Origin of the sequence: Streptococcus koreensis (genome assembly GCF_003627135.1) — a bacterium.
GTDB lineage: Bacteria > Bacillota > Bacilli > Lactobacillales > Streptococcaceae > Streptococcus > Streptococcus ilei.
In genome coordinates this window covers 1,588,428-1,703,770 of the sequence record NZ_CP032620.1, presented here as the reverse complement: position 1 = coordinate 1,703,770, position 115,343 = coordinate 1,588,428, and the positions used below count along the sequence as shown (strand labels likewise).

The following is a 115,343-nucleotide window of genomic DNA, read 5'->3' as shown; positions in this document are numbered from 1 at the left end:
GGTGACAGAGCGGGTGAGACGGTACAAGGACTACCTGCCCGACTATTTCCCTCTGGTCCACCCTTCGCCTCGCAATCAGATCTGGATGGCCAAGAATCCTTGGTTTGAGTCAGAAGTGGTGCCGGCTCTCCGGTCTCGAGTCCAGCAGATTATAGCCGAACATACAAAATAATAGTTAGTGATAATTGTAAAAGGAGGTATTTCCATGGATCCATATCAAAAAGTCAAAGACAAATTAGACGAACTCGGGATTGAATTTGATGTGGTGGAACACCCACCAGCATTCACGACTGAGCAGGCCGATTCTTATATTGAAGGTCTCGAAGGGGTCCGGACAAAGTCCATGTTTTTGACCAACAAAAAGAAAACCCAGTACTATCTGCTCATCATGGATGACCAGAAACTCTTAGATATGGATGACTTCAAAGAGCAAGTAGGAGCCAATCGGATACGTATGGCTTCAGCTGAATCTCTAGCAGAAAAAATGCAATTACCAGCTGGGACAGTATCCCCATTTGGCTTGTTAAACAATGAAGAAAAAGATATTCTCGTCTATTTTGATCAGGATATTGTGTCAGAGGAAATCATGACCTTCCATCCTAACACCAATGAAAAGACAATCTTTATCAAAACCCAAGACCTATTTCGTTTTTTAGAGTCCATTGATTTTAACTATGAAATACTAACCTTGCCATAGTGGCAACAAAAAGGAGAAATCATGAAAGAAATTCCATTTAATGACTTTTTAGCAAAGTACCAAGCTGGAGAGATCCAAGTCGTCGATGTCCGTGAGCAGGAGGAATACGATGCCCTTCATCTGGACGGAGTGACCTTGCTTCCCTTATCCGTGTTAGCAGAACGGTATTCAGAACTAGACAAGGAGCAAGCCTATTATGTCATCTGCAAGTCTGGCCGGCGCTCAGCCCGTGCCTGCCAATTTTTGGAAGAAGAGGGCTATGATGTGACCAACGTCCAAGGTGGCATGGATGCATTTGAATAGTTGGGATGCTCTAGACAGTTGATTCCTGTAGAATATTGAATTATAGCTAAAATTTTTATATAATATATCTGTATTTTATTTTATAAGGAGATTATTTTATGATCAAACAGGATTGGCTTGATTACTTTGAAGCTGTGAACGGTCGTTCAGCAACTGAAGCAGAGATCGCACAAGCATTGGCTGCAGGTGAGTTCCAAGAAGAACAGGCAGCTCAAGAAGCTTTACAATTTGTAGGTGCTCCAGCAGCTCCAGACCAAGCAAGCGCTGGATTCGTCGCTGCTCCAGTAGCACCAGAAGAAGCGGCTTCACAATTTGCTACTGCTCCAGAAGCACCAGCTCAAGAAGCGCCACAATTTGCTGCTGCTCCAGAAGCACCAGTCCAAGAAGCGCCACAATTCACAGCTGCTCCAGAAGCGCCAGCACAAGAAACGCCACAATTTGCTGCTGCGCCAGAGGTGCCAGTCCAAGAAGCACCTCAATTTGCTGCTGCACCAGAAGCACCAGTACAAGAAGCGCCACAATTTGCTGCTGCGCCAGAAGCACCAGTACAAGAAGCGCCACAATTTACTGCTGCGCCAGAAGCACAAACATTTGGTGCTCAACCAAATAGCTTCCAGCAAGCACCTCAACAACAGCCACAACCAGGATTTGGTCAACCGGCTCCGGGTCAAGCTCCAGGTCAAGGCTTCCAGCAAACACCTTATCCAGGACAACCTCAACCAGGCCAAGCTTATTATGCACAACCTGTCCAACCAAATGCCTTTGGACAAGCAATGAAAGGATTCTGGTCATGGTTCGTTTCTGCTTTGGTTCGTCCAACAGTAGAAAATCAACCAAGAGTATTAAATGGTATCCTTCATTATGTCTTGACTGCATTTATCCTTAGCCTCTCACTTTTTTTCGTGGCGAGTGCCTTCCCTTACGCTGAAGTTGGATTTACAGCTTACCTATTGATTGTCATTGTAACTTTCTTTACAATTTATGTTACTCAATTAACTGGTTTCTTGGTTCGTAACCTTGTCTTGCAAGATAAAGAATACACCTACAAACGTTCATTCGATGAGTTTGCTCGCTTGTCTATCTATGCCTTGCCAGCATCCCTCATTGTCTTGATTTTTTCTCTAGTCAAGTACTTTGAAGGATTTATCTTCCTTCGATCGTTAATCTTCGTTCTCTATTTCTTAGGCTTGCTCTATACTGTTTACCAAGGTTTGAACAGAACAAAATTCAAGGCTGACAAATTCTTGTTGCTCCTTGCTTCTTCAGCAGTCATTCTAGTCATCTTCACAATTGTTGGCATCATTGACAGACGTATTTTAGAACAAGTATCTATCTATATTGCTTCCTTCTTCTAATTAGATAGGAACCTTGTCATAAAATTCTTGTTCATATACATATCGGATGAAAATATTTTAGGTTTTAGGAGAACATACCGATGAACAAAAAATGGGTAGAATTATTTGAAAAAGTAATCGGTCGCAAACCTACTCCTGAAGAATTCATTGCCGGAAGAGATTCCGGCTTTGATTTTAAGGCAATCAAATCGATTGCTGGAGTAGCGATCGACCAAGTGGCTTCAGAAGCGTCAGCTTTAGGAGGACAGGGGCCAGTAGAAGCGGTTGTAAATCCTCTTCAACTTGCTTGGGAAGAGCGCTTCATCGCCCTCTATGGACATTGCCCGCTTCCAGAAGAGATTGAATCTGCTCGAAGCCAGAACTTTGAAATTGTAGAAGCGCCTGCTCCGACGATTGACTTGGAAGAGACCAATCAGACAACGCAGGTCTTCGCACCAGTAGAGAGTCCATCAGAGACAGCAGAAAACTTGTCCTAGCCGGTTGAAGCCCCAGCGCCAGCAGGAGCACCAGAGCTAGAAGAAGCTGTCAAGAAAGGCAAGAATAAGAAAGAAAAGAAAGTCAAAAAAGAGAAAAAGGGCAAGAAAAAGAAAGTCTTCTTTTTCAGCATTTTGACTTTGTTGGTCTTGGTCTTGTCTGGTCTAGGCTATTACTTCTCATCAACTACAGGCCCACAGGTGACAGTGGATAAATTGGTCACAGCCATTGAACAAAAGGATTACCAAGAAGTAGCGAGCATCCTTTCTAGTGACAAGGACAAGTGGACCAAGGAAGAAGCTCAAGGCTTGCTAGACTATATGACTGCTCAGAAGATTGATGTCATCTACGAATTAGATCATATCGCCCAGTCTTCAAAAACAGGTAGCGTCAAGGACAAAAACCAGAATCTACTGATCGGAATTGAGAAGGCGGATAAGAAATTCGGTATCTTTCAAGAATACCGCATCGCGACCTATCCACTTGAAGTCACAGCGATTACCAATCTGGATGATGCCAAGCTTAAGACCAGCGAAAAAGAGTCGACAGTGCTCAAAAAGAACCAAAGAACCAAACTTGGAAAGGTTCACTTTGCGCCACGAGACATGCAACTAGATGGTAAGACCGAAGTTGGAAAAATCTCCAGTGAGGTCAAGTTAGATCCAGTTCAGGCTTCTAAGAACAAGCTGAACTTGACCTTCAATTCTGAAAAACGTCTTCTTGAAATTGAATTCCCAGAGGAAGTAAGCAATCCAACTGATATCAAGGTAGCAGTGAATGGCAAGGAAGTCGGCACAAGTACCTTATTTGAAGTCGATGTAGTAGCCCATCAAGAAATTGAAGTTCATGCAGTCTTTAATGTTAATGGTGAGAGCTATACAACTGATAAGGCTAAAGTCACAATCGGTGAAACTCCTGATGACGATGAAGTCATCACTTTGAAGCTTTCTAAGGATGTGACCAAACGATTGAAAGATGCAGAAACAGCTCGTAAAGCCAAGGAAGAAGAAGCCAAGAAGGCTGAAGAGAAGAAAACCTCTGTAACCTCCTTCCTCCAAGACTACCGGACAGAAGTCTTCTCATCTGTCTCAAGTAGATCCAACACCTACTCTAAGTACTATGACACGTCAAGTGACGCCTACAAGGAAATGGTGGAGTGGACAACAGGTGGTGGAGTCAAGAAGGCTGAAATCGACTACTATACACCAGGTGTTTTCAACGTTCTTAGCGTTACCGAAGAGAACGGAATGGTGATCGTGAAAACCCACGAAGAATATACTGTACATTATGTGACCAGCCGAAAAGATAGCCAGAGTAGCAAGGACAAGACCTATACCCTAAAACCAGTAGGGGATACTTACGTGATTACGGCTATTGCGGTCACAGCTGGTAATTAGGAGGTTTATGATGAAATTAAGCATGACAAAATGGACACTTGCTGGCCTTGTTCTTTTGAGCCTAGGCGCTTGTGGCCAACAGAAGGAATCAAAGAGCTCAACGCAAAAAGAGCCTACTTCCAGTAAGCAAGTCGCACAGTCATCAGCTAGTAAAGAAACCAGTGCTTCTGAAGCAACTTCGTCTGACGATAGCGAAAAGTCAACGAAGAAGGCAGGCAAAGTAACGGTGGACCAAGGTGTTTCCTTTAATGGTTCTTATTACAGTGTCCAAGGAAAGTCTGGAGATATCGTCATCGCCAACAAGCACTACCCCTTAGCTGCAGACTACAATCCAGGTGAGGATCCAACAGCTGTTGCGGCCTTGCACGAGTTGATCGCGGCCATGCAGGCTGAAGGCTATGCTATCAGCGATCAGTACAGTGGTTTTCGCAGTTATGAGACCCAAGTAGATCTCTACCAAAGCTATGTCAATCAAGATGGTGTCGCTGCAGCAGATCGCTACTCAGCTCGTCCTGGCTATAGCGAGCACCAGACAGGTCTAGCATTTGACCTCATCGATACCAGTGGCAATCTCGTTCAAGAAGCAGGCGCAAGCAAATGGTTGCTCAAGAACGCTGCCAAGTATGGTTTTATCGTTCGTTATCAAGAAGGAAAAGAAGCGAGCACGGGTTACATGCCGGAAAGCTGGCACCTTCGCTATATCGGAGAAGATGCAAAAGATGTCGCAGCCTCAGGAAAAAGCTTAGAAGAATACTTCAACTTTACCGGTGGCGACTACGAATAATAAGAAAACCGCTCTTTCAGGAATCCTGAAGGAGCGGTATTTTTTGTGCTGGGCAGGACAAGAAAAAACCACTGCCAAGTGGAAGTGGTTTTGATGGATTTCTTATTTGAGACCGTATTTTTTGTTGAAACGATCCACACGTCCATCTGCTTGAGTGAACTTTTGACGTCCAGTGTAGAATGGGTGTGAGTCTGATGAAATTTCAACACGGATCAATGGGTAAGTTTCACCTTCGAATTCAACAGTCTCGTTAGAGTACTTAGTTGAACCACTAAGGAACTTATAACCAGTAGTAGTGTCCATGAAGACAACAGGGCGATATTCTGGATGGATATCTTTTTTCATTTTGCAATAATTCCTTTCTGCCATGGTCTCTTTCCGAGCCATAGATTGTTACTAAGTTAGTTTATCAAAAACAAAAGAGTTTGGCAAGGATTTTTACCAAATTTTTCGCATTTTTATTAAGAAAAAAGTGGGAGAAGCTCATCCTATCAGACAAGCTTTTCCCACTCTGCCTAACAGTCCCAGTAAAGAAATGTTGGACATGTAAGATCAATAGAAATATTTTTATTCTTGACCAGGTTCAGTAGTTGGCTGTTCTGGTTGTTGAGATTGCTGTTGCTCTTGAGGTTGCCAAGGTTGTTGAGGCGCTTGTTGGAACCCTTGCTGAGGTTGTTGAGGTGCTTGTTGGAAGCTTTGTTGAGGTGCTTGTTGGAAGCCTTGTTGAGGTGCTTGTTGGAACCCTTGCTGGGGTTGTTGGAACCCTTGTTGAGGCGCTTGTTGGAATCCTTGTTGAGGTGCTTGTTGGAACCCTTGTCCTGGGGCAGGTTGACCAAACCCTTGTTGAGGTGCTTGTTGGAACCCTTGTCCTGGGGCAGGCTGACCAAACCCTTGTTGTGGTTGTTGCCATTGTTGTTGTCCAGGTTGACCAAACCCTTGTTGAGGCGCTTGTTGGAACCCTTGTCCTGGAGCAGGTTGACCAAACCCTTGTTGAGGCGCTTGTTGGAATCCTTGTCCTGGGGCAGGCTGACCAAACCCTTGTTGCGGTTGTTGCCATTGTTGTTGACCAGGTTGACCTGGTTGTTGTGGTGATTGGACAGATGATGCAACAGACTGTGCGAATCCTCTACTTGTTGATGCAAGTTCTTGGAATGTCCCTTTAGTGATTTTACCACCAGACATCGCAAGAAGTCCTGTGACAACAAGAGCAATACTTGCAATGACTGCAATAATCAAACCAAAACCAATAGAAAAGCCATCACCGAATTCAGATGAAGCACCCAAAACTCTAAACATAGTGATGATCGTAATTAAGCTTTCAAGAATACCGATAGCAATGACACCAATGGAAAAATTCTTGTTCATTGGTGGAGCAATGTTTGGAAGGCAAGCTAGAACGATGGCACCAATAGCTAGGACAACGATGACCCATCCAAATTCACCTCGAATTCCACTGAAAGAATAACTTCCGAAGGATCCACCATTAAGTGTACTCCACGGCAAAAAGGTAGAAATGGCAGTAAGAGCTGCTGCGACAATGATAAAAATACGATGTTTATGCATAAAAACGTCTCCTCTTTTTTGTGATTATTATAGCATAAATAAGCTCAAACTGGAATGGAAATCTAAGAAATCGTTCACATTTTTCTAAATCTTATTAAAATTTATTCGTTTTTGTTTAAAATGAATAAAGGCCAATCAACTCCACTAGAAATGACTGACCTGCTTGCTTGATTCTTCATGAACATCTATTTTGTCTTGGCAACTTCCTGTAGTTCTCGATAGATTTGCTCGTTTTCTTCTAAAGAATAAGAATTGGCTCCACTGGCGAGTGGGTGGCCTCCACCATCGTGGCGTTTTGCAATCTCATTGATCACCAGAGCCTTACTTCTCATACGGACGCGGTAGTGGCCATCAGCTTGCTCGACAAAGATAGCCCAGACGCTGACGTCTTCGATCCGACCAGGTGCTGAGACGATCGCAGCAGTCTCGGCATCTGTGATTTGGTAGTGTTTGAGAAGATCTTGAGTCAGGGTCACGCGACTAGCTCCATTTTCATCGATTTCGAGATGGTCATAGACATAGCCTTGAAGCTTGGCGATCTTAGAACTCATGCTGTCCATCTGACGAGAAAGACCTGCAAAGTCAAAGTCAAAACTACGAAGGTGGGCAACCATCTCGAAAGTCCGGCTGGTCGTCGAAGGATAGAGGAAGCGTCCAGTGTCTCCGACAATACCAGCATAGAGGAGACGGGCTGCTTCTGGACTGATCTCAAGCTCTTGTTCAAGAGCGAAGAGGGTGATAAGCTCGCTCGTAGAGCTTGAATCTGTATCTACCCAGAGGAGATCTCCGTAGGCATCGTCGTTTGGATGATGGTCGATCTTGATCAGAAAATCGCCACTTGTGTAGCGTTTGTCATCGATGCGAGGGGTGTTGGCAGTATCGCAGACAATGACCAGGGCACCTGCATAGTCCTCATCAGTTACAGTATCCATGCTAGCCATCCAAGCAAGAGTCGGTTCGTCATAGCCGGTAGCTAGGACTCTTTTATCTGGGAAGTTGGTCTGGATGATCTCTTTCAGGCCGACCTGGCTTCCGATCGCATCCGGATCGGGATTCATATGACGGTGAAGGATAATGGTATCGTATTGGTTGATTTTCTCTAAAATGTCCTGTGTAATCTGCATATAGTACCTCATTTAGTTCTCATTCAATTTTAGCATAAGCAGGGCATTTGGAAAAGAAAAAGGTTGTCTGGCTCTCTGGTGGGGAATTTCCGAACAATGCCAGGTCCCCAGTACTTCCCTATGCAAAATTCGAGCGAAAGTGGTATAATGTCATAAGATTATTATTTGGAGGGAATTATGACATTAGCAAAGATTGTTTTTGCAAGTATGACAGGAAATACAGAAGAGATTGCTGATATCGTAGCCGATAAGTTTCGTGATCTTGGTGTCGAAGTAGAAGTCGACGAATGTACAACAGTAGACGCAGAGGACTTTCTTGAAGCTGACATTGCAGTCGTAGCAACCTATACTTACGGTGATGGTGAGCTTCCTGACGAAATCGTAGACTTTTATGAAGACTTAGCTGGTCTTGATTTGAATGGTAAGATTTACGGTGTTGTTGGTTCAGGTGATACCTTCTACGATGAGTTTTGTAAAGCAGTCGATGACTTTGATCGTGTCTTTGCAGCAACTGGTGCGGTTAAAGGTTCTGAGTGCGTCAAGGTAGACTTGTCAGCTGAAGACGAAGATATTGAAAAATTAGAAGCTTTTGCAGAAGAACTTGTAGCAAAAGTAGGATAAACCATAGCTAAGAAAGGTGTTTGCATGTGGCAGGCACTTTTTTTGTGGTTGAAAATGTTCAATAGCTGGATAGGGCTAGTAAGATAGCACGATTTTTGATAAAATGGGAGCAAAAAGTGAGGAGACCAGTATGGAGTTAGAGAAAATTCGCCAAGAGATTGATAGCATCGATAAAGAATTGGTCCATTTATTGGAACGCCGGATGCACTGTGTAGAAGATATCATTCGGTACAAAGAAACTCATCAAAATCCTATCTTGGATCGGGGCAGAGAAGATGAGGTCTTAGCCAATGTCGCTGGCTTGGTGCAGGAAAAGCGCTATGAAGAGACCATCCTTGCGACTTATCGAGACTTAATGAAGCGCTCCAGAGGCTACCAGGCCGATCAATTAGATGGGGACGAAGGTGCTTGAGATGACGATAAGTAAAAGAACCTTAGTATATACCCTAGATGCCATTATGATCGGGGGGATCGTCGGGGTGATTGATACTCTCTTCGGGCGTGTCTTGATTGGGATTGGAGAAGTTCGTACGGATTACCTTCTCTATCTCTTACCCTTTCTGCCTCTAGCCGGTATCTTGATCACCTATCTCAATCGCACCTATGGAGGTAAGAGTCAAAAAGGGATGGAGCTCCTCTTTGAAGTAGGAGAGGGAAGGGAGAAAGCCATTCCCAAGCGCTTGATTCCCTTGACCATCCTTTCTACCTGGTTGACCCATCTCTTTGGTGGATCTGCTGGTCGAGAAGGAGTAGCGGTCCAGCTTGGGGGAACAGTGGCCCATGCTCTTCGAAGAGACTGGCTTGGCCCTCACGCTTCACGGATTTATTTGGTCACTGGGATGGCTGCCGGCTTCGGGGGACTCTTTCAGACGCCTCTAGCTGCCATCTTCTTTGCTATGGAGGTCCTAGTGGTTGGGAGACTAGAGTGGCGGGCTCTTTATCCTGCGGCCATTGCAGCCTTTGTTGCTAGTTGGACCTCTCACACCTTGGGACTAGAAAAGTTTACCCAGATCATTTCTGCCAAGCTCTCCCTATCCCCACAAGTCTTCTTGCAGTTACTTCTTTTGGGAGTCATCTTTGGTCTGACAGGCAAGCTCTTTGCCTATCTCCTAGGCACCTTTAAACAAAGCTTTACCAGGACCTTTGCCAATCCCTATGTGCGGATTGGAGTGGTTGGCCTCGGTCTGAGTATTCTCTTGTATCTGATTGGAGCAGGTCGCTACACGGGACTGGGGACCAATCTGATTTCCCAAAGTTTTGAAGGAGCTGATGGGAAGAGCTTGATCACTGGGGCAGACTGGATCCTCAAGCTCCTCTTCACGGTGACGACCATTGCGGCAGGCTATAAGGGAGGAGAAGTGACCCCGCTCTTTTCTATCGGGGCCAGTCTGGGTGTCTGGCTAGCTCCTTTCTTTGGACTTCCGGTTTATCTGGTAGCCGCCTTAGGCTATGCAGCAGTCTTTGCCGGAGCAACCTCGACGACGATTGGACCTATCTTGATTGGGTGTGAGGTCTTTGGTTTCCAACATTGGCCAGCCTTTCTCTTGGTCTGTCTGGTCGCAACTCGCCTCTTTCCAGCCCTGTCTATCTATGGTGGACAAAAAGTTGCGAAAAAGTTGCAATAATCCTTTACAAAAGGACATTCTTTTGGTATTATAAACTTTGTGCGTAATGGAAGCACAAAAATACAGTTTATCCGCTGAGGGAGTAGCCCTCAAGATTGACGAAGATAGGAGAATAAAATGAATCCATTAATTCAAAGCTTGACTGAAGGTCAACTTCGTACTGATATCCCTGCATTCCGTCCTGGTGACACTGTTCGTGTACACGCGAAAGTTGTCGAAGGAACTCGTGAACGTATCCAGATCTTTGAAGGCGTTGTTATCGCTCGTAAAGGTCAAGGACACACTGAAATGTACACTGTTCGTAAAATCTCTAACGGTGTCGGTGTTGAACGTACATTCCCAGTACACACTCCACGTGTAGAAAAGATTGAAGTTGTACGTTACGGTAAAGTACGTCGTGCGAAATTGTACTACCTTCGTGCATTGCAAGGTAAAGCAGCTCGTATTAAAGAAATCCGTCGTTAAGACGAACAAGGAGGCGGGAGTGATCTCGCTTCTTTTTTTATAGGTCCCCTTAGTTCAATGGATATAACAACTCCCTCCTAAGGAGTAGTTGCTGGTTCGATTCCGGCAGGGGACAGAGTTAGAAAAGAACACTGATTCGTCAGTGTTTTTTTCTTGTCCTACATTTGGGCCTATATCATAGGATATCTATGGTGTGGTATAATAGACAGTAGATTTTCTATTTTTGATGATGTATAGGATCTTGAATTGAATGCATTAGTTAAGCAAGAACATGAAAACTAAGAGTCTATTACAAATCAAATCAGAGAAAAGCCTTAATATGAAATCATGAAGATGGACCCATAAGCTGTGATGTTTCAAATAGTACTTAAATTCGGTAGATAAACACACTGGATTTTCAAAAGGGTTAAAAAATTGGTGGGCAGGAATTGTAGGAGGATAGGATGAAAGAAAGATATTATGAATTTTTGAATATGGCAGTTGTGGATACTAGTCCTATTAAGAACTCTGACTTTCTACGGTCTGTTGCAATTGAAGTAATATTTTCTTTACTGATATTTATAGGTTCTTTTTTAATCAAAGAGGAGTCACATGATATGAGTATGCTAGTTTTTCGTTTTACTATTTATCATATACTGGTACTCGTGTTCATATTTTTGCTATTCCAAAAGTTTTCCAAAACAAAAATTTTGCAATTAGTGCCAGCTGGTTCCGTGTTCATTTCTCATGTAGAATTACTTTTTGGAAGTTCTATATTTTTAGGAGATGACTACTGGTCTATTTTCATGAAGTTAATTGGATTGAGCCTTATTTTTCAACTAATAACCTTTGTTTACCAGTTGTTAATTGTCCCTAAAGCTAAGACCTTACCATCTGGAGAGTTCAGGAAGACAATCTTACACATTCCTCCACTTATTCTTGCTTCATTAGCAGCAATTTTAGCAATTATGGGACGTTTATTTATGTTACCAGCGATATATATTATTCCTGGTATTGTAGGATTAAGTATTGCCTGCCTTCCCTTCTATTGGCTTGAGTATGCACGAGTATTCACCGGTTGGAAAAAGAAAAGCACGAATAACTTTATTTATAGAGGAGAAATAAAATGAAATTAGTGAGAATGTCTAGCAGTAGTACAGCTCATGCTAGGAGGCTAGGATGAAAGAAAAGTATGTTTAGTTTTTGAATATACTGATGACTCGTCATATACCAGTGAGAAATTTACATTTTTATCTTACATTTTTAATCGAATTTCTATTTACTTCAGTAGTACTAATTGTTTCTATATTTACAAAGAATCAAATGCATAAGCTTAGTATTTTTTTGATTCATGTTACCATTGCCCATATGGTAATAGTACTGCTTACATTTCTGTTGTTTCAAAAATTTTCTGCTTCAAAATTTTTACAATCAGTTCCGACGACTTCGTATCTTTTTCTTCATTTTGAATTTCTTTTTTTGAGCTCTATATTCTTTGAGGAACAGTACTTATTGATATTCTTCCTTTTTGTTGCTCTGAGCATTGCTTTTCAAGTGGTAAACTTTTTTTACCAAATATCAATTGTTTCAAAGTTAAAACAATTGCCAGATAATGAGCATAAGAAGAATATGTTACACTTACCAACCCTTATTGTAACAATAACGTCAGCAGCAATAGTAGTAATAACACGATTGTTTATGTTATCTGGAATCTATATTATAATCGGACTGGTAGGAATGAGTATTTCATGGAACTCGTTCTTTATTCTCGGATATACTCAAGTATTCACAGGTTGGAAAAAGACAAACGCCAATAACTTTATTTATAGAGGAAAAATAAAATGAAATTAGTTAGAATGGCTAGCAGTAGTAGAGCTCGTGCTAGGAGGATAAGATGAAAGAAAGATATTATGAGTTTTTGAATATGGCAGTTGTGGATACTAGACCTATAAAAAACTCTGATTTTTTAAAGTCAGTTGCAATTGAAGTAATGTTTACTTTGCTGATATTTATAGTATCTATTTTTATAAAAGGTGAGACGCATGATGTGAGTGTGATTATCTTTCATATTACCATTTATCATCTACTGGCTTTGTTATTCATGTTCTTGCTATTTCAAAAGTTTTCCAAATCAAAATTATTGCAAATATTTCCGGCTACGTCTGTGTTAATTTTTCACATTGAATTTCTTTTCTGGAGTTCTTTGTTTTTGGGAGATGACTACTGGTCTGTCTTTATGTTGTTGATTAGCCTAAGTCTTATTTTTCAGCTACTAACCTTTGTTTACCACTTATTAATTGTCCCTAAAGCTAAGACTTTACCATCTGGAGAGTTCAGGAAGACAATATTACATATCCCTTCTGTTATTGTTGTTTGTTCAGCAGCAATTGTAATAGTTATAGCACGTTTATTTACGTTACCGGCGGTATATGTTGTTACTAGCCTTGTAGCAGTAAGTATTGGATGTATTCCCTTCTATTGGCTTGAATATGCACGAGTATTTACAGGTTGGAAAAAGAAAAGCACGAATAACTTTATTTTTAGAGGACAAATAAAATGAAATTAATAAGAATAGACATCAGTAATATTGCTTATACAGAGAAAAGTGTTTCCATGGCTATTTTTCCAGATTTGATTGAAAACTGTGAAAAATTATTTTTTGAAACTGGGGTTTATAAAAATGGCCCAACAACGATTGAAACTTGTTTGAGCACGTTTGGAAATCCAGGAGAAGCCTTGTTTAAGGTCTATATTCCGACAAACATTCCAATTGAAGGAAATGATGAATTTCAATATTTAGAACATTTTACAATTGAGCAGTGTGTGTCTGAGGTAACTCCATTTGATGAACATTTCCTTCCAAAGATTGAGGAACTGAAGCAATATATTCATGATGAGGGATTAGAAATGCTGGGCGATACTGTTTTTCTAGCGATATTGCCAATATTTGGACAGCACTTTGTTGAAATTAATATCCCAATTAAGGAGATTTTAGATGCTATTTAAAAACGTGGGAGAATACCAAGATATACAATATCGAAATGTTATCTCAAGGTATTACACAGTATCTCCAGAAGAGATGCCGGACACTTATAATGCTTTTTTAGACGACGTAAGAAAAGCAGGATATACGCTTCGAGGACCTTTCTTTTATACGATTAATTCCAAGTTAGAAGAAAATCAAGATGTGTTGATGGAACTGTTTATCCCGGTAGAAGAAGAGTATATTGAAGATGCTTTGCCGAAAGACTTTTTGTATCACAGTATGTTTCAAGTTTTAAATACTGTTTCAACTAGAATTTTGGAACCGGATGATGAGTCAGTAAGAGAAGGGATCGACTTTTTAGCTGGCTATATTCATTTTCGAGATTATAAAGAGTTGACCCCTCCCTTCTTTTTTACTACGACGATTGATGAGAAATTCTATACAGATATAAAAGTAGGGGTGTTGAAGTAGTAAGTCAAATCCCATCGGATAATAACTTTTTGAGTATTTAAACCATAGCAAACAAGATGGGTGACAATCTTAATAAAAGTATATCAGATGTTGGCAAAGCCTTTGATTCAGGTATTAAATCAATTCAGAAAGTGTTTGGGTGGTAAATGTGGAATTAAAATTTAAATATTCGAATATAGCAGTTTTTAGAATCGTTGAGTTTAAAAATAAAAAATATATTTTAGATTCTACTACTATAAAAGGTAAGTCCTATTTTTTCGGCATACTTCCTAAAGAGGTTTCTGCTGAAATGGTTGAGTTATCTCCATCTAATGATAGTTTTAGAATAAAATCAAAGACACCCTTGAACGCGTCTACTGCTTTAGTCATCATGGTTCAACCACTTGTGGTTTTTTCTCATAGATTGATGAAAGATGCATTTATTAGTTGGGGAATTAGTGAGCAAATTTTACTGAAATTAGTGTTGTTTGCTTTCTCTGTATTTTTGTCTTATCTTATGGCTGTCTGGTATGAAAAAGTTGCAGTACGAAAGTTCGAATCAAGAATCCCGCCAAATAGTAAACGTTGTCGACTTGTTTTTGAACCAAAAGGGAAACGAATGTTTGATTGGTGGTACATTACGCTTGGTATTAATACGATTTGTTTAGCATTTTTTATGGGACTTAATAGTGGTTATGAAAGTGCTATATTGGTCATAAATGGTATGATTTCATGGTGGGCCTTTGTACTATTAAGAATGCCACAAATACCAGACTACTATAAAACAATGACCTTGGCTGAAATTCAAGAGTTGTAAAAGGTCAGTCAAAAAATAAGATAGCAAAAAAGTTGACCAAAAATTGACCAAAATTTTCTAAAAGCATATTAGATTAGGCGTTCTAAGCATATTTTATATTTCTGCAGGGGCAGAATTAGAAATGAAACACTTATAGTTGAACCGTGTGTTGATGTTTTAGAGCTGTGTTGTTTCGAATGGTCCCAAAACTTATTTTTGTATGATTATGTCAGAATATTTTAAAAAAGAAGGAGTTTTATATGGAGAGTGATGCGTTTTTTGATTATTTTTTAAAATCACTTAAGTTTCATTTTCGTGATAGGTGTAAGGATATTGGATTTATAGAGTTTTTCAAAGATGAAAATAATTGTTTTATTACTATAGAGGATTATGTTTTGGAATCTTTTGTAGTATTGTCAAATATTTTGAGTCAGGAGAGGATTGTGTTTTCTTGTGGAATTATTTATAGTAAGGGGATAGTTACTGGAGTAGAAGTATATATGAGTGTATTAGAGTTAGAAAGATTAAATAAATTGTTTAAAATATAGTTTTGAAAAATATTAAAAACATAAGAAAATCTGTCTCTGTAGGATGTGTGGAGTTGATAATATCAATGTTTCCTGGTTATAGAGCTGTGTTGTTTCGCAAGTCCCTAAAAATATCATCAATAAACAGCAGCAACCAGCAGTAGCTATTTCCGTATCCATTTATTGTTTTTTTAAGATTTTATTGTTACAATAACCATACAGACAAAAAGACTGGATTTCCAGCCTTTTTAATTGTTTTAAAGAAAGGTTTTTTATGAAACGCAAATCGATTTTGTTTCTATTTTTATTCTTGCTCTCTATTGGTCTAGCCTATGAGACTCAGTCTATCACAGCTGGTTGGATGACTGGATCCCAGTATGGGATCATTGGTATCTCTGTCCTCTTGCTCTTAGTTTATGCGATTCCTGCTGTTTGGGCTCTCTTTCATTTCGCGAAGAAGTGGAAGTTGTCCTGGATTCCGGTCCTCTTTTCACTTCTAGGTGGTGGCTTTATCGCAGGTTGGTTGTCTAGTTTTGCCAATACCTATTTCCATGAGATGATTCAAGCAGTAGCGCCCAATAGCGATTTTTGGAACCAGTACGAGAGTGCTATTGCAGGCCCGCTCTTTGAGGAACCCTTCAAGTTGATTCCGATCTTCTTTGTCCTCTATTTGTTCAATGTGCGTCGGATCAAGTCTATCTTCCTTTTAGCGATTGCATCTGGTCTTGGTTTCCAGATTGTAGAGGACTTTGCCTATATCCGTCAAGATATGCCAGAAGGTTTCTCTTATGCAGTATCTGGTATCCTAGGTCGGATCATGAATGGGGTCGTATCTCACTGGGTCTACACAGCTCTTTTCATGGTAGGTCTCTACTTGATCGTTCAAGCTACAAAAGGTCGCAAGGAGTTGATGATGACGGGCTGGTTCTATTTTGTAGCTGGCTTTGGCCTTCACTTTGTCGGCAATTCACCATTTGGCCAAATCGAGACAGAACTCCCTCTTGCTATTCCTTTCTTAACAGCAGTAGGACTCTTCTTGATCTACCAAGCTTACCTCACCGTCCAAAGTCTGGACCAAGGAAATTAACAATACAAAAATCGTATGTTTCAAACATACGATTTTTTTGATGGTTATTTACCAAGACAGAATTGGCTGAAGAGTTGGGTGATGAGCTCGTCTGGTGCAGCGTCTCCTGTGATTTCTCCAAGGATTTCCCAAGTGCGAGTCAGATCGACTTGAAGGAGATCCACTGGCATGCCCATGGCTAGGCCTTCATTAACAGCTTGAAGGCTTTCAACGGCTTTCTCGATGAGAGATATATGGCGTGCATTTGAGAGGTAAGTAGCATCTTGCTCGACTAGACCGGCATTTTCAAAGAAGAGGGCATTGATGCGGTCTTCGATTTGGTTGATATTTTGGTTTTTAAGGACAGAAATCTTGATGTGATCAGCTGGGATCTCATCCAACTCGATTTGTTGCGGGAGATCGACCTTATTGAGAAGGATGATGCGATTGCTGTCTTGGGAGATCTCAAGGAGCTGCCGATCTTGATCAGTCAGAGGCTCGCTAGCGTTGAGGACCAGGAGGACCAGATCAGCTTCTTTGAGGGCTTTCCGAGAGCGCTCCACCCCGATGCGTTCGACGATATCCTCTGTCTCCCGGATACCGGCTGTATCGACAAGCTTGAGGGGAACCCCGTTGATGTTGACATATTCTTCGATGACGTCACGGGTCGTCCCTTCGATATCGGTCACGATGGCTTTTTCTTCGCGCAGGAGGTTGTTCAGAAGGCTGGATTTACCGACGTTTGGCCGTCCGATGATAGCAGTAGAAATCCCCTCGCGAAGAATTTTACCACGGCGAGCTGTCTTGAGGAGGTTAGTCAAGAGGGCTTCAAACTCAGTGGTCTTTTCGCGGATGATCTCAGTGGTTGCTTCCTCGACATCGTCGTACTCAGGATAGTCGATGTTGACTTCGACCTGAGCCAGAGTATTGAGGATCTCTTGGCGCGTGTTGTTGATGAGATCAGATAGGGATCCGTCCAACTGTTTGACTGCGATGTTCATAGCCTTGTCGGTCTTGGCCCGGATAATATCCATGACCGCCTCCGCTTGGGTCAAATCGACCCGACCATTCAGGAAGGCCCGCTTGGTAAATTCACCTGGCTCGGCCAGACGAGCTCCTTCACGGATGACCAACTGCAGGATTTCGTTGGTCACCGCAATCCCTCCGTGGGTGTTGATCTCGATGATGTCTTCACGGGTGAAAGTCTTAGGTGAGCGCATAGCGCCAACCATGACTTCATCCAGAATCTCATCTTTAGCTGGATCCACAATGTGACCGTAGTTGAGCGTATGGCTAGCCACGCTGGTTAAGTCTTTTCCCTTAAAGATCTTTTGCGCGATTTTAAAGCTGTCTGTCCCGCTTAGGCGGACAATCCCAATCGCTCCCTCACCGAGAGGCGTCGAGATAGCAGCAATGGTGTCAAATTCTCTAGTAATCATCTATCTTCTCTTTTCCTGTGTATTCTCTTCTATTCTATCGTAAACTAGCAAGAGGGGCAAGATATTGCTTTTAGAAGGAGGAGTTGAAAAGGTTTTCAGTTAAGTAGTGAAATCTGTCCGCCAATATGCTATACTAAATATGAACAGAAATGGAGGTCTAAGATGGTAAACCTAAAAGAACAGGTCGGCATTAAGGCGGCTGAGTTTGTCACTGACGGCATGATTGTCGGTCTCGGTACAGGGTCAACTGCTTATTATTTTGTGGCTGAATTGGGACGCCGCATCAAGGAAGAAGGCTTGAAGATTACAGCTGTTACGACCTCAAGCGTGACCTATGAGCAGGCAGAAGGCTTGGGAATTCCGCTAAAAGCGATTGACGATGTAGAAGTGGTGGACTTAACCGTAGATGGTGCGGATGAAGTAGACCCAGCTTTGAACGGGATCAAAGGTGGAGGCGGTGCCCTCTTGATGGAGAAAATCGTTGCGACCAACTCAAAAGACTGCATCTGGATTGTTGATGAGTCAAAACAAGTGGAGACACTTGGTACCTTTAAACTTCCGGTAGAAGTCGTTCAATACGGAGCAGAGAATCTTTTCCGTCATTTTGAGAAGAAGGGCTACTCACCAGCTTATCGTGAAAAGGATGGCCAACGCTTTGTGACCGACCAAGGCAACTTTATCATTGATTTGGATTTGAAAGTGATCCCAGATGCTGAAGCCTTAGCAGAAGAGTTGGACCGGACTGTCGGTGTTGTTGACCATGGTCTCTTTTTAGGAATGGTTTCTAAAGTAATCGTAGGGACACCAGAAGGTCCAAAAATCATTAGCAAATCACTTTAAAAAGGGCATTTTGTCCTTTTTTCTAGGGATAGAAAACTTATTTATAAAATTTTATATGAAAGCGTTACATTTTCAAAAAATTGTGTTATACTGTAGTCAGTTTAAATTATAAAGGAGACATTCAAAATGCCAAAATTTAATCGTATGCATTTAGTTGTATTGGATTCAGTAGGGATCGGAGCAGCTCCAGATGCTAATAACTTTGTCAATGCTGGTGTGCCTGACGGCGCATCTGACACACTTGGACACATCTCAAAAGCAGTTGGTTTGAATGTGCCAAACATGGCAAAACTTGGTCTTGGAAATATTCCGCGTGAACAAGCCTTGAAGACTGTTCCAGCTGAGAGCAATCCAACTGGTTACGCTACGAAGTTAGAAGAAGTCTCTCTTGGAAAAGATACCATGACAGGTCACTGGGAAATCATGGGTCTTAATATTACAGAACCCTTTGATACTTTCTGGAATGGATTCCCAGAAGAAATCTTGACAAAAATCGAAGAATTCTCAGGTCGCAAGGTCATCCGCGAAGCCAACAAACCTTATTCTGGTACAGCTGTTATCGATGACTTCGGACCACGCCAAATGGAAACTGGCGAGTTGATCATCTATACATCAGCTGACCCTGTTCTTCAAATCGCAGCGCACGAAGACATCATTCCTTTGGATGAACTTTACCGTATCTGCGAATATGCTCGTTCCATCACTTTGGAACGTCCAGCTCTTCTCGGTCGGATCATTGCTCGTCCTTACGTTGGTGAGCCTGGAAACTTCACTCGTACGGCTAACCGTCGTGACTTGGCTGTTTCACCATTTGCTCCAACTGTTTTGGACAAATTGAACGAAGCTGGTATCGATACCTATGCAGTTGGTAAGATCAACGATATCTTCAACGGTGCTGGTATCAACCACGATATGGGCCACAACAAATCAAACAGCCACGGTATTGACAACTTGATCAAAGCTATGAAATCAGAAGACTTTAAACATGGTTTCTCATTCACTAACTTGGTGGACTTTGATGCTCTTTACGGTCACCGTCGTGATCCACATGGTTACCGTGATTGCTTGCATGAGTTCGATGAGCGCTTGCCAGAAATCATCGCTGCAATGAAAGAAGACGATCTCTTGATGATTACGGCTGACCATGGTAACGACCCAACATACGCTGGTACTGATCATACTCGTGAATACATCCCATTCTTGGCTTACAGCCCATCTTTCAAAGGTAGCGGCTTGATTCCAGTTGGTCACTTTGCGGATATCTCAGCTACTGTGGCGGACAACTTTGGTGTTGAGAAAGCCATGATCGGAGAAAGCTTCTTAGATAAATTGGTTTAAGATGATGCGCTTTGCTCTCCTCGTAAGAGGAATCAATGTTGGCGGCAAAAACAAGGTGGTCATGGCTCAACTTCGTCAAGAATTGACGGAGCTGGGATTGGAACAAGTGGAAACCTACATCAACAGTGGCAATATCTTCTTTACGACAGGTCTTTCTCGATCTCAGTTATTAGAGTGCCTGTCGACCTTCTTTGAAACACATTATCCCTTTATTGAACGCTTTTCTCTGCTGAGTCGAAAAGACTATGAAGCAGAATGTGCAAACTTACCGCAATGGTGGACAGAAGAGATGGCTCGCAAGGATGTGCTCTTTTACACCGAGGGCTTGGATAGGGAATCCCTAGAAGAGAAGTTGCTTGCTTTGAAGCTAGGGGATGAAGTGCTCCACTTTGGCAAGCTAGCTGTTTTCTGGGGGAAATTCTCAGAAGCAAGCTACGCTAAAACCGCCTACCACAAACATCTGATGAAGATGCCTTTCTATCGTGAGATCACTATTCGCAACGCTAACACCTTTGACAAAATTGGTAGATTACTTAAGAAATAAAAGGAGAAACACAATGACATTATTAGCAAAAATCAATGAAACAGCAGCATTTTTGAAGGGCAAAGGAATCGAAGCTCCTGAGTTCGGATTGATCCTTGGTTCAGGTCTTGGAGAATTGGCTGAAGAAATCGAAAATGCTGTCGTAGTAGACTACTCTGACATTCCAAACTGGGGTCAATCAACAGTGGTCGGACACGCTGGTAAATTGGTTTATGGTGATCTTGCTGGACGTAAGGTATTGGCGCTTCAAGGTCGTTTCCACTTCTACGAAGGAAACCCATTGGAAGTGGTGACTTTCCCAGTTCGTGTCATGAAAGTGTTAGGATGTGAAGGGGTTCTTGTAACCAACGCTGCAGGTGGTATCGGCTTCGGTCCTGGTACCTTGATGGCTATCACTGACCACATCAACATGACAGGTCAAAACCCATTAATCGGTGAAAACTTGGATGACTTTGGTCCTCGTTTCCCTGATATGTCGAAAGCTTACACTCCAGCCTACCGCGAAATCGCCCACAAAGTAGCTGACAAACTTGGCATCAAATTGGATGATGGAGTTTATATTGGTGTGACAGGTCCTACCTACGAAACTCCAGCTGAAATCCGTGCGTACAAGACACTTGGCGCTGATGCTGTAGGTATGTCAACCGTTCCTGAAGTCATCATTGCGGCTCACTCTGGCTTGAAGGTTCTTGGGATTTCATGTATTACCAACTTTGCGGCTGGTTTCCAAGAAGAGCTCAACCATGAAGAAGTGGTAGAAGTCACTGAGCGCGTTAAAGGAGACTTCAAAGGCTTGCTGAAAGCGATTCTTGCTGAATTGTAAAAAACATGGAAAGAATTGTGATATCTATTCAAGCAATTCCCTATAAAATGAAAATGGTCCTAGCAACTTGTCTGCTAGGGCTTGTTTCGGGTTTAGCGGGTATTTTTCTTCATTTCCTTTTAGAATTAGTGGAGGGATTGGCCTTTGGTCAATCAGAGCATCAGTCTAACTTTTTGACGGATGGAGTTCCTCCTTATCGGATAGGTATCAGTTTACTAATTGTAGGTCTTGCCTCGGCCTTAGTCTGGTATTTCTTGCAACGAAAGGGGAAGCTCCTCTCCATCAAGGGTCAGATGAAGGAGGAGGATGCTCGTCCCACCCTTCATTTCTGGAAACAGTTGCTCCATTCTAGCTGGCAAATCGTTGCCGTAGGAGCTGGGGCCCCTATTGGAAAAGAAGGAGCGCCCCGGGAGATTGGCGCCTTGTTGGCAGGGCCTCTTGCGGAAGGTTTTGACCTATCTCTGACAGATCGTATTTTCCTAATCGCTTGTGGGGCGGGAGCAGGATTGGCTGCGGTTTACCAAGTCCCATTAACGAGTGTGTTTTTTATATTTGAAACCTTAGGCATTGCATTTTCACTTAAACGCTTTGTCCTAGCTGGGGTCACGACCTATTTAGCTGCTTTTGTAGCAGGTTGGGTGATTTCAGATCATGCACTCTACAAGATGCCGGTTCCGACTTGGTCACTACAGGTATTGTGGGTAATGCCGATATTAGTCTTGGTCTTAACACCCCTAGCTTATGGATTTGCGCGCTTGACCAAGCAAACCACTGCTCATCGGATCAAAGACCAGCGTATTTTCCTGACTCTTCCACTGGCATTTCTTTTTTTAGCTGTCCTAGCTCAGAAACTCCCACACCTTCTTGGCAATGGACGAATGGTAGCTCAGGAGGTTATCAATGGCATTCCATGGAAGACGGCATTAGTCTTATTTGTCCTAAAAGCACTCGTCGTTTTGCTTACTCTTTGGGCGGGAGCTTACGGAGGGACTCTGACACCTTCCTTTGCACTGGGAATGGCAGGAGCGTCACTTATAACTCTAGCTTTTGGATTTGAGGGTCTATCTACCCTACTACTGATTGGCGCTGTTTGCTTTTTGACCGTGACCCTAAATGCTCCCTTTTCTGCTACAGGGCTAGTAATCGGCTTTACGGGTCAAGGGCTAGAAGCTATGCCTTACCTTTTACTAACAGCCGTTCTTACTTATGGCTTGACCCAGAGGTTGGATCGTCTGATGGGGAGAAAATGAAAGGAGTCTCCAAGTAGATAAGATACAGTAGTCTTTTATGCAGGTAATTTAACCTACAAGCTAGATGAATCCTATCTTCTTATGGTATAATTTAAGTAGGCATAAAGGAAACAGGCTCATTCGGGTTAAGAATAACCCTCTTTTTGGTGCCTGCCCTCTATTATGAAAACAGAAAGCATGAAACCTGTGTTCAAATTTGAGTACAAGTGGAAAGCTTTTCTAAACAAAAAATACACACAGAAAGGAAGGGTTAACCGTATTCGCTGAACTGAATACGGGCGGAGAACTGTGAAAAAAAGATAAACTGCCTAGCATCTGCGATGCGTCGTCAGTTTCCTATTTTTCCTTTGTTCTCTGTCGCCCTTTATATCTTAAACATGTCTATCCATATTGCTGCTAAGCAAGGTGAAATTGCTGATAAAATTCTCCTTCCTGGGGATCCTCTTCGTGCGAAATTTATCGCTGAGAACTTTTTAGAAGACGCTGTTTGTTTTAACGAAGTTCGGAACATGTTTGGTTATACTGGTACCTACAAGGGTCACCGGGTATCTGTCATGGGTACTGGAATGGGGATGCCATCCATCTCTATCTATGCGCGTGAGTTGATCGTAGACTACGGTGTGAAGAAGCTCATCCGTGTGGGTACCGCTGGTTCTTTGAATGGCGATGTCCATGTCCGTGAATTGGTCTTGGCCCAAGCAGCAGCTACCAACTCAAACATCATCCGCAATGATTGGCCTATGTATGATTTCCCACAAATCGCTAGCTTTGATTTGTTAGATAAAGCCTACCACATTGCCAAAGACCTTGGCATGACGACGCACGTCGGCAATGTCTTGTCATCTGATGTCTTTTATTCAAACTACTTTGAAAAGAACTTAGAGCTTGGTAAATGGGGTGTTAAAGCTGTAGAAATGGAAGCAGCTGCTCTTTACTATCTTGCTGCCCAACACCATGTGGATGCCCTTGCTATCATGACGATTTCAGACAGTTTGGTTAATCCAGATGAGGATACAACCGCTGAAGAACGTCAAAATACTTTCACTGATATGATGAAAGTTGGTCTTGAAACCTTGATCGCAGACTAATGACAGAATACCTTCATGATGAGTGGCTTTACGACCTTCAGACCTACCAGTATGGTCGGGCCCTCCGCTCTGCTAAGAAGCAGAAGGAAGTTCCGGAGCTGGTCTTGACCTTATTGGACTTAATGGCAGAGCGTCGAGAACTCAATATTCAACCAATCATGAACCTAAAGTTGAGAACCGAGTTGCTAGAAGCGACTGGTTTTCAGCTTTTTTGGCATGAGGATCCAGAAGAGGAACAGTTGGCCAACTACCTTTATGACTTAGAAGCCAAGCTCCGCAACGATCAGATGATTGACTTCATTCGTGCGGTGAGTCCTGCCATTTACCGAATTTTTATGCGCTTGATTGAAATGCAGATCCCTGATATTGCAGACTACATTCACAACTCCAAGGAGTCCAGCTATGACCATTGGAAGTTTGACAAGATCCGATCATCTGACCATCCAGCCTTGCAGAATTTCCATAGCGAGAGTGCAGTCAATTCGTCCAGTTTGACGGAGTTGATCTTGCTCTTAGACTTGCCGGATTCCACTAAGGATGCGGCCAAGCAACTGCGGGAGTTAGAAAAATCCGTCCGCAATCCCCTGGCCCACTTGATCAAACCCTTTGATGAGGAAGAATTGCACCGGACGACAGGTTTCTCTTCTCAACATTTTATGGAGCTCTTAGTGAGCTTGGCGCAGGAGACGGGGATTGTTTATCAACGAGAACCTTTTTATTTCGACCAGGCCAATGCCGTGATCGAGGCTCTCTTGTATGGAGGAAGACATGGATAAACTAAAAGAGTTGCAGGACGTGATTGACCGTAGTCAGAATATTGTCTTTTTTGGTGGAGCAGGTGTCTCTACGGAGTCCAATATTCCCGACTTTCGTAGCTCAGACGGCGTCTATAGCGTCACCTTGAGTCGTCATTTTACGGCTGAGCAATTGGTCTCTCATACCATGTTTGAGCGCTATCCAGAGGATTTTTTCGACTTTTATAAGAAATACCTACTCTATCCGGATGCCAAGCCCAATGCAGCCCATCGTTATCTTGCTCGGCTGGAGCAGACAGGGAAGCTTAAGGCAGTGGTGACGCAAAATATTGATAGTCTCCATGAGATGGCAGGATCTAAAAAAGTCTTGAAACTCCATGGTAGTGCCGATCGCAATTACTGTACGGGCTGTCAGCGCTTTTATGATCTGGAGGCCTTTCTAGCTTTGGCAGGGACTATTCCTCATTGCCTCGACTGTGGCAAGGTGGTCAAGCCGGATGTGACCCTTTACGAGGAACCCCTCGATATGGACGTCTTTAGCCAAGCAGCTCGAGCTATCCAAGAGGCTGACCTTCTCATCATCGGAGGGACCTCCCTTGTGGTCTATCCAGCAGCTAGTTTGATCCAGTACTTCCAAGGGAAGAATCTGGTTGTCATCAACAAAACCAGTATCCCGCAAGACAAGCAGGCGGACCTGGTTATTGAAGGGAAGATTGGCCAAGTTTTTTCTAAATTAAGACAATAAAAGAACACCTGAAGGAAGTAGAAGGCTACTTGTTTCAGGTGTTTTTATTATGATTGTGTAGATGGTTAGTCCTTATTTATCAAATCGGACTTCCTCAAGTAAGTATTCGATAAATTTCTCACCCATCTTGGAGAGGCTGGCTTTCTCATGTTGGATGTAGACTAGCTCGATTGGGTCATCGATATCTAGTGGGATGGAGACGATATTGTCTCCGTTGAGGTTGCTATTGAGGATACCGGTCGCAATGGTGTAGCCGTCCAGACCAATCAAGAGATTGAAGAGGGTGGCACGGTCGCTGACCACGATAGACTTTTTGTGATGCTCTTGGGAGAGGATCTCTTCTGAGAAGTAGAAGGAGTTGTGGGTCCCTTGGTCATAGCTGAGATAAGGGAAGTCTTCTAGATCTTCTAGCTTGACCACATCTTTGTTAGCCAATGGATTAGACTTGCTGACGAAGATGTGAGGTTGCGCAGTGAAGAGGTGGGTTGCCTTAAGGTGGCTATCATCCAGCATTTTTGAGAGGACATCCCGGTTGTACCCATTCAGGAAGAGGACACCAATCTCACTTCGGAAGTTCTTGACGTCATCGATGATTTCCCAGGTTCTAGTCTCCCGTAGGAAGAGCTCGTATTTCTCCATATCGCTTTTCTTGAGGAGAGAGACGAAGGCTTCGACCACGAAGGCATAGTGCTGGGATGATACGCTAAAGAGCTCCCGATTGGCTACTGGATTTTTATAGCGTTCTTCTAAGAGTTGGGTCTGCTCCACGACTTGACGGGCATAAGAAAGGAACTCCATCCCATCCTTGGTCAGAGTGATACCTTTGGGATTACGGATGAAGATGTCAATCCCCATTTCTTTTTCCAAGTCCCGCACAGCATTAGACAAACTTGGCTGGGTAATGAAGAGTTGTTTGGATGCCTCATTCATAGAGCCTGTTTCGACGATTTTGATAATGTAATGTAATTGTTGGATTCTCATGCTTATATTTTAACATACTTTTCGCAGAAAATCCTAGCTGGTATCAGTCTCTAGAAGGATTTTTCCCTATAAATCAGGTTTAGAATTGAAGGAATGTTAACACCTTGGTAGAATGATGGAAAAGATAAGCTTTGGAGGCCTTATGAAAAAAATTGCTAACTGGTACAAAAAATGGAACCAGGAACTGGAGACTAAATTTTTAGCCAGTGTATTAAAGATGAACTTTATGACCAACTTCCTGATATTTCTTAGTTTGTCTGCTTTTCTAATTGTCGGGAGCTTGCCAGGAAATATCCAATCTTTGGGTTTCTGGAATGCTATTTTTGGAGTTGCAGTTTACAGTGTTACAATTCTGGTTCATGCCCTAGGGGTCAGTTATTTTGTTCCTAATATCTTTGTGATTCTGTATGTTATTTCTAGATGGTCTACGATACAGGCCCAGACCTTGGAAAAGGAGCTGGTCGGTGTCTATGACGAGAAAGAAGAGGAAAAAATTAAACGAAGGGTCAACAATCGCAAGTACTTTGTGATCCTTTGGATAGGATTCTTTGGCTGTATTCTAGAATCTTTCATTATCTATCAGGTAAAGGATCTGACCGGTTATGATTGGACAAAACAGCTCATTAATGAGCAGAAGCATACCATGATTTGGACAGAGGCTCTGCCAACTATCATTACCTTGGCTCTTATTTCCCTCTTGGCTCTGGTCATTTATTCCTACCGGGATGCTAATTCCTTGTCTCCACTTTTGAATATCTTTTGTATCAGTGGGATATTGATGGGTTTGGTGCTGGTAGGATTGTTTGACATCCAGTTGCAAGTCATCGGTTGTCACACGGTTTTCTGGTTAGTTTATTCCATTAGTCTCTTAAGGACCAGGATGAAGGAGTGGGAGGGAGAGTCTGATCCAAATAGGGTCTATGACAATCCCATTCTCCAGCGCTTTCACACCATCCTCCACCAATCCAAACACTGGCCTTGGCTGGCGGTCGTCTTTGCCCTTCCCTTGTTAGCTGTATTGGTCATGGTTCTGATGCTTTTTGGTCAGCGACCTGATAGCTTGGTCAAGGCCTGGACCAATACGGCAGATTGGACTTTCTCGGAAAAGATTCCTCCTCAGAATCTGATCATAGATGAGCATTATCTCTGTACGGTCGCAGCAGGTGGCCATGAAAAGGTGGTCAAGCCCCAGCGGATGGGAGTCCGGCATGGTCATCCAGTGGTCGTCAATCGACAGCTCTGCATTGCCAATGCCTTTGAGCAAGTACTGGAAGAAAAGACGCCACGTTTCCATCGCTTCTTACGTCGCAATTATGACCGCTATGGCTATCCTTTTGCTAAACATATCAAGAAGAAATGGGCTATGGATGTCATTTACTATCTGATGAAGCCTCTGGAATGGGTCTTCTTGTTGGTTCTTTACCTGGTCGATCGCAAGCCTGAGAACCGAATCGCCATGCAATACATCAAACCGATCCCAGAGGATTTTGATCCCAAGAAAGCTTCTTAAATCACCGATTTCTACTTGACAAGCATCTAGTAGCACGATATAATGATACAAATTTAACCTTTAAGGGGTCCAGAGAGGCCTGCAAGGAAAGACAGAAAAAAAGATCAGCGGACTGAGTCTAGCTGATCATTTGTAGGACCTTGCTTTTGCGAGGTCTTTTTTGCTGGAAGAAAGAAGAGGAAACCAATGGTCAGTGACAGCTGTAAAAAACGGTTTGGAAAAATCATGATGGAAGACATGGAGTTAATCGCTCAAGAAGAAATTGCGCCACGGATTTTTTCAATGGTCTTGAAGGGGCAAATGGTCGAGCAGATGCTAGCTGGGCAGTTTCTCCATATCCGTGTACCGGATGACTCTAAGCTCCTTCGTCGTCCCATTTCTATCTCAGAGATTGATCAAGCCAGCCATACCTGTCGCCTCATCTATCGCGTAGAAGGAGGCGGAACGGCCATCTTTTCTCAGCTGCCTATTGGTAGTTTTCTAAGTGTCATGGGTCCTCAAGGGAATGGCTTTGACCTAAAAGGTATTGGCCAAGGGGCGCGTACTTTGATTATCGGTGGCGGGATTGGAGTACCTCCCTTGGTCCAAGTGGCTAAACAGCTACATGAGCAAGGAGTAGAAGTCCATTCTGTCCTTGGATTTTCTACTAAAGAAGCGGTTATCCTTGAAGAAGAGTTGAAGCAGTATGGGCAAGTGACCATTACAACTGACGATGGGACTTATGGTACCAAGGGGTATGTCTCAACCATCGTTGATCAGATTGACAAGGAGTTTGATGCCATCTATTCCTGTGGGGCCCCTGGTATGCTCAAATATGTCAACAGCAAGTTCTATGACCACCCTCGGGCCTATATTTCAATGGAATCCCGTATGGCCTGTGGGATGGGAGCTTGCTATGCCTGTGTGGTGCATCTGGAAAATGCAAGTCAAGCGGCCAATAAGCGCGTGTGCGAAGATGGTCCAGTCTTTGAAACTGGTACGATCGTGATGTAGGGAGGAAAGAATGACTAGTAATCGATTAGCTGTATCCTTACCAGGATTAGATTTGAAAAATCCCATCATCCCAGCTTCTGGCTGTTTTGGGTTTGGCCAAGAATATGCCAAATACTATGACTTGGACTTATTAGGATCCATTATGATCAAGGCGACAACCGCCGAGGCTCGCTTTGGAAATCCGACACCACGTGTAGCAGAGACACCCGCAGGCATGCTCAATGCCATTGGTCTCCAAAATCCAGGCGTTGATGTCGTTCTCGCAGAAAAACTCCCTTGGTTGGCCAAACATTATCCAGATCTACCGATTATTGCCAACGTAGCAGGATTTTCCAACGAAGAGTATGCGACGGTATCGCGGAAGATTTCTCAAGCACCAAATGTCAAGGCCATCGAGCTTAATATCTCTTGTCCCAATGTGGACCATGGGAATAACGGGCTTTTGATTGGTCAGGTTCCTGAGTTGGCCTATGATGCCGTTAAAGCAGCAGTAGAGGCTTCGTCTGTCCCCGTCTATGTCAAGCTGACCCCGAGCGTAGCAGATATCACCCAGGTAGCCAAGGCTGCTGAAGATGCGGGCGCTAGTGGCTTAACCATGATTAACACTTTGGTGGGGATGCGCTTTGACCTCAAGACTGGCAAACCCATTATTGCCAATGGTACGGGAGGTATGTCAGGACCAGCTATCTTCCCAGTAGCCTTAAAGTTAATTCGCCAAGTAGCCCAATTCACTAAACTTCCAATTATAGGAATGGGGGGTGTAGATTCAGCAGAAGCAGCGATTGAAATGATGATTGCTGGCGCTTCTGCGATCGGTGTCGGCACTGCCAATTTCACCGATCCTTATGCTTGTCCAACGATCATCGAAGACCTGCCACAGGTCATGGATCGATATGGCATTGACACTCTTGAGAACTTACGAAAACATGTTCGAGAAAATCTATTATAAGGATTATCATGAAAATAAAAAATGCCTGCTGGCTACAACCCCAACAGGCTACTGAGTAAGCTACAACTGAAACAACCCTTACTCAGCATAGCAAAAATTTTACAGGAAAAATGTTTATTCGTCAATCTTTTAACATGTTTATGAATCTTTCCTAGTCGAAAGATGAAAAAGACAGATGGAATCCGAACGTTTTATGATTATTTCTTGACTTTTCTTTAATATCGTACTACAATGTAGAAAAACCTTTAAAGTGGTCCAGAGAGGCTCCTAAGGTCTAGACGGTGAATCAGGGTAGATACTACCTAATTTTCGTGTAACCTTGCCTCGGGCAAGGTTTTTTTGTGGAAAAAATGTCACCCATTAAAAGGAGAAACCCATGCGTGAAGAACGTCCCATCATCGCCCTTGACTTTCCAGCTTTTGAAGATGTAAAAAACTTTTTAGAACATTTCCCAGAAGATGAAAAACTTTTTGTAAAAATAGGAATGGAATTTTTCTATGCAGTTGGACCAGAAATTGTCCACTATCTGAAAGGTCGTGGCCACAGTATTTTCTTGGATCTAAAATTGCACGACATCCCAAATACGGTTAAGTCAGCAATGTCTGTCCTTGGCACCTTTGGTGTGGATATGGTGACAGTTCATGCGGCTGGCGGTGTAGAGATGATGCGCGAAGCTAAAAAAGCACTTGGGCCAGGAGCCAAGTTGGTGGCGGTGACTCAGTTGACTTCTACCAGTGAAGAAGACATGCGTGATTGCCAAAACATCCAAACCACTGTCCAAGAATCAGTAGTTAATTATGCCCGAAAAGCACAAGAAGCTGGTTTGGACGGAGTTGTTTGTTCAGCCCATGAAGTTGATTTGATCAAGAAGGCTACATCAGAAGAGTTTGTCTGTGTAACCCCAGGTATCCGTCCTGCGGGAGCAGAAATTGGTGACCAAAAACGGGTCATGACCCCACAAGAAGCCCACGCCATCGGTTCAGACTACATTGTCGTTGGACGTCCGATCATCCAAGCAGAAAACCCATGGGATGCTTATCATGAGATTAAGAGACAGTGGAACTCGTAAGAGCTACTAAAAGTGAAACTTTTGTAGCTCTACGGGAAGTCCGATAGGATCTTCCCTAACGAGTTCACTAGATCTCAGAAGAGAAAAAAATAGTTTCTCTTCTGAGATCGTCGGAAAAATCGGAGCCCGATAGGGCCTTCCCTAAACTATTCACTAGATTTAGAGGATAAAAATGATCGTTTTATCCTCTAAATCGTCGGAAATACTAATCACTACTAAAAGTGAAACTTTTGTAGCTCTACGGGAAGTCCGATAGGACCTTCCCTAACGCATTCACCAACCTATACTACTGTTATTGTTTAAAACTGTTTCCTATTTAATTCGTATTCGATTAAAATCGTAAAAAAGGAGTTATCATGTCATTAGCTAAAGATATTGCCAGCCATCTTCTAAAAATTGAAGCCGTTTATTTGAAACCAGAAGAGCCTTTTACTTGGGCTTCTGGAATCAAGTCCCCTATTTATACAGATAATCGTGTGACCCTCGCTTATCCTGAAACTCGTACCTTGATTGAGAATGGATTTGTGGACAAAATTAAGGAAGCTTTCCCTGAAGTAGAAGTGATTGCTGGAACAGCAACTGCGGGGATTCCTCATGGGGCTATTATTGCTGATAAGATGAATCTGCCTTTTGCCTACATCCGTAGCAAACCAAAAGATCATGGTGCTGGGAACCAAATCGAAGGCCGTGTACCACAAGGTCAAAAGATGGTAGTGGTGGAAGATTTGATTTCTACTGGTGGGTCTGTTCTGGATGCTGTCGCAGCTGCGAAACGTGAAGGAGCAGATGTCCTTGGTGTGGTGGCTATCTTCACCTACCAATTGGAAAAAGCCGATAAGAAATTTGCAGAAGCTGGTGTTCAACTCGAAACCTTGTCTAACTACACAGAATTGATCCATTTGGCAGAAGAACAAGGTTATATTACCTCTGAAGGTTTGGAAATGTTGCGCCGTTTCAAGGAAAACCAAGAAACTTGGCAAAATAACTAATCGTACAGAAGCGTTTCTTGCGCTTCTTTTTTATCCTCTTTTCACTAGTTGTTAGCTAACTTGAAATACATAGAATAATCCTGTATGATTATGGTAATTGTTTTACGATATAAGCGATCTTAAGGGAGAAGCACATGACAAAAGAAGAGTATTTGGAAATGAAAAAGCAGGCGAGAGTTTGGTTTACCGTTAATATCCTCATCAGCTTGATTGCTATTACAGGTGGAAGTTTAGTGATCATCAGTCAATCACGCCATATTCCGTTTTTGCTGATGTCCCTGGGAGCAATCACCTTGATGAATCGAGTTTTGATCACACCTGCTTTTAATGCTAAAAAAGAGGCTGAGGAGCAACACCCAGAGTGGAAGGACTTGTCCACGAAAGGTACTAAAATACCTGTTGAAGATTTCCAGAAAGGGTTTCTCATATCGGTTGCCGCTCTTCTGATTGTCATTGTAGGTTTCTTTATGTTCTATCGTCCTCTGCCTAAAGCAGACCCTACAGTTTCGAATTTGACCCCTAAAGATGTTCAAATCTTACAAGAATTGGAAGAAGATATCGAATCCAACACCCCGTCGAATTCAAATTCATTGGATATCGATAAAGCAAAAGATTTAGCAGAAGAAGCACAGCGTGAAAATTGGTTGAAAAGAGAAGAGTAAGAACTCTTTTTAGGGAATTTGGAAGTCGCTAGTCTATGTGGAAGGGTATAAAAATGCAAATGACAGGAACAACATTTTGGCTTGTTTTTGGCATTGAATTTATTTCTAATTGTGATCCTATTTTACAGAGGACTTGCATTCACAGAGTTGCGAGAAGTCAAGCTTGATTTCAAGGAAGATTGCAAATAGTGAAGATCATTCCTCGGCCTAAATGATTTCGTACCAGTCACAAACAGCAGAAATGCTGTTTTTTTGATATAATGGATTTATGTTATCGAAAAGTAAACGTATTCTATTTGGGATGCTTCATGGTATCATGTTGCTAGTGATGGTCCACTGGTTCTTGATCAGTGTGACCTATCTGAGAGAGATTTCATGGCTAGCCATTTTAGGTGCTGGATTGCTATTTCTGCTAGGCTGGTTGAAACGCGATGGGGTCAAAAGAGCCCTTGCTTGGTTGACCCAGCACAAAAAAGGCTTCTTGCTTGGTGCAATCGTCTTTCAGCTGATTGTCATGGTTTGTGCGGAACTTTTGATCCGTCGGGATGCTGCGGTGGTTTTTAAGGGGGCTTTTGAGCTTCTGAAGCAATCTTCCATCACCAACTATCTCAGCCGCAATCCGAATAACATTCCGCTCTTTCTCTATGAAAAGTTTTTCTATGTGTTGTTTGGCTCTAGTGGTCTGTGGGTTATGCAGGTTCTCAATATGCTCTATGTCAATTTGGGTGCCGTCCTCTTGTACAAACTGTCACAGAAGCATTTCAATCAAAAAACGGCTGATCTAGTCTATCTCTTTTATGTGAGCTTGATCTGTTACTCGCCTTATTTCTATTCCATGTATACGGACATTCCGCCACTTCCTTTAATTGCTCTGCAATTATGGTGGTCCTTGGATCTCTTGAAGGAAAACCAAGCAGGGATCTCCTGGAAGAAGATGTTTGGTTTAGGGATTTTATCTGGCGTAACTATGTTGATCCGTCCAACGACTATTATTGTCATGATTGCCTTTTGGGCTGTACTCTTCTTTAGAGGAAACTGGAAGGTCTTTGGCAAGATTGCTACGGTGACCGTGATGACGACGGGATTTGTCTTTGCAGGGTTGAATACAGCGGTCAATCATCAAAGGGTCGTGCCGATTCTGAAAGAAGAAGGGCTGGCCAAAGGACCACTCTTGTTTATCAATCTAGGCTTGACGGATATGGGGCATAACCAAGAAGATATGAAAGAGGGCTTGCTGGCTTATATCGATGAGGACAAGCGCTCAGACTACAACAATGGTCTCTTCAAAAAGGAAAATGTCATTAAAGAAATCAAACGCCGTCTCAAGGAGTATGGACCTTTCGGTTTGATCGGGCACATCTATTACAAGCAATCCTTGACGGTAGCAGAAGGCACCCTGGGTTGGCTGTATCGAGATGTACAGTATGAGAAGACGCCTTATATCAATCCACTCTATGCAAAACGCACAAAAAATAATGGATTTGCTAAATGGGTGCGAACCTATTTCCTCAGCACGGATCGGCCACAGTACAAGTATTATGAATTTATCAAGCAGTTAATCTGGATCGTCCTGTCGGCTGGCTTGCTTGGGGCTTATCTCAAGCGTCGAGATACGGATGACTTTAACTTCCTTTCCTTAGCGGTTTTTGGTGGTTTGCTCTTCTTAACCATCTTTGAAGGTGGGAAGACTCGCTACCTCATCCAATTCTTACCGCAAATTTTGCTAGTGGCTTCGATTGGTCTAGCAGGATATCCCAAGAAAGAAAACACCTAAAAGCTCTCGCTTTATGAATAGGCAGAAACAGAGGTTGGATAAACTTGTCCAGCCTCTTTTTTATCCAGTGGATCTCTGTCAAATGTGGTATAATGAAAGGTAAGAATTTATTGGATAGCGGAGAGTTTCCATGCAACATTCCCCCTGGCACGAAGCCATCAAATCCCATCTTCCGGAAGGGTATTTTCATCAGATCAATGACTTTATGAATGAGGTCTATAGCCAAGGAGTGGTCTATCCACCGCGTGATAAGGTCTTTAAGGCCTTGCAGACAACGGAGATGGATCAGGTCAAGGTCTTGATCTTAGGCCAAGATCCCTACCATGGACCGGATCAAGCACAAGGCTTAAGTTTTTCTGTCCCAGATTATGTACCAGCACCGCCTTCTTTGCAAAATATTCTTAAAGAATTGCGCTCAGACATTGGTGAGAAGCGGTCGCATGATCTGACTACTTGGGCTGAACAAGGGGTGCTCTTGCTCAATGCCTGCTTGACGGTGCCTGCTGGGCAGGCCAATGGCCATGCTGGAAAAATTTGGGAGCCGTTTACAGATGCTGTGATCAAGGTGGTCAATGAGTTGGAGGAGCCAGTAGTCTTTATCCTCTGGGGATCTTACGCTCGTAAGAAAAAGCCTCTGATTACCCACGATCGACATTTGGTCCTTGAATCAGCTCATCCAAGTCCCTTATCGGCCTACCGAGGATTCTTTGGTTCCCAGCCCTTTTCAAAAACCAATCAATTTTTGGAAGATGCAGGACGCGAGCCGATTGATTGGTTAAGATAGGAGAAAGAAATGCCACAATTAGCAACGATTTGTTATATCGACAATGGGAAAGAATTTCTCATGTTGCATCGCAATAAAAAGCCCAATGATGTCCATGAAGGCAAATGGATTGGAGTTGGTGGAAAATTAGAACGCGGAGAAACTCCTCAAGAGTGTGCTGCTAGGGAAATCCTTGAAGAGACGGGCCTGAAAGCTAAACCAGTTTTAAAAGGGATTATCACCTTCCCTGAATTTACTCCAGATCTGGACTGGTACACCTATGTCTTTAAGGTGACCGATTTTGAAGGAGAGCTCATCGAGTGTAACGAAGGGACATTGGAGTGGGTGCCTTATGATCAAGTCCTCTCAAAACCTACTTGGGAAGGGGACCACACCTTTGTCGAGTGGCTCTTGGAAGATAGACCCTTCTTTTCAGCAATGTTTCGCTATGATGGGGATCGCTTACTAGAGACCCATGTCGATTTCTATGAATAAAGGAGTAGAAGATGTTAGTCATTAAAAATGGTCGTGTCATGGATCCAAAAACTGGTTTGGATCAAGTGTGTGATCTCTTGGTAGATCAGGGTAAAATTGTTGAAATAGGCCCATCTCTTTCTTACGAGCAAGCCCAAGTCATTGATGCAAGTGGCAAGGTGGTAGCGCCAGGTTTAGTGGACATTCATGTTCACTTCCGTGAACCTGGTCAGACCCACAAGGAAGATATTCACACCGGAGCTCTGGCAGCCGCAGCGGGTGGTTTTACGACAGTTGTCATGATGGCCAATACCACTCAAACTATTTCGGATGTCGAGACCTTAAATGAAGTCTTGGATTCTGCTGCCAAGGAAGCCATTCATGTCAAGACAGTTGCGACGGTTACCAAGAACTTTGATGGCCAACATTTGACCGACTTTGAAGGCTTGTTACAAGCTGGGGCTGTCGGTTTCTCTGATGATGGGATACCTTTGCAAAGTACCAAAGTAGTGCGTCAAGCTTTGGAAGAAGCCAAGCGTCTAGGTACCTTTATTAGTCTGCATGAAGAAGATCCAGAATTGAATGGCATTCTGGGACTCAATGAGCACATTGCCCGAGAACACTTCAAGGTTTGTGGAGCGACAGGTGTAGCTGAATACTCTATGGCAGCGCGTGATGCCATGATTGCTCATGCGACAGGTGGTCACCTCCACATCCAGCACCTTTCTAAAGCTGAGAGTGTGAAGGTAGTTGAGTTTGCTCAAGCAATCGGCGCTCCAGTCACAGCAGAAGTAGCTCCTCAGCATTTCTCTAAGACAGAAGATCTTTTGCTGTCTAAGGGAAGCAATGCCAAGATGAATCCTCCCCTTCGTCGGGAAGAGGATCGCCGTGCAGTGATCGAAGGCTTGAAGTCAGGAGTTATTTCTGTGATTGCAACGGACCACGCGCCTCATCATGCGGATGAAAAGAACGTGGCCGATATCACCAAAGCTCCTTCCGGCATGACAGGATTAGAAACCTCTCTATCGCTTGGTTTGACCTATTTGGTTCACGCTGGAGAGCTTAGTTTAATGGAGCTCTTAGAAAAAATGACTTATAATCCTGCAAAACTCTATCACTTTGAAGCAGGCTATTTAGAAGTTGGTGGACCAGCAGATATTGTGATCTTTGACCCAGAGGCTGACCGTTTGGTATCTGATCATTTTGCCTCTAAGGCAGCCAATTCCCCATTTGTTGGAGAATCCCTCAAGGGACAGGTAGCTTATACCATCTGCCAGGGGAACATTGTCTACCAAGCCTGAACGGAACTAAAAGACAATCAAGAAATCTAAATTAAAGGCTGGACGAATGAGGAGTATATGAATAGTAGAAAAATACTAGAAATGATCTTGTATTGTTTGGTCACTTTTCTGGTCTGCTTTTTTCTGGTCAATTGGCTCCTTCCTTCGGCAGAACCAGTGATGACCAAACCATCAGCAAGCGCCCCAAAAAAGACAGTCACCTATGTAGCGATTGGGGATTCTTTGACGAAAGGCGTAGGAGATAGCACCAATCAAGGAGGCTTTGTTCCTCTTCTTGCTCAGAGTTTGACCAATGAAACAGGTCTTGAATTCAAAGCGATTAACTATGGTGTAGCTGGCAATACCAGCAGTCAAATTTTGACACGTATGCAGGAGAAAAAGGAGATTCGAAAGGATTTGAAGCAGGCTCAGTTACTGACCATCACTGTCGGGGGCAATGATCTGCGAAAGGCCATTCTTGAGGATACCAGCAACTTAGATCTGGATCGCTTTGATAAGCCGTCTAAGACTTACGTGAAAAATCTTAAACAGATCATCGAATTGGCCCGCAAAGACAATCCTGATTTGCCTATTTACGTAGTGGGGATCTATAATCCCTTGTATCTCAACTTCCCCGATTTAACGGAATTGCAGACGCTTGTGGATCAATGGAACCAAAGAACGGAGGAGACCCTCTCTGCTTATCAGGGCGTCTATTTTGTTCCGATCAACGACCTTCTCTATAAGGGCATTGATGGTAAGAGTGGGGTGACAGAGAACGAATTAGGAAAAGAAACTGTGACCAACGATGCCTTGTATGACGAGGATAGTTTTCATCCCAATAATACAGGATATGAAATTATGAAAGAAGCCGTACTGGAGAAAATACATGCAACTAAGAAAAAATGGTTTGAGTGAAAAGAAGGTCAAGCCACCAACCACAGGGCCTCATTTTAAGGAGAGACGAGAGAAAACCCCGATAAATATCTGGAAATGGCTCTTTCTTAGCTTGGTCAGTTTCTTATTAGCAACCAGTCTAGTCGTATGGACTCGCTTCTCAACGGTTCGAGAGGATGTCCGTCAACTACAGACTCCTAACCAAAAAGGAGATGTTAAGATTGGCAGTATGACAACGACAAGAGCTCAACTTAATGAAACCATCAAGGTCATGCTGAAAAGTTATCATTTGAGTGATTATCAACTTTATGCAGACAATCAACAGATGTTACTGGAGGGGAAACTGAACTTTTTAGGAAAGGAGTACCCCCTCTATATCTATTTCCAGCCGAGTAAGCTAGAGGATGGGAGCATCCTCTTGACTCTCAAGGATTTTTCAGTTGGGACCTTGAAACTTCCTAAGAAGACCGTGATGCAGATGCTATCTACAAACAAGGATTTACCTGACTTTGTAACCATTGATAGCAAAGAGGCGACGATAAAGATCGAGCTTGCCAAGATCAAAAATGAGATGAATTTTTATGTCAAAGCAAATACCATTGATCTATACAATGATCAAATCATCTTTGATCTCTACAGAAAAAAATAAGAATAAGAGGCGAAAGCAAAAAGAGGCTTTCGCCTTTATTTTGCTTCTATTCAAAAAATTCAGAATATTATAGAAAATTCTTGACATTCAATTTTCCCTGTGCTAAAATACTAAACAAGACATCAGACAAAGGAGAAAAGTCAAACATGAAAACAGCTAAGTTTATTCAATTTGCTTTGTTGTTGAGGTATTCGGGCTAGTGCAAAAGCATTAGTCCTGTTTGGCTTACCAAGCGGGAGTAACAAAACATCTCGCTTAGGTAACTGGCGAGATGTTTTTATTTTATTCACTATGTTTAGAAAAGAGGAGACCCTATGCGTAAAGTTGAATTTTTAGATACCAGTCTTCGGGATGGCGAACAGACTCCTGGAGTCAATTTCTCCATCAAAGAAAAGATTGCCATTGCCAAGCAATTGGAGAAGTGGGGCATTTCTGCTATCGAAGCAGGTTTTCCAGCAGCCAGTCCCGATTCTTTCACAGCTGTGCAGGAAATTGCAAAGACCTTGACCAAGACTGCTGTGACGGGTTTGGCTCGCTCGGTCAAATCCGATATTGATGCTTGTTATGAAGCCTTGAAAGATGCTAAGTATCCGCAAGTTCACGTCTTTATCGCAACCAGTCCGATTCACCGGGAGTTTAAACTCAACAAGACCAAGGAAGAAATTCTTGAGGCTATCAAAGAGCACGTCTCTTACGCACGTTCTAAGTTTGAGATTGTGGAGTTCTCACCGGAAGATGCGACTCGGACGGAATTGGATTTCCTCTTGCAAGTCGTTCAAACTGCAGTCGATGCAGGGGCTAGCTATATCAATATTCCTGATACGGTCGGCTTCACGACACCAGCAGAATATGGCGCGATTTTCAAATACTTGATTGACCATGTCAAAACAGACCGCGAGATCATCTATTCTCCTCATTGCCATGATGATCTAGGGATGGCAGTTGCTAATAGCCTCGCCGCTGTCAAGAATGGAGCTGGTCGTGTCGAAGGAACCATCAATGGAATCGGTGAACGGGCTGGAAATGCTGCGCTTGAAGAAGTGGCGGTTGCCCTCAATATCCGGGAAGACTATTACCAGGTTGACAGTCCGATTGTGCTCAATGAAACCATCAACACTTCTGAGTTGGTCTCTCGTTACTCTGGTATTCCAATTCCTAAAAACAAGGCAGTTGTTGGTGGCAATGCCTTCTCACACGAGTCTGGGATTCACCAAGACGGCGTTCTTAAAAATCCTCTTACCTATGAAATCATCACGCCTGAGTTGGTGGGTGTCAAGAGCAATAGCCTTCCTCTTGGGAAATTGTCAGGGCGGCACGCCTTTGTCGAAAAACTGCATGAGTTGGGATTGGAATTCACAGAAGAAGACATCCAGCCATTGTTTGCGAAGTTCAAATCTCTGGCAGACAAGAAACACGAGATTACAGACGCTGATATCCGCGCCCTTGTTGCCGGTACAGCAGTGGAAAATCCAGAAGGCTTCCACTTTGATGATCTTCGCCTCACAACGAACGAAGATGAAAGTATCACTGCAACAGTCAGCCTGAAAAATGAAGATGGTGAAATTCTTGAATACCTTGCCAAAGGTCAAGGTTCAGTGGAAGCAATCTTTAACGCTATTGATCAATTCTTCCACCAAGAAGTTCGTCTGACTTCTTATAGCATTGATGCGGTGACAGATGGGATTGATGCCCAAGCGCGTGTACTGGTTACTGTTGAGAATGAAGCGACAGATACCATCTTTAACGCTTCTGGTTTAGACTTTGACGTATTGAAGGCCTCAGCGATTGCCTATATCAATGCCAATACTTTGGTCCAAAAAGAGAATGCTGGAGAGATCGGCCACATTGTATCCTATCGTGATTTGCCAGATGCCTAAAGGAGAACACTATGACGAAGAAGATTGTCGCCCTTGCTGGAGACGGGATTGGACCAGAGATCATGGAGGCTGGCCTGTCCGTACTGAAAGCAGTGGCAGAAAAAACCAATTTTGACTATTCAGTCCAAGCGCATCCATTTGGTGGAGCAGGGATTGATGCGGCTGGTCATCCTCTACCAGCTTCTACTCTAGAAGCTAGCAAGGAAGCTGATGCTATTCTCTTAGCAGCTATCGGAAGTCCCCAGTATGACCAAGCACCGATACGTCCGGAGCAAGGTTTGTTGGCTCTTCGTAAGGAGCTCAACCTTTATGCCAACATTCGTCCGGTTAAAATCTATGATGCCCTCAAGCACTTGTCACCTTTGAAGGAGGATCGCATTCAAGGTGTGGATTTCGTAGTGGTTCGTGAGCTTACAGGCGGGATTTACTTTGGAGATCATATCTTAGAAGAAGATCAAGCACGGGATATCAATGACTACTCTCTTGAAGAAGTGGAGCGTATCGTACGTAAGGCTTTTGAGATTGCGCGTGGACGTCGCAAGAAAGTCACCAGTATTGATAAGCAAAATGTCCTCGCAACCTCCAAGCTTTGGAGAAAAGTGGCAGATCGAGTGGCTCAAGATTTCCCGGATGTGACCTTGGAGCACCAGTTGGTAGACTCAGCAGCCATGCTCATGATTACCAATCCTTCACGCTTCGATGTTATCGTGACGGAAAATCTCTTTGGAGATATCCTTTCAGATGAGTCCAGTGTCTTGTCTGGAACTCTTGGCGTCATGCCGTCGGCTAGCCATTCAGAGTCAGGGCCAAGTATGTATGAGCCTATTCATGGATCAGCTCCAGATATTGCGGGTCAAGAAGTGGCGAATCCAGTCTCGATGATCCTCTCTGTTGCCATGATGATGCGAGAAAGTTTTGATCGAGAAGAAGACGCTAGACGAATTGAAGAAGCCGTAGAGGCGACTCTTGCTGCAGGGATCTTTACTAGAGACCTAGGAGGCAGAGCTTCGACAAAAGAAATGACAGAAGAAATTATAAAACGATTATGAGTGTAAAAGGAATGATTACGGGCTTGATCCTTCTATGGAATCTCTTCGTAGGGATCCTCTACGGAGTTGATAAGGAAAAGGCTAAACGAAATGACTGGCGGATACCAGAAAAGACCTTGCTCTTTTATGCTTTTGCAGTTGGGGGGCTAGGGGCTTGGACTGGAGGGCTCCTCTTTCATCACAAAACACAGAAATGGTATTTTAAAGTTACCTGGCTCTTAGGAACGCTTCTCACCCTATACACACTCTACGCTTTATGGAGGTAAGGATGGCAGGAAAATCAATTTTTGATAAAATCTGGGAACGGCATGTAGTGACCGGTGAGCAAGGCCAGCCCCAACTCATGTATGTGGACCAACACTATATCCACGAGGTCACCAGTCCCCAAGCCTTTCAGGGATTACGGGATGCAGGACGCAAGGTTCGACGGCCAGATTTAACCTTTGGAACCTTTGACCACAATGTCCCAACGGTTAACATTTATGATATCCGGGATGTGATTTCCAAGGCTCAGATTGATAAATTAGCTGAAAACGTTAAAGATTTTGGAATTGATCATGCGGCTCACGGTTCAGAAAAACAAGGAATCGTTCATATGGTGGGCCCTGAAACTGGACGAACTCAGCCTGGAAAGTTCATTGTCTGTGGAGACAGCCATACCGCAACCCATGGCGCTTTCGGTGCAATTGCCTTTGGAATTGGAACCAGTGAGGTAGAGCATGTCTTTGCCACCCAGACCATCTGGCAGGTCAAACCCAAGAAGATGTTGGTCGAATTCACCGGAACCCCGCAAAAAGGGATCTATTCAAAGGATTACATCCTAGCTTTGATAGCGCGTTACGGTGTTGCCTGCGGCGTTGGCTATGTCGTAGAGTATCGGGGCGAAGCGATTGATCGCTTGACCATGGAAGAGCGGATGACCATCTGCAATATGTCCATTGAATTTGGATCTAAGATGGGAATCATGAATCCAGACCAAAAGACCTTTGATTACCTAGAAGGTCGTGAATGTGTGCCACAAGATTTTGAAGCTGCAGTAGCGGACTGGAAGACCTTGGTCAGTGATGACGATGCCGTATATGACAATGTCATCCGTATGGATGTATCTGACTTAGCTCCGATGGTGACTTGGGGGACCAATCCTTCCATGGGAGTGGACTTTGAAACTTCCTTTCCAGAGATTCGTGACATGAATGATGAGCGGGCCTATCATTATATGGATCTAGAACCTGGCCAAAAACCAGCAGACATTGAATTAGGCTATATCTTTATCGGATCTTGTACCAACGCGCGTCTCAGCGATTTGGAGTTGGCAGCCAAGTTTGTGAAAGGCAAAAAGATTGCGCCCAACTTAACAGCCATTGTCGTACCTGGTTCTCGTCCGGTTAAGCAGGCTGCTGAAAAGTTAGGCTTGGACAAGATCTTTATAGATGCAGGCTTTGAATGGCGTGATCCAGGTTGCTCTATGTGTCTAGGAATGAATCCAGATAAGGTTCCAGATGGGGTCCACTGTGCCTCTACCAGCAACCGAAATTTTGAAGACCGCCAAGGGTTTGGGGCCAAGACCCATCTCTGTAGCCCTGCTATGGCAGCTGCAGCGGCAATAGCAGGACGCTTTGTTGATGTGCGCCAAATGCCCGAAGTCCAGTAAAGGAGGAATCATGGAGAAATTTACCATTTATACGGGGACAACCGTTCCCTTAATGAACGATAATATCGATACCGACCAAATCCTCCCCAAGCAATTCTTAAAGCTGATTGATAAAAAAGGCTTTGGCAAATACCTCATGTATGCTTGGCGCTATTTGGATGATCAATACACCGAGGATCCAACATTTATCTTTAATAAGCTGGAATACCGCAAGGCAACCATTTTGATCACTGGTGACAATTTTGGGGCAGGTTCCTCTCGGGAACATGCAGCCTGGGCCTTGGCTGATTATGGCTTTAAAGTCGTCATCGCCGGATCCTTCGGAGATATCCATTACAATAATGAGCTCAATAATGGCATGCTTCCGATTGTCCAACCGCTAGAGGTTCGTCAAAAATTGGCAAGCTTGAAGCCGACAGATCCAGTCACAGTGGATTTGGAAGAGCAGAAGATTATCTCGCCTGTAGGAGAGTTTAGCTTTGAGATCGATGGGGATTGGAAGCACAAATTGCTCAATGGTTTGGATGATATTGGGATTACACTTCAGTACGAAGACTTGATCACCGCTTATGAAAAGCAACGGCCCGCCTATTGGCAATAAAAATTGTATAGTTAATTAAGAATTTTCAGAAAATATATTGAAGCTTTTTTGGAATTTTGATAGAATAGAAAAAAAGAAATAGAAGAGGACGAAATTTATGACAAAACACATTCAATGGGACGGAACACTTTCACAAGAAGGATTTGACATTCTTAAAGGCGAGGGTGGTTGTATCGTCTGCCCTACCAAAGTCGGCTACATCATCATGACCAGCGACAAGGCTGGCTTGGAACGCAAGTTTGAAGCCAAAGAACGTAACCGCAACAAACCAGGTGTCGTTCTTTGCGGAAGTATGGATGAACTTCGTGCCCTTGCGCAATTGAATCCTGAAATCGAAGCCTTCTACCAAAAACATTGGGATGAAGATATCTTGCTTGGTTGTATCCTTCCTTGGCGTGAAGATGCCTATGCCAAATTACAAGCCTTCGGCGATGGACGTGAAGAACTCATGACAGATGTTCGTGGAACCAGCTGTTTTGTCATCAAATTCGGTAAAGCTGGTGAGCAAATCGCCAAAGAAATGTGGGAAAAAGAAGGCAAAATGGTTTATGCCTCTTCAGCTAACCCATCTGGTAAAGGAAATCGTGGGAAAGTCGAGGGAATCGGAGAGCGAATCGAAGGTGCCGTGGATTTGGTCATCGAAGCCGATGATTATGTAGCCTCTATCCAACCAGACAAGACTATTGAAACTCGCTATGAACAAGGAGTGATGGTTTCTATGGTTGATGCAGAAGGAAAACTCATCCCAGAACAAGGAGCAGGTAGCCGTTCTGTCAATACTTGCCCAGTCGTGATCCGTAAGGGATTGGATATCGACAAGATCATGATGCACTTATCTGATCATTTCAACTCTTGGAACTACCGCCAAGGGGAGTACTATTAAAAGATAGAAAAAAGGTCGTTACAGTTCGTAACGACCTTTTACTTGTCTATTTTATCGAATAGCTGATTTCCAACTTTAATAAGTCACGACATTAATCTCACCCTTGTCGTACTCAGCGATAAAGATGTCATCGACATTTTCAAATCCTTTTTTATTCAGTTCGGCCATAAGCCATTCTTCAGTTTTACCGATGTACTCTAAGATTTCTACTTGGACTACACCATCTGTAATGATTGGGTATTTGGGATTTTCATCTCCCATTCGAACGATTATGAGTTGGCCATTTTGTTCGATGACGGCTCTTTTGACTTCTTTCAATTGGAAGACCCCTTGAGAGCGCAACTTAAGAGCGACGTCAGAAGCAGAAAGGCCTTTTGAGCGACAAGCTTCTGGATCTAATTTTCCGTTTTTTATGATAATAGTTGGTTTTCCATCAATCAGATGTTTGATGAAGTAAACATTGGTATTAAGACATTTGAGTGACAGAATCAAAATCGTCCAGATGATGAGGATGACGACATATTGAAGGATGGTAATCGAGCTATTGTAGATGACCCCGCCGATAATACCCCCGAGAACAAAGTTCTGTATTTGGTCTACTGCAGAACTTGGCGCTAAATTTCCTTTTCCTGTTACGTTAATAACAAAAACAAGAGAAAGAAGCCCCAAGGCCAATTTAATTGCAATTGTAGCAAAAAAGCTTATCATTTTTCAACCTCCACCAGTTCTACATCTGTTTTATATAAGTCCATTTTTTCAAGTAAATAGCTATCTGGGTCTGTTCCGCTAATCGCACGATAGAATTGCTTGTCTACCTTGATAATAGCTCCGTCGGTCGTATCCGAAGTATTGACATAGACATCTTCTTTATCTACACCTAATTCTTTTGAAACAACTTCGATAAAGTATAGGGAAGAGCGGAATTGATTGTCATTAGACTGATTGTTTTGAAAATTTGAAATGCCAATCAAAACAACGGCTACTAAGATTAAGACAGAAATAATAGACAATTCACGGAACTTACTTCCACGTTTATCCTTATATGCCTTAAATGCGAAAAAAGCCGTTACCAACACTAAGAGAATGGACATGATCACCATGACCCAATTTTGCTGGCTAATCTGACTCAGTACATAGTCGTAGGAATAGAATTTCATAAAAACCCCTCAATTATTTTGTATTCAAGCTATTATAAACTATTTCAATCCTTACTTCAATGATTTAAAGTGACATTCTCATTGTTTAAAGGTATGGATTGTACCTTAAGGTGGAAGAATAGAAGTAGGAGTTTTCTATCTAATCGAAATTTGGTACACTAGAGCTATGAAGATAGAAGATACTATAAAAAAAGCAATCATTTTAGGAGCTACAGGAGGGATTGGCCGGCAGCTAGCGAAAGAACTGGCAAGAAGTCTGGAGCATCTGGTCTTAGTGGGTCGCGATGCTGACAAACTCTCCCAAGTTCAAAAGGAACTAACTGGGAGCAAGGCGCAACTGTCAATCCTAACGTTAGATATGCTAGATCAAGTAGCCCTAGAAGCTTTTGTAGAGAACCTAGATGCAGATCTTCTTGTCAATTGTGCGGGACTAGCCTATTTTTCCATAGGATGTGACCTTGAATCAGCTAGTGAGCAAGACCTCTGGCAAGTCAACTACCATGCTCCAGTCCAACTAATCAAGCAGGTGGTGAAGAAGAATCAGAAGATCCACTTGGTCCAGCTGTCATCTCTGGCTGCTCTTTTTCCTCATCCCTATTTAGCAGCCTACAGTGCCAGTAAGGCTGCCTTGCAGACCTACACTCTTGCTCTCCAGGAGGAACTGAAGCAATCAGATTCACCGATTCAGCTAGGTCTCTATATTCTTGGACCAGTCCAAACAGCTATTCTTCCTCCCAAACTAGTAGAAGCATTGGGTGGCGGTCGCTTGCAGATGAAGCCTGAGAAAGTCGCTCAGCAGTTGATTCGATTCATAGAAAGAGATACTTCCTATGCTGTTATCGGCCTTCGCTATCGCTTGCTCGTTTTGCTAGGTCGTCTGCTTCCCCAAAGATGGATCATTCGTCTCCTTGCACGGTATTTACGAAAGGGACTTACTAGATGAAATTTTTATTTATATTTTTAGGCGTTGCTTATCTTCTCTTATTTCTCATCCGTTGGTTGCTGTCCTTCATTTATTATAAAAAAGGTCAGTCTCATCTTGCGGACTTCCCAGAAGAGCTTTTTACAGTGGTCCAACCCATCCTCTCTGGGGATCCTCGTTTAGAGAGTGATTTGCGGGCCAATCTCCAGCAAACAGAAGCAGTGGAATTCTACTGGTTGATTGACCAGTCTGATACAGAAGCCCAGCGAGTAGCAGATCAGATTTGCCAAGATGCTTCCTTTGCCCAACGCATTCGAATCTTTCTCATCGAAGACGTCCCTCAGGGGATTAATCCCAAGAGTTACAAGATTGAGCAGGTTGTAGAGGAGCTGACCCGGCCTTATCTGATTGTTTTGGACGATGATAGTGTGATTGATTTTTCAAAAATGGGTGAGCTGACTACCTATCTGGGTCAAGAGGCCATTCTGACAGGTATTCCCTATAACCAAGAAAGAAGTAATTTCTGGTCCAAGCTGGTTGCAGCATTCGTCAATGGCAATTCCTTTATTACCTATTTTACTATGGCAGAAGTTGAGGCGAATCACTCCATCAACGGGATGTTTTATATCCTACCGGTAGAACTTGCAAAAGAGCAGGGGCTCTTCACAGCGATTAAGGATTATCTATGTGATGATTTAGCTGTGGCCGATTTTTTAAGGAGTAAAGGAGTATCCATTGTCCAAACACGGGTCACCTGCAATGTTCGAACCACTATCAAGGATGCCAAGCAATACCTGCTCCAGATGAAGCGATGGCTTCTCTTTAGCTCTATCTATCTCAAAGAACACATGGACTGGAAGGTCTTTTGTCTCATTGGTTTACCTAGTTTTATGCCTTTTACAGGCTTCATCCTAAGTCTGTTTTTAGGTTGGCCTTATCTTCTTCTAGGCTTGAGTTTACTACTATTCAAGGCAGTATGGATGCTCCTCTATCGACAAAGCATTCTATCCAATCGCCTACACTTGGATGAAGTCGCCTACGAAGTGCTGAGTGATTTCCTGCTTCCTTGGCTCTTTGTCTATGTTCTAGTGACTCCTCCTGTGATTAATTGGCGGGGGCGGAAGATTCGTGTGACAGATGGAAGGATTCGTTATGAGTAAGATGAAGTCCTATCTAGACCGTTTGTCTGCTTTGTCTCTTGATCAGACCATGCTAGACTCTGATCGCTTGGTCCTCTTTCTTAGTGGGAGCAGTGATATCACTTGTGCTGGGCTGACAGCTGGACAACTAGATCTCCTCCATGCTATTTGTCCATCTGGCTATTCAGTAGTAGCCAGTAATTTCCCCTTCAATCAAGATTTTGAACATATAAAGTCTCCACAAGTATCCCTCTTGTCAGCTTCTGCATCCAATATCATCTACTATTGGCATACGATTTTGAACCTTCGTTTCCAAAAGTTGTTACAGGAGCACTTGTCTCCCTTGTTGGAAGCGCAGGAAGTAGTTCTTGTTTGTAAGAGTTCAGGTGTCAATATGCTGACCCAGTGGCTCAGAAGTTTAGGCAATCAGGTCACCCTTCCAAGATTGCGTGTGATAGCGCTTGGCCCGGTTTCCCATCTTCTCTTAAATCAAAAAGAACTAGAGCTACTGGTCATCAAAGGAAAGAAAGATCCTTATTCACGTATTCTGGATCGCCACTCAGCGGATATTCAAGTGGATACGGATCATTATAGCTATGAGTACAGAGAAGATGTGAAAGGAATCATCTATGACTGGATTAGAAAAAGTGATAAAAATCGATGTGATTAGCGTCCCCTTTAGTGGCCATTTGTTTCCAACCTTGACCCTGGTGAAACCCTTGCTGGAGGATCCGCGTTTTCAGATCCGTGTTATTACAGGTTTTCAGAAAAAGTCATTGGTTGAGCGGATTGGTTTTGACTGCCTTGCCTTGTTTCCTGATCGTCCGACAGTGATGGAAGATATAGCGAATACGTCAAAGCAAGCAAATCTATTTATCATGTACCAACAATTAATGGCCAATAGCAAACTGCTCCCTGAAGTTTTCGACGAAATAAATCGAATTTTGAACTCTGAGGGAAAACCAGACTTGGTTATTGCAGATTTTGTAGCAGCTCCTGCTGGTATGTTAGCAGATCGTTTGGAAATCCCCTGGATTACGACCATTCCAAGTCCAGTGGCGATTGAGAGTCGCACGACTACCCCTGCTTATCTAGGTGGCTGGAAACCACACCAGGGTATCTTCTACAAGTGGAGAGATGCAATGGGCAGGAAGGTCATTCGTCTGGCAAAGAAAGTTGGACTTGCGCTAGTTAAGAAGAATCTCGTTACCCTAGCGGACTTCAAATTGTACCGTGAAGATGGTACAGAAGCAGTTTACTCTCCCTACTCAATCTTAGCTCTAGGCATGAAAGAGTTGGAGTTTCGAGACGATTTTCCACCCCAGGTCAAATGGGTTGGTTATCGCTGTCTATCTTTTGATCGACTTCCCCAAGAACAGAAGCAGTATCTTACGACCTCTAAAAAGCGTATCTTCATCACTTGCGGGACTCATTTAAAATGGGAAAAAGAGCGGATGGTGGAGTTGTCAAAGCTTTTGAGCCAAGAATATCCTGACTATGTCTTTTACGTAACCTTAGGCGACTCTAGTGGTTTGGAGCATCCACCAAGAATCTTGTCGGAGAATCTTCTGATCTTTGATTACCTCCCTTATTCAGATGTTTTGGAACAGATGGATTTTGCTATTCATCATGCAGGTGCAGGGATCCTGATGGGTTGTATTGAGCAGGGCATTCCAAGTCTGATTTTGCCCCAGGACTATGACCAGTTTGACAATGCGGTTCGGGCTGAGTTATTCCAAGTAGGATTAGTTTCTCGTAAAAAGACGGAATCTGAAGTCTTGCGCTTATTTAATGAATTGGTTTCTCGAGAAGATTGGTCACACTTAAAGGCTCTTGCTCAGAAAAGCAAAGGCTACCAGCCAACAAAGATTCTTTATCAAGAAATAGAGAGACTCTTGAAAGTGAAGTTATAGAAGAAGTGGAGGGGAGACTCCTCTTTGCTTTCTTCTAAAAACCTTCTATTATTGAACATAAAAAAGAGGCTGGGCATAAAGTGTCCAGTCTCTTATATATGATAGTTATAACTGCAAGACGCAGTAGCTGATTGGCATCTTTGTTCGCCTTTTAAGCTCCAAAGATGACCTAATCAGCCTTGCGGGGGTGGGCCAACGAACGATTTTTATTCAAAATTCGTTCTGTCCTACTCCCCTTTTTGTTTTTGATGGGTGATGTTTTTGCCCCAAGTGACGATGTTTTCATTCTTGTTAAGGATTCGTTTGATGTTGTCCTTGTGGCGGATGATAATCAAGGTCGCCAGTGCGAGGACGACGATGGTGAAAATCAGATCGTAGCTTGGGAGAATCCAACCAGTCAGTGGGAGGATGAGGACTCCGATACTGGCCAGAATAGCGACCGTCACACTTGAAAAGGAAATCATACTTGTCAAATAGAGGCTAGTAAAGAAATAAATAGCTAAGATAAATAGAAAGAGAGGGGAGAAGCCGATGAGGACCCCTGCACTGGTCGCTACTGCCTTGCCTCCTTTAAAGCCTGCAAAAATCGGGAAGGTGTGCCCAAGGACCGCTAAAAGACCAAAGACCATAGGAGAAATTCCTGAAACCCCAAAAATGGTCGGCAATAAAACAGCTAAGGTTCCCTTGAGGAAATCAACAGCAAAGACGACCAGACCTGCCTTCGTCCCTAAAATGCGGAAGGTATTGGTGGTCCCTGTATTTCCAGAACCGTGTTCGCGTAGATTGATGTTAAAGAAGGCTTTCCCAATCCACAAACCAGAAGGGATAGAGCCTAATAAGTAGGCTAATACGAGTAAAAGAATTGTTTTCATCATAGTTTCATTATATCAAAATTACTTTGAATGAAAAAGAAATTTTTGTCCATAACTGTCACATCGGATAGTCGGTTAAAGCTAATCGCACTTAAATGGGCTACTGAAAGGGAGGGAAGAAAGAAAAATTTTGCAAAATTTCCTAAAAAGCTGTAATATAGAAAAGATGAACAAACAGGAGGTTCCTTGTGTCTAAAAAGGAAATCAACATTAATAATTACAATGACGATGCCATTCAGGTACTAGAAGGGTTGGATGCGGTCCGTAAACGTCCAGGGATGTATATTGGATCGACAGATGGAAATGGTCTTCACCATTTGGTCTGGGAAATTGTCGACAATGCAGTCGATGAAGCTCTATCAGGTTTTGGTTCTCAAATTGACGTTACCATCAATAAAGACGGGTCCCTATCTGTAGCTGACCAGGGTCGGGGGATGCCGACAGGGATGCATGCCATGGGCAAACCAACCGTTGAGGTTATCTTTACGGTCCTTCACGCAGGTGGGAAGTTTGGTCAAGGTGGCTATAAGACCTCTGGTGGTCTCCATGGGGTGGGATCTTCCGTCGTGAATGCTCTCTCTAGCTGGCTTGAGGTTGAGATCACTCGTGATGGAGCGGTCTACAAGCAACGCTTTGAAGATGGCGGTAAGCCTGTTACCACTCTTGAGAAGATAGGAACGGCCCCTAAGTCGAAGACTGGGACTAAGGTTACTTTCATGCCGGATCCAACTATTTTCTCAACGACGGATTTCAAGTTTAATACCATTGCAGAACGGATCAAAGAATCAGCCTTCTTGCTTAAAGACGTGACTCTGACGCTGACAGACCTACGTAAGGAAGAAGACAACTATGTGGCCTTCCATTACGAGAATGGGGTTCAGGATTTCGTTGAGTACTTAAATGAAGATAAGGAAACCTTGACGCCGGTTCTTTACTTTAATGGAGAATCAGAAGGCTTCCAAGTAGAAGTCGCTCTCCAATACAATGATGGCTATTCCGACAATATCTTGTCCTTTGTTAATAATGTCCGCACTAAGGATGGGGGAACCCACGAGACAGGACTCAAGACAGCCATTACCAAGGCTATGAACGACTATGCAAGAAAAACAGGACTTCTCAAAGAAAAAGACAAGAACCTAGAGGGATCAGACTATCGTGAAGGTCTTTCCGCTGTTCTTTCGATCTTGGTTCCAGAGGCCCATTTGCAATTTGAAGGGCAAACCAAGGACAAACTAGGAAGTCCTTTGGCTCGTCCTGTTGTTGACGGGATTGTCGCTGATAAGTTGACCTTCTTCCTCATGGAAAATGGGGAATTAGCTTCCAATCTGATTCGCAAGGCTATCAAGGCTCGAGATGCGCGTGAAGCAGCTCGGAAGGCGCGTGATGAGAGTCGAAATGGCAAGAAGAACAAGAAGGACAAGGGGCTCTTATCTGGAAAATTGACACCTGCCCAGTCCAAGAATGCAGCTAAGAATGAACTCTATCTTGTCGAAGGAGACTCAGCCGGTGGATCGGCCAAGCAAGGTCGGGATCGTAAGTTTCAGGCCATTCTTCCGCTTCGAGGGAAGGTTCTCAATACTGAGAAGGCCAATATGAGCGATATCCTCAAAAACGAGGAAATCAACACTATGATCTATACTATCGGTGCTGGAGTTGGGGCTGACTTTACTATTGAAGATGCCAACTATGACAAGATCATCATCATGACCGATGCGGATACGGATGGGGCACACATTCAGACCTTGCTCCTAACTTTCTTCTATCGCTATATGCGTCCCTTGGTTGAAGCAGGACGTGTTTATATTGCCATGCCTCCTCTTTATAAGATGTCTAAAGGCAAAGGGAAGAAAGAAGAAGTGGCCTATGCTTGGACAGATAGTGAATTGGAAGACCTGCGTCGGACCTTTGGCCGTGGGGCAACCCTCCAACGTTACAAAGGATTGGGGGAAATGAATGCGGACCAACTTTGGGAAACCACCATGAACCCAGAAACCCGCACCTTGATTCGTGTCACCATTGATGACTTAGCGCGTGCAGAACGTCGGGTATCGGTCCTAATGGGAGATAAGGCTGCACCACGTCGTCAATGGATCGAAGATAACGTTAAGTTTACGCTTGAGGAGAGTGGTGCGTTTTGAACGATGCAAAATAAACAAATTATGATAAACGAATTGAAAGAAATAGCTATGAGATATAGAAAAGCTATTGAAAAAGCAATTCAGACAAAAGAGATTATTGATTATAACCTAGTGAATTTTCCTAAGGGATGTTGCAATTTTGTAAGTGACTACCTTCAGAGGTTTTTATATGAACAAGGAATTGAATCATTATATGTTTCTGGAGAATATGGTTATGGATGGGAAGGGGATTCTCATGCTTGGTTAGTTGCCTATGAAGATATAATTGTTGATATTACCGGAGATCAGTATCAAGATAATGAAGGAGAACTCTTTTATGATATTCCGGTGTATGTTGGCGAAGAGGATGAGTTTCATAAATTATTTAAATATAATGGCCCTCCGATTTCATATCCTGAGCAAGAAATAAATAATTCTCGTAGCAGTCATTTAAAAGAAAAAAATAACAAAAATTACAATATAATTTTGAAATACATTCAAAATTAGAGTTTTGCACTGTGAAAAGGGGAACTCTTATGAAAGAATCAGATGTTCTGACTAGGATTGGATTGAAAGATAAAGACGAATTGGTCTATTTATTAGAAAATAGTGGATTAAATGAGAGATTGTCTAGATTGGCTTCTATTGATAGAGAACCACTTTCTATTAGGTTAGAATTTTGTGAATCGGGATGTTACTTTAAAATAGCAAAAGATGATGTGAGCGATATATCGAGTGTTAAAGGAGAAAAATTTAAATTCTTTAGAAGAGGCTGGTCTTGCGTACTCAAATCACAAAAAAATAAAAATGTTTCTAAGCTAAACTCTCCTAATATATTAGAAGGGCAGTATAATCCTAAGAAGTTAGATGGACAATATTTTTTTCACTCGGGGCATATTCTAGGTAAACAATTTTATAGTTTTATTTCTGATTATTCATGCAATGATAAATATAGTAGTGCCAAAGATATTATAAATAGCAAAGAGAAGAACATATTTCTACAATTTAGTGTTGCGAATAAAGAATCTAGTTCGTTCGTCAATAGAAGAAGTCAGGCTTATTATGAAAATTTAGTCACTGACTATTTTAATGCTGATATTGAAGAAATTTTTTATGAAGTAAAAGCTGTTTTTTATAGCAAAGACTCTAAATACCCTATTGGAACAGAAATATTTTTAAAACCCATTATCCGCAAGAGAATTCCTTCTTTGGAAAATGATTTGGAGGAAATTCATGTCTTTATACCAAATTTTGATGTAGATTTTAATTTGTCTAAATTACCTTCAGATTACGAGGGATATGTTAGCTATCGTAAATTTTATCTTGAAGGATACGAAGAAGTTTATAAAGATTGTTTTGAAAATATCTTTAAAGATAATTCAGATATAGTAAAAAACGATGAGGGAGAAAGAATATTTTACCTCGTACTGGGTCAAGAAAAAAATGCTATTTTTAGTCATATAGGAAGAGCTCAAAAATTTCTGGGTGTAGATACAAACGCCTTAGATATTGAACAATTACCAGGTGATATTTCAAAAGATGAAATATTTATGTTTTCAGAAAATCAGCAACAAGTAATTTTTGATTATTTGAAAAATCAAAAATTAATCAATCGCTCAAGGAATAAGAATTATTTCTATCCTGTTGTTAGACGTTCGGAATACAAAGGAATTTATTTTTCTGACCAAGAAATAAGAGAAAAAAGGATACAATTTGAAAAGGGGGCAAAAACTTTAGAAGATGCTCTAAAACTTATTTAGATTTTCATTTTGTCGAAATCACTATAATATAAACTAACCTATCATTTGAATTTCTGACAAGCTTACTAGGGCTAAAGTGAAGTCGCCAGTTTTTCTGACGGAGTGCTTTAGAGCAAATTCTGTTTGGCAGAGAATCCGGCGAGTGTTTTTTTGAGTAAAAGACGAACGTTTATTTTTCTTGCGAGCAGTTTTAAAGCAAAAAAACTTTTCAGAAAATCAGGAAAGGTAAAAAAGGAATTAAAGTTAAAATAAAAAAATTTAGGAGATTATAGATTGGAGGAATAGAAGATGATTATCAGACCTGCAAGCAGAAAAGATTGTCAAGCTATTTATAGCCTTTATCAAAGTGAAAAATGGCTTTCTTTTACAGAGGAAAAAGTGAGATCTCTATTTTCAACAAATCTGTCTCATTACTTGGTGCTTGAAGAGGACCAGAAAATCCTTGGCTTTTCCCGTTATCTGACGGATGAAGTGCTGACGACCTTTTTAGCTGAAATAATTATTGATAAATCCCACCGCAGAAAAGGACTGGGACAGCAGCTGATTGAGGAGATCCACAAAAAATATCCTTTGACACGGATTGAATTAATATCTGAAGCAGATGGATTTTATCGGGCAATAAGTTTTAAGCCTGTTGGCACAGGATTTAGAAAATCTGAATGAAAGGAGACAGCCAATGACTCTTGACAACAAACTGGGTCTGACAGATTCGCTTGAACTAGCCGAGATGGTTATGCGACGGAGGCTGCCCAAGCCTGTCTAGACTTTGTTTTTCAGCAAGCTAGCTTGTCATAAGTTTACTCTTTTACATCCTTACTCAATCAACTTTCGCAAAAAGTCATGCAAAAATTGAGCATGGAATTGGTCAAAGAATTTGATAATGAAAAAGTTCCAGCAGACAGTCTGCTTTATAGACATGTCCTCTACAGAATCAAGAGTTTCCACTAAAAAGGCAGGTATTCCCATGAGAACTGAAACTGAGATGTTTGATGTGATTTTGCAAACCGCAAAAGTGCTACAGGTCGATGCAGTCGCCATGTCCGGCTCGCGGACAAACCCAAAGGCTCCCAAGGACGAGTTACAAGACTATGATGTAGTCTATATCGTGGAGGATTTGGATGGTCTGATAGCCGACCTTTCTTGGCTGGACCAGTTCGGCAAACGTATCATCGAGCAAGAGGTTACTCTGGGACACCGCCGTCTCTACCTCATGTTTTTTGAAGATGGCAATCGCATAGATTTGACCCTCTGTCCCAAGGAATACATCCAAGAGTGGGTGGACAGCGAGGTAGGTTTCAGAGTGCTAAAAGACGAAAAAGGTTTGTTTGAAGCCTATCAGCCTAATGCCAAGCGATACTGGATCGCTCCACCCTCCGAAGAGGAATTTGCAGCATCCTGCAATGAATTTTGGTGGGTATCGACTTATGTCGTCAAAGGGATTCGAAGAAATCAGCTGATCTATGCGACTGATCACCTCTATGGCATTTGCCAGCAAGAACTCTTGAAGGTCTTGGCTTGGCAGGTAGTAAGTGCTCGAGGTACCGTAGACATTGGAAAGAACTACAAGTATCTCTTTCAATATCTACCAGCGGAGCAAGAGAAGGAGTTCTCTAATCTGCTTGATTTATCTAGTTTAGAGAAGGTCACTCAGTCTTTGTTTTCTACCATGAAGCTATTCAATTGTGAAGCGCAAAAATTGGCAAAAAAGATGGGGTTTGCCTACAATCACATAGAGGCTAAGAAGATGACGGTTTATGCTGAGGAGAAACTGTCGAATCATTGATTCAATCATCTATTTTAAACACTTAAAACTACAGAAAGGATTGTTTGGTTTCAGAATGTAACTGAATTCCTTTTTCTAAAAAATCTACTCAACATTCTTTGAAAGGAGTTGAACACGCCCTAAAGGTGTGTAAAGCTCATAATTCCATCATTTAACAACGTATTAAAAACTACAGAAAGGATCGTTTGGTTACTTGTAGTAACTGAACACAGGACTAATTTCCTAGGAAAAAAGATAAATCGCTTTGGGTTCATGGCCCCTGCATCGATTTCCTTTTTTTCTACAGAAATTTTCGGCAAGCCGAAACGTCCCTTTGTATCTTATATGAGTAATATTCAAATCATGTCCCTGGAGGACATCATGGGAGAGCGCTTTGGTCGCTACTCCAAATACATTATTCAAGAACGGGCTCTTCCTGATATTCGGGATGGCTTGAAACCTGTTCAACGGCGGATTCTTTATTCTATGAATAAGGACGGGAATACCCATGACAAGGGCTACCGGAAATCTGCTAAGTCTGTCGGAAATATCATGGGGAATTTCCACCCTCACGGGGATAGTTCCATCTATGATGCCATGGTCCGTATGTCTCAAGACTGGAAAAACCGTGAAATTCTAGTCGAAATGCACGGTAACAATGGTTCAATGGACGGTGATCCACCGGCTGCCATGCGTTATACTGAAGCCCGTCTATCTGAAATTGCTGGTTATCTCCTTCAAGATATCGAAAAGAACACAGTTCCGTTTGCCTGGAACTTTGATGATACAGAAAAAGAGCCAACTGTTTTGCCTGCAGCCTTTCCAAACCTTTTGGTCAATGGGGCTACAGGGATTTCAGCTGGTTACGCGACAGATATTCCGCCTCATAACCTTGCTGAAGTCATCGATGCCGTGGTCTACATGATTGACCATCCATCTGCCAAGGTAGACAAACTCATGGAATTTTTGCCTGGGCCTGATTTCCCGACAGGTGCCATTATTCAAGGTCGCGATGAGATCAAGAAAGCCTATGAAACAGGTAAGGGACGGGTGGTTGTTCGTTCTAAGACAGAAATAGAGCAACTCAAAGGCGGCAAGCAACAAATCATCGTCACTGAGATCCCTTATGAAATCAATAAGGCTGTCTTGGTCAAGAAGATTGACGATGTTCGCGTTAACAACAAGGTGGCCGGTATTGCTGAAGTTCGGGATGAGTCTGACCGGGATGGTCTTCGGATTGCCATTGAGTTAAAGAAAGATGCCAATGCAGATTTGATCTTGAACTACTTGTTCAAGTACACAGATTTGCAGGTCAACTACAACTTCAATATGGTGGCGATTGACAACTATACTCCTCGTCAAGTGGGAATTGTTCCGATTTTGTCTAGCTACATTGCTCACCGTCGGGATATCATAGTCGCTCGCTCTCGCTTTGACAAGGAAAAGGCGGAACGACGCCTCCACATTGTAGAGGGCTTGATCCGCGTGATTTCTATACTCGATGAAGTCATCGCTCTGATCCGTGCTTCTGATAACAAGGCAGATGCCAAGGAAAACCTCAAAGTCAGCTACGATTTCACAGAAGAACAAGCAGAAGCCATTGTTACCTTGCAATTGTACCGCTTGACCAATACGGATATCGTGACCTTGGAAGAAGAGCATGCTAACCTCAAGGAGCAAATCGCGACCTTGGCAGCTATCATTGGGGATGAACGGACCATGTTCAATCTCATGAAGAAGGAATTGCGTGAAGTTAAGAAGCTCTTTGGCAATCCGCGTCGCAGTGAGTTGCAAGACACTGCTAAGACGATCGAGATTGATACAGCCAGTCTGATTGTTGAAGAGGAGACCTTCGTTAGCGTGACTCGTGCTGGTTATATCAAACGAACCTCTCCTCGTTCTTTCAATGCATCAACGGTGGAAGAAGTCGGTAAGCGGGACGATGATGAATTGATTTTTGTAGAGCCTGCTAAGACTACCCAGCATCTCTTGCTCTTTACCAATTTAGGAAATGCCATTTATCGACCTGTTCATGAATTGGCAGATACCAAGTGGAAGGATATCGGAGAACACCTCAGTCAGACCTTGACCAATTTCGAGCAGGAAGAAGAAATTATTTTTGCAGAGATTGTGGATCAGTTTGAGGGCGTGACCTACTTCGCAGCTACCCAACAGGGACAAATCAAGCGCTTTGAACGCAAGGAATTGAGCCCATGGCGGACCTATCGCTCCAAATCAACCAAGTATGCTAAGTTGAAGGACCAAGAGGACCGTATCGTAGCGGTTGCACCAGTTGTCCTCGAGGACATCATGGTCATTACCAAAAATGGTTATGGCTTACGCTTCAATATTGAGGAAGTCCCAGTGGTCGGGGCTAAAGCAGCAGGAGTTAAAGCCATTAACCTCAAAGACGGGGATCAGGTGGTAGCAGTCTTTAAATCGACAACACCAAGTATGTACATTCTGACCCAACGAGGTAGTCTCAAACGGATGTCACAAGACGATATTCCTGTGACCAGCCGGGCTAAACGTGGACTACAAGTCTTACGTGAGCTGAAGTCTAAACCACACCGCGTCTTCAAGGCAGGTCCAGTCTTCACGGACCAAGGAGATTTTGATCTCTTTACGAGCCAGGAGGAAGTAGGAGAGCAGGATCAAATCCTTCAAATTACCTCGACAACAGGACAGGTGACAGAAGTGGATGTTACCCAACTTAGTTTGTCAGAACGAACCAGCAATGGTTCCTTTGTCAATGATCAAATTTCTGATCAAGAAGTCTTTACTGCTAGAATTAAATAAGATAAAAGTCAGCTCTTTTGTAGCTGGCTTTCTTGATTGATAAATTTTCAGAAAATTGCAAACTCCACTTGAAATTCTCATGGAATGGTGTAAAATAGAGTACATGAATAAGTCATCTTCAAAGGTGGCTCTTGCTATTTAGCAAGTCTTGAATGGAAGAAGGAAAATAAATATGACAGTATCACTTGATTGGGAAAATCTTGGATTTTCTTATATGAAATTACCCTATCGATACATTTCTTATTACCGAAATGGAGCCTGGGAGAAGGGAGAGTTATCTGAAGATTCCACTCTTCATATTTCAGAATCTTCTCCAAGTTTGCACTATGGACAGCAAGCCTTTGAAGGATTGAAGGCTTATCGGACAAAGGATGGCAGTATTCAATTATTCCGTCCGGATGAAAATGCAAAACGCTTACAACGGACGGCTGATCGTCTTTTGATGCCTCAAGTTCCAACGGATATGTTTGTGGAAGCTTGTAAAGCAGTAGTGCGTGCCAATGAAGAATATGTCCCACCATATGGAACTGGTGGAACTCTCTATCTTCGCCCCTTGTTGATTGGGGTTGGAGATATTATCGGTGTGAAACCAGCAGAGGAATACATCTTTACCATCTTTGCAATGCCAGTAGGAAACTACTTCAAGGGTGGCTTGGTCCCAACCAACTTCCTGATTCAAGATGAGTACGACCGGGCAGCACCTCATGGGACAGGTGCAGCGAAAGTTGGTGGAAACTATGCCGCTAGCCTCTTACCTGGTAAATTAGCTAAGTCTCGGAACTTCTCCGACGTGATTTACCTGGATCCAGCGACTCACACCAAGATTGAAGAAGTAGGGTCAGCAAACTTCTTTGGAATTACAGCTGATAATGAGTTTGTCACTCCACTGAGTCCTTCCATCTTGCCATCAATTACCAAATATTCCTTGCTCTACCTAGCAGAGCATCGTCTTGGTTTGACACCAATCGAAGGGGATGTGCCAATTGATCATCTCGACCGTTTTGTTGAAGCAGGTGCTTGTGGAACAGCAGCAGTCATTTCTCCGATTGGTGGAGTTCAACACGGAGATGACTTCCATGTCTTCTATTCAGAAACAGAAGTAGGGCCAATTACCCGGAAGCTTTATGATGAATTAACAGGCATCCAGTTTGGTGATATTGAAGCACCAGAAGGATGGATTTTCAAGGTAACTGAATAAATCAAATACGACGGGAGGCTAGGACAAAAGTCCTAGCCTCCCGTCGTATTTGGATTGTCGAGCAAGACGCAGTGGTTGAGTGGGCTCTACTATTTCATCAGCTTTTACAGCCCTACTCAACTGTGCGGAGGTGAAACGACGAAATCGAATTCTAACGAATGACCGATTTATGTCCCACTCCCTCTTTTTTTGTCAGAAGCAGATAGATGCGAAATGAAATAATTTAATCATTAAACATTTTCGGCTTGCAAGCATGTGAAAAATTTTGTAAAATAAAGGGGTTGAAATGAGGAGGAAGAATGAGTAAGAAAGATAAAAAAATTGAAATTCAAATTGCAGATAGTAAAGTGCTTGTAGGTAAAGAAACCTTTGATGGCTACCAATTAACGATTGGAAAAAAGGCTATTGCTGAGATTGCTGATATGGGTGCTCAGTTTGCTCTTGTGAAAAACGGATCCGTAGATAGTCTTTTTAAATCCCTTGAAAAAGCAGTGGAAAGTGCCATCGAAAATTATAATTTGAACAAATAAGGGGTTGCATTTTCATTTAATCAATGGTATAATTGTGTCTGTTGATTTGCTTGGAGAGATAGCGAAGAGGCTAAACGCGGCGGACTGTAAATCCGCTCCTTCGGGTTCGGGGGTTCGAATCCCTCTCTCTCCATTCTATGTTTGGGGTATAGCCAAGCGGTAAGGCAAGGGACTTTGACTCCCTCATGCGTTGGTTCGAATCCAGCTACCCCAGTTCTAGGTAATATCAGATAAGGTGGTAAAATATCTACTCAGGTATTTTATTTCTTTATATGAAGAAGTCGTTGTAGATCATTTTGATTTCGTTGCGAGTGCTTGCTTAGGAAAAATAATTATAAGTATGTCAAGTTTAGAAAACTTGATTGTTGGAGGATTTTTTAGATGAATGAATTTGAAGATTTGCTAAACAGTGTTAGCCAAGTTGAGCCAGGTGATGTTGTTACTGCTGAAGTTTTGACAGTTGACGCTACACAAGCTAACGTTGCAATCTCTGGAACTGGTGTCGAAGGTGTCTTGACTCTTCGCGAATTGACAAACGATCGTGATGCTGACATCAATGACTTGGTTAAACCAGGTGAAACACTTGAATTGCTTGTTCTTCGTCAAGTAGTTGGTAAAGATACTGATACAGTAACTTACCTTGTATCTAAAAAACGTTTGGAAGCTCGCAAAGCATGGGACAAATTGGTCGGACGTGAAGAAGAAGTTGTTACTGTTAAAGGAACTCGCGCTGTTAAGGGCGGACTTTCAGTAGAATTTGAAGGACTTCGTGGATTTATTCCAGCTTCAATGCTTGATACTCGTTTTGTACGTAACACTGAACGTTTCGTAGGTCAAGAATTTGATGCTAAAATCAAAGAAGTTGACGCAAAAGAAAACCGCTTCATCCTTTCTCGTCGTGAAGTTGTTGAAGCTGCATCAGCTGCAGCACGCGCTGAAGTATTTGGTAAATTGAACGTTGGTGATGTTGTAACTGGTAAAGTTGCTCGTATCACTAGCTTCGGTGCTTTCATCGATCTTGGTGGTGTTGATGGATTGGTTCACTTGACTGAATTGTCACACGAACGCAACGTTTCACCTAAATCAGTTGTAACTGTTGGTGAAGAAATCGAAGTGAAAGTTCTTGACTTGAACGAAGAAGAAGGTCGTGTATCACTTTCATTGAAAGCTACAACACCTGGACCATGGGATGGCGTTGAACAAAAATTGGCAGCTGGTGATGTAATCGAAGGTACAGTTAAACGTTTGACTGACTTTGGTGCATTCGTTGAAGTGTTGCCAGGTATCGATGGACTTGTTCATATCTCACAAATTTCACACAAACGTGTTGAAAATCCAAAAGATGTGCTTAAAGTTGGACAAGAAGTAACTGTTAAAGTTCTTGAAGTAAATGCTGCTGATGAACGTGTATCACTTTCTATCAAAGCACTTGAAGAACGTCCAGCTCAAGAAGAAGGCGAAAAACAAGAAAAACGTCAACAACGTCCACGTCGTCCAAAACAAGAAAAACGTGACTTTGAACTTCCAGAAACTCAAACTGGATTCTCAATGGCTGACTTGTTTGGTGACATTGAATTGTAATCATATTAAAAAGCTTGCTTAGGCAAGCTTTTTTTACTTGTAAAATGATCGATTTTTTGATATACTATCATAGTTGCCACCCTTAGTGTAATGGATATCACGTAAGATTCCGGTTCTTGAGATGGGAGTTCGATTCTCTCAGGGTGGATGACGATAGGAGAGCTGAGAGGCTCTCTTTTTTGTTTTTAGGCAAGAAGCATTTTAAAAAGTAGGAGTAGGCCTTCGGGTCTCCTTTTTAATGTTCATAAGATAAAAAAACACCATGTCCTAGACATGGTGTTTGATTATTTGCTTAGTTTTTAGAAGCTGCTTGGAATTCTGGATTCTTCCATGCTTCATCAATAATAGCTTGCAATTCTTTTGCAGATGCTTGCATTTTTTGTGTTTCAGCGTCGTTCAATGGAATATTTACTGGACGAACGATACCGTGGGCACCAACGATAGCTGGTTGACCGATAAAGACGTTTTCGACTCCGTATTGGCCTTCTTGGAAGACTGAAAGTGGAAGTACGGCATTCTCGTCATCAAGGATGGCACGAGTGATACGAGCAAGGGCAACGGCGATACCGTAGTAAGTAGCCCCTTTCTTGTTGATGATTGAGTAAGCAGCATCACGTACAGAGATGAAGAGATCTACAAGGTCAGCTTCATTCAAGTCACGGTTTGCTTGCAACCATTGTTCCAATTTTACACCGGCAACGTTAGCATGTGACCAAACAGCGAATTCTGAGTCACCGTGTTCACCCATGATGTAGGCGTGGACTGAACGTGCATCAACACCAATGGTTTCAGCAAGAGCTTGACGGAAACGAGCTGAGTCAAGAGAAGTACCAGACCCGATAACGCGTTCTTTAGGGAAACCTGAGAATTTCCAAGTAGAGTATGTCAAGACGTCAACTGGGTTTGCAGCTACAAGGAAGATACCGTTAAATCCTGAAGCAACAACTTGCTCAACGATTGATTTGTTGATGGCAAGGTTTTTTCCTACGAGGTCAAGACGAGTTTCACCTGGTTTTTGAGGAGCGCCTGCTGTAATAACAACTAAGTCCGCATCCGCACAGTCTTCGTACTTAGCAGCATAGATCTTCTTAGGTGAAGTGAAGGCAAGGGCATGGCTAAGGTCTTCTGCATCACCAACCGCTTTTTCAAACAATTGAGGGATTTCGATGATACCTAATTCTTGTGCGATACCTTGAGTAACAAGTGCAAAAGCGTAAGATGAACCTACAGCGCCGTCACCGACAAGGATAACTTTTTTATGTTGTTTAGTTAAAGTCATTATTCTAAACGTCTCCTTCTATTTTTTTGGGTTTCCCCATTCGCATTTATTCTACCACTTTTACTATTCTTTGTCACGGTTTTACGTTTAATTTGGACGATGTAAACGTTTTTACACTTGTGTTCCGAAGGAGAAAAAAAGTACTAAATGTGTTATAATAGTATGGTGAATTAATTAAAGAGAGGCATTGTTTTAATGCAGGATAATAACTTAGTTGATGTTAATTTAACATCGGAAATGAAGACCAGTTTTATCGATTACGCTATGAGTGTTATCGTATCTCGGGCTCTTCCTGACGTACGGGATGGTTTAAAGCCAGTTCATCGTCGGATCTTATACGGAATGAATGAACTTGGGGTTACGCCAGATAAACCACATAAGAAATCTGCCCGTATTACTGGGGATGTTATGGGTAAATACCACCCACACGGAGACTCATCAATCTATGAAGCTATGGTTCGTATGGCGCAATGGTGGAGTTATCGCTACATGCTTGTAGACGGTCATGGGAACTTTGGTTCTATGGATGGAGATGGCGCCGCTGCCCAACGGTATACGGAAGCTCGTATGAGCAAGATTGCTCTTGAAATGCTTCGAGATATCAACAAGAATACAGTTGATTTCACAGATAACTATGATGCCAGCGAACGGGAACCAAACGTCCTTCCAGCTCGCTTCCCTAACTTGTTAGTCAATGGGGCGACAGGGATTGCGGTAGGGATGGCGACAAATATCCCACCGCACAACCTCGGTGAGTCTATTGATGCTGTCAAGTTAATGATGGACAATCCTGATGTGACAACGCGTGAGTTGATGGAAGTGCTTCCTGGACCTGACTTTCCAACTGGAGCCTTGGTCATGGGCAAATCAGGTATTCATAAGGCCTATGAAACAGGAAAGGGCTCGATTGTCTTGCGTTCTCGCACGGAGATTGAAGAGACCAAGACTGGTCGTGAACGCATTGTTGTGACAGAATTTCCTTATATGGTCAACAAGACCAAAGTGCATGAACATATTGTACGTTTGGTCCAAGAGAAACGGATTGATGGCATTACTGCTGTTCGGGATGAATCAAACCGTGAAGGGGTTCGTTTCGTCATTGAAGTCCGTCGCGATGCTTCAGCTAATGTCATCTTAAACAATCTCTTCAAGATGACCCAAATGCAAACCAACTTTGGTTTCAACATGTTGGCCATCCAAAATGGTGTCCCTAAAATTCTCTCCCTTCGTGAGATTTTAGGATCATATATTGAGCACCAAAAAGAAGTAGTGACTCGTCGGACCATCTTTGATAAAGAGAAGGCGGAAGCTCGTGCCCATATCTTGGAAGGACTCTTAATCGCTCTTGATCACATCGATGAAGTGATTAAAATCATCCGGAATAGCCAGACAGATGCAGAAGCTCAAGCTGAATTGATGAGTAAGTTTAAGCTTTCTGAGCGTCAAAGCCAAGCTATCTTGGATATGCGTCTTCGTCGTTTGACTGGTTTGGAACGCGACAAGATCCAAAGCGAATACGATGACCTCATTGCTTTGATTGCTGATCTTGCAGACATTTTAGCTAAGCCTGAGCGTGTAGCTACGATCATCAAGGAAGAATTGGATGAAGTTAAACGTAAATTCGGCGATGCTCGTCGTACTGAGTTGATGGTCGGAGAAGTTCTTTCTCTTGAAGATGAGGACTTAATTGAAGAAACAGACGTTTTGATTACCCTGTCCAACAAAGGCTATATTAAACGCTTGGATCAAGCTGAATTTACCGCTCAGAAACGTGGGGGGCGTGGTGTTCAAGGTACAGGGGTCAAGGATGATGACTTTGTCCGTGAATTGGTTTCTACTAGCACCCATGATCGTTTGCTCTTCTTTACCAATAAGGGACGGGTATATCGTCTCAAAGGCTATGAAATCCCTGAATACGGCCGTACAGCCAAAGGACTTCCGATTGTTAACTTGCTGAAGTTAGATGATGGAGAATCCATCCAGACAATTATTAACGTCGCTCAGGATCGTAGTGAAGACTCCTATCTCTTCTTTACAACGCGTTCTGGACTAGTTAAACGGACCAGTGTGGCCGAGTTTGCCAACATCCGTCAAAATGGCTTGAAAGCTCTTAACCTCAAAGATGAGGATGAGCTAATCAACGTCTTCCTTACTGATGGGAATGCTGACGTTATCATTGGGACTAAATTTGGGTATTCTGTTCGTTTCAAAGAGTCTGTTGTTCGGAATATGGGACGTTCAGCAACTGGTGTCCGAGGTGTCAACCTTCGTCCGGGGGATCAAGTGGTCGGTGCAAGCGTGATTACAGATCAAGATGAAGTATTGATTATCACTGAAAAGGGATATGGTAAACGCACGCGTGCTGATGAGTATCCAACCAAAGGACGTGGTGGTAAAGGGATTAAAACTGCGAATGTGGCTGAGAAAAATGGTCCTCTTGCCGGTCTCATGACTGTCAAAGGAGATGAGGATTTGATGATTATCACCAATACAGGCGTCATGATTCGTACAAGCGTCGCGAATATTTCTCAAACTGGACGTTCGACTATGGGTGTGAAAGTCATGCGTCTGGATCAAGATGCCCAAATCGTAACCTTTACAACGGTTCAAGCTGACGAAAAAGATGAGTCAGAAACTGAAAGTGAAGGGTAGGGTGAACAATGGCTTCAAGAAGAAAAAAGAAGAAAACAAGCTTACGCAATCGCTTGATTAATATCTTTGCTACCTTGCTGATCCTTTTGTCTATCGCTCTGATTTTTAATGCTCCGATTCGGAACATGATCATGGTTTGGCATACCAATCAGTACCAGGTCAACAAGGTATCGAAAAAGACCATCGATAAGAATAAAGAGGCTAAGACTAGCTTTGACTTTAAAGAAGTCAAATCGCTGTCTACAGAATCTGTCATCAATGCCCAATGGCAGGCACAAAAGTTACCTGTTATTGGAGGAATTGCAATTCCAGAATTGAAGATGAACCTTCCGATTTTTAAAGGCTTAGATAATGTGGGGCTTTATTATGGGGCAGGTACCATGAAAGAGGACCAGGTTATGGGGCAAAGGAATTACTCCTTGGCCAGTCACCATGTCTTTGGTTTGACTGGGGCAAATGAAATGCTCTTTTCCCCATTAGAACATGCCAAAGCTGGAATGAAAATCTATATCACTGATAAGGAAAAGGTGTATACCTATGTCATCAATTCTGTTGAGACAGTAACGCCAGATCGGGTCGATGTCATTGCAGATCGAGAAGGGGTAAATGAAATTACTTTGGTGACCTGTGAGGATGCTGCAGCAACTTATCGTACGATTGTAAAAGGTACTTTGGAAACTTCAGTAGATTACTCAAAAGCACCAAAAGATATCCTAGAAGCTTTCACAAAATCTTATAATCAAATGCAATTATAATCAACAAAAAAAGAGGTCCTTGACCTCTTTTTTTCTGTTAATTTTCTGCCAATTTGTAAGAGGATAGTCATAAAATGTTACCTGACTGACATATTTTTGCATGCTTTCTATTTTATAATAGAAGAGTGATAGAAAGAAGCTTGGAGGAACCGAATGCCTACAGAAGATATCTATACTCTGCTAAGAAATTTCTACGGCTTACTGGTCAATGATTTTCCAAAAACGGGACTCATTACCAAGGGAATCTACGAAGTTGAACAGGTCTTTAAAACCATTGAAAACCTTCCTGATGATCAAGAACACTTAATTCGATACGAAATTCGTCAATTCCTAAGGACCTTGGAACAAGTGCAAGAAGGCTATAGAATTAACTTCTCAAATGAAGAAACTCGAATCCTTGAAAACCTAAGAGAAGTAGTTTGTCCTATATAAATTTTATACAGACTCATCCATTTTCCTCCTCAATTGCGAATTATTAATTGAGGAGGTTTTTTATGTATCATATTGTATTTCAAGAAGCTAGTCTTTTACCTAGAGAACGCTTGCTTACAGAAGGCCCTGATAAGCTCAGTAATCAAGAATTGCTGTCCATCTTATTACGGACGGGGAACAAAAATAAAACAGTCTACGAGATCGCACAGGAGCTCTTAGGCTCACTAAAGAGCTTAAAGGAATTGGCTAGTATGAGCTTTCAGGAGCTACAGGAAGTTCCAGGGATTGGGAAAGTAAAGGCAATTGAGCTGTTAGCTGCTATTGAACTTGGGAAACGGATCCAGACTTCCCAAGTGATTGAAACAGAACAAATTATGAGTAGTCAGAAGCTTGCAAAGATGATGCAGCAAAAGATCGGCCATGAGAAACAAGAGCATTTACTGGCCTTGTATCTGAATACCCAGAACCAAATTATCCATCAGCAAGTGATTTTTATCGGAACAGTCAATCGTAGCATTGCAGAACCTCGAGAGATCTTGCATTATGCCATCAAGCATATGGCGACGTCTTTAATCCTTGTTCACAACCATCCATCTGGAATCATTCATCCGAGTAAGAATGATGATGGTGTCACCCAACAAATGATTGAAGCCTGTAATTGTCTTGGAATTGTTTTTCTTGACCATCTGATTGTCTCAACCGATGACTATTATAGCTACCGAGAGGAGACAGACTTATTGGTATAGACGGAAAGAGAGTGGGACAGAAATCGGTCATTCGTTAGAATTCGATTTCGTCGTCCCACCTCCTCACAGTTGAGTAGGGCCATAAAAGCTGATGAACTCAGCGTAGTGGAGCCCACTCAACCACTGCGTCTTGCTCGACAATCCAAAGACAATTGAGAGGCTAGGACTTTTGTCCCAGCCTCATTTATTAAGTATTTTTGCGCATAAAGTAGAGAAGGGTTTGCAGTTCACTGGTTAGATCGACATATTGGACAACCACATCTTTTGGAACTGTTAAGTGTACTGGGGAAAAGCTAAGGATTCCCTTGATACCAGCTTCAACCAGTACATCTGCAACTTCTTGAGATTTTACACTTGGAACGGTTAAAATGGCTGTTTGGATCTCTTGTCCCTCTAGTTTTTCTTTCAGCGTTGAGATGCCGTAAATCGGAATACCATCTTTACTTTTAGTACCGACTAACTCATGATCATCGGTATCAAATGCCATGACAATCTTCATCTTGTTTCGCTCATGGAAGCGATAGTGAAGAAGGGCACTTCCCATATTCCCAATACCAACGATAGCAACATTGGTGATGGAGTTATCATTTAAGAGATCTGCGAAAAAGTTCATTAACTTTTTGACATCATAACCAAAACCACGTCGTCCTAGCTCTCCGAAGTAGGAGAAGTCGCGACGAACAGTTGCGGAGTCAATCCCGATGGCTTCAGCAATCTGTTTTGAATTGGCTCTCTCGATTTTCTCTGCATTAAAGCGTTTAAAAATGCGGTAGTAGAGGGAGAGTCGTTTGGCAGTAGCACGAGGAATTGGATTAGTCTTATCTTGTTTCACAATATCACAACCTTTCAAATCTATTGTATAAAAAGTTTGTGAATAAAGCAACTATCTTCTACTAAAAAAACACCAAAAAGGTGCTTTTCTTTCTTAGTTGGAATTTCTTAAACTCTGATCAAACTGAATCAGATAGCGATAGAAGTCGCCTATCTTTCCAGTAAAAGGTAATGTTTGTCCCTTGTAGGATACGGAAACAACCTGATAGGAATCTGGAAGGGTCACACAGCCTGAAAAAGCTAATAAACAGTGATCCAAATTATCGTAGCTGATCTGACGTTCCTTTTTGTATGCATCCAAATAAGTGAGGACTATGAGACCATTGGTCATTACTTTTCAATCCTTTCAAAGATTTCCCGTTCAACTAGACTATCCATAAGGAAGTAGAATTTTTGTTGGATGATTTTGTTTTCTGGATTTTTAAAAATATTCACCAAACGAAGACCTGACTTATCAGTAATGTTAATTTTAAATCCTGTTAAATCCTTATTGATGATAATTTTTAGCTTAAAGCCATCCCCGCTGTTTGGAACAGCTTCTAATAAACGATTTAATTCGTAGTTCCCAACCTTTGTTTGTGCAAAGGTATTGTCGCGTAGGGTATATTTTTTAATATTTGGATGGATTGCGTATGTGTAATCGCAGTTTGGTAATGAGACAGATGTTTCAAATGCCATGTAATTCTCCTAAAATTTTGTGAATGGTTGTTATAAAAGTATCGACCTCAGCGGTCGTATTGAATTCGGATAAACTAATGCGAATAGATTCCTTCAATCGATGAGAATCTTCGCCATAATAAGCCGCAAGAACGTGGCTTGGTTGAACAGTTCCTGCTGTACAAGCAGAGCCGGTTGAGACTGAAATTCCTGCCATGTCTAAACGAAGCAGTAGGATATCATTGCTGATACCTGGAAAGCCGATATTTAAGACATGAGGAAGTTTGGAGTCTGTGCAATTCAGATAAAAATCTAGATCCTCTAGGCCAGTTAGGATACGTTCAGATAAGCTCTGAATATACTGATAATTTGCGTCTAACTGATCAGTTGCTTCTTTGAGGGCTTGAGCCATTCCAGCAATTGAAATCAAGTTCTCTGTGCTAGCTCGACGTTTGTCTTCTTGGTCACCCCCGTGTAAGAGATTGAAGAAGTCAGGCTTTTTAGCATAGAGAAGACCAACTCCCTTAGGCCCGTGAAATTTATGGGCCGATGCGGTTAGAAAATCAACTCCTAGCTCTTCAGGGGCTACAGCAAGTTTACCAACGGCTTGAACAGCATCAACATGAAAAGCAGCAGGATGGTCTTTTAAAAGGTCAGAAATTGCCTTGATAGGCAAGAGATCACCCGTTTCGTTGTTGGCATACATGGTGGATACTAAAATTGTATCGGGACGAAGTGCAGCTCGAATATCTTCAGGTCGAATTTTTTGATCTACTGGTTGAATGATGGTTACTTCAAATCCATATTCTTGGACCAAGTACTCAATCGGTTCAAGAACGGCATGGTGCTCAATAGCCGTGGTAATAATATGCTTCCCTTGCTGTCTATGTTTGAGACAGTAGCCCTTTATAACAGTGTTATTACTTTCGGTCCCGCCAGAAGTGAAGATAATCTGTTGACTAGAGGTCTTTAAACAAGTTGCAACGCATTCCCTAGCATCTCTAAGAATCTTTTTCGCTTGACGACCATGGGAGTGGAGGCTAGAGGGATTTCCGAAACTGGTCTCCATCGTTTCTGTCATCACCTTGATTACTCCTGGGCTTAGGGGAGTGGTTGCCGCATTGTCAAAATAAATCACGACATCACCTTATTTCTTGTGGTATGCAAAGAGTGGACTAACTGGTTTACGCTCTTGGATACGTACAAGGGCATCTCCAATCAATTCGCTTGCAGTAATGTATTTTACATTTTGGGGTTTTTGCTCTTTGGTTGCTACAGAGTCTGTAACCAAAATTTCTTTAATCGGTGCTTGGTCTAGTAATTCTGCAGCTCCCTTAACGAAAAGTCCGTGACTAGAAACGGCATAAATCTCAGTAGCGCCGTCGCGTTGAACAATTTTTGCAGCCTCAGAGAAGGTTTTTCCTGTATTCAAAATATCATCGATCAGGATTGCTTTTTTACCTTTAACATCCCCGATGATGTAGCCCTCGTCACGGCTAGAGTCGTCTTGGGCGTAGTCGATGATAGCAATTGGGGCATCTAGATATTCTGCAAGATTGCGTGCGCGTTTCACTCCAGAATTTTTAGGGCTGACAACCACTACATCTGAACCGGTTAAACCTTGTTTGATATAGTGATCAGCAAATAGAGGAATCGTGAACAAGTTGTCTACTGGGATATCGAAGAAGCCTTGTACTTGAACCGCATGAAGATCGAGGGTTACAACACGGTCTACCCCTGCCTTGACAAGCATGTTGGCAACTAATTTTGCTGTAATTGGTTCGCGAGGAGCAGCAGTGCGGTCTTGACGAGCATACCCAAAGTATGGAAGGACCACGTTTACGGTATGGGCACTTGCTCGTTGGCAAGCATCTACCATGATTAACAATTCCATTAAGTGATTGTTCACTGGGAAGCTAGTAGATTGGATGATGTAAATATCATATCCACGCACACTTTCTTCGATATTAATTTGGATTTCACCATCTGAGAATTGACGTGAAGAAAGCTTTCCGAGTGGGATGCCAGCAACTTCCGAAATTTTTTGTGCAATTTCTTGATTGGAGTTGAGTGCGAAGAGCTTCATATTGTTTTTTTCTGACATGTGTTTGATCCTCATTTAGATATTTTTGTCTAGTCTTATTTTAGCAAAAAAATTCAGTAATTTCAGCTTTTTAGCAAACTTTGAGCTAATCTTGCCACTTTGCTTTTTGCTGGCTTATATTCAATTTGTTTTTCCTTGAGAAATTCGTGAAAATAAGTTTCATCTGAGGCAGCATCTACCTCCATTTCCAACTCATAGTCCTCAATAGAATTATAACGACTACGGTCAAAGGCTAATAAACCTTTTGGGATTCTTTTCTCACGTCTCTCTGTTTCCAGACTACCCCAGACATCTAAGGCAGCTAGTGGAATTCCTAAATCAGTGAGAAAGCTGGCAATCTCACCTTGAGGGAGTTTTTTCTTGGATAGAAAGTCTTCTACCTGATCAAATGTAAGAGCTTGGTTGTATTCAAAATGTCCCGCTTCTTGCGGTACTTTAAGGGTTAGCTCAGCCCGATCAGCTAAGGTACGAATTCGCAAGGCCATCTGATGATTCCGGATGGCTTGGTCGGGCGTATCGATATAGTGATTGGTTTGTCGAACAGGAGGTTGTTCCTTGAAAAAATCCTTAAGAGAGTCGTATTCTTCCTTGGTTAGTAAGGTTTTAAATTCAATTTCTAAATGATTCATAGCCACGTCCTTTTCTTTCGTTTGCAAGCTCTTTATGATATAATAATAGATGTGTTTATTTTATACAAAAAACTTTGAGATGACAAGGTGATTCAATGGCGATTGATTGGGAAAATTTTTTAGATCCCTATATCCAAGCAGTTGGGGAGTTGAAGATTAAACTTCGTGGGATAAGAAAGCAGTATCGCAAACAACAAAAGCATTCCCCAATCGAGTTTGTGACCGGTCGTGTGAAGCCGATTGAGAGTATTCTCGAAAAGATGGAACGCAGAAGTATATCTGAAGAGAACCTGGCTCAAGATATGCAAGATATTGCTGGTCTGAGGATCATGGTTCAATTTGTAGATGACGTAGACGAAGTCCTAGAAGTCTTGCGGAAGCGTCAGGATATGCGCGTGGTTCAAGAACGAGACTATATTCGTCACAAAAAGTCGAGTGGCTATCGAAGCTATCACGTTGTAGTAGAGTATCCAGTAGATACCATTAATGGCTATGAAACCATTTTGGCAGAGATACAGATTCGTACTCTGTCTATGAATTTTTGGGCCACCATTGAACACTCATTAAATTACAAATATAAAGGAGATTTTCCGGACGAGATTAAAAAGCGTCTTGAAGTCACTGCGAATTTGGCTTATCAACTCGACGAGGAAATGGGCGCCATTCGTGATGCCATTCAGGAGGCGCAAGCCCTTTTTGATCCTATGCATCGTAAATTAAACGATGGTGTCGGAAATAGTGATGATACAGATGAGGACTACAGGTAAGAAGGTTTCGATTATTCGAAATCGAAAACGCCAAAGCGAAGAGGTCTTTCAACAACTTCGTTATAAATTAAAAAAGAATAATTTTATCTTGACTGAAAAACATCCGGATATCGTGATCTCCATTGGTGGAGATGGCATGTTGCTCTCGGCTTTTCATAAGTACGAGAGTCAATTAGATCGGGTTCGTTTCGTTGGGGTGCATACAGGGCATCTTGGGTTCTATACGGACTATCTAGATGATGAGATTGACAAATTAGTAGAAAATCTTAAGTATGATACAGGTGCCAAGGTATCTTACCCAATCCTGAATGTCAAAGTGACCTTTGAAAATGGCGATACTAAGATTATGCGAGCCCTTAATGAAGCGACAATCAAACGCAGTGACCGAACCATGGTGGCTGACCTAACCATCAATGGCGTTCATTTTGAGCGGTTCAGAGGGGACGGCATTACCGTTTCGACCCCTACAGGCAGTACGGCTTATAACAAATCTTTGGGAGGGGCTGTTCTTCACCCGACCATCGAAGCACTTCAAATTGCAGAAATTGCTAGCCTCAATAACCGTGTGTATCGAACTTTGGGTTCATCGATCATTGTTCCTAAAAAAGATAAGATTGAAATTACGCCAAGCCGGCCTGGTTTTCACATTCTCTCTGTTGATAATTCAACTTATTCGTATCGAAATATCGTCCATATCGAATACCAGATTGATAACCACAAGATCAATTTCGTAGCGAGCCCAAGTCATACCAGTTTCTGGAATCGGGTCAAGGATGCTTTTATTGGAGATATTGACGAATGAGGTTCGAGTTTATTGCAGACGAACACGTCAAGGTCAAAACATTCCTGAAGAAGCACCAGGTTTCAAAGGGGTTATTGGCCAAGATCAAGTTTTCTGGAGGCCAGATTTTAGTAAATGGCATTGAACAAAATGCCATCTATCTTCTCGATATAGGAGATAAGGTAACGATTGATATTCCCTCTGAGGAAGGCTATGAAGCCTTGGAGGCCATTGATCGTGATTTAGAAATCTTGTATGAAGACGATCATTTCTTAGTCCTCAACAAACCGGCCGGAGTGGCATCTATTCCTAGCTCTCTTCATTCCAATACCATTGCAAACTTTGTCAAGGGTTACTACGTTCGTAACCAGTATGAAAACCAGCTTGTTCATATTGTCACCCGTTTAGACAAAGATACCAGTGGGATCATGCTCTTTGCTAAACATGGCTATGCCCATGCCCGATTGGATAAACAACTTCAGGCTAAGACCATTCAAAAACGTTACTTTGCATTGGTAAAGGGGACGGGTGAGTTGGCAAGCAAGGGTGACATCATTGCCCCCATTGCGCGTGATGAAGATTCGATCATTACCCGAAAAGTAGCAAAAGGTGGCAAGTATGCTCATACCAGCTACCAAGTTGTCCAGTCTTTCGGTGATATTCATCTGGTGGATATCCAATTGCATACAGGCCGGACCCATCAGATTCGCGTTCATTTTTCTCATATTGGTTTTCCGCTTTTGGGAGATGATCTTTATGGTGGTTCCTTAGAAGATGGGATCCTTCGACAAGCCTTACATTGCCATTCCTTGGCTTTCTATCATCCTTTTTTGGAAGAAGAACTCCGAATTGAAAGTTCTTTGCCAGATGATTTTAGCCAGGTCTTAAAACAGTTAACAAATATTTAATTTTTTTCAAAGGAGAAACTCATGGAAGTTTTTGAAAACCTCAAAGCCAACCTGGTTGGTAAGAATGCACGTATTGTATTACCAGAAGGTGAAGAACCACGTATTCTTCAAGCAGCAAAACGAATTGTGAAAGAAACAGACGTAACCCCTGTCTTGCTTGGGAATCCGGATAAGATTGGCATTTACCTTGAAATTGAAGGTGTTTTGGAAGGATACGAAGTCATCGATCCGCATTCTTACTCAGGTTTTGAAGAGATGGTAACTTCCTTAGTTGAACGTCGCAAGGGTAAAATGACAGAAGAAGAAGCACGCCAAATTTTGCTAGATGATGTCAACTACTTTGGTGTCATGTTGGTACATCTTGGAATTGTTGATGGAATGGTGTCAGGTGCGATTCACTCAACAGCAGCAACCGTTCGTCCAGCTCTTCAAATTATCAAAACTCGTCCAAATGTTAAACGGACTTCAGGTGCCTTTATCATGGTTCGCGGATCTGAACGCTACTTGTTTGGTGACTGTGCGATTAACATCAATCCAGATGCTGAAGGCTTGGCTGAAATTGCCATCAACTCTGCTATCACAGCGAAGATGTTTGGGATTGATCCAAAAATCGCCATGTTGAGCTATTCAACAAAAGGTTCAGGTTTTGGTGAAAGTGTTGATAAAGTAGTTGAAGCAACAAAAATCGCTCATGAGCTTCGTCCAGATCTTGAAATTGATGGGGAATTGCAATTTGACGCAGCCTTTGTACCTGAAACAGCAGCATTGAAAGCTCCAGGAAGCAAGGTAGCAGGTCAAGCCAATGTCTTTATCTTCCCTGGTATCGAAGCTGGTAACATTGGTTACAAGATGGCAGAACGTCTTGGTGGCTTTGCGGCGGTAGGTCCGGTCTTGCAAGGATTGAACAAGCCAGTGAACGACCTTTCCCGCGGATGTAATGCAGATGACGTTTACAAGTTGACCTTGATCACAGCGGCTCAAGCTGTTGAACAATAAGAATAATTTAAAGGAGAGTGGGACAGAAATCGGTAATTGGTTAGAATTCAATTTCGTCGTCCCACCTTTGCACAGTTGAGTAGGGCTGTAAAAGCTGATGAAGTCAGCGTAGTAGAGGCCACTCAACCACTGCGTCTTGCTCGACAATCCAAAGAAAATTGAGAGGCTGGGACTTTTGTCCCAGCCTCTTTTTATTGATAAAGTCAGAATTGTAAAAGTAAAAGTCCATTCTGTGGTATACTAGGAATATGATGGATTTAAAAGATTACGGGATTACCATGTGGGAGGAGAAAAAAATTGCTTCTTTCCGAAGAAAAATATTAGCATGGTATGATGCCAATAAACGGGATCTTCCCTGGAGAAGGACGCAGGATCCTTATAAAATTTGGATCTCAGAGATTATGCTCCAGCAGACACGCGTCGATACGGTTATTCCTTATTATGAGCGTTTTCTTGACTGGTTTCCGACGATTGAGGATTTGGCTAAGGCGCCAGAAGAGAAACTCTTGAAAGCTTGGGAAGGTTTGGGTTATTACTCACGGGTTCGCAATATGCAGAAAGCTGCTCAGCAGATGATGGAAGACTACGGAGGTTTATTTCCATCAACCTATGAGGCTATCTCAAAACTTAAGGGAATTGGACCTTATACAGCCGGTGCTATAGCTAGTATTGCTTTTGGCTTGCCAGAACCAGCAGTGGATGGCAATGTCATGCGGGTCCTAGCCCGCTTGTTTGAGGTGGACTATGATATCGGAATCCCGACCAATCGTAAAATTTTTCAAGCCATGATGGAAATCTTAATCGATCCGGACCGTCCTGGCGACTTTAATCAAGCCTTAATGGATTTAGGCTCTGATATCGAATCACCAGTCAATCCAAGGCCGGAGGAGAGTCCTGTTAAGGAATTTAGTGCGGCTTATCAGCATGGAACCATGGATCGTTATCCCATCAAGGCTCCTAAAAAGAAACCAGTGCCAGTTTATTTAACAGCCTTTATTATAAAGGATAGTCAAGGGCGCTATTTGCTGGAGAAAAATGAACGAGAAGGCCTATTATCTGGTTTTTGGCATTTTCCCTTGATTGAAGTGGATAATCTATCGGAGAACTTGGGGCAGTTGTCTCTACTGGATGGAAAGGGGCAAGCAGGAGACCTTCCGGAAATACTTTCCTTTGAACAGGATTATGACTTGGTCATTGATTGGCAAGAGAAATCTTATCCCATCGTCCAGCATGTCTTTTCACATCGCAAATGGCAGGTTCAACTTCGTTACGGCTTGGTAAAAGAAGGAGAGCAGCCAACAAGTGAATCGACTGTTTGGTTAAGACCAGAAGAATTTTCGGCCTATCCTTTTGCCAAACCCCAGCAAAAGATTTGGACGACTTTTACAGAAAACGAAAAATGAGAGTGGGACAGAAATCGGTAATTCGTTAGAATTCGATTTCGTCGTCCCACCTCCGCACAGTTGAGAAGGGCTGTAAAAGCTGATGGAATCAGCGTAGTAGAGCCCACTCAACCACTGAGTCTTGCTCGACAATCCAAAGATAATTAAGAGGCTAGGACTTTTGTCCCAGCCTCAATTTTTTCTTATAGATGAGCGAATGCTTTAATTTCTTCTTCTGACATAGAAGAGTCACAACGAACCGTTACTTCACCTGCTTCGACATGTAAAAATCCTGGTACAGTTGGAATGCCATAGGTTGAACGGAAGGCTTGTAAAGCCTCTAATTGGCTTGGTTCTTCACTATTGATGAAGTAGATATGAGCTTTTGTTTCAGCTACTACAGTTGCTAATTTAGCAGCGAACTTACGGCAATATGGGCAAGTCTTGCGTCCAATAAAGAAGGTTGCTGTTTCTTTTTGGTCGATGGCTTCTTGCGCACGCGCAACAGTGGTTACTTCAAGATCTTTAATATCTTCTAAAAATTGTTCCATGAGATTACCTCGCTTTCTTATAAATCTAGTATGCCATAAAGGGCGAAAAAATGCTGTATTTTGATACGAAAAAAAGATGAGATTGGTTGATCTCATCTTTTGTGGTTTCTTATTTTACAAAGGCATTGATTTCAGCTTCGATGTTAGCAATTTTAGCTTGAGAATCTTCGTTGCTTTCACCAACAACGGCAATGTAGAACTTAATTTTTGGTTCTGTACCTGAAGGGCGAACGGCAATCCAAGAACCATCAGCAAGTGTGTATTTCAATACATCACTTGGAGGAGTTGTCAAGGTTGTTACAGTGCCATCAGCAGCAGTAGATGTTTGTGCTTTGAAGTCTTCAGTGATTGAAACTTCTGTTGAGTTAAATTCTTTTGGCCCGTTTTCACGGAATTTCGCCATAATCGCTTTGATTTGCTCAGCACCGTCAACACCAGAAAGTGTAACAGAGATTGTCTTTTCAGCATAGTAGCCGTACTCTTTGTAGATTTCTTCGATACCGTCAGCAAGTGTCAAACCACGAGAGCGGTAGTAAGCAGCAAGCTCAGCAACGACAAGGACAGCTTGAATCGCATCTTTATCACGTACGAATGGTTTAATCAAGTAACCGAAGCTTTCTTCAAATCCCATCATGTAAGTGTGATTGTGTTTTTCTTCGAATTCTTGAATCTTTTCAGCGATGAATTTGAAACCAGTCAAGACGTTAAACATAGTTGCGCCGTAGCTTTCAGCAATCTTCGTTACCAAGTCAGTTGATACGATAGATTTGCAAAGGGCTGCATTTTCTGGAAGAGTGCCAGCATTTTTGTGAGCTTCCAAGATGTACTTAGCCATGATAGCACCGATTTGGTTACCTGAAAGGTTAAGGTAGCTACCGTCTTTTTGAAGGACTTCAACACCGACACGGTCAGCGTCAGGGTCAGTTGCCACAAGAACATCAGCTCCTACTTGGCGACCAAGTTCTTCTGCAAGAGCAAAGGCTGCTTGGCTTTCTGGGTTTGGTGATTTTACAGTTGAGAAGTCAGGGTCTGGAGTTGCTTGAGCTTCAACGACTTGAACAGAGTCAAATCCTGCTTGAGCAAGAGCACGACGAGCCAACATTTCACCAGTACCGTGAAGTGGAGTGTAGACAATCTTCATGTCTTTACCGAATTCTTCAATCAAGGCAGGATTGATGTTCACGTCTTTGACTTCTTTGAGGTATTCAGCATCAATCGCTTCACCAATAACTTCGATCAAACCAGAGGCTTTTTCTGCTTCAACATCAGCGACTTCCACAGCAAATGGATTTTCGATCGCACGAATATAGGTTGTCAAAGCATCTGCATCATGTGGAGGCATTTGGCCACCATCTTCACCGTAAACCTTGTATCCATTGAATGGAGCTGGGTTGTGGCTAGCAGTAATCATGATACCAGCAAAACAGTTGAGGTGACGAACCGCGAATGAAAGTTCTGGAGTTGGACGGAGACTTTCAAAAACATAAGATTTAATACCGTGTTTTGCAAGAACTGCTGCTGATTCAAAGGCAAACTCTGGAGAGAAGTGACGGCTATCGTAAGCGATGGCTACCCCACGTTCTTTTTCATTTCCACCCTTTGATTCGATCAAACGAGCCAAACCTTCAGTTGCTTGACGGACTACATAGATGTTAATACGGTTGGTACCGGCACCAATCAATCCACGCATACCAGCAGTACCGAATTCAAGGTTCGTGTAGAAGGCATCTTCTTTGGTTTTTTCATCCATGTTTTCCAAATCGCGACGAAGGTAATCTGGTAGGTCAGCAAAATCAGCCCATTTTTGGAAGTTTTCTTGATAAGTCATGCAAGCGTCTCCTTTTTAATATATAATTAATCGCTCACATTATAGCAAATTTTTTCAGAAAATTCTAGCGATAATTGTAAATCTTTTCAAAAATAAAGAGGGAATTTTGGATAGAAAAAAGGCTGGGACAAAAGTCCTAGCCTCTCAATTATCTTTAGATTGTCGAGCAAGACGCAGTGCTTGAGTGGGCTCTACTACGCTGATTTCATCAGCTTTTACAGCCCTACTCAACTGTGCGGAGGTGGGACAACGAAATCAAATTCTAACGAATGACCGATTTCTGTCCCACTCTCAACTTTTTATTTTAATTTTTCGAGGGCTGGGACAACGGCACTAGTGATCAGAACCGTTGCAATAACTTCGATGAGTGAGTTAGTAGACACAATCAAGCCAAGAAAATGTTGAATTCCTCTCCCAAAGGTATTACCAAAGAAGAGGTAAATCCCGCTTAAAACGAATACAGTATTGGTCATAGATCCGACAATGCCGGCTGTTATTAACCCAGTACGATTGTGCATCCATCGATAGACAAAATAAGGTGTTACCCCGATGAGAATACGCGGTACTATAGCGATGACAAGGGAATAGAGATTTCCGTTTGGCACAAAGGGACTAAATAGATAGCTTGCTGGGGTTAAAACAAGAGTATTCATCGTTAAACTAAAGAGTCCCATAAGCAGTCCTAGAATAGCACCTGTACGAGGTCCATAAATGATAGACGCGATCACGACAGGGATATGAACCAAGGTTGGCTGAATACCTGATGGTACAAAATGTAAGATGAAGGAAGTTGTAAAATGGATGGTAATCATTACCGCGAAAAATATAGCAATGCGTGAAATGGATGAGGATTTTTTCATGAAAGCGACTCCTGTATAGTAGTTAGAATGGTTTCGATAGAAGCTAAAGCTCCAGCCCCTTGATCGCCACAAGCCAGAGTAGCATAGCGAGGTTGAATAATCTGATAGCCGTAGTCTTGTAAGAGTTTTAGATTTCGTTGGGTAGCTGGGTGTTCCAGCATTTTCGTATTCATAGCGGGGGCTAGGATTTTTTTAGTTTCTTGAGGCAAGGCTAGAGCTGTGCTCGTCACCATATTATCTGCTAGCCCCATGGCAAGTTTAGCAATCGTATTGGCACTAGCCGGTGCTACTAGAAAGAGGTCTGTTTCTTTTCCAATGTCGATGTGTTCAATCCGCTGTGGATCCTCTTCAATCATGACATCTAGACCGACTGGATTTTTTGAAAGGACCTGAAGGGTTAGGGGAGTGATAAAAGCTGTAGCTGCAGGAGTCATGATTACCTTCAGCTGATGACCGAGCTTGGTCAATTGACTGGTGATATCCGCTGCCTTATATGCAGAAATACTTCCTGTAACAGCTAGTAGAATATTGGCCATAGGTTTTATCCTTTATTTGTAATGTGATGGAAGATTTTTTGAGCAATATCCAATTTCGTTTTGGCTATTCGAGTAGCATCTTTAGTAACTAAGTATGCTCGATGCTTCCCGTCTTGAATTTCGCTCAAGTCATTGGCGACAATCATTTCTGCCTGATTTTTTTTGAGGCTAGCACGAGCAACTGATAGCAGTTGATCCTGGGATACATCAACCAGCAGTTTAAATCCAATTAAACGAATGTCTGGATTCCAGGCTTTCACCAAGGAAATCAACTTAGGATTTTTCTTCAAAAAGAGAACTTGATAATCTTCCTCCGATGAAATCTTCGATTCCTGATTGGTTTGATGGAGAAATTGCTCTAAATTAGTAGCTTCTTTTACAGCATGAAAACCTGTCATATAGACTGGACTGTAGTCGGAGACAGCCATGGAATGAATAAGGACCTGATGAGTTGGAGTTTCTTTCTCAAGAACTGTTTGAAGTTCAGCGACATCTTTGATGATCACTTTTGTTAAACGAGGGTGTGCATTCGGTTGAACCGCAGTTGGGGTGGTCACCAGAGTCACAGAAAATCCTGCCTCTAAAAATTTTTCGGAAATGATTTTTCCAAGTTGACCAGTGGAATGGTTGGTAATCGAACGAACCTGATCAATTTTTTCACTCGTTCCACCAGAAGTAATCAAAATATTCATAGGCTTATTTTACAAGAATTTTATATTTTAGTAAAGCCAAGAACATGGGTCTTGCGTCTGTTTTTTAGGCGAAACGGAAGTAATGGGAGAGGAATTGGGGACTCATAGTTATTTCGTATAGAGGGCTATAAGAAATTAGAATAAAGGCCAAAAAGGTTCATTTTAAAGGCAAATACCGAACGAACGGGGAAAGTTTGACATTTAAAATATATATCCTTGTGAAATTTCTGTATAATAGGATTATTAAATAGTGAGGAGATTAAGATGAAGACAGATATCGAGATTGCACAAAGTATTGAATTGAAACCAATCACAGATGTGGTAGAAAAATTGGGGATTCATTTCGATGACTTAGAACTCTATGGAAAGTACAAGGCAAAATTAACCTTTGATAAGATTCAAGCCGTTCAGAAGGAAGAACCAGGAAAACTCATCTTGGTGACAGCTATTAACCCAACTCCAGCTGGAGAAGGAAAATCTACTATCACTATTGGATTGGCAGATGCCTTAAATAAGATTGGTAAACAAACCATGATTGCCATCCGCGAACCATCTTTAGGTCCTGTTATGGGTATTAAAGGGGGAGCAGCTGGTGGAGGCTATGCCCAAGTTCTCCCTATGGAGGATATAAATCTTCATTTCACGGGTGACATGCATGCCATTACGACAGCAAACAATGCTCTTTCAGCTTTGATTGATAATCATTTGCATCAAGGAAATGAGCTAGGCATCGACCAACGCCGGATTATCTGGAAGCGGGTAGTGGACTTGAATGACCGTGCTTTGCGGCATGTTTCTATCGGTCTCGGAGGCCCTCTTAATGGGATTCCTCGTGAAGATGGGTTTGATATCACCGTTGCTTCTGAGATTATGGCCATTCTTTGTTTGGCGACAGATATTGAAGACTTGAAACGCCGTTTGGCTAATATTGTCATCGGCTACCGCTATGATCGTAGTCCAGTTTATGTCCGCGATTTAGAAGTAGAAGGGGCTCTTGCTTTAATCCTGAAAGATGCCATCAAGCCAAACTTGGTTCAAACCATCTATGGAACTCCAGCCTTCGTTCATGGTGGACCTTTTGCAAATATTGCCCATGGATGTAACTCTGTTTTGGCTACCTCAACCGCTCTTCGTTTAGCCGATTACGTGGTGACAGAGGCAGGCTTTGGGGCAGATTTAGGAGCTGAAAAATTCTTGGATATCAAAACACCAAATCTCCCAGCCAGTCCATCTGCTGTTGTGATTGTTGCAACGATTCGAGCTTTGAAGATGAATGGTGGAGTTGCCAAAGATGCTCTTTCTGAGGAAAACGTTGAGGCTGTTCGTTCAGGTTTTTCTAACTTGGAACGCCATGTTGAAAATATGCGCAAATTCGGTGTTCCTGTAGTGGTTGCCATTAATGAATTTGTAACGGATACAGAAGCTGAAATTGAAACTCTTAAAGAACTTTGTGCTTCTATTCAAGTTCCTGTTGAATTGGCTAGCGTTTGGGCTGATGGAGCTGATGGAGGAGTAGCCCTAGCAGAAACCGTGGTGGCGACCCTTGAAACAAGTACAGCTAGCTACACTCGTCTTTATGATAATGATCTTTCTATTGAAGAAAAAATTACCAAGATTGCTAAGGAAATTTACCGGGCAGACAATGTTGTCTTTGAGAAAAAAGCCAAAACTCAGATTGCTCAGATTGTAAAAAATGGCTGGGACAAGTTGCCCGTTTGTATGGCCAAGACACAATATAGTTTTTCAGATGATCCAAGTCTCCTTGGAGCGCCGACTGGCTTTGATATTACCATTCGCGAATTGGTGCCTAAGACTGGTGCAGGCTTCGTCGTTGCTCTAACTGGTGAAGTGATGACCATGCCTGGACTACCAAAACGTCCTGCTGCTTTGAACATGGATGTGGCAGAAGATGGGACAGCCTTGGGCTTATTCTAATAAAAGTATATGAGAGTGGGACAAAAGTCCTAGCCTCTCAATTGTCTTTGGATTGTCGAGCAAGACGCAGTGGTTGAGTGGGCTCTACTACGCTGATTACATCAGCTATTACAGCCCTACTCAACTGTGCGGAGGTGGGACGACGAAATCGAATTCTAACGAATTACCGATTTCTGTCCCACTCTCATTTTTATATTTTCGAGGTATAATAGAGAGATAGAAAGCGAGAAGACTATGTTGAAGATACGACCAGTCACCTTAGCGGATGCTCCTGAACTTGTCAGAATTTATGCCCCTTATGTTAAGAAAACAGCCATCACTTTTGAATATGATGTTCCGACGACGGAGGAATTTGAAGGGCGTATCGAAAAGACCCTTCAACGTTTTCCCTACTTAGTAGCTGAAGAAAATGGTCAAGTACTTGCTTATGCCTATGCTTCAACCTATTATGACCGATCAGCCTATGACTGGGCTGTAGAAGTATCAGTCTATGTGAACGAACATTATCTTGGGCAAGGACTGGGTTCTCGTTTGTATGAGGCCTTAGAGAGGGAGCTGGAAGCGCGTGGCTATTTACGCTTCTTAGCTTGCATCGCCTTGCCAAATCCAGCTAGTATTGCCCTGCATGAAAAACGAGGCTATGTGAAAGTTGCTCATTTTCCTAGAATTGGCTATAAATTTGATCAATGGCATGATATTGTCTGGATGCAAAAGACAATCGAAGGGCCTGTGAAATCCCTAATGTAATAATGCAGATGAATCGTGGCTTTCCTCTATTTCTCTTAAGCTTTTTGAGAGGAATTCTAAAACGAGCCTCTTGACAGCTTATGCAATGTCGTGGTAGACTAGTTTCATGCGATGAGTCGATTGGCTCTTAGGAGCCTTTTGCGCTGAGGAGGTCTACATTCAATTGTAACGCAGGAGCGGACCTTGAACAGTTGTGTGAACCGGCTGTTCTCATCGAAAGATGCCTCGAATCCCTTACCATTTGGTAGGGGATTTTTTTGTAGAAATTCACTGCTATCAAATACATATATTTGTTTGCCTCTTGTGGTTGCTGGTGGTATAATGATGGAAATAGATGTATTCATTTGTGTTTGAAAGGAGATGGTTATAGTGTATGATCAAAACAGTCCAAACAACAAGTGGTCACAAGAAACTTTCCAACGTATCAGTGAACTGGAGAGATTAGAACAATATCAGGCTAAGTTGTTCATCATGAAGGAACAAATGAAGAATAACCTTCATTGGAGAAACGCTACTATGCTTGGTATTATTTTAGCTATACTATCTTTCCCACTTTTTGGATTGCGAGCCTTTGTTATCATTCTTCTTGCAGGGGTGTTCTATTATTTACCAGCCTACCAAAAAAGAAAGTCTTTATTCAGAGGTCAGGTTCGATCCAATGACGAGATTTATATAACAGATTTTCTTTGTCCTATTTTGAAAGAAGTTTTTCCTCAAGCTGAGCTAACTTTGACAGCTAACTACCCTATGAATGTCTTGCAGGTCTTTAGTCCGAGATCGACTAAGTTTAATCTCTTTAATCAACTGTCCTTCCATGATGAAAAGAATCTCGTAGTAGCCAATCTCTATGCTTACCACATTGAAACGCGAACCAAGAGAGACTCTAACGGGGAAACTCATACGGTCAACGAAGAAGTTGAAGATTTTTCTGGTCAGATTTTTTCTTTAAAAGCTCCAATCTCATTTCCAGGGCACTTGAGAGTTGTTCCAACCAAGAAATCTTTGTTTTTAAAAAGAGAACTAAAAGGAGACTATCCGGGTGCTGGACCTAATGAAGTCCAAATTGAAACAGAAGATATCCAAAACAATGAAAACTACAATATCTATTGTACTGATGAACTGGCTGCACGAAAATTCTTAAAACCAAAGATCCTAGAATGGTTTGATCAGCAAATTTCTCAGAATGCTATGTGTGTGTATTTAGTACAAGACACACTCTACATTTCCTTATATACTGATCGCTACCTTTTCCCAACCCCAAATAGAAAAGACGCAATCGAAAGTCTTTCGATTGCTGCAGAGTATCAAAAACTCTGTAGGGAGATTGATCTCATTGATGAATTAACCAATATATTTAAAGGAGAATAACTATGTCAGGTTTAATGATTGCCCTTGTTTTTTTTGCTCTTGTCATTTTCTTGTGGTTTATCGGAGAAAGCAACCGTTTGAACCGTTATCAGGTCATGATTGAAGAATCTAAAAGAACGGTCGATATCACTCTGGTGAAACGCTACGATACCATTTCGGAAATGTTGAAGGCCTCTAAGGCTTATGCCAAACATGAGGAGAAAGTCTTTAGCGAATTGGTAGCCCTTCGCCAAGGTGCTTCCATTCAAGAATCCAACCAAGTTATTGCCAATCAAAATGATGTTTTGGCACAAATCCGAGCAGTGGGTGAGAATTATCCAGAGCTCTTGTCTTCTAACCAATTCTTGGCCTTGCAAAAAGAAATTGCTGACGAAAATGAAGATTTGGCAGCCTCTAAACGAATTGTCAATAGCAATATTAGTCAAATCAACCAAGCCATTGTAACCTTCCCAACATCTGTTGTTGCAGGGATCAAAGGCTTGTCACAAGTTCCATTTTTATTGGAAGACACGCAAGGGAAGAAGGACTTGAGTGATTTGGATTATGAGATCCATTAATTTTTATTAAAAGCTTTCATATCTTTAGAAACGATCCCGGTCTTAGATCGGGATTTTTTTTAGAAATGAAAATACGCTTTTCATTTACTGGGAAAAATAGTATAATAGATGAAATTCACAAATTTTTAGAAAATTCCGAAAGAGGTTTTATTATGGGATATACAGTTGCTGTTGTCGGCGCGACAGGTGCCGTTGGTGCTCAAATGATCAAGATGTTGGAAGAATCGACACTTCCAATCGATAAAATTCGCTACTTGGCGTCTGCTCGTTCAGCTGGTAAGGTATTGAAATTTAAGGATCTAGACATTACGATTGAAGAAACAATGGAGAACGCTTTTGAAGGAGTTGATATTGCTCTCTTCTCTGCTGGTGGTTCAACTTCTGCAAAATACGCACCTTATGCTGTGAAAGCAGGAGCTGTCGTGGTCGACAATACGTCTTACTTCCGTCAAAACCCAGATGTGCCATTGGTTGTTCCAGAGGTGAATGCTCATGCCCTTGATGCTCACAATGGGATTATTGCTTGCCCTAACTGTTCAACAATCCAAATGATGGTGGCACTAGAGCCAGTTCGTCAAAAATGGGGCTTGGATCGTATCATCGTATCGACTTACCAAGCTGTCTCTGGTGCAGGTATGGGTGCTATTCTTGAAACACAACGTGAACTTCGAGAAGTTTTGAATGATGGAGTGGATCCGCGTGATTTGCATGCAGAAATCTTACCATCAGGTGGCGATAAGAAACATTATCCAATCGCATTTAATGCTCTTCCTCAAATTGACGTCTTCACTGATAATGACTACACATATGAAGAAATGAAGATGACAAACGAAACCAAGAAAATCATGGAAGATGATAGCATTGCAGTTTCGGCAACGTGTGTACGTATTCCGGTCTTGTCAGCTCACTCAGAGTCAGTTTACATTGAGACCAAAGAAGTAGCTCCAATTGAAGAGGTAAAAGCGACCATCGCAGCCTTCCCAGGTGCAGTACTGGAAGATGATGTTGCTCATCAAGTATACCCACAAGCTATTAATGCTGTTGGTTCTCGTGATACCTTTGTTGGTCGTATCCGTAAAGACTTGGATGCTGAAAAAGGGATCCATATGTGGGTAGTTTCTGATAACCTTCTTAAAGGAGCAGCCTGGAACTCTGTTCAAATCGCAGAAACTCTTCATGAGCGTGGATTGGTGCGCCCAACAGCTGACTTGAAGTTTGAATTGAAATGATTCTATAACTGAATAAATTGTAATGGGGACAGTGACCAACTTTTGGTGCTGTCCCTCTTCCCTATGATTGAATCAAGAAGGAGGATCTATGTCTTATCAAGATTTAAAAGATTGTAAAATGATTACCGCCTTTATCACCCCTTTTCACGAAGATGGCTCGATCAACTTTGAAGCTATTCCTCCTTTGATTGAGCACCTCTTAGCTCACCATACGGACGGAATTCTATTAGCTGGTACCACGGCCGAAAGTCCGACACTGACACACGATGAAGAATTAGAACTCTTTGCAGCGATTCAAAAGGTGGTGAACGGACGGGTTCCTTTGATTGCTGGTGTCGGGACCAATGAAACCCGAGATTCTATTGAGTTTGTAAAGGAAGTAGATCAGTTTGGAGGTTTTGCTGCTGGGTTAGCTATCGTCCCTTACTACAACAAACCTTCTCAAGAAGGAATGTATCAGCATTTTAAAGCTATTGCAGACGCTTCTAACTTGCCAATTATTATCTATAACATCCCAGGGCGCGTGGTTGTAGAAATGACACCAGAAACCATGCTCCGTTTGGCCGAACATCCAAATATCATCGGGGTCAAAGAATGTACGACTCTAGCCAATATGGCTTACTTAATTGAGCATAAGCCAGAAGAGTTCCTCATTTATACGGGAGAGGATGGAGATGCTTTCCACGCCATGAACTTAGGGGCAGACGGTGTCATTTCAGTAGCTTCCCATACCAATGGGGATGAAATGCACGAAATGTTCCAAGCGATTGAGCACAATGATATTAAAAAGGCAGCGGCTATTCAGCGCCAATTTATCCCTAAAGTTAATGCTCTCTTTTCTTATCCAAGTCCAGCACCAGTTAAAGCAGTCTTGAACTATATGGGCTTTGAAGCAGGGCCTACTCGTTTACCATTAGTTCCAGCCCCTGCTGAGGAAGCGAAGCGCATCATCAAGGTTGTAGTGGATGGGGATTACCACGCATCGAAAGAAATCATCACGGGAGTTCTTCGTCCGGATTATTGATATTTTAGATTCTTGACAAATCTCCTATTTATTAAGATAATAGAAGTATATTGAAGACCAAGGAGAAAAAGATGGAAGTCATTAAACGTAGTGGTGAAGTAGTAGAATTTGATCCAGATAAAATCTACCAAGCTGTTTTAAAAGCGGCTCAAACAGTCTATGTCTTAACGGATGATCTTCGCCAAAACTTGGCGCAAGTGACCAAGAAAGTTGTGATGGATCTGGAAGAAGCGAAAGTAGAACGTGCGACTATCAGCATGATCCAGTCAATGGTTGAACACCGCTTACTTGGCGCTGGTTATATTACCATTGCTGAACACTATATTTCTTATCGCTTGCAACGTGATTTGGAACGGAGTGGTTATGGAGATCACATCGCTGTTCACTTGCATTTTGAGCAAATTCGCTAAAATAAGAAACGAAGTTACAGATGTAGCTTCGTTTTTGTTTGTAAAAATGGGAAGCAGTTTTATAAAAGAAATACCGTATTTCATGGTATAATAGATAGGATTGAATGTTGAAAGGATTTCATTTCATGGCGATTATTCAATGGTTTCCTGGACATATGTCCAAAGCTAGAAGACAAGTACAGGAAAATTTAAAATTCGTGGATTTTGTAACGGTTCTGGTGGACGCTCGTTTGCCATTATCCAGTCAAAATCCCATGTTAACAAAAATTGTTGGTGACAAGCCTAAGTTGATGATTCTGAATAAGGTAGACTTGGCAGATCCTGTCGCAACAAAAGAATGGCAGGGGTATTTCGAATCTCAAGGAATCAAAACATTGGCTATCAACTCCAAAGAGCAGTCGACAGTCAAAAAAGTAACAGATGCGGCTAAGTCTTTGATGGCAGATAAAATTGCTCGCCAAAAGGAACGAGGGATTCAGATTGAAACCCTTCGGACCATGATTATTGGGATCCCAAATGCTGGTAAATCAACGCTGATGAATCGTTTAGCAGGGAAAAAGATTGCCGTAGTTGGAAATAAACCAGGTGTAACCAAGGGACAACAGTGGTTGAAAACCAATAAGGACCTCGAAATCTTGGATACCCCAGGGATTCTTTGGCCAAAATTTGAAGATGAAGATGTAGCTCTAAAATTAGCTTTAACGGGTGCCATTAAGGACCAGTTATTGCCTATGGATGAGGTGACTATTTTTGGTCTGGAGTATTTTAAATCTCACTATCCAAAAGAGTTGCAAGAACGCTATAAGCAAATGAATTTGGAGCAGGAAGCACCGGAAATCATCATGGAGATGACCCAACGCTTAGGCTTTCGAGATGATTACGATCGTTTTTATAGCTTGTTTGTTAAGGATGTACGAGATGGTCGTTTGGGCCGCTATACCCTTGATCGCGTAGGTGAAGTGGATGCCAACGATTAAAGAAGTCAAAGAGCGTTTGGCAACGATTGATAGGCTGGATCATCCCTTGTTTGAAGAGTTAATCTATGATGCTCGAGCGGGCGTTCAGTCGGCCATCAACAAACGAAAACGTGAACTCCAAAAACAAGTAGACGAAGACCTGCGTTTAGAAAAAATGCTCACCTATGAAAAAGAATTATATGCCCAAGGGATTCAGCTCATTGCAGGAGTGGATGAAGTAGGACGAGGCCCTTTAGCTGGGCCTGTCGTCGCTGCAGCTGTTATTTTGCCTAAAAATTGTAAAATTCCAGGTTTAAACGATAGCAAGAAAATTCCTAAATCTAAGCACCAAGCTATTTACCAAGCGGTTTTGGATCAGGCTATTTCGGTTGGGATTGGGGTAAAAGACAATCACGTCATTGATCAGGTAAATATCTATGAAGCGACGAAATTAGCTATGCTAGAGGCTATTCACGAGTTGGACCCACAGCCTCAACATCTCTTGATCGATGCCATGAAATTGGATCTTCCTATTTCTCAGACCTCCATCATCAAGGGAGATGCTAATTCCCTGTCTATCGCGGCAGCTTCTATAGTGGCTAAGGTGACACGGGATCAGATGATGGCGACATATGACCAAGAGTATCCAGGTTATGATTTTGCACAGAATGCGGGCTATGGGACCACCAAGCATCTTGAAGGATTGGAAAAACAAGGGGTTAGTCCAATCCATCGTCGAAGCTTCGAACCCATTAAGTCCATGACTGCTGTTGACTAGGAGGAGAAGAAAATGCTCTTAGCCTTTGATATCGGGGGAACCTTTATTAAATATGCCTTAGTCGATGAAGCCTATCAAGTGAGCGATTCCTCTAAAGTCCCGACACCAGATACTATTGAGGACTTTTGGGAAGCCCTCGAGCGCGTGATTTGCTCGTTCCAGAATCAAATTACAGGGATTGCCATCTCATGTCCAGGTGAAATCAATAGTCGACTTGGTTTTGTCTTTAAAGGTGGCCTAATTCCTTATTTGAGGAATATTCCTTTAGCTTCTCGTTTAAATAAGATGTTTCAAGTTCCTGTGACCGTCCTCAATGACGGAGATGCTGCGGGTTTGGCAGAAGCTCGAATTGGAAACCTCCAAGATTGTTACTGTGGTGCAACCTTTGTATTGGGAACTGGCGTAGGATTAGCCTTGACTTCCAATGGTTCTTTAATTTCTATTTTGCATCTCAAGGATTATCTTCGTTGGCCGAACCCAGAGGAGCCACCAACAATTCCAGAACAAAAACAATTTCAGAGAGAGATTTTGAAGCATGGGATTTCCAGTTTGGTTCAAAATTTAGGCTCAGCTGTCAACTTTGTAGCTCAAGCCAGTCAGCTCTTGCAACTGCCGGAAGAGGATGGCATCCAGGTTTTTGAAGCCCTTCACGCTGGTTATCATGGGGAGTTACAAGACTTATTTATTTCTTATTGTCGGGAAATTGCAATCCTGATCTATAATCTTCAGTCACTTGTTCGGCTTGAAAAAGTGACGATTGGTGGAGGAATTAGTAGCCAAGACCTTCTTTTAGAAGAAATCAACCATCAGTATAAATTGTTGTTTGAAGAAAGTAGTGAGCAACGATTTTCTTTACTAGAGATACAAGCAGCTCGTTACCACAACTCAAGTAACCTTTTGGGGGCCGTTTGTCATTTTAATATTGTAGAAAATCATTAAAAAGTTCTATTTTTAGAGCTTTTTTTGTTTTCTTTTACGAATATTATAAATAGATAGTAGAAAATGAGGTTTACGAATGAACAAATATGAACTTTATAAATTAAAGGTTTCTGGCCTGTCTAATCTACAGGTTTTTAACATTGTCAATTACTGGGAAATGAATGGGGAATGGCCTTCTTTAGAATTAATAGCAAAAATTGCAGGATGTCGCAATCAAACACTTTTTATGGAACGATATATTCGGATTGATGACAAGGTCTTGATGGAGGAGTTCAAAGAGTTTGATTCGATATCCATTATGGATTCAGAATATCCTGAAGAACTTCTTTGGATGCATAACCCACCTGTTTTGTTGTTTTACTCAGGTAATATTGACCTTCTTAAACATCCCAAAATAGCAGTTGTGGGGAGTCGATCCTGCAGTCGCACAGGGATTCAATCTGTCGAAAAAATTATTTATGAGTTAAACAACGAATTGATTGTGGTGAGTGGATTAGCCAAGGGGATAGATGCTGCGGCTCATTATGCAGCTATTCGAAATGGAGGAAAAACAATTGGTGTGATTGGTACTGGGTTAGATGTCTTCTATCCTAGATCTAATAAACAGTTGCAGAAGTACATGAGTGTGAGCCATTTGGTTTTAACAGAATATGGTCCTGGCCAAAGCCCTCAAAAACACCATTTTCCAGAGCGTAATCGGATTATTGCTGGTCTTTCTAGAGCGGTGATTGTGGCAGAAGCGCGGATGAGGTCTGGGAGTCTGATCACTTGTGAGCGTGCTATGGAAGAAGGTCGTGATGTTTTCGCTATTCCAGGTTCTATATTGGATGGTCGTTCTGATGGTTGTCATCACCTCATTCAAGAAGGAGCAAAGCTTGTGACCAGTGGAAAAGATGTCCTAGATGAGTTTGAATTTTAAAATGAGTTTTCCTATAGGAGAACTTCACGGTTGACATCCCGAAAAAAATAGTTTACACTCTATGAGGTTTATTACAAAATAGAGGTAAAAAAGTGGCTACTAAAACAAAAAAGAAAACCACAACAGCTAAAAAGAATTTAGTCATTGTGGAGTCTCCTGCGAAAGCGAAGACAATTGAAAAATATCTTGGTAGAAATTATAAGGTCATGGCCAGTGTGGGGCATATTCGTGACTTGAAAAAATCTACCATGTCCATTGATTTTGATAACAATTATGAACCTGAATACATTAATATTCGCGGAAAAGGTCCTTTGATCAATGAATTGAAAAAAGAGGCTAAAAAGGCCAAACAAGTCTTTCTCGCAAGTGACCCGGACCGTGAAGGAGAAGCTATATCTTGGCACTTGGCCCATATTCTTCAGTTGGATAAGGAAGATAAGAACCGTGTTGTTTTCAATGAAATTACTAAGGATGCGGTAAAAAATGCCTTTCAAGAACCCCGTAAGATTGATATGGATCTGGTAGATGCTCAACAAGCACGCCGTGTCTTGGATCGGATTGTAGGGTACTCGATTTCACCAATTCTATGGAAAAAGGTGAAAAAGGGACTTTCTGCTGGTCGGGTGCAGTCAGTTGCTCTTAAATTGATCATTGATCGGGAAGAAGAAATCAATGCCTTCCAACCAGAAGAATACTGGACAATTGATGGAACCTTTAAAAAGGGAACCAAGCAGTTCCAAGCCAATTTCTATGGAATGAATGGCAAGAAGATGAAACTTCAAAACCAGGAGGATGTGAAAGCTGTTCTTTCGCATCTCGATGGGAAAGAGTATATCGTTGAAAAAGTTGAGAAAAAGGAACGCAAACGCAATGCGCCCCTTCCATACACGACTTCTTCTATGCAGATGGATGCGGCCAATAAGATTAACTTCCGTACTCGTAAGACCATGATGGTAGCTCAGCAGTTGTATGAAGGAATCAATATTGGATCAGGTGTTCAAGGTTTGATCACTTATATGCGTACGGACTCGACTCGGATTAGTCCAGTCGCTCAAAATGAAGCAGCTAGCTTTATCGTTGATCGATTTGGAGAGAAGTATTCCAAGCACGGAAGCCGGGTCAAAAACGCTTCTGGTGCCCAAGATGCCCATGAAGCTATTCGTCCTTCTAGTGTTTACAATACGCCTGAGAAAATTGCTAAGTACCTAGACAAGGATCAGCTCAAGCTCTACACCTTGATCTGGAACCGTTTTGTGGCTAGCCAGATGACAGCAGCTGTCTTTGACACTATGAATGTCCGTTTGGGGCAAAATGGTGTTCAATATACAGCGAATGGTAGTCAGGTGAAATTTGACGGTTATTTAGCGATTTATAATGATTCGGATAAGAACAAGATGTTACCGGATATGGAAGAAGGGGATACTGTCACTCAGGTCAATAGCAAACCTGAACAGCACTTTACCCAACCACCAGCTCGTTATTCTGAAGCGACCTTGATTAAGACGTTGGAAGAAAATGGAGTGGGACGTCCTTCAACCTATGCACCAACGATTGAGACCATTCAAAAACGCTATTACGTGAAGCTTGTAGCCAAACGCTTCGAGCCAACCGAGTTAGGGGAAATCGTCAATAAACTGATCGTTGAATTCTTCCCAGATATCGTCAACGTAACCTTTACTGCTGAGATGGAAGGGAAACTAGATGATGTCGAACTTGGGAAAGAGCAGTGGCAAAAGGTTATCGATTCCTTCTACCAACCATTTAAAAAAGAAGTAGCCAAGGCTGAAGAAGAGATGGAGAAAATTCAAATCAAGGATGAGGCGGCTGGTTTTGACTGTGAGGTTTGTGGAAGTCCCATGGTCATCAAATTAGGACGTTATGGTAAGTTCTATGCTTGTAGCAACTTCCCAGATTGTCGCCATACCCAAGCGATTGTCAAAGAAATTGGGGTGGAATGTCCAAACTGTCATCAGGGCCAAATCATCGAGCGTAAAACCAAACGGAACCGTATCTTCTATGGATGCAATCGCTACCCAGAATGTGAATTCACTTCTTGGGACAAGCCAATTGGCCGTGACTGTCCAAAATGTGGTCAGTATTTGGTTGAAAAGAAAGTACGTGGTGGTGGCAAGCAAGTTGTATGTAGCAATGGTGACTACGAAGAAGAAAAAGTGAAATAAGTTTTTAGAATGATTCGATGTCTATTATAACGGCAATTTTATAAAATGTCTGTTATAATAGACATTTTTATTTTTTTTCGTTATAATAGACATAAGGAGGTGGGCTTATGTATCTTGCTTTGATTGCAGATGTCATTGATTCTAAAATGGTTCAAGAACGTTTCAACCTGCAAAAACAGTTAGAAAAAACGCTTCGAAAAATGAATGAACTCTTTGGAGATTACTTGGCATCCTGTTTTACCTTGACCCTGGGCGATGAGTTTCAGGCACTTTTAAAAGTGGATGCTCCAGTTTTTCAAATCATCGATACCTTGCGTTCAGAACTAAGCCCGACTCAACTACGTTTTGGTATCGGACTTGGAGAGATTGCAACAGCTATTGATCCCTTGCAAAGTATTGGGGCAGATGGTCCAGCCTATTGGAACGCACGCGCGGCCATCAATCTGGTTCATCAGAAAAATGACTACGGCAATACCCAGATTTATTTTTCAAGCGGGAACGACAGCAAGGACTTATTGGTGAACGCCCTCATTGCTTCAGGAGAAGCCATTCGTTCGGGTTGGCGTGGCAGTCAGGAAGAAATCCTGCTAGATCTTCTTAAGAGATTTGTATACAGTGAGAATTTTAGTCAGCAAGACTTAGCTCAATCACTAGATATCAATCCAAGCGCACTGTCTAAACGCTTAAAGAGTAGTAGTATTCGTGTGTATTTACGGGGGAGAGCAGCTGCCCTTGCTAGTATACAAGCTCTAGTGAAAGGAGAGGCTTATGACCGGATTGTCTAGTATTGTAATGAGTCCATACTTGATTCTCTTGTTGATTTGTCATTTGTTATCGGATTATTATTTTCAAAGTCAAAAGATGGCGGATCGCAAGAATCGGGATAAGAAGGTTCTAGGCCTTCATATTCTCTATGTAGCTCTTCCCCTAATCGTCGTTTCCCTCTGTCACCTGGACCTATGGTGGATTTGCTTGATCATTTTGCTAACTCATGCAGGGATTGATTACAGCAAGCCTTGGGTGCAAAAACAATGGAAATTAACAAACTCATGGGCTTTTACGCTGGATCAATTCTTGCATGTCGGTATCATCATTATTTTGGTCTTCTTGGGAGTAAAAAATAACACGACCTACCTGTCTGCTGATATCTTAAAGCTGATCTTTTATGTCCTCCTGGTGGGAAAACCGACCAATATAGTCTTTAAAATTCTCTTTGCCAATTACCAGCCGACGATGGAGGATAAAATGGATACCATCACTGGGGCTGGTTCTATGATTGGTTTTTTAGAGCGGTTGATTATCGGCGCCTGTCTCGTGTATGGACAATTTGCTTCTATCGGCCTAGTCTTTACAGCCAAATCCATCGCTCGCTACAATAAAATTTCAGAGAACCCAGCCTTCGCGGAATATTACTTGATTGGGTCCTTATTCAGTATTCTATCTGCCCTCTTAGCAGCCTGGTTGTGTTTATAAGAAAACAACTAACAGTCGATAGACCAGACAGGAAGGATTAGCCTCCCTGTCTTTTTTATGCCCTTTTTGGTATAATGGACCAAGTATCAATTTAGAAAGATTTGTGGGTGTCAAACAGTCCAGATAGTTGTTTTGATATGAACTTAGGTTCCACCCAAAGAGGTATTAGTGTCATGTCTCAATCTTATATCAATGTTATCGGTGCGGGCCTTGCTGGCTCGGAAGCAGCTTACCAGATTGCCCAACAGGGAATTCCTGTAAAGCTCTATGAAATGCGTGGGGTCAAATCCACTCCGCAACACAAAACAGACAACTTTGCTGAGCTAGTTTGTTCGAACTCTCTTCGTGGGGATTCGTTAACCAATGCTGTTGGTCTCCTCAAGGAAGAAATGCGTCGTCTTGGTTCTGTCATTCTGGAGGCAGCTGAAGCAACTCGAGTGCCGGCTGGTGGAGCACTCGCTGTGGATCGCGAAGGCTTTGCTAAGCGGGTAACAGAGAAGGTGTCCCAACACCCTCTGATTGAAGTGATTCGCGATGAAATCACGGAATTACCGACGGATGCTATCACAGTGGTCGCAACGGGTCCTCTAACTAGTGATGCTTTGGCTGAAAAGATTCATGAGCTTAACGGAGGAGATGGCTTCTACTTTTACGATGCAGCAGCTCCTATCATCGATGTCAATACAGTTGATATGAGTAAGGTTTATCTCAAGTCACGTTATGACAAAGGAGAAGCAGCTTATCTCAACTGCCCAATGACCAAACAAGAGTTTATGGACTTCCATGAGGCTTTGATCAATGCGGAAGAAGCCCCGCTTAACTCTTTTGAAAAAGAAAAGTATTTCGAAGGTTGTATGCCAATTGAAGTTATGGCTAAACGAGGGATTAAAACCATGCTCTATGGTCCGATGAAGCCAGTTGGACTCGAGTATCCGGATGACTACAAAGGGCCTCGGGATGGGGAGTTCAAGACACCATACGCAGTCGTTCAGTTACGCCAAGACAATGCGGCTGCTAGCCTTTACAATATCGTCGGTTTCCAAACGCATCTCAAATGGGGCGAACAAAAACGGGTCTTCCAAATGATCCCTGGTTTGGAAAACGCTGAGTTTGTGAGATATGGAGTCATGCACCGCAATTCTTACATGGACTCTCCAAATCTCCTTGAGCAGACTTACCGTTCTAAGAAACAACCAAACCTCTTCTTTGCAGGTCAAATGACAGGAGTAGAGGGCTATGTTGAATCAGCTGCCTCAGGCTTAGTAGCCGGGATCAATGCGGCACGTCTCTTCAAAGGCGAGGAAGCAGCCATTTTCCCAGAAACAACAGCCATCGGAAGTCTGGCTCACTATATTACCCATGCCGATAGCAAGCATTTCCAGCCCATGAATGTCAACTTTGGAATTATCAAAGAGCTAGATGGTCCACGCATTAGGGATAAAAAGGAACGTTACGAGAAAATTGCCGAACGTTCTTTACAAGATCTGGCAACATTTATTGGAAAATAAAGTCAATCAATGAAAAAGTTTGGAGAAATCCAGACTTTTTCTTATAAAAATGGTATAATAAATAAAAATTTAGAATATAGAGAGTTTTCTGACAATGAATAAATCCTATTTTTATTTAGAGATGAAGACACACGAGTTGAAAGTGCCTTATACCGGAAAACTCCGTCGTGTGCGAGTCTTATTACCTAAAAATTATGAAACAGATACTGATCGACGCTACCCTGTCGTTTATTTCCATGATGGACAGAATGTCTTCTATAGTAAGGAAGCCTATGTAGGTCACTCTTGGAAGGTCATTCCAGCCATCAAGCGTAATCCAGACATTAGTCGCATGATTGTTGTTGCCATTGATAATGATGGCTTGCAACGGATGAACGAATACTCTGCCTGGAAGTACAAGGAATCCAATATTCCTGGTATGCAATTTGGTGGCAAGGGCGTCGAGTATGGGGAGTTTGTCTTGGATGTGGTCAAACCTTTTATCGATCAAGAATATCGCACTCTTGCTGATCGAGAACATACAGCTATGATTGGATCTTCGTTAGGCGGTAACATCACACAATTTTTGGGCCTAGAATACCAAGATCAAATCGGTTGTCTGGGAGTCTTCTCCTCTGCCAACTGGTTGCATCAAGAAGCCTTTGATCGCTACATCGAGCGTAAGAACTTGTATCCAGATCAACGTATATACATCTATGTAGGGACTGAAGAGGCAGATGATACTGATAAAACGTTAATGGCTGGGAATATCAAGCAAGCCTATATAGACTCATCTCTTCGTTATTACCATGATGTTATTCAACAAGGAGTTGCTTTAGAAAATATCGCCATTCGGATTCAATCTGGGGCAATCCACCATGAAGAAGCCTGGGCTGAACATCTACCAGAATGCCTTCGGTTTTTAGCAGAAAAATGGGATTAATAATCTTAAAGTAAATATATAAAGAGAAAGAGGGAACTTATGAATATTGAACATTTAAGCCACTGGAGTGGCCAACTTAACCGCGAAATGTATCTAAACCGCTATGGTCATGCGGGGATTCCTATTGTGGTCTTCGCTTCATCTGGTGGAAGCCATAATGAGTACTATGACTTCGGTATGATTGATGCTTGTGCTCAGTTTATTGAAGAAGGACGGGTTCAATTTTTCACCCTTTCAAGTGTCGATAGTGAGAGCTGGCTTTGTGATTGGAAAAACCCTCACGATCGGGCAGAGATGCACCGTGCCTATGAACGCTATGTTATTGAAGAGGCCATTCCTTTCATCAAGCACAAAACAGGTTGGTTTGACCCAATGATGACAACCGGCTGCTCAATGGGAGCTTACCACGCGCTCAATTTCTTCTTGCAACACCCAGATGTCTTCAACAAAGTCATTGCCTTGAGTGGTGTCTATGATGCTCGTTTCTTTGTTGGTGAGTTTGGAGGAGATGAAGCAATTTACCAAAACTCTCCGTCTGATTATATTTGGCATCAAAATGACGGTTGGTTTATCGACCGTTACCGTCAGGCAGAAATTGTTATCTGTACCGGTCTTGGCGCTTGGGAACAGGATGGACTTCCATCCTTCTATAAATTGAAGGAAGCCTTTGATCACAAAAATATCCCTGCTTGGTTTGCAGAGTGGGGGCACGATGTAGCTCATGATTGGGACTGGTGGCGGAAACAAATGCCCTATTTCTTAGGTCAGATGTATTTATAAGTCAAAAGGGAGGAGACGTCTATGAATTATCTTGTTATTTCACCTTATTATCCACAAAATTTCCAGCAATTCACCATTGAGTTGGCCAACAAAGGAATCACTGTATTAGGAATTGGCCAAGAGCCTTACGAGCAGTTAGATGAACCATTGCGCAACAGTTTGACAGAGTATTTCCGTGTAGAAAATATGGAAGACTTGGATGAAGTGAAGCGTGCAGCTGCCTTTCTCTTCTATAAACATGGCCCAATCGATCGCATCGAATCTCACAATGAATACTGGTTGGAATTGGATGCGGCACTTCGTGAGCAATTCAATGTCTTTGGGGCCAAACCAAAAGATTTAAAGAAAACCAAGTTTAAATCAGAAATGAAGAAACTCTTCAAGAAAGCAGGAGTTCCTGTCGTTCCTGGTGCTGTGGTCAAAGCGGAAAAAGATATCGACAAGGCTGTGAAGAAGATTGGTTTGCCATTGATTGCCAAGCCTGATAACGGAGTAGGTGCGGCAGCAACCTTTAAAATTGAAACTCCAGAAGATGTAAATCGTTTCAAAGCTGAATGGGATGGACATACAGAGTATTTCTTTGAAAAATTCGTTACTTCTAGTGAAATCTGTACCTTTGATGGTTTAGTTGATCGAGATGGAAACATTGTCTTTTCAACTACTTTTGACTATGCCTATACACCACTTGACTTGATGCTCTACAAGATGGACAACTCTTATTATGTCCTCAAAGAGATGGATCCAAAATTGCGTCAGTACGGTGAAGCTATTGTCAAAGCTTTTGGTATGAAGGAGCGGTTCTTCCATATTGAGTTTTTCCGTGATGGGGATGACTATATTGCGATTGAGTACAATAACCGACCTGCAGGAGGATTTACAATTGATGTCTACAATTACGCTCACTCCATCGACTTGTATCGTGGTTATGCGGCCCTCGTAGCTGGAGAAGAATTCCCTGCTTCTGAATTTGAACCTCTTTATTGCTTAGCGACTTCTCGTCGAGCTAATGTAAGCTATACTCTCTCAGAAGAAGAAGTCTTGGCCAAATACCAGCATCAATTCCGAGTGAAGAAGATCATGCCTGCAGCTTTTGCGGAGCTTCAAGGGGACTATCTCTACATGTTAACAACTCCAAGTCGTGAGGAATTAGAACAAATGATTCGTGACTTTGGTCAACGAGCTGAATAAAAGCGAGCCGATAGGTCTTTTCCTATCGGTTTTTTTATTCCGAAGTATCAATATTTTCTCAATATATGACTTTGTGAATCTTTTATATAACAGTTGAAAAACTCTATTACACCAATGTTCTATAGAGTTTGATTTGTGAAGATAATTGAGCATTTTTTTTGACAGTGCTTTCAATTTTGGATAAAATGAAAGAGAATGAATAAATGCTAAGAAAGGCGAAATAATGGCAACATTAGATAAAAGTCTCTTATTGGAAATGTTCCGTAAAATGGAAGAAATCCGTCGCATGGACTTAAAAATTGCACAGTTAGTAAAAAAAGGAAAAGTGCCGGGAATGACGCACTTTTCTGTTGGTGAAGAAGCAGCCAACGTTGGGGCTATGCTAGCTTTGAACGAGGATGACCTGCTAACTTCAAACCACCGTGGTCACGGACAAGCGATTGCTAAAGGGATCGACTTGAATGGAATGATGGCTGAAATCCTTGGCAAGTATACTGGTACTTGTAAAGGGAAGGGTGGCTCTATGCATATTGCCGACCTTGATGCCGGGAACCTCGGTGCCAACGGTATCGTCGGTGGTGGTATGGGAATTGCTGTAGGGGCTGCCCTTACTCAGCAAATGCATAAGACTGGAAAAATTGTTGTCTGCTTTTTTGGTGATGGCGCAACCAATGAAGGTGTCTTCCACGAAGCGGTCAATATGGCTTCAATCTGGAATCTTCCCGTGATCTTCTACTGTATTAATAATGGTTATGGTATCTCTGCTGACATCAAGAAAATGACCAATGTGGAGCACATCCATGAGCGTAGTGCTGCTTACGGCATTCCTGGAATGTTTATTCCTGATGGAAACAACGTTATTGATGTCTATGAAGGATTCCAAAAAGCTGTTGAACATGTCCGTTCTGGTAAAGGTCCTGTCTTGATCGAAAGTGTCACCTATCGTTGGCTTGGACACTCTTCATCTGACCCTGGTAAATACCGGACTCGTGAAGAAGTCGAAGAGTGGAAGAAGAAAGATCCGATTGAAAACCTTCGCAAGTATCTCCTTGAAAATGAAATTGCGAGCGCAGAAGAATTGGATCAGATTCAAGAAGAAGTGAAAGAAGCAGTTGAAGCTTCAGTGAAATTTGCGGAAGAAAGCCCATTCCCTCCACTTGAATCAGCTTTCGAAGATATTTACGCAGACTAAGGGGGAGTAGAGAATTATGGAAACAAAATTAATGTCTTTCCGCGATACCATTATCCTTGCTATGTCTGAGGAAATGCGTCGCGACGAAAATGTATTGTTGATGGGGGAAGATGTCGGAGTTTTCGGTGGAGACTTCGGAACTTCCGTAGGAATGCTAGAGGAATTCGGTCCAGAACGTGTTCGTGATTGTCCGATTTCTGAGGCTGCTATCTCAGGTGCAGCAGCTGGTGCAGCCATGACCGGACTTCGTCCAATCGTTGATATGACCTTCATGGATTTCTCAGTGATTGCCATGGATGCTATCGTCAACCAAGCTGCTAAGACTCGCTACATGTTTGGTGGAAAAGGGCAAGTGCCGATGACAGTCCGCTGTGCCGCTGGTAATGGAGTTGGATCTGCAGCTCAACACTCCCAATCTTTGGAATCATGGTTTACCCATATTCCTGGTTTGAAAGTTGTTGCTCCAGGAACTCCAGCGGATATGAAAGGACTTCTCAAGTCTTCTATCCGAGACAACAACCCAGTGATCATTCTTGAATACAAATCAGAATTCAACCAAAAGGGTGAAGTGCCTGTAGATCCTGACTATACCATTCCACTTGGTGTCGGTGAAATCAAACGTGAAGGAACGGATGTAACTGTCGTAACCTACGGAAAAATGCTTCGTCGCGTGATGCAAGCAGCTGAAGAATTGGCTGAAGAAGGCATTTCAGTAGAAGTAGTAGACCCACGAACTTTGGTTCCGCTTGATAAAGAAATCATCATTAACTCTGTCAAGAAAACAGGAAAAGTAGTCCTTGTCAATGACGCCCACAAAACAAGTGGTTATATCGGTGAAATCTCAGCTATTATTTCTGAATCAGAAGCATTTGATTATTTGGATGCACCTATCCGTCGTTGTGCGGGGGAAGATGTACCAATGCCTTACGCGCAAAACCTTGAAAATGCAATGATTCCAACAGTTGAAAGCATCAAAGATGCCATTCGTAAAACCTACAACAAAGAATAATACATAAAATAAATTATGTAACTAGTAATAATTCAGACGAAGAAACTTTGTATCTATCGATGCAAAGTTCTCTGCGTCCTTAATATCTTATAATAGAATAGGAGAGGTCATGGCTGATGATAAGCTAAGAGCGACTCCTGCGGCTAGAAAATTAGCGGATGATCTTGGGATCAACCTCTATGATGTTTCTGGTTCAGGCGCAAACGGTCGTGTCCACAAAGAAGACGTGGAAACATATAAAGACACAAATGTGGTTCGCATTTCACCACTTGCAAAACGAATTGCTTTAGAACACAATATTGCTTGGCAAGAAATTCAAGGAACTGGTCATCGTGGCAAGATCATGAAGAAGGATGTTCTTGCTTTCCTTCCTGAGAATATTGAGAAGGATACCATTAAGTCACCTTCTCAAATTGAGAAGGTGGAAGAAGTTCCTGATAACGTGACACCTTATGGTGAGATCGAGCGCATTCCGATGACACCAATGCGTAAGGTGATTGCGCAACGGATGGTGGAATCTTACTTGACAGCACCAACCTTTACATTGAACTATGACGTCGATATGTCTCAAATGTTGGCGCTTCGTAAGAAGGTATTGGATCCAATCATGGAAGCAACTGGTAAGAAAGTCACTGTAACAGATTTGCTTTCTCTTGCAGTTGTTAAGACCTTGATGAAACACCCATACATCAATGCGTCATTGACGGAGGATGGCAAAACCATCATCACTCACAACTATGTCAACTTGGCTATGGCGGTTGGGATGGACAATGGCTTGATGACACCGGTTGTCTATAACGCAGAAAAGATGACTTTGTCAGAATTGGTGGTAGCCTTTAAGGATGTTATCGGACGTACTTTGGACGGTAAGTTAGCTCCAAGTGAATTGCAAAATTCAACCTTTACCATCAGTAACTTGGGAATGTTTGGTGTTCAATCATTTGGACCGATTATCAATCAACCAAACTCAGCCATCCTTGGGGTTAGCGCAACTGTTGAAAAACCAGTTGTAGTTAACGGTGAAATCGTCATTCGTCCAATCATGAGCTTGGGATTAACCATTGACCACCGCGTTGTCGATGGTATGGCTGGTGCCAAATTCATGAAAGACTTGAAAGCCTTGATTGAAGACCCGATTTCAATGTTGGTCTAATCAACGAAAGAGAATAGAAACAAGAAAAAGAGGGAAATAAAATGGCCTTAGAAGTAATTATGCCAAAAGCCGGCGTAGATATGACCGAAGGACAAATCGTTCAGTGGAATAAAAAAGTCGGCGAATTTGTAAAAGAAGGAGAAGTTCTCCTTGAAATCATGACAGATAAAGTCAGCATGGAATTGGAAGCTGAAGAAGATGGCTACTTGATTGCTATCTTGAAAGGTGACGGCGAGACTGTTCCTGTAACAGAAGTAATCGGATACCTTGGTGAAGAAGGAGAAAACATCCCAACAGCTGGAGCAGCACCAGAAGCGAGTCCAGCGCCAGCCGCAGCAAGTGCTTCAAACGATGACAATAAGAGCGATGATGCTTATGATATCGTAGTAATCGGTGGTGGTCCTGCTGGTTACGTATCAGCTATCAAGGCAGCTCAATTGGGTGGTAAGGTTGCCCTTGTTGAGAAATCTGAACTTGGTGGAACTTGCTTGAACCGCGGATGTATCCCAACTAAGACTTACCTTCACAACGCTGAAATTATCGAAAATATCGGCCATGCTGCAAATCGTGGTATCGTAATTGAAAACCCTAACTTCACTGTTGATATGGACAAGGTTCTTGAAACCAAGAACAAGGTCGTCAATACTTTAGTTGGCGGTGTTGCAGGACTTCTTCGTAGCTATGGTGTTGATGTTCATAAGGGTATCGGTACCATTACGAAAGATAAGAATGTCTTGGTAAATGGTTCTGAATTACTTGAAACTAAGAAAATCATCCTTGCTGGTGGTTCAAAAGTTAGCAAGATTAACGTTCCTGGTATGGAATCATCACTTGTAATGACCAGTGATGATATCTTGGATATGAACGAAGTCCCAGAAAGTCTCGTGATCATCGGTGGTGGGGTTGTCGGTATCGAACTTGGTCAAGCCTTTATGACCTTTGGTTCAAAAGTTACTGTTATTGAAATGATGGACCGCATTGTTCCAGCTATGGATGCGGAAGTATCTAAGAACCTTCGCTTGATCCTTGAACGCAAGGGGATGACCATCTTGACTGATACCAAACTGCAAGAAATCATTGAAGAAGATGGCAAACTCCGTATCAAGGTGGAAGGCAAAGACGATATCATCGCGAACAAGGCTCTTCTTTCAATCGGTCGTGTTCCAGATTTTGAAGGAATTGGTGAAGTGGACTTTGAATTAGACCGTGGTCGGATCAAGGTCAATGAATACATGGAAACATCTGTTCCAGGTATCTATGCGCCAGGTGATATCAATGGTACCAAGATGTTGGCCCACGCTGCTTTCCGTATGGGTGAAGTAGCAGCTGAAAATGCTCTTAAAGGGAACCACGCTGTTGCCAAATTGAACTTGACTCCTGCAGCCATCTACACACTTCCAGAAGTAGCAGCAGTTGGTTTGACAGAAGAACAAGCTCGTGAAAAATACGATGTTCAAATTGGTAAATTCAACTTTGCAGCTAACGGTCGTGCCATTGCGTCAGATGCAGCTCAAGGCTTTGTTAAGGTCATTGCAGACAAGAAATATGGTGAAGTTCTTGGGGTTCACATCATTGGTCCAGCAGCAGCTGAATTGATCAACGAAGCTTCAACCATCATTGAGATGGAAATCACTGTAGAAGAAATGCTCAAGACTATCCATGGTCACCCAACCTTCTCAGAAGTGATGTACGAAGCTTTTGCGGATGTACTTGGATTGGCAGTTCACTCACCTAAGAAGAAATAATATTATTCTTTCAACTAAATTTTCTTAAAGTAGTACGGACGGCAGCGACCTCTTTAGAGTTCCATGCCTAAAAATTGAGCCTTTTGTCTCAATTTTTCCGAGAAATGTAACGATAACTCGTTACATTTCTTTTTACTACTTCAGAAAATTCAAGTACAATTTAACTATTTCTGTCTGGCACTCATCATACTATGAGTAGGATTAATAAAAAGAATTTTTGGAATTACTATGAAATACATTATTAATTATTCAAATGATACTGCTTTTAATATTGCTTTAGAAGAGTATGCCTTTAAGCATCTATTGGATGAGGATCAAATCTTCCTTCTCTGGATTAACAAACCATCAATCATCGTTGGTCGTCACCAAAATACTATCGAAGAAATTAACCGTGACTACGTTCGGGAGCATGGTATTGAAGTCGTTCGCCGGATCAGTGGTGGTGGGGCTGTTTACCATGATTTGAACAACCTTAACTATACCATCATCTCTAAAGAAGATGAAAATAAGGCTTTTGACTTCAAGAGCTTTTCAACTCCGGTCATCAATACCTTGGCTCAGCTTGGAGTTAAGGCTGAATTCACGGGTCGTAACGATTTGGAAATTGACGGTAAGAAATTCTGTGGGAATGCTCAAGCCTACATCAATGGACGGATCATGCACCATGGTTGCCTTCTCTTTGACGTTGATTTGTCTGTCCTTGCCAATGCTCTCAAGGTGTCTAAAGACAAGTTTGAGTCTAAAGGGGTTAAATCAGTTCGTGCTCGTGTCACCAATATTATCGACGAGTTGCCAGAAAAAATCACGGTTGAAGAGTTCCGTGACCTGCTTCTGGACTACATGAAGAAAGAATATCCTGAGATGACTGAATATGTCTTCTCAGATGAAGAATTGGCTGAGATCAACCGTATTAAGGAAACCAAGTTCGGTACCTGGGATTGGAACTATGGGAAGTCCCCTGAATACAATGTCCGTCGTGGCACTAAATTTCCTAGCGGTAAGGTTGAAATCTTTGCTAACGTCATTGAATCTAAAATCCAAGACATCAAGATCTATGGAGACTTCTTTGGTATCGAAGACGTTGCAGCAGTAGAAGAGCTTCTTCGTGGTGTCAAATACGAACGTGAAGATGTCCTCAAAGCCCTACAAACCATTAACCTAGGTCGTTACTTCGCAGGAATCACTGCAGAAGAAATTGCTGAGGCTGTGGTGGAATAATGTCATAAGAGAGTGGGACGACGAAATCGAATTCTAACGAATTACCGATTTCGTCGTCCCACCTCCGCACAGTTGAGTAGGGCTGTAAAAGCTGATGAATTCAGCCTAGTAGAGCCCACTCAACCACTGCGTCTTGCTCGACAATCCAAAGACAATTGAGAGGCTAGGACTTTTGTCCCAGCCTCTTTTTTGAAACTAGTTTCACATAGAAATTATTGTTTTACGAAGGATTTTGTGGTATAGTAAAGGTGGAAAAGTGTATTCGCTTACAAAAATATAATTATGATTTTTTAATACTCAGTAACCACTAAACAAGGAAATTGATTGACTAGCTGAATAATACTTCCCTTTGATGCTTTAGAAAGTGTGATGATATGAAACGTGTCTTTATTATTCTATCAAACCTTTTCATCTCTAGCTTTTTGATTTGGATTGCCTTTATTTCTCCAAATACGGTTATCCACACCAGTCTTCCGGTAGTAGGTGTGGTGAGACAAGAAAAGAGCGTCACATATGAAGAGTTATCTTCCAGTTTAGACCGTTTGGCAAGGGAAAATCATAGTATAATTGCCCGTCAGATACAAAGAACAGATTCTAAAGGGCAGGTTGTTTTCACCTATGATATCTACGGAGAGGGAAAACTTCCTCTTGGGATTAAAAGAGAGAAGAAAGAACTGGCTGCCAATGAAAGCCTGCTAAAGAATTATTATATATTAACAGGTGAATTGGAAACTAAAAAGCTGGATCAAACGCTTCATACTCTTGGTTTCTCACAAACTTTTATTGAGAAACCAAATCCTCTGCAGACCTTTATTGCCTTTTTTGGCTCAGGTTCACAATCACTTGCCTTAGTCATTTTTATCATTAGTTTTAGCTCTTTTACGATTATTCAAAAAACACAAGAAATGAGAAGTGCTGGGATTCGATATATTTCAGGAATGAGACGCTTGCAACTTTTCGGACATTCTCTAAAAGATGATAGTATAGAGTTGCTTTTGGGATGTATTGGCGCAAGTATAATGGGTGCTGTTCTGATTTATTGCTTTCAATTGACACCTTTTTCCTATTCCCTCGTCATTTCCAGTAGTATTATTTACAATGGGATTTTACTAATTTTGTCTGTTTTCTTATCCTTCCTCTTTGCATATAGTATTCAAACGATTCATTTAGTCCCCCTTTTAAAAGGGAAGGTTCCATTGAAGCGCATATTGGTTTTCCTCTTTATTTGTCAATTTCTCGCTGTGGCATTAATTGGCCTTGCGATTCATCGAATCAGTATTTATGGATCAGTCTGGCAAACTCACCAAGAGGGAAGTGAGGCTTGGTTAAAACAGTCGAATTGGGTCCAAATTAGTACAAGTCGCGAGGATTTTTCACAGAAAACAAACAAAGAGACGCAAATTGAGAACAGAGCAAAATGGTCTAAGCTCATCGAGTCTGGAATCGAAAATGGTGGTCTTTTAGCTTATCATAATCTCGTATCTTTTAGTTCAAAAGGAGTTATGACGGATCCTAGTACAGGTAAAGAGTTTTCAATCACAGATTACGATCCACTTGCCAATAGCCTGTATGTCACTCCAAATTATCTTGATATCCAAGGTGTTCCAGTTTCTCCTGAAGAAAAAGATCACTTAAATCACTTACAAGCAGGAGAATTTGGTCTCTTACTTCCGGAAAAATTAAAAGGTCGAGAAGAGGAGATGATCAAGCGATATGAAGATTATCTATCTCCTCGAGATGATCAAGGAAATATCACCTTATCAATGAAGGCGAAGGTAACGTATATTCCGAATCATCAAAAACGCTTTATCTACAACAACACACCAATTAGCTATAAGCAATTCTTTACCGATCCGGTTTTAGTGGTTATTCAACCTGAAAGTTTTGGAGGCTATGTGAATCCATATTTCACCGATCTAAATCCCTACCTTTATTTTAATGGACTTCAGAATAGTAGGAAGCTAGTCGCTGAGTATAATCTTGAAAAAAGTGTTAGTCAGTACGACTATGCAGTGGACGTTTACCAGCAAATGGCCCAAAACATACAAATAGAAAATCTCATGGCGATTGCAGGAGGAGTCTTTGGTATAGCAACCTCTGTTCTTCTTTTTAACACTATGAATTTCCTATATTTTGAAGAGTTTAGAAAACAAATCTTCTTGAAGAAGATTGCAGGTCTGGGATTTGTAAACATTCACCAAATGATTTTGCTCTCAGAAAGTAGCCTTTTGCTATTAGGAAGCCTCTTGGTATTCATTCTCACTTCGGAATGGTGGATTGCTCTTGTCACTCTCTTGCTATTTATTACTAATGCTTGGTTCATTCTCCTGTACCGGTCTCATAAAGAAGACCACTTGTTAGCCACTGTACTGAAAGGAGCCTAATATGATTACCGTAGAACATTTAACCAAATCATTTGGCCAACGAACGGTCTTTCAAGATTTGAGCTTGCAATTTACAGAAGGTAAGGTCTATGCTCTGATCGGAAATAGTGGGTGTGGTAAAACAACCTTGCTCAATATCTTGGCGAAGATAGATCCTTATGAAAAAGGGAGTATAAGCTATAAAGGGCAAGAACTGAAACAAATCAAACAGCATCACTTCTTTAAGCATGAATTAGGCTATCTCTTTCAAAATTTTGGCCTACTTGAAAACGAGACTATCGCTACAAATTTAGATTTGGGATTGATTGGGCAAAAATTAACGAAAAAAGAGAAGAAGCAGCAAGAAGAAGAAGTGCTCAAAAAAGTAGGATTGGCTTACCTTGCTCTGGATCAAAAGATTTATGAATTATCGGGGGGAGAGGCGCAACGTGTCGCATTAGCTAAAGTTATTTTAAAAGATCCACCTTTAATTTTGGCGGATGAACTAACTGCAGCACTGGATCCAGAAACCTCACAAGAGGTGATGGACTTGCTCTTAATGTTAAAGAATCAAGAGCGTATAATCATTATTGCAACCCATAATCCAGTGATTTGGGAAAAAGCTGACGAAGTGATAAAGCTCAACTAATCCATGGCTGAAGAATGGTAGGATCTTCTGTATTATCTTTTATAGCCAGCTATTCATGAGGTATAGGCTGATGAAGAAAGATTCGGTCAAACAAAAATTTTAAGTTTTTTCATCAAAAGTTAGTTCGTGACATGGCCTCTTTTCTTGATATTCAAATGCGATGAGTGTAGAATATAGAGGAAATCTGAAACAAAAAGGGGATCAAATTCAATGATGAAAGTTCCAGTAGAAAATCTTGGGCTATTTGAACAGTTAGATCGTATCGTAGTGGCTTTTTTTAGGAAGGAACAACTTTCTAGTCCATATGATTTGAATGTCAGTATTACTCAAGAACACCTTGACCGGAAAAAGCAAGATCTAGAACCTTTAGGCTATCAAGCTGTCCAACTACCATTAGGAATGGCTTTAGATAATATCATTCAGCAACCTCATTATAAAAACTTAATCATTGGTGGACTTGCTCCCGACGAAATTATGGTCAGTAAAGAAGAATTAATGCCTTTGAAAGATATCGTGGATAGTTTTTGTATTATGTACGCTGCAGCGAATAACAGACTGGAAAATAGTAAGGCTTATGAATTAATGAAAGATAAGACGGTTTATTTTATTGGTAAACTATTTACAGATTTTCCAAAAGCTGGTGATGAAATTGCTTATTTAGGAATTGATCGAATAGCGAGCGATGGTACAACATATGAAGCAGTTAAATGCTTTTTAACGAAAGAGAGTGCAGAGAAGTTCAATAGTGAAAAAAGACCTGTCACCCCTGCAAACTTGGCTTATCTAAAATCATTCTGGGGTAAACCAGTAATTATTGAGCCTCATCGTAATTATTGGATCGAATTTTTTTAGAAAGTATAAAAGAGCGTAAGATTCTATCAAAGATCTACGCTCTTTTTCTAACACTAAATATATTACATAATTTATATTATGTATCTCATAAACTATCCAAGGCATTTTTCTGTTCGTCATTTACGATATGCGTATACAAGTCCGTTACCTGAGTGCTGGCATGTCCTAGCTGATGGCTGACCAAAACTTGGGATTTGGTTGCATCATAGAGACGAGTTGCTAGGGTATGGCGAAGCTTGTGGGGTGTCACCCGGACTTTGAAGTCTTCTGAATACTTAGCCACCATCTTTTCAACACTAGAAGCATCAATCCGATTCGGAACACCTCGATATAAGGTTAAGAAGAGGGCTGTATCCTTTTTTTCCGTCTTATATCGTTTGTCTCGAATGGCAAGATATTGCTCTAAATAAGGCTTAGCAAAGGCAGCGACATTGACCGAGTCACGTTTTCCACCTTTTCGAGTGACGTCAATCACCATCATCTTAAGATTGAGATCCCGTAGGTCTAAGTTAACTGCTTCAGAGAGACGGACACCAGAGGCAAGAAGGAGTGCGATAATGGCTAAATCACGCTCTTTATTCTTATTAAAGGAAGATAAGGCCCGATTTGAAAGTGTTTTAGGGTATTCCTGGTCGATATAGCTAAGGAAACCTTCTGTCTCATCACCTAAAAAGAGCTTTTGCTTGATATTTTCAGCTCGAGCAGCTAAGGTTTCTTTCTTTTTCTTGGTTGCAACCTTCTTCATGACATTACGGTAGAAATAAGGTTCCCCTTGCTCGTTTTCAACTTCCTCAGTCAAATACTTATAAAGACTAGAAAGTGCAGAAAGGGTACGGTTAATGGTTGTTTGAGAAACCCCATTTTTAGTCGTATTGGCATTGAGCAGAGGACGCTCACGCAAGTAAAGAATAAAGGATTCCATGTCTTTCTTGGTCATGTGCTCTAGAACCTCTAAAGGGATATTAGCCATGGTGTCAGCATCTGATATACCAGATTCCAAGACCCAGGTGAAAAATCGATCGTATTCTTTTAAGTATTCGTACAAGGTCGTAAAACTGTATGGAACGGCCAGTTTCGATTGATAATATTCTAACACATACCAAGGCATGACTTGTTTGAGTTTATCAATACGTTCTAATAAGATCTCGCGTTTCATGTATTTCTCCAAATTTTTCTATACCAGTAGTATAGCATAGCCAGATATATTTTTCAAGAAAATTATAGTTTTTCGGAAAGATGTCATAGGGGATATATAGGATTGTTTTGTTTCCTATCTATACCTTTTAAAAACAAAACAATCAGCAAATCTCGTGGATCTACTGATTATTTTCTTTTCTAACTTATTTTTCTACATATTGAAATGAAATCTTGCTACCACAGAGCCAATTATAGACTCGATCATTGACTTGAACGTTCATGGCTTCGTGGGCATATTCTGGCATGATTAAATGCTCTTTTGGACATTCTAATCGATTATAAATGGCAAACTGTGTCACAGGATAACAGACATCATCATCTAGCCCGGTAATCATGTGAACCTGTCCTTTGATACGATGGGCAAAGTTTTTCACATCAATATAGGCCAAAGTCTGCATCAAACGATCTTCTGTTTCATGGAATGGATCATGGAACTTGAAATAACGGAAAAGCTCGTCATAGGCCTCGCTGGTGTTCCCAATCTCCAATACTCGTCTGAAATCTGATAAGAATGGATAAATGGCTACCGTTCGTTGTATACGAGGATTCAATCCAGCAGCAACCAGGGCCAAGGCACCACCTTGTGAGGCTCCATAGCTGGCAAGTTTGCTGTCGTCAACTTGAGGAAGGCTGGCTACAATTTCAATTAACTGGTAAAGATCTAAGTAGATATCCTTATAAAAGAGCTCATCTGGACCTTCCACGGCGCCACGGATAATCTGTCCTTTTACCGTATTTCCAAGTGGTGAACGATCTCCGTCGGTTGAAAAGCCCGACTGACCTCTTACATCCATGGAGACCACACCATATCCAGCTACTGTATAAGCCAGCATATCTGACCAATCCCAACAACGGCCCATATAGCCATGAAAATGGAAAATAACTGGAACCTTTTGATCCGTTTTTGGGAAAACAACTCGCGCATAAACAAGACCATCTCGTGTTCCTTTAAAGCTTAATTCATAACAATGAACGTTTGGAATGCTGAAATCTTGTTCTTCGAGTTTGTATTCAGGAAGTTCAGCAAGGTTTGCTAAGGCTTGATCCCAGAAGGAATCAAAGTCTGCAGGAACTTCATCTCGCCCTTTATAAGTCTTCATTTCCTCAAGTAAGGCTGGATTTTTCATTAGTTTCTCCTTTTATTTGTAACCGGTACCAAAAATGTACCATATTTACTTAAGGATTGCAAGGGTCAAAAATAAATTACATAACCAAAATTATGTAATTTATTATAGATTCAAAAATAGACTTAATTGCTTAACCAGCTCTGGATTAGTGGGTAAAGCTGAATGATGAGCCTTGCGTCCTTTTAAATTCACTTCTGAATAAGTTTGATTCTCAAAAATTGATTTTGCTGCTTGTGCACTAGAGAGAGGAACGATGCCGTCTGATTTTCCAGCAAAGCTACCGACAAAGTTTAGGACCTCTACTTCTTTATCTAATCGATGTTTCCACCTTTGAAAATCGTCATACATCTCTTGGTTAAATTTGTAAGGACTACCAATAATAGCGAGCTTCCTTACGGTCAGTTTTTTCTTTTCTAAAAAGCCACTTTCCAATAAGCCAGTCAAAACTAGTCCACCATTGGAGTGCCCGACTGCCTTGAACTCTGTAAAATAATAGTGATCAAGGAGGTAGGTGATGGCGATCTTAAGGGATTCGATTTGCTGCTTGATATTGCTGTAGCCATCTCGATTGTTCTCGAAGCCAATCACAATCATCGGATTCGGCTCTTTTGTATTCAGTCTTCCTTCCATCTCGATAGAATCATCTTTATTGACTTTAATTTTTAAGAGACTCTGTTTTTTTCTAGAAAAACGATGGAGCATGCGGATGGTTCCATTGAAACGCTGGATACTAGCTGAACTTCCAGGTACAAAGATGATCGGATTGATTGGTGGTTTCTTCGAACCTTTTGGAAAATAAAAGGGCTTGCTGTGCGAAGAAAACAATCTTACAAAGAAACGAATGAGTGGTTGAAATAGTTTTTTTAACATGTTTTCTCTAGTACTTTTTTCTAAAAGAACCCGGAACAATGTCCCAGGTCCTTATTCGAAACGATTATTTCCGTTTTTTCTTATTCTTGCGCATTTGTTTGGCCATTTTGTTCATAGCCCGTTTCATCATGAATTCGCCAGCTTTTCCTTTGAGACCACCACCGAACATTTGGCTCATATCAGGCATTCCAGCGCCTCCACCAAGAGCTGATAAGTCAGGCATCCCACCTTGTCCCATCATCCCTTCGAGGGCAGACATATCCGGCATTCCACCAGGCATGTTCTTCGGCAGATTATTTGGATTCAGCCCCATTTGTTTCATCATCTTGTTCATATCACCAGAGAGGACGCCTTGCATCATCTGTTTAGCTTGGTTAAAGTCTTTGATGAATTTGTTGACGTCGACAAAGCTATTCCCTGAACCGGCAGCAATCCTACGACGGCGACTAGGGTTTAAAAGATCTGGATTTTCGCGTTCAGCTGGGGTCATAGATGATACGATCGCGCGTTTGCGAGCAATTTCTCGTTCGTCGACCTTGAGGTTCTTCATAGCTGGATTGTTGGCCATACCTGGAAGCATCTTGAGTAGATCTTCCATTGGTCCCATGTTTTGAACTTGGTCTAACTGATCGATGAAATCGTTGAAGTCAAAGGTATTTTCCCGCATCTTCTCAGCGAGTTCAAGCGAGCGTTTCTCATCGTATTCTTGAGAAGCCTTCTCGATCAGCGTCAGCATATCCCCCATACCGAGGATCCGACCAGACATGCGTTCTGGGTGGAAGGTTTCGATATCAGTGATTTTTTCACCAGTACCAGTGAATTTGATTGGCTTCCCAGTAATCTGACGGACAGAAAGGGCTGCACCACCACGGGTATCCCCATCAATCTTGGTCAAAATCACCCCGGTCACTTCGAGTTGTTCGTTAAACTCACGCGCCACATTGGCCGCTTCTTGACCAATCATGGCATCTACAACCAAGAGGATTTCATTTGGCTCAGCAAGGGCTTTGACATCGCGCAACTCACCCATGAGTTTTTCATCGATTTGCAGACGACCAGCCGTATCGATCAAGACATAGTCATTGTGGTTAGCTCTTGCTTGCTCTAAACCTTGACGTACGATTTCTACTGCAGGGACTTCTGTTCCCAATGAGAATACAGGGACATTGATCTGTTGACCAAGAGTCTTCAACTGGTCAATGGCAGCTGGACGATAGATATCGGCCGCAATCATCAAAGGACGTGCATTTTCTTCCTTGACCAATTTGTTAGCTAATTTCCCAGCGAAGGTTGTTTTACCAGCCCCTTGAAGACCGACCATCATGATAATAGTTGGAATCTTAGGTGATTTGATAATGTCTGCTGTCTCAGAACCCAAAATAGCTGTCAATTCTTCATCGACAATTTTAACGATTTGTTGGGCAGGGTTCAGGGTTTCAATGACCTCATGGCCTACGGCCCGCTCGCGGACGCGTTTGATAAAGTCTTTTACAACAGGAAGGGCAACGTCGGCCTCTAAGAGGGCTAGACGAATCTCTTTGGTTGCCTCTTGGACATCCGCTTCAGAGATTTTCCCTTTCTTACGAAGATTTTTAAAGACGTTCTGTAAACGTTCAGTTAAACTTTCAAATGCCATACTACTTCTCCTATTACAGGTATTTTAATCTTATTTATTCTCGGTTATCAATGCTGGATAAGACTGCGATTTGCTCTTGTAGATAAGCGTCATCAGGATACTTGTCAGAGATCTGATCAAAAATCTGACTGCGGACAATGTAATCAGAGTACATATGAAGCTTCATCTCATAGTCTTCCAGAATCTTTTCAGTTCGCT

At 42.1% G+C, this 115,343-nt stretch carries 118 protein-coding genes, 4 tRNA genes and 1 pseudogene (2 of these 123 cut by a window edge); 98 read left to right on the top strand and 25 right to left on the bottom strand.

What is annotated here, in order from left to right:
• The 7 genes from D7D50_RS08570 to ldcB all read left to right on the top strand — a co-directional run.
• On the top strand, positions 1-172 hold the 3' portion of the coding sequence (locus D7D50_RS08570; protein WP_120701998.1) for a uracil-DNA glycosylase family protein. The gene continues 422 nt to the left of window position 1, outside the view; only the last 172 of its 594 coding nucleotides appear in the window; its start codon lies off the left edge, out of view; it ends in the stop codon at positions 170-172.
• Positions 173-205: 33 nt separating this feature from the next.
• The gene (locus tag D7D50_RS08565) at positions 206-697 is read left to right on the top strand and encodes a prolyl-tRNA synthetase associated domain-containing protein (protein ID WP_120701997.1); all 492 of its coding nucleotides are present in this window, start codon (positions 206-208) and stop codon (positions 695-697) included.
• A 21-nt stretch (positions 698-718) separates the two neighbouring features.
• Complete coding sequence (locus D7D50_RS08560) at positions 719-1,000, top strand: rhodanese-like domain-containing protein (RefSeq protein ID WP_117744179.1); 282 nt, start codon at positions 719-721, stop codon at positions 998-1,000.
• A gap of 98 nt (positions 1,001-1,098) precedes the next feature.
• Positions 1,099-2,355 carry a DUF6574 domain-containing protein gene (locus D7D50_RS08555; RefSeq protein ID WP_120701996.1) on the top strand — a complete coding sequence of 419 codons (1,257 nt, stop codon included), beginning with the start codon at positions 1,099-1,101 and terminating at the stop codon, positions 2,353-2,355.
• 80 nt (positions 2,356-2,435) lie between these two features.
• A complete protein-coding gene (locus tag D7D50_RS10270; RefSeq protein WP_162614516.1) occupies positions 2,436-2,831 on the top strand; it encodes a hypothetical protein in 396 nt (131 codons plus the stop codon).
• Between the two features lie 132 nt (positions 2,832-2,963).
• Positions 2,964-4,226, top strand: a complete 1,263-nt coding sequence (locus D7D50_RS08550; protein ID WP_227877733.1) for a TcaA second domain-containing protein — start codon at positions 2,964-2,966, stop codon at positions 4,224-4,226.
• A gap of 10 nt (positions 4,227-4,236) precedes the next feature.
• Positions 4,237-5,010, top strand: a complete 774-nt coding sequence (gene ldcB / locus D7D50_RS08545; RefSeq protein ID WP_120701995.1) for an LD-carboxypeptidase LdcB/DacB — start codon at positions 4,237-4,239, stop codon at positions 5,008-5,010.
• Positions 5,011-5,112: 102 nt separating this feature from the next.
• Here ldcB and D7D50_RS08540 read toward each other — a convergent pair whose 3' ends face one another.
• The 3 genes from D7D50_RS08540 to D7D50_RS08530 all read right to left on the bottom strand — a co-directional run bounded on the left by D7D50_RS08540 (position 5,113) and on the right by D7D50_RS08530 (position 7,697).
• Positions 5,113-5,355, bottom strand: coding sequence for a type B 50S ribosomal protein L31 (locus D7D50_RS08540; RefSeq protein WP_023023047.1), 243 nt, complete (start codon positions 5,353-5,355; stop codon positions 5,113-5,115).
• Positions 5,356-5,577: 222 nt separating this feature from the next.
• A complete protein-coding gene (locus D7D50_RS08535) occupies positions 5,578-6,573 on the bottom strand; it encodes a hypothetical protein (RefSeq protein WP_120701994.1) in 996 nt (331 codons plus the stop codon).
• 185 nt (positions 6,574-6,758) lie between these two features.
• Positions 6,759-7,697: a DHH family phosphoesterase gene (locus D7D50_RS08530; RefSeq protein WP_120701993.1), complete on the bottom strand. Its 939-nt coding sequence runs from the start codon at positions 7,695-7,697 to the stop codon at positions 6,759-6,761.
• Between the two features lie 177 nt (positions 7,698-7,874).
• On the opposite strand from D7D50_RS08530, the gene D7D50_RS08525 reads away from it, so the two are divergent.
• From D7D50_RS08525 to D7D50_RS08465, 13 genes are all read left to right on the top strand, one after another.
• Positions 7,875-8,318 carry a flavodoxin gene (locus D7D50_RS08525; RefSeq protein WP_117744184.1) on the top strand — a complete coding sequence of 148 codons (444 nt, stop codon included), beginning with the start codon at positions 7,875-7,877 and terminating at the stop codon, positions 8,316-8,318.
• 130 nt (positions 8,319-8,448) lie between these two features.
• Positions 8,449-8,730: a chorismate mutase gene (locus D7D50_RS08520; protein ID WP_117744185.1), complete on the top strand. Its 282-nt coding sequence runs from the start codon at positions 8,449-8,451 to the stop codon at positions 8,728-8,730.
• 1 nt (position 8,731) lies between these two features.
• Positions 8,732-9,943 (top strand): chloride channel protein, encoded by a 1,212-nt coding sequence (locus D7D50_RS08515; RefSeq protein ID WP_117744186.1) that lies wholly within the window; start codon positions 8,732-8,734, stop codon positions 9,941-9,943.
• Between the two features lie 117 nt (positions 9,944-10,060).
• The gene (gene rplS / locus D7D50_RS08510) at positions 10,061-10,408 is read left to right on the top strand and encodes a 50S ribosomal protein L19 (RefSeq protein WP_003016418.1); all 348 of its coding nucleotides are present in this window, start codon (positions 10,061-10,063) and stop codon (positions 10,406-10,408) included.
• A 43-nt stretch (positions 10,409-10,451) separates the two neighbouring features.
• Positions 10,452-10,523 (top strand) — tRNA-Arg (locus D7D50_RS08505).
• Positions 10,524-10,851: 328 nt separating this feature from the next.
• Positions 10,852-11,517 carry a lantibiotic ABC transporter permease gene (locus D7D50_RS08500; protein ID WP_120701992.1) on the top strand — a complete coding sequence of 222 codons (666 nt, stop codon included), beginning with the start codon at positions 10,852-10,854 and terminating at the stop codon, positions 11,515-11,517.
• 85 nt (positions 11,518-11,602) lie between these two features.
• Positions 11,603-12,232, top strand: coding sequence for a lantibiotic ABC transporter permease (locus D7D50_RS10265; protein ID WP_227877730.1), 630 nt, complete (start codon positions 11,603-11,605; stop codon positions 12,230-12,232).
• A gap of 49 nt (positions 12,233-12,281) precedes the next feature.
• Entirely contained in the window at positions 12,282-12,947 is a 666-nt protein-coding gene (locus D7D50_RS08490; protein ID WP_120701991.1) for a lantibiotic ABC transporter permease, read from the top strand.
• The gene (locus tag D7D50_RS08485; protein ID WP_120701990.1) at positions 12,944-13,393 is read left to right on the top strand and encodes a hypothetical protein; all 450 of its coding nucleotides are present in this window, start codon (positions 12,944-12,946) and stop codon (positions 13,391-13,393) included. Before D7D50_RS08490 ends, D7D50_RS08485 begins: the two co-directional genes overlap by 4 nt.
• Positions 13,383-13,844, top strand: coding sequence for a hypothetical protein (locus D7D50_RS08480; protein WP_120701989.1), 462 nt, complete (start codon positions 13,383-13,385; stop codon positions 13,842-13,844). Before D7D50_RS08485 ends, D7D50_RS08480 begins: the two co-directional genes overlap by 11 nt.
• Positions 13,845-13,983: 139 nt before the next feature.
• On the top strand, positions 13,984-14,640 hold the full coding sequence (locus tag D7D50_RS08475) for a DUF443 domain-containing protein (protein ID WP_120701988.1): 657 nt from the start codon (positions 13,984-13,986) through the stop codon (positions 14,638-14,640).
• 239 nt (positions 14,641-14,879) lie between these two features.
• Positions 14,880-15,167 (top strand): hypothetical protein, encoded by a 288-nt coding sequence (locus D7D50_RS08470; RefSeq protein ID WP_120701987.1) that lies wholly within the window; start codon positions 14,880-14,882, stop codon positions 15,165-15,167.
• A gap of 253 nt (positions 15,168-15,420) precedes the next feature.
• Positions 15,421-16,233, top strand: a complete 813-nt coding sequence (locus D7D50_RS08465; protein ID WP_120701986.1) for a PrsW family glutamic-type intramembrane protease — start codon at positions 15,421-15,423, stop codon at positions 16,231-16,233.
• A 44-nt stretch (positions 16,234-16,277) separates the two neighbouring features.
• Here D7D50_RS08465 and mnmE read toward each other — a convergent pair whose 3' ends face one another.
• Positions 16,278-17,651: a tRNA uridine-5-carboxymethylaminomethyl(34) synthesis GTPase MnmE gene (gene mnmE, locus D7D50_RS08460; protein WP_120701985.1), complete on the bottom strand. Its 1,374-nt coding sequence runs from the start codon at positions 17,649-17,651 to the stop codon at positions 16,278-16,280.
• 162 nt (positions 17,652-17,813) lie between these two features.
• On the opposite strand from mnmE, the gene rpiA reads away from it, so the two are divergent.
• From rpiA to D7D50_RS08420, 8 genes are all read left to right on the top strand, one after another.
• Positions 17,814-18,491 carry a ribose-5-phosphate isomerase RpiA gene (gene rpiA / locus D7D50_RS08455; protein WP_023023064.1) on the top strand — a complete coding sequence of 226 codons (678 nt, stop codon included), beginning with the start codon at positions 17,814-17,816 and terminating at the stop codon, positions 18,489-18,491.
• A 126-nt stretch (positions 18,492-18,617) separates the two neighbouring features.
• Entirely contained in the window at positions 18,618-19,829 is a 1,212-nt protein-coding gene (locus tag D7D50_RS08450) for a phosphopentomutase (protein ID WP_023023066.1), read from the top strand.
• Between the two features lies 1 nt (position 19,830).
• Entirely contained in the window at positions 19,831-20,373 is a 543-nt protein-coding gene (locus D7D50_RS08445) for a DUF1697 domain-containing protein (RefSeq protein ID WP_023023068.1), read from the top strand.
• Positions 20,374-20,386: 13 nt separating this feature from the next.
• Positions 20,387-21,196, top strand: coding sequence for a purine-nucleoside phosphorylase (locus D7D50_RS08440; RefSeq protein WP_023023070.1), 810 nt, complete (start codon positions 20,387-20,389; stop codon positions 21,194-21,196).
• Positions 21,197-21,201: 5 nt separating this feature from the next.
• Positions 21,202-22,446 carry a chloride channel protein gene (locus D7D50_RS08435; RefSeq protein WP_120701984.1) on the top strand — a complete coding sequence of 415 codons (1,245 nt, stop codon included), beginning with the start codon at positions 21,202-21,204 and terminating at the stop codon, positions 22,444-22,446.
• Between the two features lie 377 nt (positions 22,447-22,823).
• On the top strand, positions 22,824-23,534 hold the full coding sequence (deoD, locus tag D7D50_RS08430; protein WP_120702356.1) for a purine-nucleoside phosphorylase: 711 nt from the start codon (positions 22,824-22,826) through the stop codon (positions 23,532-23,534).
• Positions 23,534-24,310 (top strand): hypothetical protein, encoded by a 777-nt coding sequence (locus tag D7D50_RS08425; protein ID WP_120701983.1) that lies wholly within the window; start codon positions 23,534-23,536, stop codon positions 24,308-24,310. The genes deoD and D7D50_RS08425 overlap by 1 nt, the downstream gene beginning before the upstream one ends.
• Complete coding sequence (locus D7D50_RS08420) at positions 24,303-25,034, top strand: NAD-dependent protein deacylase (protein ID WP_120701982.1); 732 nt, start codon at positions 24,303-24,305, stop codon at positions 25,032-25,034. The genes D7D50_RS08425 and D7D50_RS08420 overlap by 8 nt, the downstream gene beginning before the upstream one ends.
• A 72-nt stretch (positions 25,035-25,106) precedes the next feature.
• On the opposite strand, the gene D7D50_RS08415 is transcribed toward D7D50_RS08420, so the two are convergent.
• Positions 25,107-26,015, bottom strand: a complete 909-nt coding sequence (locus D7D50_RS08415; RefSeq protein ID WP_120701981.1) for a LysR family transcriptional regulator — start codon at positions 26,013-26,015, stop codon at positions 25,107-25,109.
• 142 nt (positions 26,016-26,157) lie between these two features.
• On the opposite strand from D7D50_RS08415, the gene D7D50_RS08410 reads away from it, so the two are divergent.
• The 18 genes from D7D50_RS08410 (at position 26,158) to D7D50_RS08325 (ending at position 44,085) form a co-directional block, all read left to right on the top strand.
• Complete coding sequence (locus tag D7D50_RS08410) at positions 26,158-27,525, top strand: DUF6688 domain-containing protein (RefSeq protein WP_120702354.1); 1,368 nt, start codon at positions 26,158-26,160, stop codon at positions 27,523-27,525.
• A gap of 186 nt (positions 27,526-27,711) precedes the next feature.
• Positions 27,712-28,518 (top strand): dihydroorotate dehydrogenase electron transfer subunit, encoded by an 807-nt coding sequence (locus D7D50_RS08405; RefSeq protein ID WP_120701980.1) that lies wholly within the window; start codon positions 27,712-27,714, stop codon positions 28,516-28,518.
• Between the two features lie 10 nt (positions 28,519-28,528).
• A complete protein-coding gene (locus D7D50_RS08400) occupies positions 28,529-29,467 on the top strand; it encodes a dihydroorotate dehydrogenase (RefSeq protein WP_120701979.1) in 939 nt (312 codons plus the stop codon).
• 376 nt (positions 29,468-29,843) lie between these two features.
• Positions 29,844-30,536, top strand: a complete 693-nt coding sequence (pyrF, locus tag D7D50_RS08395; RefSeq protein WP_023023089.1) for an orotidine-5'-phosphate decarboxylase — start codon at positions 29,844-29,846, stop codon at positions 30,534-30,536.
• Between the two features lie 356 nt (positions 30,537-30,892).
• On the top strand, positions 30,893-31,525 hold the full coding sequence (pyrE, locus tag D7D50_RS08390) for an orotate phosphoribosyltransferase (RefSeq protein WP_023023091.1): 633 nt from the start codon (positions 30,893-30,895) through the stop codon (positions 31,523-31,525).
• A 134-nt stretch (positions 31,526-31,659) separates the two neighbouring features.
• On the top strand, positions 31,660-32,187 hold the full coding sequence (locus tag D7D50_RS08385) for a hypothetical protein (RefSeq protein WP_023026759.1): 528 nt from the start codon (positions 31,660-31,662) through the stop codon (positions 32,185-32,187).
• Between the two features lie 268 nt (positions 32,188-32,455).
• Positions 32,456-33,961 carry a glycosyltransferase family 39 protein gene (locus D7D50_RS08380; RefSeq protein ID WP_120701978.1) on the top strand — a complete coding sequence of 502 codons (1,506 nt, stop codon included), beginning with the start codon at positions 32,456-32,458 and terminating at the stop codon, positions 33,959-33,961.
• A gap of 130 nt (positions 33,962-34,091) precedes the next feature.
• A complete protein-coding gene (locus D7D50_RS08375) occupies positions 34,092-34,745 on the top strand; it encodes a uracil-DNA glycosylase (protein WP_023026761.1) in 654 nt (217 codons plus the stop codon).
• Positions 34,746-34,754: 9 nt separating this feature from the next.
• A complete protein-coding gene (locus tag D7D50_RS08370) occupies positions 34,755-35,219 on the top strand; it encodes an NUDIX hydrolase (RefSeq protein WP_023023099.1) in 465 nt (154 codons plus the stop codon).
• A gap of 11 nt (positions 35,220-35,230) precedes the next feature.
• Positions 35,231-36,499 carry a dihydroorotase gene (locus tag D7D50_RS08365; RefSeq protein WP_120701977.1) on the top strand — a complete coding sequence of 423 codons (1,269 nt, stop codon included), beginning with the start codon at positions 35,231-35,233 and terminating at the stop codon, positions 36,497-36,499.
• Between the two features lie 57 nt (positions 36,500-36,556).
• A complete protein-coding gene (locus D7D50_RS08360; protein ID WP_023026763.1) occupies positions 36,557-37,396 on the top strand; it encodes an SGNH/GDSL hydrolase family protein in 840 nt (279 codons plus the stop codon).
• Positions 37,368-38,024: a YpmS family protein gene (locus D7D50_RS08355; RefSeq protein WP_120701976.1), complete on the top strand. Its 657-nt coding sequence runs from the start codon at positions 37,368-37,370 to the stop codon at positions 38,022-38,024. Before D7D50_RS08360 ends, D7D50_RS08355 begins: the two co-directional genes overlap by 29 nt.
• A gap of 314 nt (positions 38,025-38,338) precedes the next feature.
• A complete protein-coding gene (locus tag D7D50_RS08350) occupies positions 38,339-39,901 on the top strand; it encodes a 2-isopropylmalate synthase (RefSeq protein ID WP_120701975.1) in 1,563 nt (520 codons plus the stop codon).
• An 11-nt stretch (positions 39,902-39,912) separates the two neighbouring features.
• On the top strand, positions 39,913-40,950 hold the full coding sequence (gene leuB / locus D7D50_RS08345; protein WP_120701974.1) for a 3-isopropylmalate dehydrogenase: 1,038 nt from the start codon (positions 39,913-39,915) through the stop codon (positions 40,948-40,950).
• Positions 40,947-41,216: a DUF1294 domain-containing protein gene (locus D7D50_RS08340; RefSeq protein ID WP_023026767.1), complete on the top strand. Its 270-nt coding sequence runs from the start codon at positions 40,947-40,949 to the stop codon at positions 41,214-41,216. The genes leuB and D7D50_RS08340 overlap by 4 nt, the downstream gene beginning before the upstream one ends.
• Before the next feature lie 2 nt (positions 41,217-41,218).
• Positions 41,219-42,601, top strand: coding sequence for a 3-isopropylmalate dehydratase large subunit (leuC, locus tag D7D50_RS08335; protein WP_120701973.1), 1,383 nt, complete (start codon positions 41,219-41,221; stop codon positions 42,599-42,601).
• Between the two features lie 10 nt (positions 42,602-42,611).
• Complete coding sequence (gene leuD / locus D7D50_RS08330) at positions 42,612-43,202, top strand: 3-isopropylmalate dehydratase small subunit (protein WP_120701972.1); 591 nt, start codon at positions 42,612-42,614, stop codon at positions 43,200-43,202.
• Between the two features lie 97 nt (positions 43,203-43,299).
• Positions 43,300-44,085, top strand: coding sequence for an L-threonylcarbamoyladenylate synthase (locus tag D7D50_RS08325; RefSeq protein WP_006596430.1), 786 nt, complete (start codon positions 43,300-43,302; stop codon positions 44,083-44,085).
• Between the two features lie 75 nt (positions 44,086-44,160).
• On the opposite strand, the gene D7D50_RS08320 is transcribed toward D7D50_RS08325, so the two are convergent.
• Positions 44,161-44,793, bottom strand: a complete 633-nt coding sequence (locus D7D50_RS08320) for a DUF421 domain-containing protein (RefSeq protein ID WP_023026770.1) — start codon at positions 44,791-44,793, stop codon at positions 44,161-44,163.
• Positions 44,790-45,242: a DUF3290 family protein gene (locus D7D50_RS08315; RefSeq protein ID WP_120701971.1), complete on the bottom strand. Its 453-nt coding sequence runs from the start codon at positions 45,240-45,242 to the stop codon at positions 44,790-44,792. The genes D7D50_RS08320 and D7D50_RS08315 overlap by 4 nt, the downstream gene beginning before the upstream one ends.
• A 166-nt stretch (positions 45,243-45,408) precedes the next feature.
• Between D7D50_RS08315 and D7D50_RS08310 the strand changes: the two genes are divergently transcribed.
• From D7D50_RS08310 to D7D50_RS08295, 4 genes are read left to right on the top strand one after another with little or no spacing between them, the layout of a single operon-like run.
• Positions 45,409-46,185 (top strand): SDR family NAD(P)-dependent oxidoreductase, encoded by a 777-nt coding sequence (locus tag D7D50_RS08310; RefSeq protein WP_023026772.1) that lies wholly within the window; start codon positions 45,409-45,411, stop codon positions 46,183-46,185.
• The gene (locus D7D50_RS08305) at positions 46,182-47,324 is read left to right on the top strand and encodes a glycosyltransferase family 2 protein (protein ID WP_120701970.1); all 1,143 of its coding nucleotides are present in this window, start codon (positions 46,182-46,184) and stop codon (positions 47,322-47,324) included. Before D7D50_RS08310 ends, D7D50_RS08305 begins: the two co-directional genes overlap by 4 nt.
• On the top strand, positions 47,317-47,973 hold the full coding sequence (locus D7D50_RS08300; RefSeq protein ID WP_120701969.1) for a hypothetical protein: 657 nt from the start codon (positions 47,317-47,319) through the stop codon (positions 47,971-47,973). Before D7D50_RS08305 ends, D7D50_RS08300 begins: the two co-directional genes overlap by 8 nt.
• Complete coding sequence (locus D7D50_RS08295; protein ID WP_120701968.1) at positions 47,933-49,216, top strand: glycosyltransferase; 1,284 nt, start codon at positions 47,933-47,935, stop codon at positions 49,214-49,216. The genes D7D50_RS08300 and D7D50_RS08295 overlap by 41 nt, the downstream gene beginning before the upstream one ends.
• A 227-nt stretch (positions 49,217-49,443) precedes the next feature.
• Here D7D50_RS08295 and plsY read toward each other — a convergent pair whose 3' ends face one another.
• Positions 49,444-50,088 (bottom strand): glycerol-3-phosphate 1-O-acyltransferase PlsY, encoded by a 645-nt coding sequence (plsY, locus tag D7D50_RS08290; protein WP_174705356.1) that lies wholly within the window; start codon positions 50,086-50,088, stop codon positions 49,444-49,446.
• 188 nt (positions 50,089-50,276) lie between these two features.
• On the opposite strand from plsY, the gene parE reads away from it, so the two are divergent.
• From parE to D7D50_RS08230, 13 genes and pseudogenes are all read left to right on the top strand, one after another.
• A complete protein-coding gene (parE, locus tag D7D50_RS08285) occupies positions 50,277-52,226 on the top strand; it encodes a DNA topoisomerase IV subunit B (RefSeq protein ID WP_120701966.1) in 1,950 nt (649 codons plus the stop codon).
• 3 nt (positions 52,227-52,229) lie between these two features.
• Entirely contained in the window at positions 52,230-52,712 is a 483-nt protein-coding gene (locus D7D50_RS08280; RefSeq protein ID WP_120701965.1) for a hypothetical protein, read from the top strand.
• A gap of 29 nt (positions 52,713-52,741) precedes the next feature.
• A complete protein-coding gene (locus D7D50_RS08275; protein ID WP_120701964.1) occupies positions 52,742-53,965 on the top strand; it encodes a hypothetical protein in 1,224 nt (407 codons plus the stop codon).
• Positions 53,966-54,253: 288 nt separating this feature from the next.
• Positions 54,254-54,628 carry a GNAT family N-acetyltransferase gene (locus D7D50_RS08270; protein WP_120701963.1) on the top strand — a complete coding sequence of 125 codons (375 nt, stop codon included), beginning with the start codon at positions 54,254-54,256 and terminating at the stop codon, positions 54,626-54,628.
• Between the two features lie 66 nt (positions 54,629-54,694).
• Positions 54,695-54,913: pseudogene (locus D7D50_RS10260) on the top strand (GNAT family N-acetyltransferase); the annotation flags it as partial.
• A gap of 16 nt (positions 54,914-54,929) precedes the next feature.
• Positions 54,930-55,748, top strand: coding sequence for an aminoglycoside 6-adenylyltransferase (locus D7D50_RS08265; RefSeq protein ID WP_120701962.1), 819 nt, complete (start codon positions 54,930-54,932; stop codon positions 55,746-55,748).
• A gap of 324 nt (positions 55,749-56,072) precedes the next feature.
• A complete protein-coding gene (parC, locus tag D7D50_RS08260) occupies positions 56,073-58,526 on the top strand; it encodes a DNA topoisomerase IV subunit A (protein ID WP_120702352.1) in 2,454 nt (817 codons plus the stop codon).
• Between the two features lie 172 nt (positions 58,527-58,698).
• On the top strand, positions 58,699-59,724 hold the full coding sequence (locus D7D50_RS08255; protein WP_023026777.1) for a branched-chain amino acid aminotransferase: 1,026 nt from the start codon (positions 58,699-58,701) through the stop codon (positions 59,722-59,724).
• Positions 59,725-60,023: 299 nt separating this feature from the next.
• Positions 60,024-60,254, top strand: coding sequence for a DUF2969 domain-containing protein (locus D7D50_RS08250; RefSeq protein WP_023023146.1), 231 nt, complete (start codon positions 60,024-60,026; stop codon positions 60,252-60,254).
• A gap of 52 nt (positions 60,255-60,306) precedes the next feature.
• A tRNA-Tyr gene (locus tag D7D50_RS08245) sits at positions 60,307-60,387 on the top strand.
• A 9-nt stretch (positions 60,388-60,396) separates the two neighbouring features.
• Positions 60,397-60,468, top strand: a tRNA-Gln gene (locus D7D50_RS08240).
• Between the two features lie 167 nt (positions 60,469-60,635).
• Complete coding sequence (rpsA, locus tag D7D50_RS08235; protein ID WP_006596419.1) at positions 60,636-61,835, top strand: 30S ribosomal protein S1; 1,200 nt, start codon at positions 60,636-60,638, stop codon at positions 61,833-61,835.
• 76 nt (positions 61,836-61,911) lie between these two features.
• Positions 61,912-61,983, top strand: a tRNA-Arg gene (locus tag D7D50_RS08230).
• Between the two features lie 144 nt (positions 61,984-62,127).
• Here the strand turns inward: D7D50_RS08230 and D7D50_RS08225 are convergent.
• Entirely contained in the window at positions 62,128-63,114 is a 987-nt protein-coding gene (locus D7D50_RS08225) for an L-lactate dehydrogenase (RefSeq protein WP_006596417.1), read from the bottom strand.
• A 195-nt stretch (positions 63,115-63,309) separates the two neighbouring features.
• On the opposite strand from D7D50_RS08225, the gene gyrA reads away from it, so the two are divergent.
• The 4 genes from gyrA to radC all read left to right on the top strand — a co-directional run bounded on the left by gyrA (position 63,310) and on the right by radC (position 67,699).
• Positions 63,310-65,766: a DNA gyrase subunit A gene (gene gyrA / locus D7D50_RS08220; RefSeq protein WP_023023148.1), complete on the top strand. Its 2,457-nt coding sequence runs from the start codon at positions 63,310-63,312 to the stop codon at positions 65,764-65,766.
• A gap of 8 nt (positions 65,767-65,774) precedes the next feature.
• Positions 65,775-66,521: a class A sortase gene (locus D7D50_RS08215; RefSeq protein ID WP_023023150.1), complete on the top strand. Its 747-nt coding sequence runs from the start codon at positions 65,775-65,777 to the stop codon at positions 66,519-66,521.
• A 153-nt stretch (positions 66,522-66,674) separates the two neighbouring features.
• Positions 66,675-66,953, top strand: a complete 279-nt coding sequence (locus D7D50_RS08210) for a hypothetical protein (RefSeq protein WP_023023152.1) — start codon at positions 66,675-66,677, stop codon at positions 66,951-66,953.
• Positions 66,954-67,015: 62 nt separating this feature from the next.
• Positions 67,016-67,699, top strand: coding sequence for a RadC family protein (gene radC / locus D7D50_RS08205; RefSeq protein ID WP_023023154.1), 684 nt, complete (start codon positions 67,016-67,018; stop codon positions 67,697-67,699).
• Between the two features lie 187 nt (positions 67,700-67,886).
• Here the strand turns inward: radC and D7D50_RS08195 are convergent, their stop codons facing one another.
• The 6 genes from D7D50_RS08195 to D7D50_RS08170 form a co-directional block, all read right to left on the bottom strand.
• Positions 67,887-68,531, bottom strand: a complete 645-nt coding sequence (locus tag D7D50_RS08195; RefSeq protein WP_042361403.1) for a redox-sensing transcriptional repressor Rex — start codon at positions 68,529-68,531, stop codon at positions 67,887-67,889.
• Between the two features lie 93 nt (positions 68,532-68,624).
• Entirely contained in the window at positions 68,625-68,861 is a 237-nt protein-coding gene (locus tag D7D50_RS08190) for a DUF4649 family protein (protein ID WP_023023158.1), read from the bottom strand.
• Entirely contained in the window at positions 68,861-69,208 is a 348-nt protein-coding gene (locus tag D7D50_RS08185; protein ID WP_023023159.1) for a DUF1831 domain-containing protein, read from the bottom strand. Before D7D50_RS08185 ends, D7D50_RS08190 begins: the two co-directional genes overlap by 1 nt.
• Positions 69,198-70,325, bottom strand: a complete 1,128-nt coding sequence (locus D7D50_RS08180) for a cysteine desulfurase family protein (protein ID WP_120701961.1) — start codon at positions 70,323-70,325, stop codon at positions 69,198-69,200. The genes D7D50_RS08185 and D7D50_RS08180 overlap by 11 nt, the downstream gene beginning before the upstream one ends.
• A 9-nt stretch (positions 70,326-70,334) precedes the next feature.
• Positions 70,335-71,291, bottom strand: a complete 957-nt coding sequence (locus D7D50_RS08175) for a ribose-phosphate diphosphokinase (protein ID WP_023023163.1) — start codon at positions 71,289-71,291, stop codon at positions 70,335-70,337.
• Between the two features lie 62 nt (positions 71,292-71,353).
• Positions 71,354-71,920: a CYTH domain-containing protein gene (locus tag D7D50_RS08170; RefSeq protein ID WP_120702350.1), complete on the bottom strand. Its 567-nt coding sequence runs from the start codon at positions 71,918-71,920 to the stop codon at positions 71,354-71,356.
• 95 nt (positions 71,921-72,015) lie between these two features.
• Between D7D50_RS08170 and yjbM the strand changes: the two genes are divergently transcribed.
• The 5 genes from yjbM (at position 72,016) to mutY (ending at position 76,775) form a co-directional block, all read left to right on the top strand.
• Complete coding sequence (gene yjbM / locus D7D50_RS08165; protein WP_048690012.1) at positions 72,016-72,687, top strand: GTP diphosphokinase; 672 nt, start codon at positions 72,016-72,018, stop codon at positions 72,685-72,687.
• Entirely contained in the window at positions 72,671-73,489 is an 819-nt protein-coding gene (locus tag D7D50_RS08160; RefSeq protein ID WP_023023169.1) for an NAD kinase, read from the top strand. Before yjbM ends, D7D50_RS08160 begins: the two co-directional genes overlap by 17 nt.
• Positions 73,486-74,376, top strand: coding sequence for an RluA family pseudouridine synthase (locus D7D50_RS08155; protein WP_023026786.1), 891 nt, complete (start codon positions 73,486-73,488; stop codon positions 74,374-74,376). The genes D7D50_RS08160 and D7D50_RS08155 overlap by 4 nt, the downstream gene beginning before the upstream one ends.
• A 21-nt stretch (positions 74,377-74,397) precedes the next feature.
• Positions 74,398-75,372, top strand: a complete 975-nt coding sequence (gene pta, locus D7D50_RS08150; RefSeq protein ID WP_117744223.1) for a phosphate acetyltransferase — start codon at positions 74,398-74,400, stop codon at positions 75,370-75,372.
• Between the two features lie 248 nt (positions 75,373-75,620).
• Positions 75,621-76,775 carry an A/G-specific adenine glycosylase gene (gene mutY, locus D7D50_RS08145; RefSeq protein WP_042507452.1) on the top strand — a complete coding sequence of 385 codons (1,155 nt, stop codon included), beginning with the start codon at positions 75,621-75,623 and terminating at the stop codon, positions 76,773-76,775.
• 182 nt (positions 76,776-76,957) lie between these two features.
• Here mutY and D7D50_RS08135 read toward each other — a convergent pair whose 3' ends face one another.
• The 5 genes from D7D50_RS08135 to D7D50_RS08115 form a co-directional block, all read right to left on the bottom strand.
• Entirely contained in the window at positions 76,958-77,305 is a 348-nt protein-coding gene (locus D7D50_RS08135) for a DUF6568 family protein (RefSeq protein ID WP_023023176.1), read from the bottom strand.
• A gap of 109 nt (positions 77,306-77,414) precedes the next feature.
• A complete protein-coding gene (locus D7D50_RS08130; protein ID WP_120701960.1) occupies positions 77,415-79,133 on the bottom strand; it encodes a phospho-sugar mutase in 1,719 nt (572 codons plus the stop codon).
• A 299-nt stretch (positions 79,134-79,432) separates the two neighbouring features.
• Positions 79,433-79,993 (bottom strand): ECF transporter S component, encoded by a 561-nt coding sequence (locus D7D50_RS08125; RefSeq protein WP_117744225.1) that lies wholly within the window; start codon positions 79,991-79,993, stop codon positions 79,433-79,435.
• Positions 79,990-80,529, bottom strand: a complete 540-nt coding sequence (coaC, locus tag D7D50_RS08120; protein WP_117744226.1) for a phosphopantothenoylcysteine decarboxylase — start codon at positions 80,527-80,529, stop codon at positions 79,990-79,992. The genes D7D50_RS08125 and coaC overlap by 4 nt, the downstream gene beginning before the upstream one ends.
• A gap of 5 nt (positions 80,530-80,534) precedes the next feature.
• A complete protein-coding gene (locus tag D7D50_RS08115; protein WP_117744227.1) occupies positions 80,535-81,221 on the bottom strand; it encodes a phosphopantothenate--cysteine ligase in 687 nt (228 codons plus the stop codon).
• A 264-nt stretch (positions 81,222-81,485) separates the two neighbouring features.
• Between D7D50_RS08115 and D7D50_RS08110 the strand changes: the two genes are divergently transcribed.
• The 26 genes from D7D50_RS08110 (at position 81,486) to D7D50_RS07980 (ending at position 110,315) form a co-directional block, all read left to right on the top strand.
• Positions 81,486-83,156, top strand: coding sequence for a formate--tetrahydrofolate ligase (locus tag D7D50_RS08110; protein ID WP_117744228.1), 1,671 nt, complete (start codon positions 81,486-81,488; stop codon positions 83,154-83,156).
• 234 nt (positions 83,157-83,390) lie between these two features.
• Positions 83,391-83,903, top strand: a complete 513-nt coding sequence (locus D7D50_RS08100; protein WP_023023187.1) for a GNAT family N-acetyltransferase — start codon at positions 83,391-83,393, stop codon at positions 83,901-83,903.
• Positions 83,904-84,263: 360 nt separating this feature from the next.
• Positions 84,264-85,271, top strand: coding sequence for a DUF3137 domain-containing protein (locus D7D50_RS08095; RefSeq protein WP_042507453.1), 1,008 nt, complete (start codon positions 84,264-84,266; stop codon positions 85,269-85,271).
• Between the two features lie 2 nt (positions 85,272-85,273).
• Positions 85,274-85,828: a LemA family protein gene (locus tag D7D50_RS08090; protein ID WP_023023190.1), complete on the top strand. Its 555-nt coding sequence runs from the start codon at positions 85,274-85,276 to the stop codon at positions 85,826-85,828.
• 152 nt (positions 85,829-85,980) lie between these two features.
• Positions 85,981-87,057 (top strand): aspartate-semialdehyde dehydrogenase, encoded by a 1,077-nt coding sequence (locus tag D7D50_RS08085; RefSeq protein WP_023023193.1) that lies wholly within the window; start codon positions 85,981-85,983, stop codon positions 87,055-87,057.
• An 88-nt stretch (positions 87,058-87,145) separates the two neighbouring features.
• Entirely contained in the window at positions 87,146-88,081 is a 936-nt protein-coding gene (gene dapA, locus D7D50_RS08080) for a 4-hydroxy-tetrahydrodipicolinate synthase (RefSeq protein ID WP_023023195.1), read from the top strand.
• A 71-nt stretch (positions 88,082-88,152) separates the two neighbouring features.
• Positions 88,153-88,491, top strand: coding sequence for an ATP cone domain-containing protein (locus tag D7D50_RS08075; RefSeq protein WP_006597242.1), 339 nt, complete (start codon positions 88,153-88,155; stop codon positions 88,489-88,491).
• 125 nt (positions 88,492-88,616) lie between these two features.
• Complete coding sequence (gene ylqF / locus D7D50_RS08070; RefSeq protein ID WP_023023197.1) at positions 88,617-89,468, top strand: ribosome biogenesis GTPase YlqF; 852 nt, start codon at positions 88,617-88,619, stop codon at positions 89,466-89,468.
• Positions 89,455-90,225 carry a ribonuclease HII gene (locus D7D50_RS08065; RefSeq protein ID WP_120701959.1) on the top strand — a complete coding sequence of 257 codons (771 nt, stop codon included), beginning with the start codon at positions 89,455-89,457 and terminating at the stop codon, positions 90,223-90,225. Before ylqF ends, D7D50_RS08065 begins: the two co-directional genes overlap by 14 nt.
• Before the next feature lie 12 nt (positions 90,226-90,237).
• Entirely contained in the window at positions 90,238-91,164 is a 927-nt protein-coding gene (locus tag D7D50_RS08060) for an ROK family protein (protein ID WP_120701958.1), read from the top strand.
• 76 nt (positions 91,165-91,240) lie between these two features.
• Positions 91,241-92,083: a DNA-processing protein DprA gene (gene dprA, locus D7D50_RS08055; protein ID WP_120701957.1), complete on the top strand. Its 843-nt coding sequence runs from the start codon at positions 91,241-91,243 to the stop codon at positions 92,081-92,083.
• A gap of 92 nt (positions 92,084-92,175) precedes the next feature.
• Entirely contained in the window at positions 92,176-94,263 is a 2,088-nt protein-coding gene (gene topA / locus D7D50_RS08050; protein WP_023026804.1) for a type I DNA topoisomerase, read from the top strand.
• A 107-nt stretch (positions 94,264-94,370) separates the two neighbouring features.
• Positions 94,371-95,048, top strand: a complete 678-nt coding sequence (locus D7D50_RS08045; RefSeq protein WP_023023209.1) for a SatD family protein — start codon at positions 94,371-94,373, stop codon at positions 95,046-95,048.
• Positions 95,032-95,736: a DUF3307 domain-containing protein gene (locus tag D7D50_RS08040; RefSeq protein ID WP_120701956.1), complete on the top strand. Its 705-nt coding sequence runs from the start codon at positions 95,032-95,034 to the stop codon at positions 95,734-95,736. Before D7D50_RS08045 ends, D7D50_RS08040 begins: the two co-directional genes overlap by 17 nt.
• Before the next feature lie 173 nt (positions 95,737-95,909).
• On the top strand, positions 95,910-97,244 hold the full coding sequence (trmFO, locus tag D7D50_RS08035) for a methylenetetrahydrofolate--tRNA-(uracil(54)-C(5))-methyltransferase (FADH(2)-oxidizing) TrmFO (RefSeq protein ID WP_023023213.1): 1,335 nt from the start codon (positions 95,910-95,912) through the stop codon (positions 97,242-97,244).
• Positions 97,245-97,338: 94 nt separating this feature from the next.
• On the top strand, positions 97,339-98,166 hold the full coding sequence (locus D7D50_RS08030; RefSeq protein ID WP_120701955.1) for an alpha/beta hydrolase: 828 nt from the start codon (positions 97,339-97,341) through the stop codon (positions 98,164-98,166).
• Positions 98,167-98,205: 39 nt separating this feature from the next.
• Positions 98,206-98,946, top strand: a complete 741-nt coding sequence (locus D7D50_RS08025) for an esterase family protein (RefSeq protein WP_023023217.1) — start codon at positions 98,206-98,208, stop codon at positions 98,944-98,946.
• A 21-nt stretch (positions 98,947-98,967) separates the two neighbouring features.
• Positions 98,968-100,134 carry an ATP-grasp domain-containing protein gene (locus tag D7D50_RS08020; protein WP_120701954.1) on the top strand — a complete coding sequence of 389 codons (1,167 nt, stop codon included), beginning with the start codon at positions 98,968-98,970 and terminating at the stop codon, positions 100,132-100,134.
• 223 nt (positions 100,135-100,357) lie between these two features.
• Positions 100,358-101,326 carry a thiamine pyrophosphate-dependent dehydrogenase E1 component subunit alpha gene (locus D7D50_RS08015; RefSeq protein ID WP_023026809.1) on the top strand — a complete coding sequence of 323 codons (969 nt, stop codon included), beginning with the start codon at positions 100,358-100,360 and terminating at the stop codon, positions 101,324-101,326.
• A 16-nt stretch (positions 101,327-101,342) separates the two neighbouring features.
• The gene (locus tag D7D50_RS08010) at positions 101,343-102,335 is read left to right on the top strand and encodes an alpha-ketoacid dehydrogenase subunit beta (RefSeq protein ID WP_023026810.1); all 993 of its coding nucleotides are present in this window, start codon (positions 101,343-101,345) and stop codon (positions 102,333-102,335) included.
• Positions 102,336-102,444: 109 nt separating this feature from the next.
• A complete protein-coding gene (locus D7D50_RS08005; RefSeq protein WP_117744237.1) occupies positions 102,445-103,488 on the top strand; it encodes a dihydrolipoamide acetyltransferase in 1,044 nt (347 codons plus the stop codon).
• A gap of 41 nt (positions 103,489-103,529) precedes the next feature.
• The gene (gene lpdA, locus D7D50_RS08000; RefSeq protein WP_120701953.1) at positions 103,530-105,233 is read left to right on the top strand and encodes a dihydrolipoyl dehydrogenase; all 1,704 of its coding nucleotides are present in this window, start codon (positions 103,530-103,532) and stop codon (positions 105,231-105,233) included.
• A gap of 228 nt (positions 105,234-105,461) precedes the next feature.
• Positions 105,462-106,451 carry a lipoate--protein ligase gene (locus D7D50_RS07995; protein ID WP_120701952.1) on the top strand — a complete coding sequence of 330 codons (990 nt, stop codon included), beginning with the start codon at positions 105,462-105,464 and terminating at the stop codon, positions 106,449-106,451.
• Between the two features lie 374 nt (positions 106,452-106,825).
• Positions 106,826-108,835, top strand: a complete 2,010-nt coding sequence (locus tag D7D50_RS07990; protein WP_120701951.1) for a DUF1430 domain-containing protein — start codon at positions 106,826-106,828, stop codon at positions 108,833-108,835.
• Between the two features lies 1 nt (position 108,836).
• Complete coding sequence (locus D7D50_RS07985; protein ID WP_120701950.1) at positions 108,837-109,463, top strand: putative bacteriocin export ABC transporter; 627 nt, start codon at positions 108,837-108,839, stop codon at positions 109,461-109,463.
• Between the two features lie 210 nt (positions 109,464-109,673).
• Positions 109,674-110,315: a hypothetical protein gene (locus D7D50_RS07980; protein ID WP_120701949.1), complete on the top strand. Its 642-nt coding sequence runs from the start codon at positions 109,674-109,676 to the stop codon at positions 110,313-110,315.
• A gap of 85 nt (positions 110,316-110,400) precedes the next feature.
• Here D7D50_RS07980 and xerS read toward each other — a convergent pair whose 3' ends face one another.
• The 5 genes from xerS to D7D50_RS07955 form a co-directional block, all read right to left on the bottom strand.
• Positions 110,401-111,471 carry a tyrosine recombinase XerS gene (gene xerS, locus D7D50_RS07975; protein ID WP_120701948.1) on the bottom strand — a complete coding sequence of 357 codons (1,071 nt, stop codon included), beginning with the start codon at positions 111,469-111,471 and terminating at the stop codon, positions 110,401-110,403.
• 184 nt (positions 111,472-111,655) lie between these two features.
• Positions 111,656-112,639, bottom strand: coding sequence for an acetylxylan esterase (locus tag D7D50_RS07970; protein WP_120701947.1), 984 nt, complete (start codon positions 112,637-112,639; stop codon positions 111,656-111,658).
• A 102-nt stretch (positions 112,640-112,741) separates the two neighbouring features.
• Positions 112,742-113,509, bottom strand: coding sequence for an alpha/beta hydrolase (locus tag D7D50_RS07965; RefSeq protein ID WP_120701946.1), 768 nt, complete (start codon positions 113,507-113,509; stop codon positions 112,742-112,744).
• Positions 113,510-113,573: 64 nt separating this feature from the next.
• Positions 113,574-115,145 carry a signal recognition particle protein gene (gene ffh / locus D7D50_RS07960; protein ID WP_120701945.1) on the bottom strand — a complete coding sequence of 524 codons (1,572 nt, stop codon included), beginning with the start codon at positions 115,143-115,145 and terminating at the stop codon, positions 113,574-113,576.
• 34 nt (positions 115,146-115,179) lie between these two features.
• A protein-coding gene (locus D7D50_RS07955; RefSeq protein WP_120701944.1) for a putative DNA-binding protein crosses the window boundary here: on the bottom strand, positions 115,180-115,343 show its 3' portion. It continues 169 nt past the right edge of the window; only the last 164 of its 333 coding nucleotides appear in the window; its start codon lies off the right edge, out of view; it ends in the stop codon at positions 115,180-115,182.

Bases quoted from the DNA above. Each gene is read 5' to 3' on its own strand.
- D7D50_RS08130 (WP_120701960.1), bottom strand. From the start codon at position 79,133: ATGACTTATCAAGAAAACTTCCAAAAATGGGCTGATTTTGCTGACCTA.
- D7D50_RS08340 (WP_023026767.1), top strand. From the start codon at position 40,947: ATGAGTGTAAAAGGAATGATTACGGGCTTGATCCTTCTATGGAATCTC.
- D7D50_RS08075 (WP_006597242.1), top strand. From the start codon at position 88,153: ATGGAAGTCATTAAACGTAGTGGTGAAGTAGTAGAATTTGATCCAGAT.
- D7D50_RS07995 (WP_120701952.1), top strand. From the start codon at position 105,462: ATGAAATACATTATTAATTATTCAAATGATACTGCTTTTAATATTGCT.
- D7D50_RS08435 (WP_120701984.1), top strand. From the start codon at position 21,202: ATGGAAAGAATTGTGATATCTATTCAAGCAATTCCCTATAAAATGAAA.
- D7D50_RS08535 (WP_120701994.1), bottom strand. From the start codon at position 6,573: ATGCATAAACATCGTATTTTTATCATTGTCGCAGCAGCTCTTACTGCC.
- pta (WP_117744223.1), top strand. From the start codon at position 74,398: ATGGAAGTTTTTGAAAACCTCAAAGCCAACCTGGTTGGTAAGAATGCA.
- D7D50_RS08175 (WP_023023163.1), bottom strand. From the start codon at position 71,291: ATGTCAGAAAAAAACAATATGAAGCTCTTCGCACTCAACTCCAATCAA.
- trmFO (WP_023023213.1), top strand. From the start codon at position 95,910: ATGTCTCAATCTTATATCAATGTTATCGGTGCGGGCCTTGCTGGCTCG.
- rpsA (WP_006596419.1), top strand. From the start codon at position 60,636: ATGAATGAATTTGAAGATTTGCTAAACAGTGTTAGCCAAGTTGAGCCA.
- D7D50_RS07970 (WP_120701947.1), bottom strand. From the start codon at position 112,639: ATGAAAAATCCAGCCTTACTTGAGGAAATGAAGACTTATAAAGGGCGA.
- D7D50_RS08385 (WP_023026759.1), top strand. From the start codon at position 31,660: ATGACAAAAGAAGAGTATTTGGAAATGAAAAAGCAGGCGAGAGTTTGG.
- D7D50_RS08530 (WP_120701993.1), bottom strand. From the start codon at position 7,697: ATGCAGATTACACAGGACATTTTAGAGAAAATCAACCAATACGATACC.
- D7D50_RS08005 (WP_117744237.1), top strand. From the start codon at position 102,445: ATGGCTGATGATAAGCTAAGAGCGACTCCTGCGGCTAGAAAATTAGCG.
- D7D50_RS08010 (WP_023026810.1), top strand. From the start codon at position 101,343: ATGGAAACAAAATTAATGTCTTTCCGCGATACCATTATCCTTGCTATG.
- rpiA (WP_023023064.1), top strand. From the start codon at position 17,814: ATGGTAAACCTAAAAGAACAGGTCGGCATTAAGGCGGCTGAGTTTGTC.
- D7D50_RS08305 (WP_120701970.1), top strand. From the start codon at position 46,182: ATGAAATTTTTATTTATATTTTTAGGCGTTGCTTATCTTCTCTTATTT.
- D7D50_RS07980 (WP_120701949.1), top strand. From the start codon at position 109,674: ATGATGAAAGTTCCAGTAGAAAATCTTGGGCTATTTGAACAGTTAGAT.
- dapA (WP_023023195.1), top strand. From the start codon at position 87,146: ATGTCTTATCAAGATTTAAAAGATTGTAAAATGATTACCGCCTTTATC.
- D7D50_RS08370 (WP_023023099.1), top strand. From the start codon at position 34,755: ATGCCACAATTAGCAACGATTTGTTATATCGACAATGGGAAAGAATTT.
- D7D50_RS08110 (WP_117744228.1), top strand. From the start codon at position 81,486: ATGAAGACAGATATCGAGATTGCACAAAGTATTGAATTGAAACCAATC.
- D7D50_RS08265 (WP_120701962.1), top strand. From the start codon at position 54,930: ATGAGAACTGAAACTGAGATGTTTGATGTGATTTTGCAAACCGCAAAA.
- leuC (WP_120701973.1), top strand. From the start codon at position 41,219: ATGGCAGGAAAATCAATTTTTGATAAAATCTGGGAACGGCATGTAGTG.
- ldcB (WP_120701995.1), top strand. From the start codon at position 4,237: ATGAAATTAAGCATGACAAAATGGACACTTGCTGGCCTTGTTCTTTTG.
- D7D50_RS08515 (WP_117744186.1), top strand. From the start codon at position 8,732: ATGACGATAAGTAAAAGAACCTTAGTATATACCCTAGATGCCATTATG.
- D7D50_RS08320 (WP_023026770.1), bottom strand. From the start codon at position 44,793: ATGATAAGCTTTTTTGCTACAATTGCAATTAAATTGGCCTTGGGGCTT.
- D7D50_RS08465 (WP_120701986.1), top strand. From the start codon at position 15,421: ATGAAACGCAAATCGATTTTGTTTCTATTTTTATTCTTGCTCTCTATT.
- D7D50_RS08365 (WP_120701977.1), top strand. From the start codon at position 35,231: ATGTTAGTCATTAAAAATGGTCGTGTCATGGATCCAAAAACTGGTTTG.
- D7D50_RS08115 (WP_117744227.1), bottom strand. From the start codon at position 81,221: ATGAATATTTTGATTACTTCTGGTGGAACGAGTGAAAAAATTGATCAG.
- lpdA (WP_120701953.1), top strand. From the start codon at position 103,530: ATGGCCTTAGAAGTAATTATGCCAAAAGCCGGCGTAGATATGACCGAA.
- D7D50_RS08025 (WP_023023217.1), top strand. From the start codon at position 98,206: ATGAATATTGAACATTTAAGCCACTGGAGTGGCCAACTTAACCGCGAA.
- D7D50_RS08065 (WP_120701959.1), top strand. From the start codon at position 89,455: ATGCCAACGATTAAAGAAGTCAAAGAGCGTTTGGCAACGATTGATAGG.
- D7D50_RS08540 (WP_023023047.1), bottom strand. From the start codon at position 5,355: ATGAAAAAAGATATCCATCCAGAATATCGCCCTGTTGTCTTCATGGAC.
- rplS (WP_003016418.1), top strand. From the start codon at position 10,061: ATGAATCCATTAATTCAAAGCTTGACTGAAGGTCAACTTCGTACTGAT.
- leuB (WP_120701974.1), top strand. From the start codon at position 39,913: ATGACGAAGAAGATTGTCGCCCTTGCTGGAGACGGGATTGGACCAGAG.
- D7D50_RS08440 (WP_023023070.1), top strand. From the start codon at position 20,387: ATGACATTATTAGCAAAAATCAATGAAACAGCAGCATTTTTGAAGGGC.
- D7D50_RS08100 (WP_023023187.1), top strand. From the start codon at position 83,391: ATGTTGAAGATACGACCAGTCACCTTAGCGGATGCTCCTGAACTTGTC.
- D7D50_RS08525 (WP_117744184.1), top strand. From the start codon at position 7,875: ATGACATTAGCAAAGATTGTTTTTGCAAGTATGACAGGAAATACAGAA.
- D7D50_RS07965 (WP_120701946.1), bottom strand. From the start codon at position 113,509: ATGTTAAAAAAACTATTTCAACCACTCATTCGTTTCTTTGTAAGATTG.
- D7D50_RS08190 (WP_023023158.1), bottom strand. From the start codon at position 68,861: ATGACCAATGGTCTCATAGTCCTCACTTATTTGGATGCATACAAAAAG.
- parC (WP_120702352.1), top strand. From the start codon at position 56,073: ATGAGTAATATTCAAATCATGTCCCTGGAGGACATCATGGGAGAGCGC.
- D7D50_RS08565 (WP_120701997.1), top strand. From the start codon at position 206: ATGGATCCATATCAAAAAGTCAAAGACAAATTAGACGAACTCGGGATT.
- D7D50_RS08355 (WP_120701976.1), top strand. From the start codon at position 37,368: ATGCAACTAAGAAAAAATGGTTTGAGTGAAAAGAAGGTCAAGCCACCA.
- D7D50_RS07990 (WP_120701951.1), top strand. From the start codon at position 106,826: ATGAAACGTGTCTTTATTATTCTATCAAACCTTTTCATCTCTAGCTTT.
- ylqF (WP_023023197.1), top strand. From the start codon at position 88,617: ATGGCGATTATTCAATGGTTTCCTGGACATATGTCCAAAGCTAGAAGA.
- D7D50_RS08410 (WP_120702354.1), top strand. From the start codon at position 26,158: ATGAAAAAAATTGCTAACTGGTACAAAAAATGGAACCAGGAACTGGAG.
- D7D50_RS08315 (WP_120701971.1), bottom strand. From the start codon at position 45,242: ATGAAATTCTATTCCTACGACTATGTACTGAGTCAGATTAGCCAGCAA.
- D7D50_RS08270 (WP_120701963.1), top strand. From the start codon at position 54,254: ATGATTATCAGACCTGCAAGCAGAAAAGATTGTCAAGCTATTTATAGC.
- D7D50_RS08015 (WP_023026809.1), top strand. From the start codon at position 100,358: ATGGCAACATTAGATAAAAGTCTCTTATTGGAAATGTTCCGTAAAATG.
- D7D50_RS08300 (WP_120701969.1), top strand. From the start codon at position 47,317: ATGAGTAAGATGAAGTCCTATCTAGACCGTTTGTCTGCTTTGTCTCTT.
- radC (WP_023023154.1), top strand. From the start codon at position 67,016: ATGTATCATATTGTATTTCAAGAAGCTAGTCTTTTACCTAGAGAACGC.
- D7D50_RS08480 (WP_120701989.1), top strand. From the start codon at position 13,383: ATGCTATTTAAAAACGTGGGAGAATACCAAGATATACAATATCGAAAT.
- D7D50_RS08255 (WP_023026777.1), top strand. From the start codon at position 58,699: ATGACAGTATCACTTGATTGGGAAAATCTTGGATTTTCTTATATGAAA.
- leuD (WP_120701972.1), top strand. From the start codon at position 42,612: ATGGAGAAATTTACCATTTATACGGGGACAACCGTTCCCTTAATGAAC.
- xerS (WP_120701948.1), bottom strand. From the start codon at position 111,471: ATGAAACGCGAGATCTTATTAGAACGTATTGATAAACTCAAACAAGTC.
- D7D50_RS08295 (WP_120701968.1), top strand. From the start codon at position 47,933: ATGACTGGATTAGAAAAAGTGATAAAAATCGATGTGATTAGCGTCCCC.
- D7D50_RS08135 (WP_023023176.1), bottom strand. From the start codon at position 77,305: ATGGAACAATTTTTAGAAGATATTAAAGATCTTGAAGTAACCACTGTT.
- D7D50_RS07985 (WP_120701950.1), top strand. From the start codon at position 108,837: ATGATTACCGTAGAACATTTAACCAAATCATTTGGCCAACGAACGGTC.
- D7D50_RS08520 (WP_117744185.1), top strand. From the start codon at position 8,449: ATGGAGTTAGAGAAAATTCGCCAAGAGATTGATAGCATCGATAAAGAA.
- D7D50_RS08095 (WP_042507453.1), top strand. From the start codon at position 84,264: ATGGTTATAGTGTATGATCAAAACAGTCCAAACAACAAGTGGTCACAA.
- D7D50_RS08415 (WP_120701981.1), bottom strand. From the start codon at position 26,015: ATGAGAATCCAACAATTACATTACATTATCAAAATCGTCGAAACAGGC.
- coaC (WP_117744226.1), bottom strand. From the start codon at position 80,529: ATGGCCAATATTCTACTAGCTGTTACAGGAAGTATTTCTGCATATAAG.
- D7D50_RS08125 (WP_117744225.1), bottom strand. From the start codon at position 79,993: ATGAAAAAATCCTCATCCATTTCACGCATTGCTATATTTTTCGCGGTA.
- D7D50_RS08155 (WP_023026786.1), top strand. From the start codon at position 73,486: ATGAGGTTCGAGTTTATTGCAGACGAACACGTCAAGGTCAAAACATTC.
- D7D50_RS08210 (WP_023023152.1), top strand. From the start codon at position 66,675: ATGCCTACAGAAGATATCTATACTCTGCTAAGAAATTTCTACGGCTTA.
- D7D50_RS08420 (WP_120701982.1), top strand. From the start codon at position 24,303: ATGGATAAACTAAAAGAGTTGCAGGACGTGATTGACCGTAGTCAGAAT.
- D7D50_RS08030 (WP_120701955.1), top strand. From the start codon at position 97,339: ATGAATAAATCCTATTTTTATTTAGAGATGAAGACACACGAGTTGAAA.
- ffh (WP_120701945.1), bottom strand. From the start codon at position 115,145: ATGGCATTTGAAAGTTTAACTGAACGTTTACAGAACGTCTTTAAAAAT.
- D7D50_RS10270 (WP_162614516.1), top strand. From the start codon at position 2,436: ATGAACAAAAAATGGGTAGAATTATTTGAAAAAGTAATCGGTCGCAAA.
- D7D50_RS08060 (WP_120701958.1), top strand. From the start codon at position 90,238: ATGCTCTTAGCCTTTGATATCGGGGGAACCTTTATTAAATATGCCTTA.
- D7D50_RS08350 (WP_120701975.1), top strand. From the start codon at position 38,339: ATGCGTAAAGTTGAATTTTTAGATACCAGTCTTCGGGATGGCGAACAG.
- D7D50_RS08085 (WP_023023193.1), top strand. From the start codon at position 85,981: ATGGGATATACAGTTGCTGTTGTCGGCGCGACAGGTGCCGTTGGTGCT.
- mnmE (WP_120701985.1), bottom strand. From the start codon at position 17,651: ATGATTACTAGAGAATTTGACACCATTGCTGCTATCTCGACGCCTCTC.
- dprA (WP_120701957.1), top strand. From the start codon at position 91,241: ATGAACAAATATGAACTTTATAAATTAAAGGTTTCTGGCCTGTCTAAT.
- D7D50_RS10265 (WP_227877730.1), top strand. From the start codon at position 11,603: ATGACTCGTCATATACCAGTGAGAAATTTACATTTTTATCTTACATTT.
- D7D50_RS08185 (WP_023023159.1), bottom strand. From the start codon at position 69,208: ATGGCATTTGAAACATCTGTCTCATTACCAAACTGCGATTACACATAC.
- D7D50_RS08470 (WP_120701987.1), top strand. From the start codon at position 14,880: ATGGAGAGTGATGCGTTTTTTGATTATTTTTTAAAATCACTTAAGTTT.
- D7D50_RS08045 (WP_023023209.1), top strand. From the start codon at position 94,371: ATGTATCTTGCTTTGATTGCAGATGTCATTGATTCTAAAATGGTTCAA.
- deoD (WP_120702356.1), top strand. From the start codon at position 22,824: ATGTCTATCCATATTGCTGCTAAGCAAGGTGAAATTGCTGATAAAATT.
- D7D50_RS08225 (WP_006596417.1), bottom strand. From the start codon at position 63,114: ATGACTTTAACTAAACAACATAAAAAAGTTATCCTTGTCGGTGACGGC.
- D7D50_RS08490 (WP_120701991.1), top strand. From the start codon at position 12,282: ATGAAAGAAAGATATTATGAGTTTTTGAATATGGCAGTTGTGGATACT.
- D7D50_RS08360 (WP_023026763.1), top strand. From the start codon at position 36,557: ATGAATAGTAGAAAAATACTAGAAATGATCTTGTATTGTTTGGTCACT.
- D7D50_RS08280 (WP_120701965.1), top strand. From the start codon at position 52,230: ATGCAAAATAAACAAATTATGATAAACGAATTGAAAGAAATAGCTATG.
- D7D50_RS08375 (WP_023026761.1), top strand. From the start codon at position 34,092: ATGCAACATTCCCCCTGGCACGAAGCCATCAAATCCCATCTTCCGGAA.
- D7D50_RS08485 (WP_120701990.1), top strand. From the start codon at position 12,944: ATGAAATTAATAAGAATAGACATCAGTAATATTGCTTATACAGAGAAA.
- pyrE (WP_023023091.1), top strand. From the start codon at position 30,893: ATGTCATTAGCTAAAGATATTGCCAGCCATCTTCTAAAAATTGAAGCC.
- plsY (WP_174705356.1), bottom strand. From the start codon at position 50,088: ATGAAAACAATTCTTTTACTCGTATTAGCCTACTTATTAGGCTCTATC.
- D7D50_RS08380 (WP_120701978.1), top strand. From the start codon at position 32,456: ATGTTATCGAAAAGTAAACGTATTCTATTTGGGATGCTTCATGGTATC.
- D7D50_RS08250 (WP_023023146.1), top strand. From the start codon at position 60,024: ATGAGTAAGAAAGATAAAAAAATTGAAATTCAAATTGCAGATAGTAAA.
- D7D50_RS08020 (WP_120701954.1), top strand. From the start codon at position 98,968: ATGAATTATCTTGTTATTTCACCTTATTATCCACAAAATTTCCAGCAA.
- D7D50_RS08405 (WP_120701980.1), top strand. From the start codon at position 27,712: ATGGTCAGTGACAGCTGTAAAAAACGGTTTGGAAAAATCATGATGGAA.
- gyrA (WP_023023148.1), top strand. From the start codon at position 63,310: ATGCAGGATAATAACTTAGTTGATGTTAATTTAACATCGGAAATGAAG.
- D7D50_RS08275 (WP_120701964.1), top strand. From the start codon at position 52,742: ATGAAAGAATCAGATGTTCTGACTAGGATTGGATTGAAAGATAAAGAC.
- yjbM (WP_048690012.1), top strand. From the start codon at position 72,016: ATGGCGATTGATTGGGAAAATTTTTTAGATCCCTATATCCAAGCAGTT.
- D7D50_RS08425 (WP_120701983.1), top strand. From the start codon at position 23,534: ATGACAGAATACCTTCATGATGAGTGGCTTTACGACCTTCAGACCTAC.
- D7D50_RS08325 (WP_006596430.1), top strand. From the start codon at position 43,300: ATGACAAAACACATTCAATGGGACGGAACACTTTCACAAGAAGGATTT.
- mutY (WP_042507452.1), top strand. From the start codon at position 75,621: ATGATGGATTTAAAAGATTACGGGATTACCATGTGGGAGGAGAAAAAA.
- pyrF (WP_023023089.1), top strand. From the start codon at position 29,844: ATGCGTGAAGAACGTCCCATCATCGCCCTTGACTTTCCAGCTTTTGAA.
- D7D50_RS08560 (WP_117744179.1), top strand. From the start codon at position 719: ATGAAAGAAATTCCATTTAATGACTTTTTAGCAAAGTACCAAGCTGGA.
- D7D50_RS08160 (WP_023023169.1), top strand. From the start codon at position 72,671: ATGAGGACTACAGGTAAGAAGGTTTCGATTATTCGAAATCGAAAACGC.
- D7D50_RS08215 (WP_023023150.1), top strand. From the start codon at position 65,775: ATGGCTTCAAGAAGAAAAAAGAAGAAAACAAGCTTACGCAATCGCTTG.
- D7D50_RS08170 (WP_120702350.1), bottom strand. From the start codon at position 71,920: ATGAATCATTTAGAAATTGAATTTAAAACCTTACTAACCAAGGAAGAA.
- D7D50_RS08090 (WP_023023190.1), top strand. From the start codon at position 85,274: ATGTCAGGTTTAATGATTGCCCTTGTTTTTTTTGCTCTTGTCATTTTC.
- D7D50_RS08445 (WP_023023068.1), top strand. From the start codon at position 19,831: ATGATGCGCTTTGCTCTCCTCGTAAGAGGAATCAATGTTGGCGGCAAA.
- D7D50_RS08500 (WP_120701992.1), top strand. From the start codon at position 10,852: ATGAAAGAAAGATATTATGAATTTTTGAATATGGCAGTTGTGGATACT.
- D7D50_RS08555 (WP_120701996.1), top strand. From the start codon at position 1,099: ATGATCAAACAGGATTGGCTTGATTACTTTGAAGCTGTGAACGGTCGT.
- D7D50_RS08450 (WP_023023066.1), top strand. From the start codon at position 18,618: ATGCCAAAATTTAATCGTATGCATTTAGTTGTATTGGATTCAGTAGGG.
- D7D50_RS08040 (WP_120701956.1), top strand. From the start codon at position 95,032: ATGACCGGATTGTCTAGTATTGTAATGAGTCCATACTTGATTCTCTTG.
- D7D50_RS08310 (WP_023026772.1), top strand. From the start codon at position 45,409: ATGAAGATAGAAGATACTATAAAAAAAGCAATCATTTTAGGAGCTACA.
- D7D50_RS08400 (WP_120701979.1), top strand. From the start codon at position 28,529: ATGACTAGTAATCGATTAGCTGTATCCTTACCAGGATTAGATTTGAAA.